81 protein-coding genes (2 of these 81 only partly in view) are annotated in these 115,343 nt (G+C 66.6%); 33 read left to right on the top strand and 48 right to left on the bottom strand.

Annotation, left to right across the window (positions count from 1 at the left end):
* A protein-coding gene (locus FG94_RS25535; protein ID WP_229446068.1) for an SMP-30/gluconolactonase/LRE family protein crosses the window boundary here: on the bottom strand, nt 1-184 show its beginning. 719 nt of this gene lie to the left of the window's left edge; 184 of the gene's 903 nt are visible here — the first part of the coding sequence; its start codon is at nt 182-184; the stop codon falls past the left edge of the window.
* Between the two features lie 61 nt (nt 185-245).
* Nucleotides 246-3,608 (bottom strand): DUF4450 domain-containing protein, encoded by a 3,363-nt coding sequence (locus tag FG94_RS25530; protein ID WP_152571134.1) that lies wholly within the window; start codon nt 3,606-3,608, stop codon nt 246-248.
* A 187-nt stretch (nt 3,609-3,795) separates the two neighbouring features.
* Here FG94_RS25530 and FG94_RS25525 point away from each other — a divergent pair, with 187 nt between their 5' ends.
* From FG94_RS25525 to FG94_RS25515, 3 genes are all read left to right on the top strand, one after another.
* Nucleotides 3,796-4,383: an RNA polymerase sigma factor gene (locus tag FG94_RS25525; protein ID WP_081926207.1), complete on the top strand. Its 588-nt coding sequence runs from the start codon at nt 3,796-3,798 to the stop codon at nt 4,381-4,383.
* Nucleotides 4,367-5,338, top strand: a complete 972-nt coding sequence (locus FG94_RS25520) for a FecR domain-containing protein (RefSeq protein ID WP_036217582.1) — start codon at nt 4,367-4,369, stop codon at nt 5,336-5,338. The genes FG94_RS25525 and FG94_RS25520 overlap by 17 nt, the downstream gene beginning before the upstream one ends.
* Nucleotides 5,339-5,613: 275 nt before the next feature.
* Nucleotides 5,614-9,612 (top strand): TonB-dependent receptor, encoded by a 3,999-nt coding sequence (locus FG94_RS25515; RefSeq protein WP_036217580.1) that lies wholly within the window; start codon nt 5,614-5,616, stop codon nt 9,610-9,612.
* Nucleotides 9,613-9,839: 227 nt separating this feature from the next.
* Here the strand turns inward: FG94_RS25515 and FG94_RS25510 are convergent, their stop codons facing one another.
* Complete coding sequence (locus FG94_RS25510; protein ID WP_051997121.1) at nt 9,840-12,116, bottom strand: hypothetical protein; 2,277 nt, start codon at nt 12,114-12,116, stop codon at nt 9,840-9,842.
* A 212-nt stretch (nt 12,117-12,328) separates the two neighbouring features.
* Between FG94_RS25510 and pelA the strand changes: the two genes are divergently transcribed.
* Genes pelA through FG94_RS25495 form a run of 3 tightly spaced genes read left to right on the top strand, consistent with a single transcriptional unit; the run spans nt 12,329 to nt 16,501 of the window.
* Nucleotides 12,329-13,696 carry a pectate lyase gene (gene pelA / locus FG94_RS25505; RefSeq protein WP_081926206.1) on the top strand — a complete coding sequence of 456 codons (1,368 nt, stop codon included), beginning with the start codon at nt 12,329-12,331 and terminating at the stop codon, nt 13,694-13,696.
* Nucleotides 13,697-13,727: 31 nt separating this feature from the next.
* Nucleotides 13,728-15,149, top strand: coding sequence for a glycoside hydrolase family 105 protein (locus FG94_RS25500; protein WP_081926205.1), 1,422 nt, complete (start codon nt 13,728-13,730; stop codon nt 15,147-15,149).
* Nucleotides 15,146-16,501 (top strand): oligogalacturonate lyase family protein, encoded by a 1,356-nt coding sequence (locus tag FG94_RS25495; protein ID WP_051997115.1) that lies wholly within the window; start codon nt 15,146-15,148, stop codon nt 16,499-16,501. Before FG94_RS25500 ends, FG94_RS25495 begins: the two co-directional genes overlap by 4 nt.
* Nucleotides 16,502-16,579: 78 nt before the next feature.
* On the opposite strand, the gene FG94_RS25490 is transcribed toward FG94_RS25495, so the two are convergent.
* The 4 genes from FG94_RS25490 to FG94_RS25480 all read right to left on the bottom strand — a co-directional run bounded on the left by FG94_RS25490 (nt 16,580) and on the right by FG94_RS25480 (nt 20,892).
* Nucleotides 16,580-17,539 (bottom strand): IS1595 family transposase, encoded by a 960-nt coding sequence (locus FG94_RS25490; protein WP_036217577.1) that lies wholly within the window; start codon nt 17,537-17,539, stop codon nt 16,580-16,582.
* Nucleotides 17,540-17,632: 93 nt separating this feature from the next.
* Nucleotides 17,633-17,776 (bottom strand): hypothetical protein, encoded by a 144-nt coding sequence (locus FG94_RS27760; protein WP_161784002.1) that lies wholly within the window; start codon nt 17,774-17,776, stop codon nt 17,633-17,635.
* A 174-nt stretch (nt 17,777-17,950) separates the two neighbouring features.
* On the bottom strand, nt 17,951-19,567 hold the full coding sequence (locus tag FG94_RS25485; RefSeq protein WP_036217574.1) for an NAD(P)/FAD-dependent oxidoreductase: 1,617 nt from the start codon (nt 19,565-19,567) through the stop codon (nt 17,951-17,953).
* A 98-nt stretch (nt 19,568-19,665) separates the two neighbouring features.
* A complete protein-coding gene (locus tag FG94_RS25480) occupies nt 19,666-20,892 on the bottom strand; it encodes a YeeE/YedE family protein (protein ID WP_051997114.1) in 1,227 nt (408 codons plus the stop codon).
* 200 nt (nt 20,893-21,092) lie between these two features.
* Here FG94_RS25480 and FG94_RS25475 point away from each other — a divergent pair, with 200 nt between their 5' ends.
* Nucleotides 21,093-21,803 (top strand): DUF1080 domain-containing protein, encoded by a 711-nt coding sequence (locus FG94_RS25475; RefSeq protein ID WP_229446067.1) that lies wholly within the window; start codon nt 21,093-21,095, stop codon nt 21,801-21,803.
* Between the two features lie 18 nt (nt 21,804-21,821).
* Here the strand turns inward: FG94_RS25475 and FG94_RS27555 are convergent, their stop codons facing one another.
* Both FG94_RS27555 and FG94_RS25470 read right to left on the bottom strand, forming a co-directional pair.
* Nucleotides 21,822-22,022 carry a hypothetical protein gene (locus FG94_RS27555; RefSeq protein ID WP_152571133.1) on the bottom strand — a complete coding sequence of 67 codons (201 nt, stop codon included), beginning with the start codon at nt 22,020-22,022 and terminating at the stop codon, nt 21,822-21,824.
* Between the two features lie 106 nt (nt 22,023-22,128).
* The gene (locus FG94_RS25470) at nt 22,129-24,321 is read right to left on the bottom strand and encodes an OsmC domain/YcaO domain-containing protein (RefSeq protein ID WP_036217568.1); all 2,193 of its coding nucleotides are present in this window, start codon (nt 24,319-24,321) and stop codon (nt 22,129-22,131) included.
* A gap of 186 nt (nt 24,322-24,507) precedes the next feature.
* Here FG94_RS25470 and FG94_RS25465 point away from each other — a divergent pair, with 186 nt between their 5' ends.
* Together FG94_RS25465 and FG94_RS25460 are read left to right on the top strand one after the other, a co-directional pair.
* On the top strand, nt 24,508-26,271 hold the full coding sequence (locus FG94_RS25465) for a glycoside hydrolase family 9 protein (protein WP_051997113.1): 1,764 nt from the start codon (nt 24,508-24,510) through the stop codon (nt 26,269-26,271).
* 126 nt (nt 26,272-26,397) lie between these two features.
* Nucleotides 26,398-27,945 carry a tryptophan halogenase family protein gene (locus FG94_RS25460; protein ID WP_036217563.1) on the top strand — a complete coding sequence of 516 codons (1,548 nt, stop codon included), beginning with the start codon at nt 26,398-26,400 and terminating at the stop codon, nt 27,943-27,945.
* A 13-nt stretch (nt 27,946-27,958) separates the two neighbouring features.
* On the opposite strand, the gene FG94_RS25455 is transcribed toward FG94_RS25460, so the two are convergent.
* From FG94_RS25455 to FG94_RS25440, 4 genes are read right to left on the bottom strand one after another with little or no spacing between them, the layout of a single operon-like run.
* Nucleotides 27,959-29,041: an SGNH/GDSL hydrolase family protein gene (locus FG94_RS25455; RefSeq protein WP_081926204.1), complete on the bottom strand. Its 1,083-nt coding sequence runs from the start codon at nt 29,039-29,041 to the stop codon at nt 27,959-27,961.
* On the bottom strand, nt 29,038-30,174 hold the full coding sequence (locus tag FG94_RS25450) for a glycosyl hydrolase (RefSeq protein ID WP_036217561.1): 1,137 nt from the start codon (nt 30,172-30,174) through the stop codon (nt 29,038-29,040). The genes FG94_RS25455 and FG94_RS25450 overlap by 4 nt, the downstream gene beginning before the upstream one ends.
* A complete protein-coding gene (locus tag FG94_RS25445) occupies nt 30,171-33,050 on the bottom strand; it encodes a TIM-barrel domain-containing protein (RefSeq protein WP_036217558.1) in 2,880 nt (959 codons plus the stop codon). The genes FG94_RS25450 and FG94_RS25445 overlap by 4 nt, the downstream gene beginning before the upstream one ends.
* A gap of 31 nt (nt 33,051-33,081) precedes the next feature.
* A complete protein-coding gene (locus FG94_RS25440; RefSeq protein ID WP_036217557.1) occupies nt 33,082-34,764 on the bottom strand; it encodes a DUF5597 domain-containing protein in 1,683 nt (560 codons plus the stop codon).
* 615 nt (nt 34,765-35,379) lie between these two features.
* Between FG94_RS25440 and FG94_RS25435 the strand changes: the two genes are divergently transcribed.
* On the top strand, nt 35,380-38,448 hold the full coding sequence (locus FG94_RS25435) for a TonB-dependent receptor (protein WP_036217556.1): 3,069 nt from the start codon (nt 35,380-35,382) through the stop codon (nt 38,446-38,448).
* 119 nt (nt 38,449-38,567) lie between these two features.
* Nucleotides 38,568-40,157 carry an aldehyde dehydrogenase (NADP(+)) gene (locus FG94_RS25430; RefSeq protein ID WP_036217554.1) on the top strand — a complete coding sequence of 530 codons (1,590 nt, stop codon included), beginning with the start codon at nt 38,568-38,570 and terminating at the stop codon, nt 40,155-40,157.
* A 205-nt stretch (nt 40,158-40,362) separates the two neighbouring features.
* Here the strand turns inward: FG94_RS25430 and FG94_RS25425 are convergent, their stop codons facing one another.
* From FG94_RS25425 to FG94_RS25385, 9 genes are all read right to left on the bottom strand, one after another.
* Entirely contained in the window at nt 40,363-41,568 is a 1,206-nt protein-coding gene (locus FG94_RS25425) for a sugar ABC transporter permease (protein WP_081926203.1), read from the bottom strand.
* Nucleotides 41,565-43,091, bottom strand: a complete 1,527-nt coding sequence (xylG, locus tag FG94_RS25420; RefSeq protein WP_036217552.1) for a D-xylose ABC transporter ATP-binding protein — start codon at nt 43,089-43,091, stop codon at nt 41,565-41,567. Before xylG ends, FG94_RS25425 begins: the two co-directional genes overlap by 4 nt.
* A gap of 79 nt (nt 43,092-43,170) precedes the next feature.
* Nucleotides 43,171-44,181 carry a D-xylose ABC transporter substrate-binding protein gene (gene xylF, locus FG94_RS25415; protein WP_036217551.1) on the bottom strand — a complete coding sequence of 337 codons (1,011 nt, stop codon included), beginning with the start codon at nt 44,179-44,181 and terminating at the stop codon, nt 43,171-43,173.
* A 113-nt stretch (nt 44,182-44,294) separates the two neighbouring features.
* The gene (locus FG94_RS25410) at nt 44,295-46,085 is read right to left on the bottom strand and encodes an IlvD/Edd family dehydratase (protein WP_036217548.1); all 1,791 of its coding nucleotides are present in this window, start codon (nt 46,083-46,085) and stop codon (nt 44,295-44,297) included.
* Nucleotides 46,086-46,089: 4 nt separating this feature from the next.
* On the bottom strand, nt 46,090-46,980 hold the full coding sequence (locus FG94_RS25405) for an SMP-30/gluconolactonase/LRE family protein (RefSeq protein WP_036217545.1): 891 nt from the start codon (nt 46,978-46,980) through the stop codon (nt 46,090-46,092).
* Nucleotides 46,977-47,768, bottom strand: a complete 792-nt coding sequence (locus FG94_RS25400) for an SDR family NAD(P)-dependent oxidoreductase (RefSeq protein ID WP_036217542.1) — start codon at nt 47,766-47,768, stop codon at nt 46,977-46,979. The genes FG94_RS25405 and FG94_RS25400 overlap by 4 nt, the downstream gene beginning before the upstream one ends.
* 24 nt (nt 47,769-47,792) lie before the next feature.
* Nucleotides 47,793-48,980: a fumarylacetoacetate hydrolase family protein gene (locus FG94_RS25395; protein WP_036217540.1), complete on the bottom strand. Its 1,188-nt coding sequence runs from the start codon at nt 48,978-48,980 to the stop codon at nt 47,793-47,795.
* A 16-nt stretch (nt 48,981-48,996) separates the two neighbouring features.
* Complete coding sequence (locus FG94_RS25390; RefSeq protein ID WP_036217539.1) at nt 48,997-51,402, bottom strand: glycoside hydrolase family 3 N-terminal domain-containing protein; 2,406 nt, start codon at nt 51,400-51,402, stop codon at nt 48,997-48,999.
* 291 nt (nt 51,403-51,693) lie between these two features.
* Nucleotides 51,694-52,842: a LacI family DNA-binding transcriptional regulator gene (locus FG94_RS25385; protein WP_051997112.1), complete on the bottom strand. Its 1,149-nt coding sequence runs from the start codon at nt 52,840-52,842 to the stop codon at nt 51,694-51,696.
* Nucleotides 52,843-53,029: 187 nt separating this feature from the next.
* Between FG94_RS25385 and FG94_RS25380 the strand changes: the two genes are divergently transcribed.
* The gene (locus FG94_RS25380) at nt 53,030-54,172 is read left to right on the top strand and encodes an endo-1,4-beta-xylanase (RefSeq protein ID WP_051997111.1); all 1,143 of its coding nucleotides are present in this window, start codon (nt 53,030-53,032) and stop codon (nt 54,170-54,172) included.
* Between the two features lie 6 nt (nt 54,173-54,178).
* On the opposite strand, the gene FG94_RS25375 is transcribed toward FG94_RS25380, so the two are convergent.
* Nucleotides 54,179-55,192, bottom strand: a complete 1,014-nt coding sequence (locus tag FG94_RS25375; RefSeq protein ID WP_036217534.1) for a LacI family DNA-binding transcriptional regulator — start codon at nt 55,190-55,192, stop codon at nt 54,179-54,181.
* Between the two features lie 210 nt (nt 55,193-55,402).
* Here FG94_RS25375 and FG94_RS25370 point away from each other — a divergent pair, with 210 nt between their 5' ends.
* The 4 genes from FG94_RS25370 to FG94_RS25355 all read left to right on the top strand — a co-directional run bounded on the left by FG94_RS25370 (nt 55,403) and on the right by FG94_RS25355 (nt 60,517).
* A complete protein-coding gene (locus FG94_RS25370; RefSeq protein ID WP_036217531.1) occupies nt 55,403-56,737 on the top strand; it encodes a GH1 family beta-glucosidase in 1,335 nt (444 codons plus the stop codon).
* Between the two features lie 40 nt (nt 56,738-56,777).
* Nucleotides 56,778-57,818 (top strand): glucokinase, encoded by a 1,041-nt coding sequence (locus FG94_RS25365; protein WP_036217529.1) that lies wholly within the window; start codon nt 56,778-56,780, stop codon nt 57,816-57,818.
* Nucleotides 57,805-59,166, top strand: a complete 1,362-nt coding sequence (locus FG94_RS25360; protein WP_051997110.1) for an MFS transporter — start codon at nt 57,805-57,807, stop codon at nt 59,164-59,166. The genes FG94_RS25365 and FG94_RS25360 overlap by 14 nt, the downstream gene beginning before the upstream one ends.
* Before the next feature lie 229 nt (nt 59,167-59,395).
* Nucleotides 59,396-60,517 (top strand): metallophosphoesterase, encoded by a 1,122-nt coding sequence (locus tag FG94_RS25355; protein ID WP_036217526.1) that lies wholly within the window; start codon nt 59,396-59,398, stop codon nt 60,515-60,517.
* 138 nt (nt 60,518-60,655) lie between these two features.
* On the opposite strand, the gene FG94_RS28510 is transcribed toward FG94_RS25355, so the two are convergent.
* Complete coding sequence (locus FG94_RS28510) at nt 60,656-60,790, bottom strand: hypothetical protein (RefSeq protein WP_267872351.1); 135 nt, start codon at nt 60,788-60,790, stop codon at nt 60,656-60,658.
* Between the two features lie 111 nt (nt 60,791-60,901).
* Between FG94_RS28510 and FG94_RS25350 the strand changes: the two genes are divergently transcribed.
* Nucleotides 60,902-61,381 (top strand): DUF3016 domain-containing protein, encoded by a 480-nt coding sequence (locus FG94_RS25350; protein ID WP_036217523.1) that lies wholly within the window; start codon nt 60,902-60,904, stop codon nt 61,379-61,381.
* A gap of 332 nt (nt 61,382-61,713) precedes the next feature.
* Here the strand turns inward: FG94_RS25350 and FG94_RS25345 are convergent, their stop codons facing one another.
* Nucleotides 61,714-61,959, bottom strand: a complete 246-nt coding sequence (locus FG94_RS25345) for a hypothetical protein (protein ID WP_036217521.1) — start codon at nt 61,957-61,959, stop codon at nt 61,714-61,716.
* A 383-nt stretch (nt 61,960-62,342) separates the two neighbouring features.
* Here FG94_RS25345 and FG94_RS25340 point away from each other — a divergent pair, with 383 nt between their 5' ends.
* Complete coding sequence (locus FG94_RS25340) at nt 62,343-63,119, top strand: class I SAM-dependent methyltransferase (RefSeq protein WP_051997109.1); 777 nt, start codon at nt 62,343-62,345, stop codon at nt 63,117-63,119.
* A gap of 66 nt (nt 63,120-63,185) precedes the next feature.
* Here the strand turns inward: FG94_RS25340 and FG94_RS25335 are convergent, their stop codons facing one another.
* The 4 genes from FG94_RS25335 to FG94_RS25320 all read right to left on the bottom strand — a co-directional run bounded on the left by FG94_RS25335 (nt 63,186) and on the right by FG94_RS25320 (nt 71,380).
* Nucleotides 63,186-65,108 carry a sialate O-acetylesterase gene (locus tag FG94_RS25335; protein ID WP_036217519.1) on the bottom strand — a complete coding sequence of 641 codons (1,923 nt, stop codon included), beginning with the start codon at nt 65,106-65,108 and terminating at the stop codon, nt 63,186-63,188.
* A gap of 15 nt (nt 65,109-65,123) precedes the next feature.
* The gene (locus tag FG94_RS25330; protein WP_051997107.1) at nt 65,124-67,385 is read right to left on the bottom strand and encodes a beta-glucosidase; all 2,262 of its coding nucleotides are present in this window, start codon (nt 67,383-67,385) and stop codon (nt 65,124-65,126) included.
* A gap of 66 nt (nt 67,386-67,451) precedes the next feature.
* Nucleotides 67,452-69,041 carry a glycoside hydrolase family 43 protein gene (locus tag FG94_RS25325; protein WP_081926202.1) on the bottom strand — a complete coding sequence of 530 codons (1,590 nt, stop codon included), beginning with the start codon at nt 69,039-69,041 and terminating at the stop codon, nt 67,452-67,454.
* A gap of 119 nt (nt 69,042-69,160) precedes the next feature.
* Nucleotides 69,161-71,380 (bottom strand): NADP-dependent malic enzyme, encoded by a 2,220-nt coding sequence (locus FG94_RS25320; RefSeq protein WP_036217516.1) that lies wholly within the window; start codon nt 71,378-71,380, stop codon nt 69,161-69,163.
* A gap of 222 nt (nt 71,381-71,602) precedes the next feature.
* Between FG94_RS25320 and FG94_RS25315 the strand changes: the two genes are divergently transcribed.
* The 14 genes from FG94_RS25315 (at nt 71,603) to FG94_RS25250 (ending at nt 89,173) form a co-directional block, all read left to right on the top strand.
* Nucleotides 71,603-72,412, top strand: a complete 810-nt coding sequence (locus FG94_RS25315) for an alpha/beta fold hydrolase (RefSeq protein WP_229446066.1) — start codon at nt 71,603-71,605, stop codon at nt 72,410-72,412.
* Between the two features lie 112 nt (nt 72,413-72,524).
* Entirely contained in the window at nt 72,525-74,267 is a 1,743-nt protein-coding gene (locus FG94_RS25310; RefSeq protein ID WP_036217709.1) for a GMC family oxidoreductase, read from the top strand.
* 84 nt (nt 74,268-74,351) lie between these two features.
* Entirely contained in the window at nt 74,352-75,698 is a 1,347-nt protein-coding gene (locus FG94_RS25305; RefSeq protein WP_036217513.1) for an MFS transporter, read from the top strand.
* 30 nt (nt 75,699-75,728) lie between these two features.
* The gene (locus FG94_RS25300; protein ID WP_051997105.1) at nt 75,729-76,523 is read left to right on the top strand and encodes a sterol desaturase family protein; all 795 of its coding nucleotides are present in this window, start codon (nt 75,729-75,731) and stop codon (nt 76,521-76,523) included.
* 93 nt (nt 76,524-76,616) lie between these two features.
* Nucleotides 76,617-79,643 (top strand): molybdopterin cofactor-binding domain-containing protein, encoded by a 3,027-nt coding sequence (locus tag FG94_RS25295; RefSeq protein ID WP_036217512.1) that lies wholly within the window; start codon nt 76,617-76,619, stop codon nt 79,641-79,643.
* Nucleotides 79,640-80,458 carry a xanthine dehydrogenase family protein subunit M gene (locus FG94_RS25290; protein WP_036217511.1) on the top strand — a complete coding sequence of 273 codons (819 nt, stop codon included), beginning with the start codon at nt 79,640-79,642 and terminating at the stop codon, nt 80,456-80,458. Before FG94_RS25295 ends, FG94_RS25290 begins: the two co-directional genes overlap by 4 nt.
* On the top strand, nt 80,455-81,033 hold the full coding sequence (locus FG94_RS25285) for a (2Fe-2S)-binding protein (protein ID WP_036217510.1): 579 nt from the start codon (nt 80,455-80,457) through the stop codon (nt 81,031-81,033). The genes FG94_RS25290 and FG94_RS25285 overlap by 4 nt, the downstream gene beginning before the upstream one ends.
* Before the next feature lie 43 nt (nt 81,034-81,076).
* Nucleotides 81,077-82,630, top strand: coding sequence for an AMP-binding protein (locus tag FG94_RS25280; RefSeq protein ID WP_036217509.1), 1,554 nt, complete (start codon nt 81,077-81,079; stop codon nt 82,628-82,630).
* Nucleotides 82,631-82,653: 23 nt separating this feature from the next.
* Nucleotides 82,654-84,105, top strand: a complete 1,452-nt coding sequence (locus FG94_RS25275; protein WP_036217703.1) for a UbiD family decarboxylase — start codon at nt 82,654-82,656, stop codon at nt 84,103-84,105.
* Nucleotides 84,102-84,704, top strand: coding sequence for a UbiX family flavin prenyltransferase (locus tag FG94_RS25270; RefSeq protein WP_036217508.1), 603 nt, complete (start codon nt 84,102-84,104; stop codon nt 84,702-84,704). Before FG94_RS25275 ends, FG94_RS25270 begins: the two co-directional genes overlap by 4 nt.
* Nucleotides 84,705-84,720: 16 nt before the next feature.
* Entirely contained in the window at nt 84,721-85,536 is an 816-nt protein-coding gene (locus FG94_RS25265) for an enoyl-CoA hydratase/isomerase family protein (protein ID WP_036217507.1), read from the top strand.
* 19 nt (nt 85,537-85,555) lie between these two features.
* On the top strand, nt 85,556-87,007 hold the full coding sequence (locus FG94_RS25260; protein WP_036217505.1) for an aldehyde dehydrogenase family protein: 1,452 nt from the start codon (nt 85,556-85,558) through the stop codon (nt 87,005-87,007).
* Between the two features lie 36 nt (nt 87,008-87,043).
* On the top strand, nt 87,044-88,153 hold the full coding sequence (locus FG94_RS25255; RefSeq protein ID WP_036217503.1) for a porin: 1,110 nt from the start codon (nt 87,044-87,046) through the stop codon (nt 88,151-88,153).
* A gap of 45 nt (nt 88,154-88,198) precedes the next feature.
* Nucleotides 88,199-89,173 carry a LysR family transcriptional regulator gene (locus FG94_RS25250; protein ID WP_036217501.1) on the top strand — a complete coding sequence of 325 codons (975 nt, stop codon included), beginning with the start codon at nt 88,199-88,201 and terminating at the stop codon, nt 89,171-89,173.
* 21 nt (nt 89,174-89,194) lie between these two features.
* Here the strand turns inward: FG94_RS25250 and FG94_RS25245 are convergent, their stop codons facing one another.
* From FG94_RS25245 to FG94_RS25215, 7 genes are read right to left on the bottom strand one after another with little or no spacing between them, the layout of a single operon-like run.
* Nucleotides 89,195-90,214, bottom strand: a complete 1,020-nt coding sequence (locus FG94_RS25245; protein WP_152571130.1) for a family 43 glycosylhydrolase — start codon at nt 90,212-90,214, stop codon at nt 89,195-89,197.
* Between the two features lie 16 nt (nt 90,215-90,230).
* Nucleotides 90,231-91,172, bottom strand: coding sequence for a LysR family transcriptional regulator (locus FG94_RS25240; RefSeq protein ID WP_036217497.1), 942 nt, complete (start codon nt 91,170-91,172; stop codon nt 90,231-90,233).
* 55 nt (nt 91,173-91,227) lie between these two features.
* The gene (locus tag FG94_RS25235) at nt 91,228-92,187 is read right to left on the bottom strand and encodes a glycoside hydrolase family 43 protein (RefSeq protein ID WP_051997101.1); all 960 of its coding nucleotides are present in this window, start codon (nt 92,185-92,187) and stop codon (nt 91,228-91,230) included.
* Nucleotides 92,188-92,216: 29 nt separating this feature from the next.
* Nucleotides 92,217-93,182, bottom strand: a complete 966-nt coding sequence (gene yjfF, locus FG94_RS25230) for a galactofuranose ABC transporter, permease protein YjfF (protein WP_036217495.1) — start codon at nt 93,180-93,182, stop codon at nt 92,217-92,219.
* Nucleotides 93,179-94,243, bottom strand: coding sequence for an ABC transporter permease (locus tag FG94_RS25225; RefSeq protein WP_051997099.1), 1,065 nt, complete (start codon nt 94,241-94,243; stop codon nt 93,179-93,181). The genes yjfF and FG94_RS25225 overlap by 4 nt, the downstream gene beginning before the upstream one ends.
* Nucleotides 94,240-95,763: a sugar ABC transporter ATP-binding protein gene (locus FG94_RS25220; protein ID WP_036217493.1), complete on the bottom strand. Its 1,524-nt coding sequence runs from the start codon at nt 95,761-95,763 to the stop codon at nt 94,240-94,242. Before FG94_RS25220 ends, FG94_RS25225 begins: the two co-directional genes overlap by 4 nt.
* A 7-nt stretch (nt 95,764-95,770) precedes the next feature.
* Nucleotides 95,771-96,733 carry an ABC transporter substrate-binding protein gene (locus tag FG94_RS25215; RefSeq protein WP_036217489.1) on the bottom strand — a complete coding sequence of 321 codons (963 nt, stop codon included), beginning with the start codon at nt 96,731-96,733 and terminating at the stop codon, nt 95,771-95,773.
* Between the two features lie 245 nt (nt 96,734-96,978).
* Between FG94_RS25215 and FG94_RS25210 the strand changes: the two genes are divergently transcribed.
* Nucleotides 96,979-97,845 carry a restriction endonuclease gene (locus tag FG94_RS25210; RefSeq protein WP_161784001.1) on the top strand — a complete coding sequence of 289 codons (867 nt, stop codon included), beginning with the start codon at nt 96,979-96,981 and terminating at the stop codon, nt 97,843-97,845.
* Nucleotides 97,846-97,852: 7 nt separating this feature from the next.
* Here the strand turns inward: FG94_RS25210 and FG94_RS25205 are convergent, their stop codons facing one another.
* The 12 genes from FG94_RS25205 to FG94_RS25150 all read right to left on the bottom strand — a co-directional run.
* The gene (locus FG94_RS25205; RefSeq protein ID WP_036217483.1) at nt 97,853-100,198 is read right to left on the bottom strand and encodes a glycoside hydrolase family 127 protein; all 2,346 of its coding nucleotides are present in this window, start codon (nt 100,196-100,198) and stop codon (nt 97,853-97,855) included.
* Complete coding sequence (locus tag FG94_RS25200) at nt 100,195-101,211, bottom strand: arabinan endo-1,5-alpha-L-arabinosidase (protein WP_036217480.1); 1,017 nt, start codon at nt 101,209-101,211, stop codon at nt 100,195-100,197. The genes FG94_RS25205 and FG94_RS25200 overlap by 4 nt, the downstream gene beginning before the upstream one ends.
* A 163-nt stretch (nt 101,212-101,374) precedes the next feature.
* Nucleotides 101,375-102,919: an alpha-N-arabinofuranosidase gene (locus tag FG94_RS25195; RefSeq protein ID WP_036217478.1), complete on the bottom strand. Its 1,545-nt coding sequence runs from the start codon at nt 102,917-102,919 to the stop codon at nt 101,375-101,377.
* A gap of 25 nt (nt 102,920-102,944) precedes the next feature.
* Nucleotides 102,945-104,873, bottom strand: coding sequence for a glycoside hydrolase family 97 protein (locus tag FG94_RS25190; RefSeq protein ID WP_036217475.1), 1,929 nt, complete (start codon nt 104,871-104,873; stop codon nt 102,945-102,947).
* Nucleotides 104,874-105,018: 145 nt separating this feature from the next.
* Entirely contained in the window at nt 105,019-105,786 is a 768-nt protein-coding gene (locus tag FG94_RS25185) for an SDR family NAD(P)-dependent oxidoreductase (protein WP_036217472.1), read from the bottom strand.
* A gap of 63 nt (nt 105,787-105,849) precedes the next feature.
* Nucleotides 105,850-106,842 carry an AraD1 family protein gene (gene araD1 / locus FG94_RS25180; protein WP_036217469.1) on the bottom strand — a complete coding sequence of 331 codons (993 nt, stop codon included), beginning with the start codon at nt 106,840-106,842 and terminating at the stop codon, nt 105,850-105,852.
* Between the two features lie 147 nt (nt 106,843-106,989).
* Entirely contained in the window at nt 106,990-108,732 is a 1,743-nt protein-coding gene (locus FG94_RS25175) for an IlvD/Edd family dehydratase (protein WP_036217466.1), read from the bottom strand.
* Nucleotides 108,733-108,881: 149 nt separating this feature from the next.
* Nucleotides 108,882-109,769 (bottom strand): SMP-30/gluconolactonase/LRE family protein, encoded by an 888-nt coding sequence (locus FG94_RS25170; RefSeq protein WP_081926201.1) that lies wholly within the window; start codon nt 109,767-109,769, stop codon nt 108,882-108,884.
* Nucleotides 109,766-110,836 carry an aldose epimerase family protein gene (locus FG94_RS25165; protein ID WP_373965827.1) on the bottom strand — a complete coding sequence of 357 codons (1,071 nt, stop codon included), beginning with the start codon at nt 110,834-110,836 and terminating at the stop codon, nt 109,766-109,768. The genes FG94_RS25170 and FG94_RS25165 overlap by 4 nt, the downstream gene beginning before the upstream one ends.
* Nucleotides 110,837-110,859: 23 nt before the next feature.
* Complete coding sequence (locus FG94_RS25160) at nt 110,860-111,810, bottom strand: family 43 glycosylhydrolase (RefSeq protein WP_036217463.1); 951 nt, start codon at nt 111,808-111,810, stop codon at nt 110,860-110,862.
* Nucleotides 111,811-111,971: 161 nt separating this feature from the next.
* Nucleotides 111,972-113,324, bottom strand: a complete 1,353-nt coding sequence (locus tag FG94_RS25155; RefSeq protein ID WP_036217688.1) for an MFS transporter — start codon at nt 113,322-113,324, stop codon at nt 111,972-111,974.
* Between the two features lie 81 nt (nt 113,325-113,405).
* Nucleotides 113,406-115,343, bottom strand: partial view of a TonB-dependent receptor gene (locus FG94_RS25150; protein ID WP_051997097.1) — the 3' portion only. Its footprint extends 954 nt past the window's final position; 1,938 of the gene's 2,892 nt are visible here — the last part of the coding sequence; its start codon lies beyond the right edge, outside the window — the gene reads right to left on this strand; it ends in the stop codon at nt 113,406-113,408.

Genomic DNA, 115,343 nt, shown 5'->3' with positions numbered 1-115,343 from the left:
CCCAGCTGCGCCGCCCGCTGCCGTCCGCGGCGCAGCGGTGGATGCGCCGGCCCTTGATGTCGACGAACCAGACCGAACGCGTGGCGGCGTGCCAGAGTGCGCCCTCGCCCAGGTGGGCGCCCAGGTCCCAGATGCATTCCGGTGTCATTGAAGCCATGGTCTTGAAAGTAGTGTCGCCGGTCATGCTCATCCAGGGTCGGGTTGATGGTGCGGAGGCGAGATTGTACCGTCCAGGCCACGGCCGGTCAGTCCAGCGTCACCCCCATCAGCCCGATCACGACATCGTTGGCCAGCGTCCGCAGCTCCAGGCTCTTCAAGTCCTTGCCGCGCTCGAGCGGCATCTTGAGCACGGTGGCCGAGCCGCCGTCGATCTTCGCGCGCAAGTCCTGCGGGAGGGTCGCCGGATCCAGCACCCGGACCCGGGCCGTCTTCAGGTCGACCCGCACCGGCAAGGATCCGCAGTACGGAAACTGGTAGTCGTCGATGAAGTAGTCCTGTTCGATGGGCCACCAGCTGTCGGGATTGTGCAGGGACAGGCGGCTGCGGCTGCCGTCCGCGTAGGTCACCACCACCTCGCCGTTGTCGATCCGGCTCTGCATCGCATTGCTGGAGCCGGCCATCAGCAGGAATGCGCGCCCTGCCCGGCCCTGCAGCGGCACGCTGGCCTGCTTCGGATAATTGTCCCACTGCGAGGTGAACAGAATGTTGGCCGCACCCGGGCCCGAAGGCGTGGCGAAGCTCAGGCCGTTGGGCAGGCGCAGGACGCCGTCCTGGGCACGCAGACCGCCGTCGTCGACCGTGGCCATGGCGTTCACGTGCCCGGCCCAGGCGCCGATGCCTTGCGAGGGCAAGGACAGCGAGACGAAGGGCGAGCGCGGCGACAGGTACTTGCCGGGCTTGAACAGCTCGGTCACGCGGTCGTTGAAGCGGGCCGTCAGGTCGACATGGCGCGAATTCACCCGCGCGCCCGTGGTCCACGCGGCGGCCCGGGGAGTGCACGCCGCTTGCGGGGCATCCGGCGGCGGCGCCGCAGCCTCCCACCAGGTGAACGCGCCCTGGCGCACGCGCCGCAGGCCGTCGCCCGCCGCCGTCTTTGCGACAACCTGCGCAGCGGCGCCGATCGGCTGTCCGCGCCACCGGATCGTGAGCTCGGTCTTGCGCCCGAAGGGTAACTCGATCTGCAGGCGCGGCGCGAAGACTTCGTCGCTGCCGGCGCGCCAGCGCACCGGCTTTCCATCGGCCAGGACCGAGTCCACGCCGTCGCTCGCTGCCGACAGCTCGAGCACCAGACGCCCGAAGACCGCGGCCGGCTGTTCGATCGTCCAGCGTTCTTCCGTCCCATCGCGGCGGAACGCCAGCGCCACGCCCGGATGGCGCAGGCTCGCATGCCGCCAGTCGCGCGGAAAGCCCGGACGGATCAGCAGCGTGCCCGCGAGCGCATCCGGGCGCACGCCGAACAGCCCCTCCACCAGCGTGCGCGCCATCACGCCCGAGCCGTCGGCAAAGTCGCGCTGGGCTTCGCGGCGGTAGACGTCGAGGTAGTTCATGCTGCCGATATTCCCCGGCGAGATCCCCATGTAGAGGCTGGCCAGCAGCGCCCCCTTGGCCAGGTCGAAGGCGCGCTCGCCGTCCCCGGCCTGCCAGGTGGCGAGCGCCGTATGCAGCACCTCGCCCATCACCACGTTGTTGGTGGACCAGGAATACGGCATCCAGTCGGTGGTCGGCAATACGCGATAAGGGCGGTCGGCAGGCACGCCCGGCCCCGCGACCGGGATCGTACGGCGCTGGCGCGCCAGGTCGAGCACCATGCGCGCGCCTTCCAGCCGGTCCGGCACCCCCGAATCGAGGGCGTGGTAGTAGCTCCACAGGCCATGGCTGGGGTGCAGCAGCCGCGTCCCGAGCAGGTCGCGGTATTCGCCGAAGGCGCCGCGCTCGGGCATCCACAGGTGGCGCCGCATGCCGGCGCGGATGCGTTCGGCCTCGACCCGGTATGGCCTTGGGTCCTTGCCGATCATGGCCGCGATGCGCGCCGCCATCGCGTTGTGCCAGGCGTTGTAGGCCGAGGTATGGGTGGCGCCGCCGCCGTTGTAGTACAGGTCGTCGCTGGCCCAGATCGCGGCATAGCCTTCGTACAGCGGCAGCTTGTCGGGCCCGTACTCGCGCCGGAACAGGCGCCGCTCCCAGGCCAGGTGGCGCTCCAGCACCGGCCATACGGCCCCGGCATACGCACGGTCGCCGGTCCACAGCAGGTGGCGCAGCAGCGCGTCGATGAAGCCGATGTTCATGTCGTAGTGCGACTTGCTCATGTCGCCGTTGCTGTGCAGGCCGGCTTCGCTGCGCGCCAGGTTGGTGTCGCGGTCGGCGGGCGGCAGGCGCGCCGGCACCGGGGACGTATCCTGGCGCGCCGTCCATTCGTCGAAGTTGCGGCGCGCGCGATCGTGCCAGCCCAGGGCGTCGAGCGCGTAGGGCCCGCGCCAGCCCAGCAGCTTGGTGCGCCAGGCGATCGCCCCGTGCATGATGGCGCCCTGCTCCTCGTCCCACACGGCATCCAGGGCGACGTTCAATGCCCCCATAGCGGCGTTGATGTAAGGGTCGGGCGTGTCGATCTTCACCTGGCCGCGCAGCCGGGCGAAGTGGACGCCGGCCTGCGCGAAACGTTCCGCCAGTTCCTCCGGCCGGAATGCGGGCGCGCGGCTGCGCTCGGCCGCGAGACGGGCGTCCAGGGTGCTGCCGGCCTCGCGGTAGACCGCCAGCTCGGGCGCCTTCTTGCTGCGCGTGACCTGGAAAGCCAGGTGGATGGCTTCCCCGTCCAACGGCAGCCGGCCGAGCGCGACCTGGCCATCCTTGCCGGCGTCCTGGCCCAGCAAGCCGGCCAGGTCCTCCCATGCGGCGACGTCGGCGCGGCGCATGGCAAGTGGCCGCGAGGCGGTCGCCGTGATCGCCGCCCTGTCGTTGCTGACCGTGAATCCTTGGGCATGCAGGTCGACGCTGCTGCCGCGCGCATATTCCGGCGCGAACTGGAAATACCGGCTGATCGGCGCTAATTCGGTCCCGATGTCGCCGCCGCGGCGCCCCTGGGCGCCATTGCCGGGGGCGAAGGCGAACACCAGTTCGGTCCCCTCGGGCAGGAACTGGCCCGCTACCCTCAGCCCGAGCCCTTCCACGCTCGCATAGGCGATCGCGGCCAGGTGGATCCGGCCGGCTTCGCCCAGCAGCGGATCGGCGATCTCGTAATGCAGCTCGCCTGGCCGGTAGCGCGTCACGATGCGGCGTGCCGCATGCAGCCAGAGCACGCCGGCGGGGGTCTTGACGCCGAGGCGGACATTGCCGCCGCGCCCGGGCAGGTAGAGCGAAAACTCGGGACGGTCGCCGCCGTCGACACGGAAGGCGCTATTCCCGCCATACAGGGGACGGTTGAAGAACTCGCCGCCGTTCTCGATGACGAAGTCCTCGCCCTCGGGACGGTAGCGCAGCGGCCGCGCCACCTGCCCGGCCAGGTTCGGACGCGCCACCTCGACGCCCGGTTTGTACGCTTGCCCCTGCGCGCCACGCGCTCCCGTGGCGAACGCCGCAAGCGCCAGCAGCACGCAAGCCGGCAGGATGGGCATGCAAGTCTTCCTCATGTAATCGTCTCCCCAGCATTGTTTCGGCAGATAATAAGAGACGTCCTCGCCCGCTATCGCCACACGGCGGCAAATTCTCATTGGCGTGACCGAGTGAAAAAAAATGAGCAAGACCTTGAGGAAAACATTCCCGTGTTCGTCTTACCAAGGGGAAGCACGAACGGGCGAGCGTATGGACACTGAAGTAGTTGACTGGCTGACAATAAATTTTCTGCCGCACGAGGCCGAATTGCGCAGGATGCTGCGTCGCGTCTGTAGCAGCCCGGCCGAAATCGACGACGTAGTGCAGGAGACCTGTTACCGGATCCTGTCGATGGCCAGCCTGGACGGCATCCGCGATCCCAAGCCCTTCGTCTTCCGCACGGCCAAGAACCTGGTCCTCGACCGCATCAAGCGCGACGCGGTGGTCAGGATCGAAGCCATGGCCAACCTGGAAGACCTCGACATCGCCGACGCGGCGCCCTCGCCCGAGCGGGTGGTGTTCGCCCGCGCGGAACTGAAATGGGTGATCGGGCTCGTCTCGCAGCTGCCCGACCGCTGCAAGGCGGTGTTCCGGGCGCGCCGGATACACGGCCTGTCGCAGCACGAAACAGCGCAGAGCCTGGGCCTGACCGACGGTGTCGTCGAACACGAAATGATGAAAGGGATGCGCTTGATGTCGGAGATGATTGCCAGTCACGGCATGAACCAGGAGACCGGCGCCATCCCGTCCCCCGCAAAGAAACGCGTCAGCAAGAAACAGAATGTCAACGATCGATAACGAAGCCTTCGAGTGGGTGGCGCGCAAGCTGGCGCGCGGCCTCAGCGCCCCCGAGAGCGCGCAATTCGACGCATGGTATGCCGCCGATGTGCGGCACCAGGGCGCCTACGTGCGCGCCATGGCCATCTACAATGCGATCAATCTCGCCAGCGCCCCGCAATCGCTGTCGCCCGAACTCGCCATGGCGCGGCGGCAGCGCCGCAGCCGGCGCGCCTGGTTCAGGGTGGGCGCCATGGCCGCGTGCCTGGTGGCGGCGGTGGGAACCGTCAGCCTGCAAGTCCTGCGCGAGGAGCGGGTCCTCACCACGGCCAAGGGCGAATTCCGCAAGGTGCCGTTGCAGGACAAGTCGGTCGCCACCATCAACAGCGGCAGCCAGATCGAGGTCGCCTTCACCGACAAGCAGCGCACCGTCAACCTGCGCAAGGGAGAAGCCTGGTTCGAGGTCGCCAAGGACAAGACGAAGCCCTTCGTGGTCGAAGCCGGCGCCGCGCGCATCAAGGCGGTCGGGACCGCCTTCTCGGTGCGGCGCTTCGCGAACGGCACCGAGGTGCTCGTCACCGAAGGCAAGGTCGAGGTCTGGGACAAGGGCAGCAGCGCACGGCGGCGCCAGCTGGTCGAGGGCGACCGCGCCTTCCTGGCGCAGGATGCGAGCGCGATCAGCGTGAGCCGCCAGCCGGTCGAAGTAAACCGCAAACTGGCATGGAGAGAAGGCAAGGTGATCCTCAAGAACCAGACCCTGGACGACGCGGTGGCGGACTTCAACCGCTACAGCCCGAAGACCATCGTCATCGTCGACGCCACGCTCAGGGACAAGCGCCTGTTCGGCCAGTACAAGCTCGACGCCCCCGAATTGTTCGCCCAGGACGTCAGCACCGTGCTGGACGTGCCGGTCGCGATCACCGCGGACACGATCTTCATCGGCCGCAGGCAAGGCGAGGCGCAGGACGGCATCTGATACAGGAAGCGAAGCGATGCCGCGCCACACTGGCACACGATCCGGACGCGCCGTCTATGGCGGGTCCGGATTTTTTTTGCCCTTTGCAGTCAGCTTCCTGAGTATTTATACGACAGCACGCCACTGCTTGATTTTTGAGGGAGGATGTCGATTCAGTCATCGTTTTGAGTGATTGGGCAAACGATCGCCGCAGCATGAGGAAGACGCCGCCGCCGGCAGTCTTTACACATACGGAGCAGCATAGTTCCGACAAAAACAGATTAGAGGAGACGTGCATGAACCCCATGCACCCATACGCCAGCGCGGCCGGCACCATCCTGGCCGTGAGCATGGCCGCGTACGCGGGCAGCGTCAGCGCCCAGGAATTGCCGCGGCCCTTCAATATTCCCGCAGGCCCTGCGACGGAGTCCATTCCGGAATTCGCGCGCCAGGCCGGCATCAACATATTGACCTCGGCGGACATCCTGGATGGCGTGAACACCGAAGCGCTCAGTGGCGCATTCGTCATCTCCGAGGCGGTCGATCGACTGCTCGGCTGCACTAATCTGGTCGGACGGGTCAGCTCCGGCGGCACCGTGGTGATCCTGGCGCGACCGCCAGGATCATCCGGACAACCCAATGACTCGAAAATATCGGATGAGACAATGACAAAACATACCCTCCCCGGCCGGCGCAAGGCGACCTGCGTCGCGGTCTCGGCGGCCGTGCTCATGATGGGCGCACCGCTGGCGAATGCGCAGGAGCAGGCGCCCGGCACGCAGGTGCAGATACCGGAGGCGAAGGCACAGTCCGGACAGAGCGCGCCGGCCGCGAACCAGCAAGGCGGCGACGGCGTGCAGCAGGTGAAGGTGGTGGCCACCCGCGCGTCCCAGCAGTCCAGCATCGACCGCAAGAAGAATGCCGCCACCGCGATCGATTCGATCGTCGCCGAGGACGTGGGCAGCCTGCCGGACCGGAACGTCGGCGAGGCGATCTCGCGCATCGCCGGCATCGCGCTGGACCGCGGCGACTTCGGCGAGGGCGTCACCGTGTCGGTGCGCGGCAACGGCCCGGACCTGACGCGCGTGGAACTGGACGGCCAGGCCGTGCAGTCCGCCGGCGGCAGCGACATGGCCGGCGGCGGCGACGGCCGCGCCGTCGAGTTCCGCCAGCTCTCCGCCGACCTGATCAAGAGCGTCGACGTGGTCAAGGGCTCGACTGCCGACATGACCGAGGGTTCGCTGGGCGGCGGCATCCAGATCAAGACACGTACCGGCCTCGATTTCAAGAAGCCCTTCGCCTCGCTGCGCCTGGGCGGCAGCCAGAACAGCCTGAACAAGAAATGGCAGCCGGACGCCAACCTGATCCTGGCGAACAAGTACATGAACGGCCGCCTGGGCCTGCTGCTGAACGCGTCGAGCACCACGCTGGACAACGAAGGCCACAAGACCGAGGTATCGGGCGGCGGCAACAATGGCTGGCAGGGCTACTACCGCCTGTTCGACTTCGACAATTCGCCCGAGAAGACCTTCAGCTACCAGCCCGGCACCGTCAACACGGCCGATGCGACCAGCACCACCCCGCTGCTGCGCTCGGCCTTGACCAACGGCGGCTTCTTCAACTCGGCCACGCCGCTCGAGATGGTCACGCGCTCGGCCGGCGCACAGAGCAAGGACGAGTGCCGCGCGATCTTCGCACCGATTCCAAGCGCACAGCTGAACCTGATCTCGTCCTCGGCGCGCACCGCCGCGCAGAACCAGCGCACCAACGAACTCAATACCTGCCTGAACCAGTGGAACGACTACACCCCGTCCGGCCCGCGCTACGTGGTGCGGCGCGAGATCGACCGCCGCAGGAACCTCGACCTGCGCGCCGACTTCAAGCTCACCGACGAGCTGACCCTGTACTCGAAAGGCAGCTACAACAAGCGTCATAACGACATCAACACCCTGGCTTTCTCGCTCGGTAACATGTCGGTGCAGAATGGCAGCAGCAACGTGCAGCCCGGTTCCGCCGTGGTCGACGCCAAGCACCACCTGACCTCGTACACCTTCAACAATACCAACAGCAATGGCGTGGCCAAGACCAACCAGAGCCACGGCATCGGCGAAACCACCGCGCGCTACCTGCAACTGGGCGGCAACTTCAAGCGCGGCGGCCTGAATGTCGACTTCTTCGCCGGGGACGCCCAGTCAGACTTCAGGAAGGGCATCAAGGAGCTCACGCTGAACGACTACTACGGCACCGGCTCGATGAGCGTGATGCCGAATGGCTTGTGGACCTACAGCTTCCCGAACGTCAATCCGATCACCTCGGCCGATCCCTCGCGCTTCGCCGTGCTGTTCCCGCGCGGCGCCAGCGCCGCCATCGTGCCGACGGTGTACACGACCAACTCGGCTCCCGCCTACACCGCCGCCCAGCAGAATGCCGGCACCTCGTCGCCGAACCTGACCTGGGTGCCGACCGAGTACCACACTTCGGAGCGCACCGCCAAGGTGGATGCAACCTGGAACACGCCGGACAGCATCCCCTTCTTCAAGCGTTTCAAGACCGGCTACAACATGCGCGACACGCGCAACGACAACTGGAACCTGAACAACGGCGGCTACAACCTGCGCGACCCGCAAGGCACCTTCGGCACGCCGGGCTTCGTGGCGCCGATCGTGATGCCTTCGCCGACCCTGCGCAGCACCATGTACGGCTGCGCCGACACCCCGGGCTCGCTGGCGCCGGGCGGCAACAAGTGCCAGTACGGCTGGATTCCGAAAGGCGACATCCGCCAGTCGCTGGATGGCGCGATGGTCTACACCATCCCCCAGTTCGTCGACATGCTAAGCCAGGTCATGACGCTGAAAGCGACGCCGACCCAATTCTTCAACGGCGCCAAGGACCGCCCCGCCGGCCTGATCGAGAACTGGACGCAGGTCGACGTGGAGAAGCTGTTCGCCATTTCCCAGGTCGGCAACACCAACTTCGACTGCGTGAAGTACTGCACCGCCAGCGACGGCAAGGTCTATGCGCAGCCGGCCAACCACCTGAAGGAACGCACCGACGCCTTCTACCTGATGGGCGACTTCGGCCTCGACCACCTGCCCTTCACGGACCGTTCGCTGCCCTTCGGCCTGGAGCTGGAAGGCAACGTCGGCGTACGCTATGTGCGCACCAAGGTGCACGGCACCGGCATGATGAGCTTCACGGCCATCATGAAGACGCCCAGCTTCGACCCGAGCTTCCCGGACGCGGTGGGCGGTACCACCAGGATGCGGGTGCAGCAAGCCACCGCCATCAGTGCCAAGACCAGCGATCTCCTGCCGAGCCTGAACCTGGCCACCTGGCTGGTCCCGGACAAGCTGGTGCTGCGCTACAGCGCCGCCAAGACGGTGGCCCGGCCGCCGGTGTCGCGCCTGCTGGCCTCGGGTTCGTGCACCTACGACCAGGTGGCGGCCGACCTGGGCGAAGACGGGCAGTCGTGCTCGGGCACGGTCGGCAATCCGGAGCTGGCCGCGCAGAAGAACTTCAACCAGAACCTGTCGATCGAGTGGTATCCGAACCGCGACACGATGCTGACCGCGACGGCTTTCCGCCAGGACGGCAAGATCGGCGGCGCGATCGCCCAGGGCGTGTCGCAGTCGCCGCTGTTCGCCAACTCGGACATGGTCAATCCGGTCACCGGCGAAAGCCTGGCCGGCCAGCTGTTCGACTACTCCACCTGGATGAACGGGGCCACGACGGGCCGCCGCGGCGTCGAGTTCAGCGGCAAGACGGCCTTCACTTTCCTGCCATGGCTGCTGCGCTACACCGGCTTCGACGCCAACTACTCGAAGATGCATTCGTCCACCTCGACGGCCAACATCGTCGACCTGCTGACCGGCACGCCGCTGCCGCCGCAGAACGAGCCGAAGTACACCTACAATGCCGCCCTGTGGTACGACGACGGCAGGCTGTCGGCCAGGGTCGCCCTGCAGGCCGTGGGCTCCTACTTCAACTGCATTGCGGCCTGCGGCAAGACGACCAGCATGTACAACTACCCGAACGTGGGGGGCGGACGCACCAGCACCACCTACAACCCGGGTTCGCCCAACTTCACGGATGCCACCCGCTTCATCGACGCCAAGATCTCGTACCGGTACTCGCCGATGATCGAGGTGTTCGTCGAAGGACGCAACATCGGCAACGCGACCGTTTCGCACAGCCAGGGCCCGTACGCGCCGTTCGCCGACGGTACGCCGAACATCCTGGACTACGCGTATTCGGGTCGCCGCATCATGTTCGGGGTGAATTTCCGCACGATGTAGTCAAGCCCCGAAGCAAGAAGACCGTCACCCCGCGCAAGCGGGCTGACGGTTTTTGTAGGGTGGGCGGCTATACCTTGAAATGGAAAGACACGCGAATTCAATGCCGCCCACGCGTTCAACTCCCTCTCGATCAGACGGATCGACGATTCACAGTCTCGTTGAACGCGTGGGCGGCGGCAGCGCTGCCGGCTGATCGCATAGCCGGGTGGAGCCGCCCACCCTAGGGGTTACAGCGAAGGCAGGATGCCTTCGACCTTGACCTTCCACCCGGTTTTCGGGAAGCCCGGCGCGTTCCCGGTCTGTCCGTCCCAGCCGCCCGCCATCAGGGCCACCGCCAGCAGCAGGCCGCCGTTCGACGGGAAGTAGGTCTCGGCGGCGCGCTGGTACCCGGGGCCGTCCGGACCGGCACCCGCCTGGGCGCCGGCTCCGGTGGCGGTCGGCACGAAGTGGGCGGCATGGGCGTCCAGGTGCACGCGCGGCGTCATGCCGCTTCGACCGAACTGGTTGTTCCTGGCATCGAAGAACAGCGAGTCCACCGCTTCCTGCGGCGCGCCCAGGCGGGCCGCCGTCATGGCCATCATCGGGTAGTCCCAGCCCCAGGTCTGGCGCAGGTCCCAGTCGCGCTTCATGCGGTCGAACGTGGCGCGCATGGTCGCCCGGTCGACGTCGCGGCCGGGCAGCCAGCCGAGCGGCATCAGGAAGGACATGTGGTCGCGGTTCTGGCAGCGCTCGTCGATCGCGTTGGCGCGGCAGCTGCCCGCCGCCTGGTCCCAGAAATCCGGCGCGGAACGCACCGGCAGGTACAGGCCATCCTTTTGCGGCAGCGCGGGCCATTTCGCCAGCAGCGCGTCCCAGTCGGCGCGGCGGGGCTTGCCGGCGCGCTCGCGCCAGGCCTGCGCCGTTTCGATGCCCCAGCGGTAATAGGCGACTTCGAAGGCCGGATCGAAGGTGCCGAGCGGCGCGAAGTTCTCCTGCACCGGGATGATCGGCGGGCCGAGGCGCAGCTTGCCGCTCGCCTCGTCGATCCGGGGGAAGGAGGCCAGCAGGTTCGCGGTCTCCTCGACCAGTTCGCCGTAGGCCTTCAGCACACGCGCCCCGCCGCCGGCACGCCACAACAGCTCGCTCATGTAGATCGGGTGCGGCTGCTGCCACATGATGAAGGGCGAAACCTTGGACGGGCTGTCGACCCCGTCCGGGCCGATCATCTTCGGCCACCAGGCGCCCTGAATGCCCTGCTCCTGCGCCCTCGCCCTGGCCTTCGGGAGGAAGCCCACGTACCAGCCCAGGCTGCGCTCGAGCAACTGGGGCCGGCCCCACAGGGCGAAGTGGGCCGCATGCCAGGGATGCATCTCGAGGTGCGACTTGCCGTTCCAGCTGTTCGAGAACAGGCCTTCTTCCTGGGGCGCGAAGCTGCCGGCGGCGTTCACCGCCATCAGGTACTGCGACAGGATCACGCGGCGTTCCAGTTCCGCGGCGCGCGGGTCGGTGGAGCCCGAGAAATCGACCATGCCGCCCTGGGACCAGTAGCCGGTCCAGTGGCGCGCGACGGCCACGGCGCCTGCCGCCGGGGTGGGCAGCGCCGGGCCGGCCTGCTCTGAAAACTGCAGCATCACGCTCAGGGTCGCGGCCTTGGTCGCCACCCGGTAGGCATGCGGGCCATTCTCTTCGATGCTCGCGCCCGGTGCGCCGATGGCCGCGTGGTAGGTGGTGGCGTCGACCTGGCGCCGCAGGCGCAGCTCGCCGGCCTTGCGCGACAGCGCGGTCGTGCTGTGGGCGCCGGGATTGCTCCAGTCCGAGGGATCGGGATTGAGCGTCTTCGACACGCCCGGGAAACGTACCGCCACGCCCAAGCGGCCCTGCGCCAGCAGCGCCGAGCTGAGCTCGGCCATGATGGTGTCCTGGCCCGGCAGCACGCGGGTGACGACCTTGACCGGCACGCCGTCGTAGACGAAGCGGCTGGTGAGCGTCCCGGTCCACAGGTCCAGCGTCTGCTGCGTATCGCGGATGTCTTCGAAGCGTGCGGGCGAGCCGTCGCGCGCGCGCAGGTCGAGCGCCAGGCGGCCCAGCGAGAAGCGGTGCGGGTTCTCGCGGATCCAGGCCACCGCCGGATTGTTCGCGGCGTCGGCCCAGTCCTTGATGTAGCCGTAGCGGCGGGTGTGGCCGCCGACCGCGATCTCGACCTGGGTGTCGCGCACGGTGTGGCCGTCCGGGTTCGGGAAGCTGTGCCAGGCCCATTGCGCTTCTGTCAGGAGCGGCGCGATCTTGCTGTAGGGTTCGGTGAAGGTCTGCAGGCCGGTGATGTCGGCGGTGAAGCCGATGTTCCCGTTGCCCAGCATGAGCGGCGCGTGCGGATCGGCCTGGCGCAGCACCGGGTTGTGGCGCGTGACCAGGGCCTGGCGGTCGATCCGGTCCTGGGCCGGCGCGATGCCCGGTACGGCCAGAGCCGCGCCGGCCGCGGCGGCGGTGAGCATCATGCGGCGGCGGGAAAACAGTATCGGACCCATGGCGGTGAACTCCCCTTCATTGATTGGAATGGCGGGAAATTCAACCATACGCGACAGCAAAAAGCGACGCTTTCCATGCGCGGCGCACCCATTCAATCATCCGCGTGCGCGTTTTCTGTTTTTGCCTTAGAAGGCCGAGGAAATCGGCGCGTCAACAGTCATAGTCCTAACAAGGCCGCACAGCCTTGAATAACACCAACGATGGAGACAGCATGAAAACTACCAAAGGGACGGCCCTGCTGGGCGCCGTGTGTCTCGCGCTCGCCGCATCCGCCACGCCCGCCCACGCCACGGTGATCGGCACCAACACGCCCGCGCCGCAGGTCAGCCTGGAACGCCTGGTGGAGCTGCCGGCCGCGCAGCGCGCCGCCTGGGCCGGGTACATCGCCCGCTCGGAGAAGCAGCGGCAGTATGACCGCGACATCCTGGCTGCCGAGCTCAAGGCCGGCGAAACCGCCCCGCCGGCGCCGACCGCCGGCAGCGGCAAGATGCCGCTGAACAAAGAGGCTGCCTGGTACGCCACGCTTGAAGCGCGCGCCATCGCCGACACCATCGTCAGCTTCCAGACCCCGTCCGGCGGCTGGAGCAAGAACCAGGACCGCAGCAAGCCGCCGCGCCTGCGCGGCCAGCGCTATGCCAACGATGCCGAGACCATGGTGGCCGACCCGACCAATTTCGACGTTCCGCAGGACCGCTTCTGGACCTTCGTGGGCACGCTCGACAATGGCGCCACGACCACCGAGATGCGCTTCCTCGGCCGGGTGCAGGCGCAAGCGCCCGGCAAGGAAGGCGATGCCTACCGCGCCAGCATCGTCAAGGGTGTCCAGTACCTCCTGATGGCACAGTACCCGAACGGCGGCTGGCCGCAGAACTATCCGCTCGAGGGAGGCTTCCATGACGGGATCACCTTCAACGACAATGCCGTCGCCGAAGCCGCGATGATCCTGGAAGACATCGCCGAGGGCCATCCGGACTTCGCCTTCGTGCCTCAAGCGCTGCGCCAGCAGGCCGGCGCCGCCAGCGCCCGCGCGGTCCGCCCGATCCTCGACGCCCAGGTAGTCGTGAACGGCAAGAAGACGGTGTGGCCGCAACAGGCCGACGCCATCACCCTCAAACCCATCTCCGCGCGCAACTACGAGATGTGCTCGCTGGCCAGCGCCGAAAGCGCCGAGGTGCTGATGTTCCTGATGCGCCAGCCCGAGCAGACGCCGGAGATCCGCGCCGCCATCGAGTCCGGCGTCGCCTGGCTCAAGGCCAGCGCCATCTACGGCAAGGCGTTTACCAAGGTTAGCGAGGAAGAAGGCCGCAAGCTGGTCGACCGGCCGGGCGCGGGCCCGATCTGGTCGCGCAACTATGACATCCAGACCGGCAAGCCGATCTTCGGCGACCGCGACAAGTCGATCCACGACGACGTCAATTTCATCTCGAAGGGCCGCCGCAACGGCTACTCCTGGTACACCAATGCGCCGCAGAAGGCGCTCGATGCGTATGCCGAGTGGTCGCGCACGGGCAAGCTCGCCGTGGGCGCACGCGGCGCCGCAGCGCTCGAAAGCGCCCAGAACGTCAGCGGCAAGCCTTGATCCGAGCAACCACCTACCAGGATACCCATCGATGACCTATCCCGTCCTACGCAAGGCCGCCCTGCTGGGCGCGCTGTCCTGTGTGCTGGCCCTGCCCGCGCTTGCCGCCGAGCCGTCCCAGGTGGCCGGCATCGAAGCCAGTTGGCTCACGCCGCCGCCCCGTCCCGCCATGGATTTCGATCCCGGCAGGCTGCCCAGCCGCGCCGCGGTGCTGCCGGTGCTCGACTACGTGGCCATGTCGCAGATCGCCGACATGAGCCGCCGTCCGATCCAGATGGCGACCGGCTCCAACTTGTCGGAGATCTCCTCGAACTGGGTCGCCGCCACCTTCTACGTCGGCGCGGCGCGCCTGGCCCGGGTGACGCAGAACCGCGAAGTGCTGCGCTTCCTCACCGCCACCGCCGAGCACTATAACTATTCGCTGCGCGGCGCCCGTTCCGAACGGACCCTGCTCAATGCCGACGAAGTCGCCATCGGCGACCTGTACCAGGAACTGTATGCGCGCCGCGGCCAGGTCGGCACCATCATGCCGCTGCAGCAGCGCCTCGACTTCATGCTGCCGCACCTGAACCGCCAGCAGGAAACGCCGACCCTGGTCTGGTGGTGGTGCGACGCCCTGTTCATGGCGCCGCCGGTGCTGGCGCGCCAGGCCAGCCTGAGCGGCGACCGGAAGTACCTGCAGGCGATGGACAAGGAATGGCGCCGCACCGCGGCTCGCCTGTGGGTGGAACAGGACCGCCTGTTCCTGCGCGACGAGCGCTTCAAGGACCGCGACCACCTGGGCGCCGGCGGCAAGCCGATCTACTGGGCGCGCGGCAACGGCTGGGTCATGGGCGGCCTGGCGCGCACGCTGGAATCGATGCCGGCCGGCTTCGAGGGACGCAGCTTCTATACCGACATCTTCCGCAAGATGGCCAGCCGCATCCATGAACTGCAGCAGCCGGACGGCCTGTGGCGCAGCGACATGAACGACCCGGACAGCTTCCCGGAAGCGGAAACCTCGGGCTCCGGCTTCTTCGTCTACGCACTGGCCTGGGGCATCAACCACGGCCTGCTGGACCGCCAGACTTACCTGCCCGCGGTCACGCGGGGCTGGGCCGCCTTGAATCGCCAGGTCCTGCCGAACGGCCTGGTCGGCGCCGCGCAGAAGACGGGCGACCGGCCGGTGCCGACCCGCGCGGACGACGTCGGCCCCTACGCCACCGGCGCCTTCCTGCTGGCCGGCCTGGAGGTGATGGACCTGCACGGCCCGGTGCAGGCGCTGCCCGAGCCGGCGCCGGCGCGCGACGACGAGGCGACCATCGCGGCCACCACACCGACCCCGCCGCCGCCGCCGCCGAAAACCATCGTCGGCGAGGCCGAGAAGGCCCGGCGCGAACAGGAGATGCGCGCCACCCGCGCGCTCGCCTACGACCCGGCCACGCTCAAGACACCCGCAAGGAGCAGCAAATGAGCCCTATCCGCCGCCGTACCGTACTGAAAAGCCTGTGGGGCGCCTCCGCCCTGCTGCCTCTGGGGATCGCCTCCGCCCAGGCCCCGGCGCCCGCCGCATCGAAGCCCTTCAGCGGACCGATTCCGAAGGAATTCACCGACCCGAAGACCGGCCGCCGGGTCGTGCGCATTTCGGAAGAAGCCGGCTCGGGCGTGCTGTATTTCTACCGCCATGCCTACACGCCCGAAGGCGACGTCATGGTGATCAAGTCGCCATCGGGGATCATGGGGGTGCGCCTGAAGGACTGGAAGACCACGCTGCTGGCGCCCGGCCGCGAGAACGACCTGCTGTTCATGCTGCGCACCACGCGCGAAGCGGTCTATTCGGTGACGGATCCCGGCCCGGGCGAAGCGGCCGATCGTCCGAAGACCATCTATGCCGTCCACGTCGACACCAGGAAGGTGCGCAAGCTGGCCCGCATCGCCGCCGGCGGCGTGACCGCCTCGAATGCCGACGACACGCTGTTGCTGGGCCAGGTCGCCTACGGCGCCAAGCCGCTGCAGCCCAAGGATGCGGCCAGCATCGCCAAGTTCGGGAATACCGAATACGCGGCCCTCGGTCCGGACGGCAAGCCGCTGAACTTTGCCAAGGCCAAGGGCGTGCGCATGCTCGAGCGCTGGTCGGCGCGGGTGCCGGCCGAGCTGTTCACCATCGACCTGAAGAGCGGCGAGCGCAAGGTGCTGTACCAGACCGAGGAATGGATCGGCCACGCCCAGTTTTCGCCGACCGACCCAACGCTGATCCGCTTCTGCATGGAGGGGCCGTGGCACCGCGTCGACCGCATCAAGCTGATCCATGCGCACGGCAGCGGGCTGCGCAGCGTCCATACGCGCACCATGAACTTCGAGATTTGGGGCCACGAATTCTTCAGCCATGACGGCAAGTGGCTCTGGTACGACCTGCAGACCCCGCGCGGCCAGGTGTTCTGGGTCGCCGGCCTGGAGCTGGCGACCGGCCGGCGCATCTGGAAGCGCCTGGAGGCGAACGAATGGGGCGTGCACTTCAACATCGCCCCGGACAACAAGACCTTCGCCAGCGACGGCGGCGACGCCGACATGGTGGCGCACGCCGCCGACGGCAAGTGGATCCAGCTGCTGCAGGCGGAAGACATCGTCGACGCCGACCTGCCGTCCTATGACGACAGCTTGATTACGGTCGAGAAGTTCAAGTCGACGCGGCTGGTCGACCTGTCCGCCCACGACTACCGGCTCGAGCCCAACCTGCGCTTCACACCGGACGGCAAGTGGCTGGTGTTCGCCTCGAACATGCATGGGGCCCAGCACGTGTACGCGGTGGACGCGTCGCCGCCCTGATCGGAGGTTTCATCACTGCGCGAGGAGCGCAGTCTCCTTTGGTGCGCCCCGTGGGGCGCACTTTTTTTTACGGCGCTGTCACCGTTCGATGTTGAACCTACCCAGCGCTATTCGCAGCATCGCCTCCGCCGATTCGATACGACGTCCGTCGACCGCCCACTGCCAGCCGAGATAATTGGGCAGATAGCGTGAAGCCACGCCATTGAAGCGGGCAAGCCATTGGCGGAAGCGCCGGTGGTAGGCGTTGACGTTTTGCACATGGACGGCTCCGCGCACCCGTTCGCCAGCCAGCAGGTTCACCGCTTCGTGTGAGATGGCAGTAGTCCGGGCAAACGCGTTGTAGGCAGGATGGGAATCGGTAACCAGCAGCACATCCCTGTCCAGCACCGGAAGCAGGTAGCGGTGCAGCTGGGCCGTGGTGACGGCGCCCCGGCCGGTAATGAAATCGAAGGTGGCGCCGGTGCGGTCACGGGCGACCAGCACGCAGACGTGTTCACTGTTGATGCCACGCCGGCTGGCTACACCTGCACGCTTGCGCGGCAGTCGGTCGAGCTTACGCGAGCCCTTCCGGGATTCGAGCAGGAACAGTTCATCGGCCTCGGCGATGCCGGCCAGGGCTGCAGGACGGTCTTCCTTGGCCAGGTGCAGGAAACGGTGGCGCCAGCGGAAGCTGGTGTTGCGGTGCACGCCGAGCCGGTCTGCCGTTTTCCGCACCGACTGGCCCTCAAGTATGCCGTCCAGGTAATCGAGCCATTTGCTGCGATGGCGCAGCCGGGCAAGCGGCGTACCCGTCAAGGCACTGAAGGTCTTGCCGCAGGCGCAGCAACGATAGCGCTGCACCCCGCGGACGTGCCCGTGGCGATGTAGCCGCCGACCGTCACAGACCGGACATGAAGATGGACTCCTGGCCTCCTCGATCGTCGCACAGGCACGATCCAGTCCAACTGCCGGACGCAAAAGCGCGAGCAATTGTTCGCGCTGGCGCCGCGTCAGCTGCGCGTTACGTGCCAGCCACGATTTGAAGCTTGCCGCCTGCATTGCCACCTCCACTGTCGATCGGATAGTGGTTTGACATCGGCCCGGCTCAACAGTTCAAGATCTCCAACACGTAGTGGTGGCAGCGCCTTTTTTTTACAGGTAGCGGTAGCCGATCTCGCTGTACGGCGCGCCCGACAGCTCGAAGGCACGGCGCAGCACGGCCTTGATGCGGCGGACCAGGTGGCGGAAGGTATCGGATGCGTCAGGACGGGCGGCGTTGATGGCGATGGCGTTCATGCTGTTTTCCTTCGTTTGGTGGTGCGTTAAGCGATGGTGACAGCATAGAGCAGCGCCAGATATAAATCCAATTTAGATTCCTGATCCAACCCATCATTATAACCAATATCTCACCCTCAAAGGCCTGATTCCTTGAATGCGGGATATACGTTCAACTTATATTAAGGGCAAGCGCTATGCCGCAGAGCGCACCCGTTGCCTTCGCGCGAAAGCGCGCAGCACCTCGCGCGCCGCATTGTGTCCCGGCGCACCAGTGACGCCCCCGCCTGGATGGGTCCCGGAGCCGCAGGTGTACAAGCCGGCCACGGGCCCCCGATAATCGGCATGCCCCAGCATCGGTCGCGCCGCGAACAGCTGGTCGAGTCCCAGCGCGCCGTGGAAGATGTCGCCGCCCACCAGGCCGAAGGTCCGTTCCAGGTCCAGCGGGGTCATTATCTGGCGGCCCAGCACCGAGCGCCTGAAGTTGGGCGCATAGCGGTCGACGGTAGCGATCATCAGGTCGGCCACCTCCTCGCGATGCGCGTCCCAGCTGGCGCCGTCCGGCAGCTGCGGCGCCACATGCTGGCAGAACAGGCTGGCCACGTGCTGGCCTGGCGGCGCCAGGCCCGGGTCCAGCGTGGACGGAATCAGGAGCTCGACGATGGGTTCGCGCGACCAGCCGTAGGCGCGGGCGTCATGGTAGGCGCGCTCCATGTACTGCAGGCTCGGCGCGATGATGATGCCGCTGCCGTGGTGCTCGGCGGCTTGCGTGCCCGGCAGGCAGCTGAAGCTCGGCAGCTCCGACAGCGCCACGTTCATGCGGAAGGTGCCGGAGCCGCAGCGCCAGGCCTGCATGCGCCGCAGGAAGTCGCCGGGCAGCGCGCCCGGGTCGACCAGCCGGGTGTACAACAGGCGCGGATTCAGGTTCGACACGACTACCCGGGCATCGACACGCTCGCCGCCCGCGGTGACGACGCCGCAGGCCCGCCCCTTGTCCAGCAACACCTCTTCTACCCCACACCCGGTGCGGATCTGCACGCCTTGTGCCAGCGCGGCCCTGGCCATCGCCTGCGTGATGGCGCCCATCCCGCCGATGGCATGGCCCCAGGCGCCCTTCTTGCCGTTGACCTCGCCGAACACATGGTGCAGCAGCACGTAGGCCGAACCGGGCGTGTAGGGACTGGCGTAGTTGCCCACCACGCTGTCGAAGCCATAGGCCGCCTTGATCGGCGCGCTCTCGAACCAGCCATCCAGGTAGTCGCCGGCCGATTTGGTGAACAGGTCGAGCAGCTCGCGCTGGGTAGCGAGCGACAGCCCGCGCATCCGGTTGCCCAGCTTGCCGGCCTTGATCAGCTCAGGCAAGGCCGTGAGCCAGCTGCCCTGCACCCGGTTCGGCGGGGTCTGCAGCACCAGTTCGCGCAGCAGGTCGGCCGCGCTGTCCAGGTGGCGGTTGTAATCCTCGAGGCGGTCCGCGTCGCGCTGCGAGAACTTGGCGACTTCAAACGCGGTCCGGCCGGCGCCGAGCTTCAGGTAGCGGGTATCGTCGAGCGGGAGGAAGTTCGACAGCGGCCGTTCGACGATGCGCAGGCCGTGTCCGGCCAGATCCATGTCCTCGATCACCTTGGGGTTGAGCAGCGACACCGTGTAGGCGGCGACCGAGTTACGGAAACCGGGGTGGAATTCTTCCGTGACCGCGGCGCCGCCGACCACCGCGCGGCGCTCCAGTACCGTGACCTTCAGGCCGGCACGGGCCAGGTAAAAGGCGCATACCAGGCCGTTATGGCCGCCCCCGATGATGATCGCGTCGCGCATCTGCCGTCTCCCCCGTTTTCAAGTGCATTATGTCCCAAGGGCCGGGTAGATGCACCTCGTAAAGATGCGGGGGTTGGCGCGTATCGAAGGATGCTCCCTCAGCAGGCGCTCGGTTTCACGCGCTCGACTTCGAGGCCGAACAGCGGACGCAGGCGGGTCCCGAACACGTTGCCGGTGAACGCGGCGACGAGCCAGAGCCAGCCATGGACGCTGCCGGACAGGATGCCGCTGAAATAGGCGCCGATATTGCAGCCGTAGGCCAGCCGAGCGCCATAGCCGAGCAGCAGGCCGCCGACCACCGCCGCGACCAGCGAGCGCAGGGGCAGGCGCCATACCGGGGCATAGCGGCCGGCGAGCGCCGCGGCCAGCATCGCGCCCAGCACGATCCCGATGTCCATCACGGACGTGACGTCGCGCCAGATCGGCGCTGCCAATGCGGCGGCGTTGGCCTTGGTCGACCAGTAGGGCCAGCTGGCGATGTCGACGCCGACGGCCGCCAGGGTTTTCGCGCCCCACAGGGCGAAGGCCGAGGTCACGCCCCAGGGGCGCCCGGCCAGGGCCAGGGTCGCGAAATTCAGGACTACCAGCGCGACGGCGCCGGCCACCAGGGGCCAGGGGCCATGCAGCCAGCGCGGCCCGTTTGCTTTCTGCGGCTGCGGCGTGACCAGCCGTCCGTGGCGGCGCTTCTCGACCGCCACCGTGATGGCGGCGATCAGCGCGAACACGGCCAGGTTCAGCAGCAGCGCGGGAACCAGGCCCAGCGCGCTCACCAGCGACAGCGGCGCAAGCTGCGGCTGTGCGGTCCAGAACGGCATGTGGGCGGTGGCGATCACCGAGCCGGCGATGAAGGCCGCGAGCGTCACCAGCATGCGCGTGCTGCCGCCGCCGACCGTGTACAGGGTGCCGGAGGCACAGCCGCCGCCGAGCTGCATGCCGATGCCGAAGATGAAAGCGCCGACGATGACCGAGGTGCCGGCGGGCGACACCAGTCCGGTGACCGGGGCACCGAACAGGGTGCCGCTGGAGAGCACCGGGAAGAACAGCAGCACGCCGAGCGCGAGCATGAGCATCTGCGCGCGCAGGCCGGCGCCGCGGCCATCGGCGATGAACACCCGCCATGCCGAGGTGAAGCCGAATGCCGCGTGGTACAGCGTGATGCCGAGCAGCGCGCCGACCGCATACAGCGCGGACTGGCGCCAGCCGGCAGCCTGCGCCAGGTACCAGCAACCCGCTGCGATGAGCAGGAGCGAGACGGCGAAGGGCTTCAGGTTGATGTCCGCGCGCGGACGAGGAGACAGGGAGGACAAGGATGCTGGACCGGACATGGCGAATCGATGACGGAGTCAGGAAACCTGCCATTGTCGCGCGTTTTCGCGGCTTCTGCAGGAACTGCGCCAGCTTCGACTGGCCTGACGGGAGAGCATTGCCGCACTGCATGCTATGCTGCTCCCCTCTTTATGCACGGGGACGAGCGATGATTGCACAATTGAGCGTAGCGGTAGCTGGACTATTTCTGCTTCTTCCATTGTTTGCCGCAGCGCAGCAGCAGCCGGATCCCAAGACGACCGAGGTGTGGGCGCCGGAGCCCGGGCGCGTCACCCCCGGCTCCCCGGCGTCGGCGCCGTCGGACGCGATCGTGCTGTTCGACGGGAAAGACCTGCGCGAATGGGTGTCGGCGGCGGCGCCCGACCAGCCTGCCGGCTGGACCGTCGCCGGCGGCAGCTTCACCGTCCGCGGCGGCAGCGGCGACATCCAGACCAGGCGCCTGTTCACCGACTACCAGATCCACCTCGAATGGCGCGTGCCCACGACGCTCGGCGGCGCCGGCCAGGCCCGCGGCAACAGCGGCCTGTTCCTCGCCTCAACGGGCAAGGGCAGCGGCTACGAGATCCAGATCCTCGACTGCGCCGACAACAAGACCTATGCCAACGGCCAGGCCGCGAGCATGTACAAGCAACACATCCCGCTCGTGAACGCCTGCGCCGCGCCGGGAGAATGGCAACGCTATGACGTGATCTGGACCGCGCCGCGCTTTGGCGCCGATGGCAAGTTGCTGGCGCCCGCCTACGTGACCGCCCTGCACAATGGCGTGCTGGTGCAGAACCGCGTCGCCCTGCAGGGCGAAACCGTGTACGTCGGCAAGCCGGCCTACCGCAAGCATGGACCCGCACCGATCCTGCTGCAGGACCACGGCGACGCGGTCAGCTTCCGGAATATCTGGGTGCGGCCGCTATGAGGGCGTAGCGCGTCCGGCTCAGCCAATCAGCCCGGCGATCGTGCGGGTCAGCAGCGCCACGCCGCCGGCGATCAGCCTCGCCCCTACCACCGCGACCGCGATCAGCACGGCCAGCTGAACCAGGCGCAAACCGAGTTCGTGACCGCGCCAGGCGCGGCCGAAACGCAAGGGACCATGGAAGCGGCTCGCAAAGGCAGGTGTTGCCAGTCGAAGTTTCATGATTGTCTCCGTTGTATGCATGTCTGTTGTAAGTCCAGCATACTCTTCGACCAGCCCGCCTGCAAATGCAGCGCACAATGCGTGTGCGCTGTGTCCCGGAGCGCTTCTACGCGGCGGCGGCGCGGGCCTTGTGCAGCTTGCGATAGCTGTCGATCAGACGCTGGTGCCGCTCCAGGCCTTCCAGCTTCATGCTGGTCGGGGTCAGGCCGGAGAAGCGCACGCTGCCGTCCACCGAGCCGAGCACCGCGTCCATCCGCGCATTGCCGTACATGCGGCGGAAATTGGCGACGTAGTCCTCCAGTTCCAGCCCCTCGTCGAGCACCACCTCCAGCACCACGTTCATCGCCTGGTAGAACAGGCGGCGCTCGACGGTGTTGTCGTTGTACTGCAGGAAGGCGCCCACCAGTTCCTGCGCATCCTCGAAGCGCTGCAGGGCCAGGTTGATCAAGAGGCGCAGCTCGAGCACCGTCAGCTGACCCCATTCCGTGTTCTCGTCGAACTCGATGCCGATCAAACCGGCGATGTCCGAGTACTCGTCCAGCTCGTTGTTCTCCAGGCGCTCGAGCAGGGCCGCCAGCGCGTCGTCGTCGAGGCGGTGCAGGTTCAGGATGTCTTCCCGGAACAGCAGGCTCTTGTTGGTGTTGTCCCAGACCAGGTCTTCCACCGGATAGATCTCCGAGTAGCCGGGCACCAGGATGCGGCAGGCATTGCTGCCCAGCTGGTCGTACACCGCCGTGTAGACCTCCTTGCCCATGTCCGTCAGGATGCCGAGCAGGGTCGCGGCTTCCTCGGCGTTGGAATCCTGGCCCTGGCCCGAAAAGTCCCACTCGACGAAGTCGTAGTCCGCCCTGGCGCTGAAGAAGCGCCACGACACCACGCCGCTCGAATCGATGAAGTGCTCGACGAAGTTATAGGGCTCGGTGACGGCCTCGCTGGCGAAGGTCGGCTGCGGCAGGTCGTTCAGGCCCTCGAAGCTGCGCCCCTGCAGCAACTCGGTCAGGCTGCGCTCCAGCGCCACCTCGAAGCTCGGGTGCGCGCCGAAGGAGGCGAACACGCCGCCGGTGCGCGGGTTCATCAGGGTGACGCACATCACCGGGTAGGTGCCGCCCAGCGAGGCATCCTTGACCAGCACCGGGAAGCCCTGCTCTTCCAGGCCCTGGATGCCGGCCAGGATGCCGGGGTATTTGGCCAGCACTTCCTGGGGCACGTCCGGCAGCGCGATCTCGCCTTCCAGGATTTCGCGCTTGACGGCGCGCTCGAAGATCTCGGACAGGCACTGTACCTGGGCTTCGACCAGGGTATTGCCGGCGCTCATGCCATTGCTGGCGTAGAGGTTCTCGACCAGGTTGGACGGGAAATACACGGTTTCGCCGTCCGAATGCCGGACAAAGGGCAGCGACACGATGCCGCGCTCCACGTTGCCGGAGTTGGTATCGATCAGGTGCGAACCGCGCAGTTCGCCGTCCGGATCGTAGATGCCCAGACAATACTCGTCGAGGATCTCGCCCGGCACCGCATCGTCCGGGCCTGGCTTGAACCAGCGCTCGTTCGGATAATGGACGAAAGGCGCGTTGGCGATATCCTCGCCCCAGAACACGCCGGCGTAGAAGTGGTTGTTGTTCAGGCGTTCGATGTATTCCCCCAGGGCCGAGGCCAGCGCGCTTTCCTTGGTCGCACCCTTGCCGTTGGTGAAACACATGGGCGAATGCGCGTCGCGGATATGCAGCGACCAGACATTCGGCACGATATTGCGCCACGAGGCGATCTCGATCTTGATGCCCCAGCTGGCCAGCATGCCCGACATGTTGGCGATGGTCTGCTCCAGCGGCAGGTCCTTGCCGGGGATATAGGTCTGCGCAGCGGCATCCGGCTGCAGGGTCAGCAGCGCCTGGGCGTCGGCGTCGAGGTTCTCCACCTCTTCGATCACGAATTCCGGTCCCTGCTGGACCACCTTCTTCACGGTACAGCGCTCGATCGAGCGCAGGATGCCCTGGCGGTCCTTGTCGGAGATATCGGCCGGCAGCTCGACCTGGATCTTGAAGATCTGCTTGTAGCGGTTTTCGGGATCGACAATATTATTCTGCGACAGGCGGATATTCTCGGTCGGGATATTCCGGGTATTGCAGTAGAGTTTGACGAAATAGGCCGCGCACAAGGCCGACGAGGCCAGGAAATAGTCGAAAGGCCCGGGCGCGGAGCCATCGCCCTTGTAGCGGATGGGTTGGTCGGCAATGACCGTAAAGTCGTCGAATTTCGCTTCCAGGCGAAGCTTGTCGAGAAAGTTGACCTTGATTTCCATAATAAATCCTTCACACCTGCTTGAAAAAACATGGCCAACGCCGACCATCCAAATAACAAGGCCCTGTAAGAACAGGGCCTTTACCGACATTATCCGCGACGTTCGAAGTGCGCGCAATCGACGTTGACGTTGCGTGATACACGACGGTATTATGAAATCGATTTCACAACAATATCAGGAGACAGCATGCACCACCCTGCGCCACAGACCGGCACTCCCCTATCCTTGCCTCCGCTCCGCCTGGCCGCTGCCTGCGCCGCGCTGCTGCTTGCCGGCGGCGCGCATGCCGCCGGCCCGGCGAGCGTCAAGCTGAACCAGGTAGGCTACCTGCCGGCCGCGCAAAAGCTGGCCGTGGTGCCGGCCGACGCGCAGGCGCGCTTCGCCGTGGTGGAAGCAGGCAGCGGCAAGCAGGTGTTCGAAGGCAGCCTGGCCAGCGCCGCCACCTGGGATGCGTCCGGCGAGCGGGTGCGCCTGGCCGACTTCACGGCCCTGCGCACGCCCGGCAGCTACCGCCTGCGCGTGGCCGGCCTGCCGGACTCGGCGCCCTTCGCCATCCAGCCCGGCGTCTACCGTGAGCTCGACATCGCGGCGATCCGCAACTTTACCCTGAACCGCACCGGCATCGCCCTGACCCCGGCCATCGCCGGCCCTTACGCGCGCCCGCTGGCGCACCCGGACACGCGGGTGCTGGTGCACGCCTCGGCCGCATCGAAAGCGCGTCCCGCCGGCACCGTGATCTCGAGTCCGAAGGGCTGGTACGACGCCGGCGACTACAACAAGTACATCGTCAATTCGGGCATCAGCACCTACACCCTGCTGGCGGCCTACGAGCACTTTCCCGAGTGGTTCGCCAAGCTGCCCCTGAACCTGCCGGAAGCCGGCAACGGCCTGCCTGACATCCTCAACGAGACCCTGTGGAACCTCGACTGGATGCTCACCATGCAGGACCCGAACGACGGCGGGGTCTACCACAAGCTGACCAACAAGGTCTTCGACGGCATAGTCATGCCCGAGAAAGCGACTGCGCCGCGCTACGTGGTGCAGAAGACCACCACGGCCACGCTCGACTTCGCGGCGGTGATGGCAGTCGCCAGCCGCGTGCTGAAACCCTTCGACAGCCAGCAGCCGGGACGCTCGGCGCGCTACCTGGCCGCGGCCGAACAGGCCTGGCGCTGGGCCGAGGCCAACCCGAAGGTTCTGTACGAGCAGCCGGCCGACATCCAGACCGGCGCCTACGGCGACAAGAGCGCCGAGGACGAACTCGCCTGGGCCGCCGCCGAGCTCCTGATCGCTACCGGCAACAGCGACTACCGCAGCCGCGCCTTTGCCCATGCGGGGGATGCCGCCAAGGGCACCGAGCCGGGCTGGGCCGACGTCGGCATGCTGGGCTGGATCTCGCTCGCCCAGCACGCCGGGCGCCTGCCGGCGGGCGCGGACGCCGCCCCCGTGCGCAAGCAGCTGCTGGAAGTTGGGGACCGGCTGGTCGAGCGCTGGCGCGCCTCGCCCTACCGCGTCACCATGGGCGCCAAGGATTTCGTCTGGGGCAGCAGCTCGACCATCCTGAACCAGGCCATGATGCTGGTGGCGGCCTACCGCGTCGAGCCGCGGCCGGATTACCTGAACGCGGCGCAGTCGGCGCTCGACTACGTACTCGGCCGTAACGGTCCGGGCATGTCCTTCGTCACCGGCTTCGGCGAGCGTTCGCCGATGCACCCGCACCACCGCCCCTCCGAGGCGGACGGCGTCAAGGCGCCGGTGCCGGGCATGCTGGTGGGCGGCCCCAACCCGGGCCAGCAGGACGCCAAGGATTGCCCGGTCCCCTATCCGTCGAAGCTGCCGGCCCTGTCCTACATCGACCATGTGTGCAGCTACGCCAGCAACGAGATCGCGATCAACTGGAACGCGCCGCTGGTCTACGTGGCGGCGGCGATGGAGTCGCTGCAGCGCTGAAACGGCGCAGCAACACCGATTGTTAGGCGCAAACATTTCTATTGCCTGGCAATCGGAACCTGCTCTACACTTCCTGTCGTATGCACGCCCTACGCATACCTACGACAGAAAAAGACAGGAGACAGAATGAATGACAAGCCGATCCGCCGGATCGTGATCGTGGGCGGGGGCACCGCCGGCTGGATGGCGGCGGCCCCGCTGGCGCAGCGCCTGCTGGGCCGCCCTGAGGAGCCCTGCGAGGTGATCCTCGTGGAGTCGCCCGACATCGGCACCATCGGGGTCGGTGAAGCGACCCTGCCGACCATCCGCTACTACAATGCCGCGCTGGGCCTCGACGCCGACGACTTCGTACGGCGCACCAAGGCCAGCTACAAGCTCGGCATCGAGTTCAAGGACTGGGGCCACCTCGGCAACCGCTTCTTCCACGGCTTCGGCGATTTCGGCCCCTCGCTCGACCGCCACCCGTCGCACTTGTTCTGGCTGCGCATGTCCACGCAATTCGACAACATGCCGGCGCTGGAGAACTGGTCGGTGTCCTCGATCATGGCGCGCAAGAACAAATTCGTGCCGCCGCACAAGGGCACGCCCTCGATCACCGACGCGTATTCCTACGGCTACCATTTCGACGCCGGCCTGTACGCGAACTACCTGCGCGACTACGCGGTGACGCACGGTGCGCAGCGCCTCGAGGGCACGGTGGTGGAGGTCGAACAGCATCCGGAGAGCGGCTTCATCACGGCGGTCAAGCTGCGCGACGGCCGCCGGATCGAGGGTGACCTGTTCGTCGACTGCTCCGGATTCCGGGGCTTGCTGATCGAGGGGGCATTGAAGGCCGGCTACGATGACTGGAGCGAGCAGCTGCCCTGCAACAGCGCGCTCGCCGTGCCCTGCGCCAGCGCGCCCGCGCTCACGCCCTATACCCGTTCCACGGCCAAGGAGGCGGGCTGGGTCTGGCGTATCCCGCTGCAGCACCGCACCGGCAACGGCCACGTCTACAGCAACGCCTTCACCAGCGACGCGCGGGCACGCGAGGTACTGCTCGACTCCCTCGACGGCGCCGCGCTCGACGAGCCGCGCCAGCTCCGCTTCGTCACCGGCCGCAGGCGCAAGTCATGGGTCAAGAACTGCGTCGCGGTGGGCTTGTCCGCCGGCTTCGTCGAGCCCCTGGAATCGACCAGCATCAGCCTCATCGAGACCGCGGTCGGCAAGCTGGTCGAGCTGTTCCCGGACCGTGACTGCCGTCCCGAGCTGGCCGATGAGTTCAACCGCTACATGGGCGTGCGCTACGAATCGGTGCGCGACTTCATCGTCCTGCACTACAAGCTGACGAAGCGCGACGACTCTGAGTTCTGGCGCTACTGCGCCAACATGCCGATTCCCGATACGATTCGCCACCAGATCGAGCTGTTCCGCGAAACCGGGCGCGTCACGATCCTGGACCCGCACGGCTTCGCCGAGCCGTCCTTCGTGGCCATGCTGATGGGACTGGGCGCGGTGCCGAAGCGTTACGATCCTTTCGTGGATGCGGTGGACATCCGCGAGGTGCACGGGCATTTCGCCGGCGTGCGCGACATGATCGTGCAGGCGGTGGACCGGATGCCGACGCATGACGCCTATATCGCTGAGCAACTTCGCACGAGCCAGCTGAGGGCAGCCAGCCCGCGCGCCGCCTGAGCGGCCCCTGCCCTTACCAGCCCATCCGCGCCCGGACCAATGCAGTCAGCTTGGCTGCATTGGCCTGGTGGTGGTGCACCCGCGGATGCTGGCCATAACCCGTATGCTCGAAGAACAGGGTGTCGATGCGCTTGTCGCCGTTCTCCTTGCGCATGCGCTCCACGGCCGCGGTGACGTAGCCCGGCCAGGGTGAACCGGGCCGGGTCGCGTCCATGCTGCCCAGCGCGCAGACGATGTAGGCCTGCGGATAGAGGCGGCGGATGCGCTGCACGAACTGCTTGTAGGCCTCGACGCGCTGGGCATCGTTCGGCTCCGGCTGCAGCTTGTGGTCGCGGCCGATCAGCCAGCTGTCGTTCTGCAGCAGGTTGACCACCACCACGTCCGGCGTCCAGCGCGAGAAATCCCAGCGGCTGTCGTTGTTGCCGACGGCGCTCAGCTGGTCGTAGAAGTCCGGCATGGTGAACGGGAACCAGCTGATCATCACGCCGATGCCGCTCTGCGAGGTCATGTGCATTTCGGCCTTGAGCTGCCTGGCGGCGATCGCCGCATAGGACAGGAAGCTGTTCTTGTCCTTGCCGGCATCGTCGCGGCCGTTGAGCGCGCCCTCGTTGCCCATGCCGCTGGTGATCGAGTCGCCGAAGAACTCGATGCGGCGCTTGGGCCGCGGCGGTGGCGGCAGCAGCCCGGCGCCGTCATCCAGTTCCAGGCCGCGGAACCTTGTTGCGCCCTCTTCGCCCTCGGTGCGCTTGGTGACCAGGAAGCTGTGGCTTCCCGGCGCCAGCTTCTGCGCCACGACATAGGTCGCTACGCCCTGCTTCGCTTCGATAACCAGGGGCGCGGACAGGTCGCCGTCCAGGAACACATTGAAGTAGTTCCGGCCGCGCTGGTCGTCGAGCTTGATGGCGAACGAGGTGCCGGTGAAGCGCCCGGCGATCGCGCTGTTCGGCCAGGAGATCACCGGCGCGGCCGGATCCGAGAAGTCGATGCGGCCGGTGTACTGCAGTTTCGCGTCGCTCGGCGAGACCGGCGTGGCCGCCGTCGCCAGGCCGGCGTGCAGCACGGCCGCGAGGGCGAGTAGAAGAGTAAGACGTTTCATTGTGGCGCTTTCAGGAATGCCGGCAGCTTGTCCAGCGTGATGACCTTCGGATGGTGATAGACCTTGTTCTTGTGCTCGGCCGTATTGTAATAGTCGCCCGACCAGAAGTTGCTCTTGTCGCGTACTCCGGCCCCGGCCCTGGCGTCGTTCCAGACCGTGAACCAGAGCCAGGGCGCCCCTTCCGCGAGCATCTTGTCCGGATCGGGGATATAGCTGGTTTCGGTGAGGGCTACCGGCTTGGCGCCGCGGCCGATGGCGAGCGCGCGGCGGTAGGTCGCGGCCTGGGCACCGTAGCGCTTGCCGTCGCTGTCGTCGTAGATGTCCCAGCCGACGATGTCGACCACGTCGTCGCCCGGGTACCAGGCTTCGTCCTGCCCGTTCCACACCCAGATCAGGTTGTGCAGCCCGTGGTTTTTTACCAAACGGTCAAACATGTGACGCCACAGCAGGATGCAGGCCCGGGCGGGCGACTCGCCGTCGCTGCGCGCGCGGCCCCACCAGAACCAGCCGTCGCCCTGGTGGCCGGAGGCTTCATGCAGCGGACGCCACAACACGGTGACGCCCGCGTCGGCCAGCTTTTTCAGCTCCGCCGCGACCAGGTCGATGCCCTCGTTGATCTGGCGCCAGGCCGGGCTGGCGGTGTCGAGCCGGCCACCTGCCATCGGGATGGTGAAACCGGTATTCCTGGCCGGGTCCGGCTCGCGGACGTAGAAATTGGCCCGGTTGCGGCCTTCGGTCCCGAGCAGCGCCGGGTCACGCCAGTGCCAGCAGAAACTCACCAGGCCGCCGCGCCGGGTGAAGGCGATCGCCTCCTCCACCTGGCGCAGGCCGGAGGTGTTCGCCCCCCGCATCCCGGTGTTCATGAAGTCGTAGCCCATCAAGGCTGGATACTTGCCGGTGTCGTCGAACACCCGCTGCGCCATGTCGACGCCGTCGTCCCATGTTAGGTCCTGCTGGCCGGCGATGACTTGCCGGCCCCAGATGCCGTGCAGCCAGGCATACACCGACTGCGCATGGGCGCCGGCCTGCGGGTCCGCCAGCGCCGGGGGCCTGCGCGCCGCGAGCGTCAAGGGGCTGGCCGCCGGCGCGCACAGCGCGGCCAGCCCCTTGAGCAGCTTCCTGCGCGCGGTCACAGCTTGATGGTCACCGGGCGGCCATCGTAGCTGACCGACTGGTCGTAGGCATCCAGCTTGCTCGCAGCCGCGGTGCCCGGACGCAGCACGCGCACGCGGATCTCGCGTTTCACCGGCATGCCCTTGTACTGGCCCACGCGCGCGCCGATGGTGAGCACGCCCTTGCGGTCGTCGTAGCTGAACGGGATGCGGCTGTACTCGCCGCGGACGTAGGCGTTGGTGACGCCGTCGTCCTCGTACAGGCTGGCCTGGCCGTCGGCGCCGGCAACCACCTGCAGCACCAGCGGCGCATCCGGCTTCTCGTCCACGTACTGGGTGACCGGCCCGGTCGGGATCACGGCGCCGGCGCGCAGGAACAGCGGGATACGCTCGCGCGGCGCCTGCACGGTGATGGTGTTGCCGCCCTTGTGACGTTCTCCGGTATCGAAGTCGACCCAGTCGCTGCCCTGCGGCAGGTAGACCTGGCGCGAGCGCGCGCCGTAGCTGGTGACCGGCGCCACCATCAGGCTGGGGCCGAACATGTACTGGTCCTTGATGTTCTTCACCCGGTCGTCATGCGGGAAGTCCATCACCAGGCCGCGCATCATCGTGCCCGAGTGATAATGGGTGTCGGCCGCCATCGTATAAATATAGGGCATCAGGCGGTAGCGCAGTTTCAGGTAGCCGACCATGGCGTCGCGCATGCTGTCGTCGCCGGCCGCGATGTTGTAGATCTCGCGCTTGACCACCTCGCCGTGCGAGCGGAACAGCGGCGAGAAGGCGCCGAACTGGAACCAGCGCAGGTTCAGCTCGCGCCATTCCTTCATGTCTTCCGGATCGGCCTGCTTGGTGCCGGTCGCGCGGTTTTCCTGGGCCGAGCCGACATCGCCGACCTGGAAGCGTGTCTCCTGCGCATAGCCGCCGATGTCGTGGGTCCAGTTGGGGATGCCCGACATCGAGAAGTTGACGCCGGAGGCGATCTGGTCGGCCAGGTTGTTCCAGCGGCCGACGATGTCGCCGCTCCACACCGCCACCGAATTGCGCTGGATGCCGGCAAAGCCCGAACGCGACAAGATGAACTGGCGCTTGTCCGGCTGGTCGCGGCGCAGGTTCTCGGCGAAGCCCTCCGAGTGCACCAGGCTGTAGGGGTTGAAGGTGATCTCGCCGGCGCCGTAGACGGTCGGGCCGATCAGCTGCTTGAAGTCTTCCAGGCGCGCGTTCGACAGGATGTCGGGCTCGGTATTGTCCATCCACCAGGCGTCGAAGCCCAGGTCGACCAGCTTGTGCTTCATCTGGCGATAGTAGATGTCGCGTGCTTCCTTCGTGTACGGGTCGTAGTGGCTGTTCTTGTAGCCCGGCCCGACCCAGTCGAGGTCGCCGTTCTCGACGTTCTTGGTCCACATATGGCCCTTGGCCGCCAGTTCCTTGTAGTTGTCGGTATTGGCGTAGAACTTGCCCCAGATGGAGAGCATGATGCGCGCGTTCTGCTTGTGCACCGCATCGACCATGCCCTTCGGGTCCGGGAAGCGTTTCTTGTCCCAGTCGTGCGAGCCCCAGCCGTCTTCCGGCCAGTAGAACCAGTCCTGCACGATGTTATCCAGCGGCCAGCCGCGCTTGCGGTATTCCGCCACGGTGTCCAGCAGCTGCTGCTGGGTCTCGTAGCGCTGGCGCGACTGCCAGTAGCCGTAGGCCCATTTCGGCATCATCGGCTGCTGCCCGGTCAGGTGGCGGTAACCGGCGATCACCCGGTCCATGCTGTCCGCGCTGATGACGTAGTAGTTGATCGCCTCGGCGATTTCCGAAGACATCGTGAGCGAATGGCGCTCCGGCTGCGGCAGCGGGTTGTTGTGGGTGATGGCGATCATCCCGCTCGACACCTTCCAGTCGAGGTGCAGCTTGACCGGCTTGTTCTTCTCGAACCTGACCTCGAAGTTGTGGTACCACGGATTCCAGCCCATGCGCCACACGTCCATCACTTCCTTGCCGTCGATGGACAGGCGCGCATAGTCGGAGGAGTACAGCTGCATCTTGTGCACGCCGGGCTTGTCGCTAACCAGGCTGCCTTCCCAGACCACGCGCGCGTCCTTGAGATCCTTGAGCGGCGGCAGCTCCTTGGGCCAGTTCTCCGCCACGTCCTTCAGGTACTGGTAGGCGATGTCCTTTTCCTTGCGGGTGAGCGCCAGCTTGCCGTCGACGTAGTAGCGGGCGGTCAGCCCGCCGGGCTTGCCGTCGGCGTCGCGCAGGACCAGGTCGCGCGACATCCAGGCATAAGGCGTGGCGTCGCCGAAGCGCGAGATGCTGTTGTTATCCCACAGCAGTCCGTAGTTCTTGTCCGAGACCACGAAAGGCACCGAGGCGATCATGTTGTGCTGGGCCAGCAGCACGTCTTCGCCGTTGTAGTTCATCTGCGAGTTCTGGTGCTGGCCCAGGCCGTAGTAGGCGTCGCGGGTGCCGTGGTTGAAGCCCTGCTTGATCGCGAAGAACGGCTTGCCGCCCACCGTAACCGGCTTCATGCTCTCGGCGTCCTGCTGCAGGATCGGCTTGCCGGCCGCGTCGAAGAAGGACACGCGCCCGTCCTTCAGCGTCACCGTGGCCGAGATTCTGCCCGCCTTGAGCAGCACCGCCTCGTCCTTGCCGACCCGGGTAGCATTCACGGTGAACGTACAGGTGCAGGGCGTGGCGACCGTCATCAGGGAAGGCGTGAGCGCCTTGCCGGGCGCATCGAACTTCAGGACCTGGATGATGTTGTCGCTCATCAGGTTCAGGCGCACCAGCTTGGCGGCGCCACGGTCGGGCTTGACCTCGATGCCGGTGGCGGTCTTCTGGTAACTGCCGGCGAAGGCCTGGGTGGCTGCGCACAGCAGCAGGACGGCGCTCGCCATTCGGGTGATTTGCATTGCGGGTCTCCTGGTGATCGTTTTTTATCGGTCAAGGCTGGTAGGTGCCCATCCTGACCTTCAGCACGGTAGGCATAGCTGGCAGGTTCAGGCCGTAATCGGTCTGGTCGCCGTTCCAGTTGCGTTCCATGATCCACTTGCCGGCGGCGTCGAAGCGGCCTTCCTCCACCCGCGCATACATCGCCGGCTTGCCGCCCGCGGAGGACAGTTTCACGCGTGCGCGCTGGCCGACCAGCACGAACTCGGCGGGTCCGATCTGCGCGATCGCCACGCCGCCGCCGGGCAGCTCCGTGCCCTCGGCGTATTCGTTCTTGTCGCGCAGGTACTGGCGCTCGCCGAACTGGAATTCGCGGAAGGACACCGTGGCCTTCCAGCCGTCCAGGGCGAGGGTTTGCGGCGCCCGGTCGTCGCCTTCCGCCACCCCATGAGTGCGGCCTTCGAAGGCCCAGCGCGCCCACAGGCGCGACATCGGCGCAAAGGCCGCATACACCTGAGCGAAGGGCTCGACCATGCGGCGGTCCGTGTGCTTCGAGCCGAGCGGATAGTTGCTGTAGCTGGCGTAGTCGATCCCGAACGGCACGACGCCGAGGGCGCCCTTGCCGACGATCTGCCAGACGTAGCGCGCATACGTGGCGGCATTGCCCATCTCCGCCACCAGCAAGGCATTGTCCGGACGCTGGAAGCTTTCCAGCACGGCCGCCACCTTGCCGGACTCCGGCATGTAGATGTCGGGCGCGGCGAAATCGATGTGGGGCGCGGCAGCCTTGTAGATGCCGAGCACGTCCCAGGTCGGGCCGCCGCTGGCGAAGTCGCCTTTCCAGGGTGGGGGCAGCTGGTCAAGCTGGCCCGGCTGGCCCGGCTGGCCCGGTTCGCGCAGCGCATTGTTGACGAACATCGGCAGGTCGTAGACGGCGCGCCCGGCTTTCGCGATCTCCTCGATGTAGCTGGCGATCGCCCAGGTATGGAAGTACTGCTCGGCGTAGTCGCCGTACACCTCGCTCCAGCTGCCCTGCGCCGGTCGTCCCGCAGGTGCCGGCTGGCGGGCCAGCACCGCGCCCGGTACCGCCTGGCGGAACGCGGCTTCGGCGCGGGCCCCATGGTCGCGCGCCAGGCCGTAGGTGCCGACCTCGTTCTCGACCTGCACCATGATCACGGTGCGCTTGCCGGCGTCGATGTTGCGCAGGTGGCGCATCAGGGCCACGAAGGCCTTCCTGTCGGCGGCGAGCGTGGCTTCGCCGAAGGGCGACAGGCAGTAGCTGGCCTTGCCTTCCTGGTCGCGCATGCGCGGGAAGCGCGCGTTGTCGAACTTCACCCACTCCGGCGTATAGGCCGGGCCGGTGTTCTTCCAGGTGCCGAACCACAGCAGGACCAGGCGCTTGCCATGCGCCCTGGCCTGGGCCACCAGGGTATCCACGTAACTGAAGTTGAAGCGCCCTTCCTCGGGCTCCACCTGTTCCCAGGCGACTGGAATCGCCAGCGTGTTCGCCTGCGCATCCTCCAGCGCGGCCCAGACCTTGGGCAGGGCTGCCGGGTAATTGCTGGAGTTGTGGGCCTGGCCGCCCAGGATCAGGAATGGTGCGCCGTCCACCAGCAGCGCGTGGCGCCCCCCGCGTTCCACCAAGCGCGGCAGCTCGGAATCGGCTGCTGCGGCCGGCGCCACCTGTACGAGCTGCGCCAGCGCCAGCGTTGCAGCCAGCGTCCTGAATCGGTTCATGCTGTCTCCTTTCGGACCCTTGCAGGGCCTCTCAAATCGGTAGTCGGTCGGCAATTCGTGCCAGCATCGTAAGTCAGCCGTACACAGCATTGCAAGCAAAATGTTCACGCTAACATATCAGTACCGATATGCTCGCCGCTGTTTGCCCTGGAAAAACTTATCCAGCGACCGGATTAGCAGTGAGGAGCAGCATGCTTATTCCGGCTAGAGAGTGCTTCAGTCAAGCTGGATTCGACCTCACCGCACTAGACCGATGCAGCTTGCGGGACGATTCGCGTAGCAAACGCAAGAAAAATCTTCAAGTCATGAAATCGATTTCTTGACCTTGCGCAATCTATTGCGTACTGTAGAGATGGTGTGACATCGATTGCAGTGAAACAAACGCCTGGCGGCGGATGGCGCCCCTCCGGTAATTCGCTAGCCAGCGCGTTTCGCATGTCGCCACGTGGCCACTTCGCCGCATTGAGTGTTGTGCATTAACAAAACTTACACGCTGTTCAGGTTGCGGCGCTAAAATTATGGTAGCGTACAACATCCAGTGTTAGCAGGGCGTCGATGCAGTCGCGGCGCATGGCGGCCTGGCAAATAAAAAAATTACCTACATCAGGAGACATCGTGAGGAAGTTCCAGAAAACAGCGATCGCTGCAGCGGTCGCGCAGATCGCCGTCGTCTATGGCGGCGCAGCATGGGCCCAGACCACCAATACCAGCGCGGAGGAGCCGGTCGTCCCTGCGACGCAGGTGGTCAAGGTGTCCGGCCAGCGCGCAGCGCTGCAATCGGCCCAGAAACTCAAGCAGAATTCCGACGAGGTGGTCGACTCGATCGTCGCCGAAGACATCGGCAAGCTCCCGGACCGTTCGGTCACCGAGGTGCTGCAGCGTATCGCCGGCGTCACCATGGACCGCAACATGCCGGGCGACCCGAACCGCCAGGCCGTCGAAGGTTCCGGCGTGTCGGTGCGTGGCCTGACCTACGTGCGCTCGGAAGTCAACGGCCGCGACGCGTTCTCGGCCGGCGGCGGCCGCTCGCTCGGCTTCGCCGACGTGGCGCCGGAACTGATGGCCGGCGTCGACGTCTACAAGAACCCGTCCGCGGAACAGATCGAAGGCGCCCTTGCCGGCCTGGTCAACCTGCGCACGGCCATGCCGTTCGACTTCAAGGGCCTGAAGGGCTCGCTGGGCGTATCGCAGACCTACTCGGAGCTGAACAAGGCCAAGGGTCCGACAGGCGCCCTGCTGCTGTCGAACCGCTGGAACACCCCGCTCGGCGAATTCGGCGCCCTGGTCGACTTCGCCTATGCGAAGAACCCGACCCGTACCGACGCCATCGGCATCGACCCCTACTTCCCGCACGTGAACTCCCGCAACCCGGCCCAGTACAACCGCGACGCGACCAAATGGCTGCCGCTCGGCGGCGGCCTGCGTTCGCAGGACTTCGAGCGCGTCCGCCGCGGCGACTATGCCGCGTTCCAGTGGCGTCCGACCCGCGACGTGACGGCTGGCCTGACCTACTTCAAGACCGATTACCAGGAAGACCTGAGCGAGCGCGTGGTCGCCTCGTCCGAAGACAAGTGGTACCAGCAGGTCGCCGGCGCCGACGCCGTCTATGACGACAAGGGCGCCTTCCAGAGCGGCACGATCGCGAACCCGAGCTACGGCGGATCGCCCTTCAACAGCTCGCGCCGCATTAACCAGCGCACCTCCGGCACGCGCGACCTCGCGCTGAACGTGCAATGGCGCGTGACGCCGGACCTGACCTGGACCAATGACATCCAGCACGTCCGCTCCACCACCGAGGGCTTCGACGCCGATGTCTCGACCGGCTTCATCCTGCCGAACCAGTCGATGGACCTCAGGGGCAGCATCCCGAAGATCGGTCTCGGCTCTGCTGAATTCATGGCGGACCCTAAGAACTACTACTGGGCCTACACCCAGGAAGCGCTCGACCGCGCCAAGGCCGAGCAGAAGACCTGGCGCAGCGACGTCAAGTTCTCCTTCGACGATCCGGTGCTGCGCGACATCCGCTTCGGCGTGCGCATGGCGGACCGCGAAGGCGAGAACAACAAGGCGCAGAAGTTCTACAACTGGTCGTCGATTACCTTCCCGTGGATGGAAGGCTGGCAGATTCCGGGCGTGGCGCGCCTGAGCGACCCGCGCTTCGCGGGCGGCACCGAGCTGGCGCAGATCGATAATTTCTTCGGTGGCAAGGTATCGATTCCGGCGATGCTGTATCCGACCGATGCACTGGCACGCGACTTCCCGAACGGCTGGACCAAGCTGCACGGCTACCACACCATCCTGTGCCAGGAGCAGGCGGCGGCCCAGGGCTGGGGCACCTGCGACACGTGGAAACCTTCCACCTTCGACACGCCGTCGGCACGCAACACGCAGACCGAGAAGACCCGCGCCGCCTACACCCAGCTGCGCTTCGGCTTCGACGACCTCAAATACCCGATCGACGGCAACATCGGCATCCGCTACGTGAAGACGTCGAACACCACGAACGGCTACATCGCGTACGATCCGACCAACGTCAGCATTCCTGGCGACGTGCCGGTGGAAGGCGTGAACACCCTGGTCAACATCGCCAAGTTCGAAACCCCGCGCAGCACCGATACCGGGTACCACAACTGGCTGCCGAGCCTGAACCTGCGCATGAAGGTCAGCGACCAGCTGCAGTTCCGCTTCGCCTGGGCCAAGGCGATGTCGCGTCCGGACTTCAACCAGCTGCAGTCCCTGACCACCCTGACCTCGCCGGCGAACCAGCTGACGATCAAGGATCCGGTCACGCTCGCGGACCAGCGCGTCGTCTTCAGCGGCAACAACCTGACCGGCACCAGCGACGGCAACCCGCTCCTGAGGCCGACCACCGCGACCAACATCGACCTGACCGCCGAATGGTATTTCGCGCCGGGCGGATCGCTGACCTTCTCGGCCTTCGACAAGGACATCAAGAACATCGTCGTGAACACCACCTACGGTTACACGGTGAAGGATGTCAACGGCCAGGATCGGACCTTCGCGGTCACCCATCCGATCAACGGCGCCCACGGCTTTGCCCGCGGCTTCGAGATCGCCCACCAGCAGTACTACGACTTCGTGCCCGACTGGCTGCGCGGTATCGGCACCCAGGCCAGCTGGACCTATGTGTCGAGCGAGCGCAAGCTGGACAAGCCGGTGCCGGCCGCATTCTGCGCGGGCAGCGACCAGTCGAACATGAACCTGTCGATCAACGGCTGCGACACCGACGGACGTCCGTTCGGCAACACGCCACTGCAAGGCCTGTCGCGTCACACGGTCAACTTCGCGGTCATGTACGAGAAGAACGGCCTGTCGGCACGCCTGGCGTACAACTGGCGCTCGCGTTACCTGGTTGCCGTCAACACCTGGGGCAGCCGCGGCAACAACGGCCTGAACACGAATCCGGACGCCGGCGCACGCTTCCTGATCCCGACGCCGAACAACGACCAGGCCTACGGCCTGCCGCTGTGGCAGGACGATTACGGCCAGCTGGACGGTTCGATCTTCTACGACTTCACGGACAAGTTCCGTATCGGCCTGGAAGCCCAGAACCTGAACAACGCCAAGACGCGCCAGGTCATGCAGCAGCATGCCGGCATGTTCACCCGCCAGCTGTTCATGAGCGGTCCGCGTTACACCATCCGGGCGCAGTACTCGTTCTAAGCCGCGCTTCTGCGTCTTAGTACGGCAAGCAAGTTCGTCTCTCCTGAAGTCGCGGTTCCGCCATGCGGACCGCGGCTTTTCTTTCTCTTTTCATCCATTTATCAGACAAGGAGCATTCCATGCAGATCCAAGGCGACATGATCATCGGCAGGCGCAGCGTGCGCGGCGCCGCAGGCGTCGTTCACGCCATCGACCCGGCGCGCCACGCTACCGTCGAACCGGGCTTCGGCCTGGCCTCCAGTGCAGAGCTGGAGACGGCCTGCACGCTGGCCGAGCAGGCCTTCGACAGCTACCGCGCCCTGCCCCTGGAGCGGCGCGCCGCATTCCTGGAGGCGATCGCCGCGCGCATCCTCGACCTCGGCCCGGCCCTGATCGAGCGCGCCGGCCTCGAATCCGGCCTGCCGCAGGCGCGCCTGGAGGGTGAACGCATGCGTACCGTCAACCAGCTGCGCCTGTTCGCCAAGGTGGTCCGCGACGGCCATTTCCTGGCGGCGACCCTCGATTCGGCCCTGCCCGAGCGCACGCCGCCGCGCCCGGACCTGCGCATGCGCAAGATCCCGCTGGGCCCGGTCGCGGTCTTCGGCGCCAGCAACTTCCCGCTCGCGTTCTCGGTGGCCGGCGGCGATACCGCATCAAGCCTTGCGGCCGGCTGCCCGGTGGTGGTCAAGGCCCACAACGCCCACCTCGGCACCTCGGAACTGGTGGCCCGCGCGGTGCAGCAGGCGGCGATCGACTGCGACATGCCGGAAGGCGTGTTCTCGATGCTGATCTGCGAAGGCAGGACCATCGGCACCGCGCTGGTGGCGCATCCAGCAATCAAGGCGGTGGGCTTCACCGGCTCGCGCCAAGGCGGCCTGGCCCTGATGCGCACCGCCGCCGCACGTCCGGAACCGATCCCCGTGTATGCGGAAATGAGCAGCGTCAACCCCTTCTTCCTGCTGCCGAACGCGCTCGAAGGCAAGGCTGCCGCGCTGGCGCAGGGCTTCGTCGATTCGCTCACGCTCGGCGTCGGTCAGTTCTGCACCAATCCGGGCCTGGTGGTCGGCCTGGAAGGAGAGGCATTCAACGCATTCAGCGTCGCGGCCGCGGAGGCCCTGCAGCTCAAGGCCGCCGGCACCATGCTCACGCCCGGTATCCACAAGGCCTATGTCGAGGCGATCGAAGCCCGCTCCGCGGTGCCGGGCGTGCAGTTGCTGGCGCGCGGCGCGGCAGCCGGCGCGGAAGGCCCGGCATGCGCAGCGCAGCCGGCCCTGTACGGCTGCGACGCCGCCACCTTCCTCGCTACCCCTGCGCTGGAGGAAGAGATCTTCGGCCCGGCCGCGGTGATGGTGCGCTGCCGCGACGAAGCCGAACTGCTGGCGGTGGCCGCACATGTGGAAGGCCAGCTGACCGCGACCGTCCACGCGACGGCGGCGGACGGCGCGCTGGCGGCAAGCCTGCTGCCCCTGCTCGAGCGCAAGGCGGGCCGCATCCTGTTCAACGGCTTCCCGACCGGCGTCGAGGTGTCGCATGCGATGGTGCACGGCGGCCCCTTCCCCGCCACCTCGGACAGCCGCACGACCTCGGTCGGCGCCACCGCGATCGACCGATTCCTGCGCCCGGTGTGCTACCAGGCCGTGCCAAGCGAACTGCTGCCGGAAGCGCTGCGCGACGACAATCCACTGGGCCTGGCCCGGGTGGTCGACGGCGAATTGAAGACCGCGGGCTGATCGGAGCAGTTGTAGGGTGGGCGGATTCCGCCCACGCGGTCACATCACGGTGCTGCAGCCCGTGCGCCGGTTAAGAAGCCAACTATCACCGCGTGGGCGGGAGGACCCGCCCACCCTACAAAGATCGGGACAAGGCCATAAACGAAAAAGCCAGACGCATGCGCCTGGCTTTTTCACGTCCACCGGCGCCCCGGCGCCGTCTGGATCAGCGCCGGCCGGTACGCGTCGCCACGTCCAGCCACACCGCCAGCGTCAGGATCAGGCCCTTGACGATCATCTGCCAGTAGGTGTCGACGTCCAGCATCGACATGCCGTTGTCCAGGCTGGCCATGACCAGGGCGCCCACCAGCGCGCCGTGCACGGTGCCGGCGCCGCCGCGCATCGAGGTGCCGCCGATGAAGCACGCGGCGATCACGTCCAGCTCGGCCGACATGCCGGCCGAGGGCGAACCCGCGGCCAGCCGCGCGGTGTTGATCAGGCCGGCCAGCGCGCACATCAGGCCCATCAGGCCGAAGATCCAGAGCTTGACGGCGCGCACATTGATGCCCGACAGGCGCGTCGCTTCCATGTTGCTGCCGACGGCGTAGATGCGGCGGCCGAACACGGTCTGGCGTGCGATGTAGCTGAACACGCCCAGCAGGACCAGCAGGATCAGCACCGGCAGCGGGATGCCTTCATAGCTGTTGAAGGTGGTGATGAGGCCAGCCAGCACCACGCCGATGATGGCCACCCGGGCCACGCTGCGCCACAGCGGCAGGACCGGTAGCTTGTGGCGCGCCTGGCTGGCGCGCTGGCGCCAGGCCAGCACGCAGGCCATCACGAACAGGCCGGCGCCGAGCAGCATGCCGAAGGCCGGGGGCAGGTAGGCCTGGCCGAGCTGCTCGAATTCCGGCGAGATCGGGGCGATGGTGGTGCCGTCGGTCAGTCCCAGCACGATGCCGCGGTAGGCCAGCATGCCTCCCAGCCCGACAATGAATGAGGGTATGCCCGCATAGGCTGTCAGGTAGCCGTTCAGGAAGCCGAGCAGCATGCCGCCTGCCAGCACGATCGCCATCGAGATCGGCAGCGGCAGGTGGTGGACCACGTCGAGCACCGCAGCCAGCCCGCCCAATAGTCCGAGGAGCGAACCGATCGACAGGTCGATCTCGCCGGCGATGATGACGAACACCATGCCGCAGGCCAGGATGCCGGTCACCGACATCTGGCGCATCAGGTTGGACAGGTTGCGCGCGGAAGTGAAGCCGCCGTCGGTCTTCCAGCTGAAGAAGGCCCAGATGATGGCGATCGCGACCAGCAGGGCCAGGATTTTATACTGCGTGAAAATCTGCTTGAAGCTGATTCCCGTGTTTGTCGCCGCCCGTGCCGCGCCCCCCTGGGCCGCCGCTGGCGCGTGTACTTTGTCTAGCATCATTTCACCTGTCCGATTGCAGCGCCCAACACCATTTCCTGGGTCAGGCCTTGATTAAGGAAGTTCCCACGCAGCTTGCCCTCGCCCATCACCAGCACCCGGTCGGAGACCCCGAGCACCTCGGCCAGTTCGGACGACACCATGATGATCGAGATGCCCTGGGCGGCCAGTTCGAGGATTAGCTTGTAGATCTCGAACTTGGCGCCGACGTCGACCCCGCGGGTCGGCTCGTCGAGGATCAGCACCTTCGGCTGGGTCAGCAGCATCTTGGCCAGCACCGCCTTCTGCTGGTTGCCGCCCGAGAGCGCCGTGATCGGCAGCGCCGGGCTGGCGGTCTTGAGCGCCAGGCGGCGGATCTGCTCGCCCACCTCGCGCGCTTCCAGGCCGTCGTCGATGCGCGAGAGCTTCGAGAAGCGGTCCAGCACCGACAGGGTGATGTTCTCGCCCACCGACAGGTCGCGCACGATGCCGTGCTGCTTGCGGTCTTCGGGCACCAGGGCGAAGCCCGTCCCGATCGCCTTGAGCGGTGTCGAGGTGTCGACCCGCTGGCCGTTCAGCCACACTTCGCCTTCGTAGGCGCCTTCGTAGGAGCCGTAGATCGCGGTGACCAGCTCGGTGCGTCCCGCGCCCACCAGGCCGGCGATCCCGAGGATCTCGCCGCGGCGCAGCTCGAAGGACACGTCGTCGACCTTCTTGCGCTGCGGCTGGTCCGGGTCCCAGCAGGTGACATGGCGCGCCTCCATCACCACCTCGCCCACCTCGTGCGGGAGCGATGGATACAGCTGGTTCATCTCGCGCCCGCACATCTGGGCGATGATGCGGTCCACGTTCATCTGCTGCATCGGCGTGGTGGCGATGTGCTTGCCGTCGCGGATGACCACGATGGTGTCGCAGATCGCCGCGACTTCCTCGAGCTTGTGCGAGATGTAGACGCAGGCCACGCCCTTGGCCTTGAGGTCGCGGATGATCTCGAGCAGGACCTCGATCTCGCTGGCCGTCAGCGAGGCCGAGGGCTCGTCCAGGATCAGCAGGCGCGCCTGCTTGTTCAGGGCCTTGCCGATCTCGATCAGCTGCTGGTGGCCGCCGCCGTAGTTCTTCACGGGCAGCACCACGTTGACGTCGGGGAGCTTCAGCTCGCGCAGGATCTCCTCGGCGCGGCGGTTCATTGCGGGATAGTCGAGGCGCCCGCCCGGCAGGGTCAGTTCATTACCGAGGAAGATGTTCTCGGCCACGGACAGTTCGGGCACCAGCATCAGTTCCTGGTGGATGATGATGATGCCGGCGTCCTCGGTCTCGCGCACCGAGCGCGCCCGCAGCGGCTGGCCGTCGAGCAGGATCTCGCCGTCCCAGCTGCCGTGCGGGTAGACCGCCGACAGGACTTTCATCAGGGTCGACTTGCCGGCGCCGTTCTCGCCGCACAGGCCGATGCACTCGCCGGGACGGATCGCCAGGTCGATCCCGTCGAGCGCGGGGACACCGTCGAATCGCTTCGCGATGCCCTTCATTTGGAGAAGATAGGGTGACATTCAAGACTCGTTCAGGTGCGCCGCCACGCCGGTCGTCTCCGACCGGCGCGACTGGCGCAAAGTGCCGACAGCTGGTGGATTACTTGCCGGCCAGCTGTGCCTGGGTGTAGAAGCCGTCCTTGACCAGCAGGTCGACGTTCGACTTGTTCAGCAGGACAGGCTTGAGCAGCAGGCTGTCGACGTTCTTGACGCCGTTGTGCATCTGGGCGTTGTAGGCCGGCTTCTGGTTGCGCACCAGCTGCACAGCGACGTTGGCCGCGTTCGAGGCCAGGGCGCGCAGCGGTTTATACACGGTCATGGTCTGGGTGCCGGCGATCACGCGGCGCACCGCAGCCAGGTCGGCATCCTGGCCCGACACCACCACCTTGCCTGCCAGCTTCTGGGCTGCCAGCGCCTGGATCGCGCCGCCGGCGGTGCCGTCGTTGGAGGCAACCACGGCGTCGATCTTGTTGCCGCTCGCGGTCAGCGCGTTCTCGACGATGGCCATCGCCTCGGAAGCGCTCCAGTCCTTGACCCACTGCTTGCCGACGATCTTGACGTCGCCCTTGTCCACCAGCGGCTGCAGCACCTTCATCTGGCCTTCGCGCAGGATCTTGGCGTTGTTGTCGGTCGGAGCGCCGCCCAGCAGGTAGTAGTTGCCCTTCGGCTTGAGGTTCACCAGCGACTGCGCCTGCAGTTCGCCGACCGCCTTGTTGTCGAACGAGACATAGGCGTCGACGTCGGCATTCAGGATCAGGCGGTCATACGAGACCACCTTGATCTTGGCCTTCTTCGCTTCGCGGATGGCGTTGTTCAGCACCGTGGCGTTGTAGGGAACGATCACCAGGACGTCCACGCCGCGCGAGATCAGGTTTTCGATCTGGGCGATCTGACGCTGCTCGCTGGCGTCGGCCGATTGTACGTACACCTTGGCACCCAGCTTCTGGGCGGCGGCCGTGAAGTAATCGCGGTCGCGCGCCCAGCGCTCCAGGCGCAGGTCGTCGATCGAGAAGCCGATCTTGGGATTGGTGGCATCGGCGTGGGCAACGCCGACGCCGCCCGTGAACAGCATGGCGCAGGCCAGGCTGACGGCCTTGATCATCTTTTTCATTATTACGTCTCCTATGAATTTCTTATGCTGCTTATGTTGCCTTGCGGTCCTGCGCTGCAGCGGCTTCTGCCATTCTGATCAAAATCCCGCCGCCGCGCCAGCCCGTCTTAGCCTTAGTGGTTATGGCGCGGCATGTCGTGGCCCACGCCGCGATAAGGCAGCGCCAGTTCCATGCAGGCGCCGGTATGCAGCTGGCCCACGGTGGCGCGGTAGATCTGCTGCCACGGCGTCTGGTTGGGCGGGATCGCCGGCGGGTCGTCCCTGCGGCGTGCTTCCATCTCCGCATCGGAGATGAGAACGTCGCAGCGTCCCGCGTTCAGGTCCACGCGCACGATGTCGCCGGTGCGCAACAGCGCCAGGTTACCGCCGGCCGCGCTCTCGGGCGAAGCGTTCAGGATCGACGGGCTGTCCGAGGTGCCGGACTGGCGGCCGTCGCCAAGGGTCGGCAGCGCCATGATGCCGCGCTTGATCAAGGCATCGGGCGGCTGCATGTTCACCACCTCGGCCGATCCGGGCCAGCCGAGCGGGCCGGATCCACGGATCACCAGCATGGTGCGCTCGTCGATTTCGAGCGCCGGATCGTTGATGCGGTGGTGGTAGTCGTCCGAGCCGTCGAACACGACCACGCGGCAGTCGAAGCGGTTTTCCGCCCCCGGCTCCGAGAGGTAGCGCTCGCGGAAAGCCGGGGAGATCACGCTGGTCTTCATGATGGCGAAGTCGAACAGGTTGCCCTTCAGGACCATGAAGCCGGCACTGTGCTTGAGCGGATCGGCGAAGGGACGGATCATCTCGCGGTCCCAGCTTTCCTTGTCCACCAGGTTCTCGGCCATGGTCTTGCCGGTCACGGTCGGGCGCTGCGAGCGCAGCAGGCCCTGCTGCTCGAGCTCCCACATGATGGCCGGCACACCGCCGGCGCGGTGGAAGCGCTCGCCGAGGTATTTGCCGGCCGGCTGCATGTTGAGCAGCAGCGGCACGTCGTAGCCGTATTCCATCCAGTCTTCAGGCGTGATCTCGACGCCGGCATGGCGCGCCATCGCCACGATATGGGGCTGGGCGTTGCTGGAGCCGCCGATCGCGGCATTGACCACGATCGCGTCCAGGAAGGCTTCGCGCGTCAGGATGGTCGAGGGACGGACGTCTGCATGGGCCAGTTCGACGATGCGGCGGCCGGTGTCGTAGGCCATCTGGCCGCGTTCACGGTACGGAGCGGGAATCGCCGAGCAACCGGTCAGGGACATGCCGAGCGCTTCGGCCACGGCGTTCATGGTCGAGGCGGTGCCCATGGTGTTGCAATGGCCGGCGGACGGGGCCGAGGCGGTGGCGATCTGGATGAATTTCTCTTCGTCGATCTCACCTGCTGCCAGGCGCTTGCGCCCTTTCCAGACGGCGGCGCCCGAACCGGCCAGTTCGCCTTCGAACCAGCCATCCAGCATCGGGCCGCCGGACAGCACGATGGCCGGGATGTCGACCGTGGCGGCCGCCATCAACTGGGCCGGGGTGGTCTTGTCGCAGCCGGTGGTCAAGACCACCGCGTCGATCGGGTAGCCGTGCAGGATCTCGACCAGGCCCAGGTAGGCCAGGTTACGGTCCAGCGCCGCGGTCGGGCGGCGGCAGTTTTCGAAAATCGGGTGCAGCGGGAATTCCATCGGGATGCCGCCGGCGTCGCGGATGCCGTCGCGCACGCGCTTGGCCAGGTCCAGGTGGATGCGGTTGCAGGGCGCGATGTCACTGCCGCTCTGGGCGATGCCGATGATCGGCTTGCCCGAGCGCAGTTCGTCCGGGGTGATCCCGTAGTTCATGAAGCGCTCCAGGTAGAGCGCGGTCATGTCGATCCGCTCGGGGTTGTCGAACCAGTCCTGGGAGCGGAACCGGCGTGGCTTCTGTTGTTGGTCGTCGTGATTCATGTTCTCATTTCTCCAGCCGCAAGAGGCGCTGCGGCAGTCCCGGGGTCTCCACACGGAAGCTGAACAGGCCGCCGGCCAGCGGTTGCGCCGCCAGTTCTTCGTTCGACAGGCCCTTGCGGGCGGTGGTGGCGTAGACCGTGCGCAGGTCCTCGCCGCCGAAGGCCAGCTTGGTGACGTTGGCGCAAGGGAAGCGTACTTCGCCGACTTTGCGCCCTTGCGCGTCGAAGCGGTCGATGCGCCAGCCGCCGAAGGTGGCGATCCACACGCAGCCTTCCGCGTCCACGGCCATGCCGTCCGGATAGCCGCCGTCCTGCAATTCCACGAACAGGCGCTTGTTCGACAGGCTGCCGTCCGCCGCCCGGTCGAAGGCGTAGGTGCGCTTTTCCAGGGTATCCGTGTGGTACAGGGTGCGCCCGTCGGGGCTCAGCGCCGGGCCGTTGGTGATGATGTAGCCGTCGTCGTGGCGTTCGGCCTTGCTGCCGTCGAAGCGGTACAGCGCGCCGGTGGGCAACTCTTCGGCGTCGTCCATCGAGCCGAACCACAGCGCGCCGTCGGCGTCGACGTGGCCGTCGTTGAAGCGGTTGCCCGGTACCTCGGCCTCCACCGCCAGCAGCGGCGCGAAGGCGCCGGTGTCTTCATCGAAGCGGTACAGGCCGTCGTCCAGCGAGCAGACCATGCCGCCGTCGTCGGCGCGCACGATGAAGCTGACCTGTCCCGGCGCATCCCAGCTCCGGCGGTTGCCGCCGCCGGCGTCGCAGCGGTGGACGCGCCGGCCCTTGATGTCGACGAACCAGACCTGCGCGCTGGCGGCGTCCCACAGGACGCCCTCGCCCAGCGTGGCGCCCACCTGCCACAGGCAGGCCGGGCTGCTCGCGATGTCGTTCGGGCTGCTCATGCGCCGTACCAGCCCGCGTCGACGAAGTACTCGCGGCCGCTGCAATGACGCGCGTTGTTCGAGGCCAGGAACAGGGTCAGTGCGGCCACGTCCTGCATCTCGACGCGCTCCGGGAGGCACTGGCCGGCCAGGATGCGCGCCTCTTCTTCCTCGGTATGCCACAGCGCCTGCTGGCGCGGGGTGCGCACCGCGCCCGGCACCACGGTGTTGGCGCGGATGCCGTACTTGCCGACATCGCGCGCCAGCGCGCGGGTCATGCCCTCGATGCCGGCCTTGGCCGTCATGTACAGGTGCAGCTGGGTGTGCGGCAGATGCCAGGAGATCGAGCCGAAGTTCAGGATCACCCCGTCGCGTCGCGCTTTCATGCCCGGCAGGACAGCCTGGGTGCAGAAGAACTTGTGGCGCAGGTTGACGTTCATGCGGCTTTCCCAGTACGCCGGGGTGACGTCCTCGATCTCGTGGCGGTCGTCATTGGCCGCGTTGTTGAGCAGGATGTCGACGCCGCCCAGTTCTTCCTCGATGGCAGCGAACACGGACTTGAGCTGGTCCAGGTCGGTCAGGTCGCAGCGCATGAATTTCGGCGGGTACTGGGACGCGGCCAGGCTGGCTTCCAACTGGCGCGACGCCTCCTCGGCGATGTCGAGGAAGACCACGCGCGCGCCCTGCCCGGCGAAGGCCGCGGTCAGCTCGCTGCCGATGCCGCTGCCGCCGCCGGTGACGACGACACGCTTGCCCGCCAGGCTCGGGTAGGACGCGTAAGTAAATTCTTGATTCTTGTTGTCAGACATGAAGTTCTCGTAAGGAGTGGCGTCCTATCGGCCGCCGGCTGCGGCCAGCAGGCCGCGCCGCGCCAGGTTGTTGTAGAGGGCCCGTACGCCGAAGGTCCAGGGTTCGATGCCGTCGCTGCGCTGGACCGTGTTGACCAGCGTGCCGAGCGAGGGCGTGGAGATGCTGACGCGATCCCCGAGGTGGTGGGTGAAGCCTTTGCCCGGCGCGTCGCGGTCCTTGATCGGCGAGAACATCGTGCCGAGGAAGAGCATGAAGCCGTCCGGATACTGGTGGTGGGCGCCGCAGGTCTGGCCGACCAGGTCGAGCGGGTCGCGGCTGATCTCGCGCATACGGCTGTGGCCCGCCAAGCTGAAGCCGTCATCCAGGCCTTCGATCAGCATGCCCACTTCGGCTTCGCGCAGGGTGTCGAGCGAGAAGCCGCCGTCGAACAGGCGGATGAAGGGGCCGATCGCGCAGGAACCGTTGTTGTCCTTGGCTTTGCCCAGGAGCAGAGCGCTGCGGCCCTCGATGTCGCGCAGGTTGACATCGTTGCCGAGCGTGCCGCCGACCACCAGCCCGCGGCTGTTCACGGCCAGCACGATTTCCGGTTCCGGGTTGTTCCAGTGGGATGCCGGGTGCAGGCCGACCTCCGCGCCGTGGCCGACCGCCGACATCGGCTGCGACTTGGTGAACACTTCGGCATACGGCCCGATGCCCACTTCCATGTACTGCGACCACAGGCCGCGGCTGGACAACTCGTCCTTCAGGCGCAGGGCGGCCTCGGAGCCGGGCTCGATCTGCGACAGGTTAGTGCCGATCGAGGCCTGCAGCTGGGCGCGCAGTTCGCCGGCGCGCCCGGGATCGCCCTTGGCCTGCTCTTCGATCACGCGTTCCAGCAGGCTGACCGCGAAGGTCACGCCGCATGCCTTGATCGCCTGCAGGTCGCAGGGGGCGAGCAGCCTGATGCCGCCGTCGGCTTCCCCGCTGCTTGCGGCCTGCACCAGCGCCAGCGCGTCGCCCAGGTCTTCGCCTTCGGCGCCGCGTACGACGGCCAGCATGTCGTCGCGCTCGAACAGCTCGGCCACCGTGGCGGCGTGCCGGGTGATGTCGACCAGGCGGCCGCGGCGTACCGCCACCACGGCGGGGCCGTCGACTGGCGCGCCGCGCCAGACGCGGCCGACCAGCAATGCGTCGTTCAGGTCGGCGGGCAGCAGATTGGTTTCTTGTGTCATGATCTTTCTCTTTTCCTTATGCCACGGTGAGGGTCGCCTTCTTGAGGTCGACGCTGTTCGGTCCCACGAAGATGCTGAACGTGCCCGGTTCGACGACGCGCTTCATGTCGGCGTTGAAGAACCACAGGTCGCTCGGCTTGATGTCGAATTCCAGGGTACGGCTTGCGCCCGGCTCGAGCGTGACGCGCTGGAAGCCCTTCAGCTCCAGCAGCGGCCGGGTCACCGAGCTGACGTCGTCGCGGATATACAGCTGCACGACCTCGTCGCCGCGCAGCGGGCCCACGTTGCGCACGTCCACCTGGACCCGGGTGCTGCCGTTCACCCGGATGCGCGCCTGGGTCAGGCGCGGGGCCGAGATCTCGAAACGGGTATACGACAGGCCGTAGCCGAACGGGAACAAGGGCGTGGTCACGCCGTCGATGTAGCCGCGCCGGGTGCTCGGCTTGCGGTTGTAGTACATCGGCAGCTGGCCCGGGTCGCGCGCGATCGTGACCGGCAGCTTGCCGCCCGGATTGGCGCGGCCGAACAGCAGGTCGGCCACGGCATGGCCGGTTTCCTGGCCCAGGTACCAGCATTCGAGCAAGGCGTCGGCGCGTTCGGCCAGCAGCTTGGCCGACAGCGGACGGCCGTTCAGCAGCACCACGGTCGGTTTGTTCAGCGCAAAGATGGCGCGCGCCAGGTCGTTCTGCTGGCCGAGCAGGTCCAGCGTGATGCGGTCGCCCAGGTGGTGGTCGGCCCAGGCTTCGCGCGCGGTCATCTCGTTGTCGCCCAGGACCATGACGATGGTGTCGGCCGACTTGGCGGCTTCCACGGCATCCTGGATCAGGCGCGCGTTGACTTCCGGCTTGGTGAATTCGATCTCGTCCTTGCCCCAGATGCGCTGTTCGGTCAGGCGCACGCCCTCGCGGTAGTCGAACGAGAAGCCCTGGGCGCGCGCTTCCTTCTCCAGCGCCTCGTGGATCGAGACCACGTGGCGCGGAATATCGGAATAGCCGCCGATCGGGGTATCCTTTGCGTGGGTGCCGAGCAGCAGCATCTTGCCGACCCGGTTCGGCTGCAGCGGCAGCAGGCCCTTGTCGTTCTTCAGCAGCACGGCGCTGCGGCGGGCCGCCTCGCGCGCCAGTTCGATCGCGTCCGGGGTGGCGGTCAGCGCGTCGGCGCGGGCCGCATCGGCATACGGGTTCTCGAACAGTCCCGCGTCGAACTTCAGCCTCAGCACGCGGCGCACCGCGGCATCGATCTCCTTGAGCGAAATTTTGTTCTCGCGCACCAGCTCCGCCAGGCTCAGGTAGCCCGCCGGATCCGGGGTCTCGACGTCGACACCGGCCTTGACCGCGCGCAGCGCCGCTTCCTTGCCGGTAGCGGCCAGCTTGTGGCGCGAAACCAGTTCGATCACGGCCATGTAGTCGGCCACGGTGGCGCCCTTGAAGCCCCATTCCTTGCGCAGCACGTCGGTTAGCAGCCAGCGGTTGGCGTGCGAAGGCAGGCCATCGATCTCGTTATACGAGGGCATCACGGCCGCGATATTGGTTTCCTTGACGATCTTCTCGAACGGCGGGAAAAAGTCTTCGCGCAGGGTGCGCTCGCCGACATTGGCCGGGCCGATATTGGTGCCGCTCTCGGGCTGGCCGTGGCCGGTCATGTGCTTGAGCGTCGCGTGCACCTTGTCGGCCGCCAGCGGCAGGGTCTCGCCCGAGAAGCCGATCACGGCCGCCTTGCCGATCACGCCGCACAGGTGCGGGTCTTCGCCATAGGTTTCCTCGATGCGGCCCCAGCGCGGATCGCGCGCCACGTCGACCACCGGCGCCAGCGCCAGGTTGGCGCCGCGCGCACGCATCTCGCGCGCCGCGACCGAAAACACTTGCGTCACGAGAAGCGGGTCGAAGCTGGAGGCCAGGCCGATCGCCTGCGGGAAGCAGGTCGCCTCGCGCGCCGTGTAGCCGTGCAGCGCTTCCTCGTGCATCAGGACCGGAATGCCCAGGCGGGTGCGTTCCACCGCCCATTTCTGCACCGCGTTCACATACTCGGCGGTCTCGCGCGGGCCGCGGTTTTCGGTCGCACCCGAATTGCCGGCCACGTTGGCGTCCCGGCCCAGCAGGCGGTCGGACGGGCGCGCCAGCATGCCCATGCCGTTCGGGTAGGCGGCTTGCGCCTTCTCGATCGAGAAGCTGCTATCTGGATTTTGCACGCCCGGCTTCTTTTGCCACAGGCATTGCATCTGGACGATCTTCTCTTCCAGCGTCATGCGCCGCAGCAGGTCTTCGACCCGCGCATCGACCGGTGCGCCGGCCTGCTTGTACAACGGTACGCCGCCCTGCCCGCCCTTGGGCGCTGCTGCGGCGAGGGCCGGGACGCTGCCCAGGCCTGCCATGCCAGCCATGCTCCCTACCGAGGCCAGGAACTCCCTGCGTTTGATACCCATCGATGTCGTCTCCGCTGCTTGTTGTTATGTCCCGCTCGTGGATGGCGGGTGAGTGCATTCAAACATTCGTATAACAGAAATGTTACCGCAACCATTCCAGTCTAAACGGCGGTATTATCAGCTGTCAATCAAATACTTGCCGAATGTTCAGCGAGCGCGACGAAAGGCGATGGGAACCTGGCCGGAGTGGCCTCGGGGCGGGGATGTCGGGGGAAGAGGAAGGGTGCCGCTGGCGCGCCGGCACGGCGCGCTGCGGGGACGAGAACGAGCGCGGAATCAGCCGCGCGTAGCTCAGCGTGTTGCCTGGACGCGGCGCGCACCCGAAGGTGCGGCCTTGGCGCCGGCCTTGACGGAAGGAAGCCGCGCCGGCGGCCTGGTGCGCGGGGCGGCGTCCGACTGGCGGCGTACCAGTTCGAATACCATCGGCACGCGTTCCGGCGGCGCCTCTTCGCCCTCGCGCAGTGCGCGCACGCGCCGCACCAGCGACTGCACGGCCTCGCGCGCCATCTCGGCGATCGGCTGGCGCACGGTGGTCAGTTCGGGCCAGATGGTGGTGGCCAGGGCCGAGTCGTCGAAGCCGGTGACGGTCAGGTCGCCCGGCACGTCCAGGCCCAGGCGGTGCGCGACCGCGACCGCGGCCGCGGCCATGTCGTCGTTGCTGGCGAAGATCGCGGTCGGACGCTCCTCGAGGGCCAGCAGGTGTTCCGCCGCATCCAGGCCCGAGCGGTAGGTGAACATGCCCTGCACCACCAGGTCTTCGGCCTTGTCGGCGCCCTTCTCTTCGATGGCGGCGCGGTAGCCCGCCAGGCGGCGTCCGCTGGCGGTCTGGTTCGGGTGGCCGACGATGAAGCCGATGCGCTGGTGGCCGAGGGCGATCAGGTGGCGCGTCATCCGGTAGGCGGCATCGTAGTCGTCGATGCTGACGGCGCCCACGCGCTCGTCCGGCGAACCGCAGGCCACTACCACGGCCGGGATGTCGGCCTCGGCCACGCACGCGATCACGGCTTCGCTGTCGCACAGCGGCGGCGGCAGGATGATGCCGTCCAGCCCGTTGCCGATCAGGCGCCGGGTCTGCTCTTCCTCGTGCTGCCCGGCTTCGCACTTCTCGACGAACAGCTGGACGTTGTTCAGGCCGGACTGGCTGAGCAGGCCGACCAGGAATTCGCTGAGGTAGGCGGCGCTCGGGTTACTGTACAGGAATCCGACCCGGATCGGCTTGGATCCGGCCAGGTTGCGCGCCTCCTGGTTGGGCGTGTAGTTCAGGGCGGCGACCGCCTCGGCGACCTTGCGCCGCGTGCTCTCGCGCACCAGACCCTTGCCGTTCATGACGCGCGACACCGTCATCGGCGAGACGCCGGCCAGCTTGGCGACGTCGGCCATGGTCGGCTGGCCGCGACGCTCCACGTCTTCCTGGATGGCTTTCACGTTGGCTTTACTCATGTTCTCGCAGACCCCTGTATGGACTTTCAACCCTGTTGTTTGCGCTATCTTAACACATTCGCAAACGCGTAAACGTGTCCCTGCCTGCGTCACCATAAAAACCGCAGGTGCTCCGAAATCGATTTCAATCGCGGAAAGTTTGCGCTAACATTCGCGGACACGATTACAACATGGAGACCCAAACCACATGACGACACGACGCACCATGCTGCAGGCCCTGGCCGGCGCCGCCCTTCTGCCGGCGGGCTTCCCCGCACTGGCAGCCGCCCCTGAAGGCGAGGCCCTCAAAGACATCGCGAAGCGCAAGGGCCTGCGCTTCGGCACCGCGGTAGGCGCCGGCGCGAACCAGTTCGGCAACGCGGCCTACCGCGCCCTGGTGGAACGCGAGTGCAACATCATCGTGGCCGAGAACGAGATGAAGTGGCAGGCGCTCGAGCCGGCGCGCGACGCCTACCGCTTCGGGCCGGCCGACGCGATGCTGGCCTGGGCCGAGAAGAGCGGCATGGCGATGCGCGGCCATAACCTGTTCTGGCAGGCCGAGAAATGGCTGCCAGGCTGGATCGCGAAAGAAGATTTCGGTAAGGGCAGCGCGCGCGCCGAAGCCCTGATGCGCAAGCACGTCAAGACCGTATGCGAACACTACGGCAAGCGAATCGGCAGCTGGGACGTGGTCAACGAAGCAGTCGACCATACCGACGGCAAGATGCGCCAGAACGCCCTGACCCGCGCATTCCCCGGCTCCAGCGGCGCCATCGAGCAGATCGACCTGGCGTTCCGCCTGGCCCAGGAATATGCACCGCACGCCCAGCTGGTCTACAACGACTACATGCGCGAAGACTCGGGCAGCGCCAAGCACCGCGCCGGCGTGCTGGCCATGCTGGCCGAACTGAAAAAGCGCGGCACCCCGGTCCATGCGCTCGGCCTGCAGGCCCACATCGGCTCCTGGGACGAGAGCAAGAAGCGCGGCCGCGAAGACATGCTGGAATGGCGCAAATTCCTGGACGAAGCCACCGCCATGGGCTACGACCTGTTGATCACCGAGTTCGACGTCAACGACCGCGCCCTGCCGGCCGACATCGCCAAGCGCGACGCCGGCGTGGCCGCCGCCGCGCGCGAATTCCTCGACGTGACGCTTTCCTATCCGCGCCTGAAAGACTTCCTGCTGTGGGGCATGGCCGACCACATCAGCTGGCTGCAGACCTGGGACGAGGCGCCGCGCAAGGACAAGCTGGCGCAGCGTCCCCTCCCCTACGACGCGCAGCTGCGCGCCAAGCCGCTGCGCCAGGCGATCGCGGACGCCATGCGGGCCATGCCGGATCGCCAGGCCTAAAGCGAGCTAGATTGCCCGAACCGACTCGCGCACCACCAGCGTCGGTTCCGGCACTTCGAGCTCGAGCGGCTGCTGGCGGATCATCCGCAGGATCGCCCGTCCCAGCCGCTGGCCGACCTCGAACAGCGGCTGGCGCACCGTCGTCAAGGGAGGCGTCGTGTACATCGAGCTGTGCAGGTCGTCGAAGCCGACCACGGACACCTCGTCCGGCACCGCGATGCCGCGCCGGAACAGGGCCAGCCGGGCGCCATAGGCGGTCAGGTCGTTGGCCGCGAAGATGGCCGTGAAGCGCTGGCCGGATGCGAGCAGACGCTCGACCGCCTGCAGCCCGCCGGACTCGGAAAAGTCGCCGGGCAGCACCAGCTTGCGCTGTGGCTTGATGCCGTGCTTCGCCAGCGTGTCGCGGTAACCCGCCAGGCGCGCCAGCGCATCGCGGTGCTCGGAGGGACCTGCGATGAAGGCGATATCGCGGTGGCCGTGTTCCACCAGGTGCTCGACCGCGTCGCAGGCGCCGCGGTAGTTATCCAGGCAGAAGCCATAGGTGCGCGGGCCCTGCAGGTCGCGTCCGAAGGCGACGATCGGCACTTGCTCGGACAAGGCCAGGATCTGCTCGTCCTTCAGGTTCCCGCTCAGGATCACCAGGCCGTCCACCCGGCGCGCGATCAGGAGCTCGATCCGCTCCGCCTCTTCGTCCGCATGCCAGTGGCCGGACACGATCAGCGGCGCATAACCGGTGCCCTGCAGCGCTTCGTCGACGCCGGCCATGGCGTCGGCAAAATAGCCCGAGGCCAGCGACTGAGTCAGGATGCCGATGGTGCGCGAGCTGCCGGTCTTGAGGTTCTGGGCGAGCACGTTCGGCTTGTAGTTCAGGCGTTCGATCGCCTGTTCGATCGCCTGGCGCTTGTCGTCGGAGACCTTGGCGGTGCCGTTCAGCAGGCGCGACACCGTCGCCGCCGACACCCCGGCCACGCGGGCGACTTCATGGACAGTGGCCGTCGGCTTGTCGGATGCTTTTTTCATGCATGCTTTCGGCCGCAACGGCAGCTCGGGGCCGCGGCCAGGGGTGGAAAATTGCCAGTATAGCATCAGCTACGACGCTACTACCCGCCAAAATGTCGTTGACACCCGCCGCGGCACACGCATATCATGAAATCGATTTCATAGTCAGGTTCGCAGTCGCCGCGCAGGCATGGCGCCGGACCTCGCCGCCAACCTCCACATCCATCCGCCATGACCGACTCCACGCAATTCCCTCCCGATTTCACCTGGGGCGTCGCCACCAGCGCCTTCCAGATCGAAGGCGCCGCCGACGCCGACGGAAAAGGTCCCTCGATCTGGGACACCTTCTCGCGCAATCCCGCCAACATCAAGGACGGCAGCAACGGCGACGTCGCCTGCGACCACTACCACCGCTACCGCGAGGACGTCGGCCTGATGGCCGGCCTGGGCGTGGATGCCTATCGCTTCTCGATGGCCTGGGCGCGTGTGCAGCCGGATGGCAAGGGCCCGTGGAACGAGAAGGGCTTCGATTTCTACGCGCGCCTGCTCGATGCGCTGCAGGAAAAAGGCATCGCGCCGCACCTGACCCTGTACCATTGGGACCTGCCGCAAGGCCTGCAGGACGAGGGCGGCTGGCTCGCGCGCGACACCGCCTACCGCTTCGCCGACTATGCGGAGGAAGTGGCGCGCCGCTTCGGCGACCGCCTGGCCAGCATCGCGACCCACAACGAACCCTGGTGCACCGCCAACCTGGGTTACGGCAATTCGCAGTTCGCCCCCGGCGTCACCGACGCCAGGCAGGCGATCCAGGTATCGCACCACCTGCTGCTCTCGCATGGCCTGGCGATGCGCGCGATGCGCTCCTCGGGTCCGCGCGCCGCGCTCGGCATCGTGCTGAACCAGTGGACCTCGGACCCGGCCACCGACAGCGAGGCGGACCGCGCGCTGGCGGAGCTGGAGTGGGCGCGCTCGGTGCAGTGGTTCATGGACCCGATCCTGAAGGGCCGCTACCCGGAACTGGCGCTGCGCGCGCACGGCGCCGACGCGCCCCAGGTCGCGGAGGGCGACCTCGACATCATCCAGGGTCCGCTCGACTTCCTGGGCGTGAACTACTACTTCCGCCACTACGCGAGCGCCGAGACGCCGCCGCGCACGGCGCCGGCCGTGCTGGGAACCACCGACATGGGCTGGGAAATCTACCCGCAGGGCCTGACCGAGCTTCTCCTCAAGCTCAAGGATGAATATACTCTGCCACCCATCTACATCACCGAGAACGGCATGGCCTCGCCCGACCGCGTCGAGGCGGGCCAGGTGAACGATAGCGTCCGGATCCGCTTCGTCGAGCAGCACCTGGCGGCCCTGAAGACGGCCATGGACGCCGGCGTGGACGTGCGCGGCTATTTCATGTGGAGCCTGATGGACAATTTCGAGTGGAACTCGGGCTACGCCAAGCGCTTCGGCATCTACCACGTCGATTATGCTACGCAGCAGCGCACGCCGAAGGCCAGCGCCCACTGGTACCGCGACTTCGTCGCGGCCCAGCGCGGGCAGCGCCGCGCGGCATGACGCGCATGGCAGGCAAATAAAAAGAAACACGGAGGAGACAATGAACGACGAACAATACCGGGACGGACCGCGCCTGGTGGCCGACATCGGCGACACCAACGCACGCTTCGCCCTGGAGCGCGGCCCGGGCTCGATCGAAGCGACCGGGACCCTGGCCTGCGCCGACTACCCGCGCTTCCAGGACGCCGCGCGCGCCTACCTGGAACGCCACCGCACGCCCGCGGCGCCGGTGCGCCATGCGGTGATCGCCATCGCCAACCCGGTCGAAGGCGACCATGTCAAGATGACCAACCACTGCTGGGAGTTCTCGCTGCAGGCGGCGCGCGCCGAACTGGGGCTGGAGACGCTGCTGGCGGTGAACGACTTCGCCGCGCTGGCGATGGCGCTGCCGCAGCTGGCCGCCTCGGAGCTGGTGCAGGTGGGCGGCGGCGCCCCGGCGCTGGACGGCGCGATCGGCCTGGTCGGCGCCGGCACCGGCCTCGGGGTGGCGGGCCTGCTGCCCGCGCACGGGCGCTGGACCGTCCTGCAAAGCGAAGGCGGCCACGTGGCCTTCTCGCCCGCCGACCGCCGCGAACAGGACATCCTGGCCTACTGCTGGCAGCGCTGGGACCACGTCTCGGCCGAACGCCTGGTCTCCGGGCCCGGCCTGGCGCTGATCCACGATGCGCTGCGGGCACGCGCCGGCCTCGAGCCCGCGCCGCTGGAGCCGGCCGTCATCGTCGAACGGGCACTCGATGGCAGCGATCCGCTGTGCGTCGATACCCTCGACAGCTTCTGCGGCATGCTCGGCACCGTGGCGGCCAACCTCGCCGTGACCCTGTGCGCGCGCGGCGGCATCTACATCGGCGGCGGCGTGGTGCCGCGCCTGGGCGAATGGTTCGCGCGCTCTCCTTTTCGCGCCCGCTTCGAGAACAAGGGGCGCTTCTCAAGCTTTGCCGCGCGCATTCCCTGCTTCGTGATCCATGCACCCTACCCGGCCCTGGGTGGCGCCGCCGCGATGCTGGCGGAACACCTGGATGCGCGTCCGTCCGGTCACGGCTTGCCGCAAGCGGCGATGGAGGTGCAGCATGGGCACGCTTGAGCGCAGCCGCCACCCGCTGCTGTGGGTGCCGAGCGGCTACTTCACGATGGCGCTAGGTTACGTGATGCTCACCAGCGTCACCGCCATCATGTTCAAGAACCTGGGCATGGACAACGGCCGGGCCGCGCAGTACTCCAGCCTCCTGATCCTGGCGTATACGATCAAGCCGCTGTTCGCGCCGTTCGTGGAGATGTACCGCACCAAGAAGTTCTTCGTGCTGTGCGCGCAGGTGGCGATCGGGCTCGGTTTCGCCGGGGTCGGCCTGGCATTGGGCCTGCCCGGCTACATGGGCATCCTGATGGCGGCATTCTTCGCGCTGTCCTTCATCGGCGCTACCCAGGACATCGCCAGCGACGGCGTCTACGTCACCTCGCTCGACGCGCGCGCCCAGTCGCTGTATTGCGGCATCCAGAGCCTATCCTGGAACATCGGCCCGATCGTCGCCGCGGGCGGCATGGTGTACCTCAGCGGCTACCTGCACAGCAACGTGTTCGGCCACGATCCCAAGGTCTTCGGCCTTGACTGGGTCGAGTCCTGGCGCATCATCTTCTTCCTGGTCGGCGGGCTGACCCTCCTGATGGCGCTGTGGCACGCGCGCGCGATGCCGGAAGGGGCGCGCGCCGCGGACACGCCGTCGAGCGTACGCGACGCCGGCCGCATCCTGGTGGATGCCTTCGTCACCCTGTTCCAGAAGCGCGACATCTGGAAGATGATCGCCTTCGCCTTCCTGTTCCGGCTCAGCATCGGCTTCCTGGAGAAGATCGGTCCCTTCTTCATGGTCGACCCGGCCTCCAAGGGTGGGCTGGGACTGTCGAATGAGATGCTTGGCCTGATCTACGGCACCTACGGCCTGGCCGCGGTGCTGCTCGGCTCCCTGCTGGGCGGCTGGTACGTGGCGCGGCGCGGCCTGAAGTCGACCCTGTTCGTGCTGTGCTGCGCGGTGAATATCCCGAACGTGACCTTCCTCCTGATGAGCATCTACCTGCCGGACAGCCTGCTGGCCATCACGGCCGGCGTCGTCATCGAGAAGTTCTTCTTCGGCTTCGGCGCCGTGGGCTTCATGATCTACCTGATGCAGCAGCTGGCCCCGGGCAAGTACACCACCACCCACTATGCCTTCGGCACCGGCCTGATGGGGCTGTGCGGCATGGTGACGGGCGTGGTTAGCGGCCACCTGCAGGAGATGATGGGCTACGTCGCTTACTTCACGTTCGTGATGGTGGCGACCATCCCGTCCTTCCTGGCGACCTGGTTCGCGCCCTTCCACCACGATGACGGCAGCCAGCCTGCCGCCGCCGTGCAGGAGGACGGTGTGCCGCCGGCCGGTTCGCCCCACCCCGCCGCCTGAGTGGCGCAACGGCCGGGCCCGTGCGCCCGGCCGTCTTTTTGCTTTCGAACGGTGCCGAATCACTCCGGTGCCCATGCCTTCACGCAATCTACGTTATGCTCGCGTGTTCGACAGCACGGACACAAGGCACGATGGGTATTTACCTCGCACTATCTTGGGGCGCCACCACGCCCCCGCACGGCAATCCGGCCGACTCCAGCCGCAACTCGATGCGAATGGAGCGCAGCTGATGTTTCATCTGATGTTCAGTTTGCCCTGCGTGGTCGTGCTGATACGCTGGCTATTGCCCTTGCCCTTGGCCGGACGCACCAAGCTGGCTGGCGCGGTGCTGTTGGCGCTGGCCTCGCAGTATCACCTGTGGTCGCGCTTCTCTTCCGGCAGCGTCTTTTCGCCGGAATTTCCGAAATCCCTCATCATCCTGTTCAACTGGGCGTTTGGCGCCATGTTGCTGCTGGCTGTGTTCCAGCTCGTGCTCGATGTTGGCGCATTGGTGCTCGCACTGGTCCGGCGCCGCCGCGTGCCCATCCCTGCGCGCCTGCGCGGCGCGATCGGCATCACGGCCATGCTGCTGGCCGCGCTCGGCGTCATGCAGGCGATCAAGCCGCCGCCGCTGAAGGACGTAGAGATTGCAGTGAAGGACTTGCCACGCGAATTCGACGGTTATCGGGTGCTGCACCTGACCGACCTGCACATCAGTCGCCTGTTCGATGCAGCATGGACACGCAAGCTCGTCGATGATGCCAATGCGCTCGGGGCGGACCTGATCGTCATCACCGGTGACCTCATCGATGGGAATGTCGCGGAGCGCGAAGCCGACGTGGCCGCGCTGCGTGACTTGCGCGCCCGGGACGGCGTCTGGGTCATTCCCGGTAATCACGAGTACTTTTTTGGCCACAGCGCATGGATGGCGTATTTTGCCGGGCTCAACATGAGGCCTCTGGACAATCGCCATACCATCGTCAAGCGAGGTAGCGGCCAACTGGTGCTCGCCGGCGTGAACGACGTGACTGCCGCGCGCACCGGCGCTCCCGCGCCCGACCTCGATGCGGCGCTGCGCGGCGCACCAAGCGGCGTGCCGGTCGTGCTGCTCGACCACCAGCCCAGGAATGCCCGCTTTTCGGCCAGCCGAGGCGTCGCGCTGCAATTGTCCGGCCACACGCACGGCGGCATGATCCTCGGGCTCGATCGGGTGGTGGCTCGGGCGAACAATGGCTTCGTCTCGGGCCGCTACGAGGTCGACGGCATGACGTTGTACCTGAACAATGGCACGGCGCTGTGGCCGGGCTTCGCGCTTCGGCTTGGCGTGCCTGCAGAGCTGACGCGGATCACGCTGCGGCGTCAGGCGTTTTGAGCGCGTTGCGGCAGCAAAGGCTCGTTTAAGCGCGCATGCGAACTTCATCGGATGAATCCTCCTCTCTCCTAGTGCAGAGACTGCGTTCGACCCGAAGCGGACATTTAGGCGATCTTGCGACGTTCCAGGCTGAGCTCACTATGCTTGGTCCTTGCCTTGACACAGACTTTCGCCGATCTCGCGCATAAAAGCGCCGGCTAGCTCCGGGATTTCCCCTTGAGTGACGGTGTGCAGTGATAATCTGCTCAACACGCCAAAGTACCAGGTCTTCATGAACCTCTCGCAGGACTTCTACAAAGCGCGGGCATTGTGAATGAAACCGACGCCTCCAAATAAGCGTATATTCATCGATTGGATGAATAGGAACACGCAAAGGGGTTGGTAATGAATAAGCTCATCTACAAGGGCGCGCTGGCAGTGGCGGTGACGATCGTTTCATTGAATGCATCGGCCGAAGCGATCGTGACGTTCGCCCATCCTGCAAACATGGCGGACGTGCCGCGCTCGGTTATCGACCGGGAAAACATGGAGTGGCACTTTAGCGAGCATTTCGCGAACCTGTCGAAACAGTTGCCGGCGGGGCAAAACTTGAAGGTCGAGATGCTCGATATCGACTTGGCCGGGGACGAGTTCCCGCGCGTGGCGATTCGTGATGTGCGCGTGCTGAAGGGCCGCGCCGACTGGCCGCGTCTGCACTTGCGCTACACCATCGAGCAGGACGGGAAGGCAGTGCGCACCGGGGAAGCCAAGCTGTCCAATCCGAATTACCTGATGGGAGTTAATCGTTATCCCCACGAGATGTACTCGCACGAGAAGCAGATGGTCGAGGACTGGTGGCGCAAGGAGGTGATGGCAGCGCACTGAGCGCCCATCTATTATCCCGCATCTGGCGCTCCTGGGCTCGCCGGGGGCGGATTACGACGGCGCCGTGGCGCACTCGAGCGCATCGAGCTAAAAATCGCATGTTCCCGGCTGTCACCGCACATTTATCCGACGCTTGCACACATAACAGGCGGGCCGGTCGTCTCTGCAAAAACTCGGTATCAGCCAATATTTCCCGTGATTTGCCAGCGGCATCGTCTTCCAATCTAGGTGCTGCCGGTCGCTACACAATGTCCAGACATTCTTCGGACCTGCGCGCCGATGGACGTAGACGTCACGAAGGGCAGGAGCCGACCCAAAGCGGACACGTCGGTTTACGCGAAATCGTCGCGCAACCTGTTCCGCGCCTGCTGTAACTGTTCCACATAATCTTGCTGGAACGGAGGCACAAGCTGCTTCTGGAGAGGTCCGAGCAAATTCGAGAGTGCCCGCTCCCCCGCTTGGTCAACAATCGTCAATTCGTTCGACTCGTCAAAGCGGCTGAGAAATTCAAACAAGACCAGTGCTTCGTCAGCGCTTAGAGAAATCTGGACCTCAGAAGTATTGCTTTGTTTGTTCATGTGTTTTCCAAGGTCTGGCTTGAGTAGCTAAGGTCCGCTTATGGCCGAAGGCGACCGTTGACCTCAGCATAGCAGGTAGCAAGGACAAAAAAATCGCAGACTGGCACGAACGACACATTCGACACGGAGCAACCCCTCAATATCCACGTTGTTTCAGCCACTAGATTCAGCATGAGCGGTTAAAAACGATAACAGCTCTCCAACTCATAACTAGCGTTAAACAGTCAATCCTATCCGCAGCCCCACTCAGTCAACGCAACATAAGCAGGAAAGTCCGCTGTAGCGAACGCGCGTCCGCAGCCAAGGCTACTACACTGATCCTGTCCATTCACGGCAAGCCTGGAGGCGTCCTCGCAGGCAGCGCCTCAATACGGGAACCGATCATGCTCCGCATTCGCTTGCGCAACTTCCGCAGCTTGCACACTCACCGTACGCTACCCATCCTGCTGGCTTGCCTGTCAGCTCTTGCGTCGCTGTCATCCGCCAGTAGCGATGCTGCGGTACAGGCAGCGGGCGCCGATACCCGTTATGAACGCGTCGCCCGGAGCCCGGATGGCATCGGCAAGCGCTACATGGGCCGCGAGATCGCCGGCGTGATGGGATGGGAGGGCGCCCAATGGCTCGAGCGCGAAAGTCGGGCACGCGAAGAGCGGCCGGAATTGCTTCTGCGCGAACTGGCGCTGGCGCCGGGCATGACGGTGGCCGACATCGGCGCTGGCACCGGCTACTACACCTGGCAGCTGGCGAAACAGGTCGGACCCGGCGGGCGGGTATATGCAGTCGACGTCCAGCCGGAAATGATTCGCATGCTCGACAGCCAGATGGCAAAACGCGGCGTGCGCAATGTGGTCTCGGTGCTAGGCAACGAAACCACTGTCAAACTGCCCCCGGCCAGCGTCGACCTGGCAATCATGGTCGATGTCTATCACGAGCTCGCTTATCCTGCGGAGGTCCTCGACAGCATAGTCGACGCCCTGAAGCCGGGCGGGCGCGTCGTCTTCGTCGAATATCGGGCCGAGGATCCATCGGTCGCGATCAAGCCGCTGCATAAGATGAGCGAGCGGCAGGTACGGCGTGAAGCCACGGCGCATGGCTTGAAGTGGGAACGCAGCATCACATCGCTGCCGCTCCAGCATGCGATTGTGTTTCAGAAGCCCTGAGCACCGCGTTTATTGCGAGATCGGGTGGTTATGGCGAACTTCTTCAGTTCGCCACAGTAAGCGTCCTCAGCGTTTGACATCCATCTCGAAAGGCAGCGCCGGCAGGCCGGACTTGCTGTCGTAGAGCGTACAGGTCGGCGCGTCGCCCCAGCAATAGCGGATCTTCTTCGCATCGGCGGCTGCGGGCAGCACGACCCGGGTTCCGGCGACACGGGCTTCGGTCCAGCGGCAACCGCCATCCGTGCAGACCTCGAAACCGATCGGCCCGGCGGCGCCATAAGCGACCAGCGCCCCTTCGACCCCATCGAAATCGACTGCCACCCCGTCTCCCTGCGCGCTGGCCGACTTTACCATCGGTCCGTTGACACTGCCCGGCTGCCCATACAGCTTGACCCCGAACGCGCGCGCCAGCCGCTCGCCGACGCCCTGCTTGTTGGTGGGATGGATGTCGGTTGGATCGCCCAGGTCGATCGCCGTCGCCAGCACGGCGTTCGCATCGGCCAGCACCGCGCGGCGCTGCTCCTCGCGCAGCTGCGCCCAGCCCGATTCGACCGGCTGCGTCGGACGCGCGCCGAAGTTCGCCAGCTGGACCACGCCGACAGCCATGCCATTCCCGAACTGGCCGCGCCAGTCCTTGAACAGGCGCGCCAGCAGGCCCTGGTAAGGCGAGCCGACGTTGCTCTCGCCCTGGTACCAGAGCGCCCCCTTGAAGGGAAAGCGCCCCAGCGGCGCGATCATGCCGTTCGAGAGCACGCTGACCCCGGCCATGGCATCCCAGGGCGCGCGCGGCGGATAGCGGTTCGCGCTCGGCGGCATCTGCCAGCGCCAGCCCGTCAAGGGCAGCACCGAGCCGTCGGCCAGGCGCAACTGGCGCGGCTGGTCGCCGTACATGCCGCCGTAGCTCCACAGGTCGAGCACGTTCAGCACGATCGTGTTGTCGCCCGCCTTGAGCGTGCCGGCTGCCAGCGGATAGGCGCGCGCGGTGCCGGCGCCCGCCGTGAAACCGACCGGCTTACCGTTCACCCAGGTGGTGTCGACCTCGTCGATCAGGCCGAGTTCGAGCGTCGCGGCCTGCGCCGCCTGCGCCGGCGTCAAACGGGCGGTCGCCCCGTACCAGATGCTGCCGTCGTAGCCCGACAGCTCGGGCACACCCCAGTTCTCCCAGTTCTTGGCAACATCGGGCGCCACCTTCCACGCCGCCAGGTCCGCCGCAGAGGTAGTCCAGGGCCGCCCCGGGCCGCCGGACGCCTGCCACCAGGCTTCGACCTCCTTGCCGAAGGCGATGCTGGCCTTGGCCGGGTCCTTCGCGTACAGCGCCAGCAGTTCCTGCTGGCGTGCATAGTCAGGAAGCGAGGCCGCCGGCGAGAGCCAGGCCGTCAGGTTCGAACCGCCCAGCGAGGCATGGACCAGGCCGACCGGCAGCTTGATCTTGCGCTGCAGTTCCTTGCCGAAGAAGTAGCAGGTGGCCGACCAGTCGGCGACGGTCTTGGGCGACGCCGACTGCCACGCCACTTCTCTTGCCAGCCGCGCCAGCGGCGCCGGCTGAGGATCGACGGCGACCGTCGCCATGCGCAGGTCCGGATTCGTCGACGTGCCAATCACGGTGTCCGCATTCAGGGCGCGGTTGACAGTGAGCTGCATGTTCGACTGGCCCGAGCACAGGAAGACGTCGCCGGTGAGCACGTCGCCCAGATTCACCCGCTGGCCGCTGCTGCTCGCGACCGCGAGGGTATCGGTGCGTCCCGCGGGCAGGCTCGGCAAGGTAACAGAGAAGCGTCCGGCGGCGTCGGCGGTGGTCTTCCAGCTACCGCCGAAGCCGCTCACGGTGATGTGCTCGCGGGCGCCTGCGCGGCCCGACACCACCGCCCCCTGGCGTGGGAAGACCATGTGGTCCTGGAACAGGCTGTCCAGTTGCAGGCGTGGCGCTTCCGCGGCCAGGCCTGGCGCCGCTTGCGCCAGCAAGGCGGCGGAGAGGATGAGTTGTCGCATGCGTCTCCCCTGGTGTCAGCGTGCGCGGCCGCGAGCGTCCAGCGTGCTGGCAGGCAGGTCGACGGTCACGCTGGTGGCGTTGGCGGCGGAGGCGTCTTCGGCCAGGATTAGCTTGATCTTGCCTTTCGGGCGGCGCCAGGTGCGCGACTTCTCGTCGAACATCGCCAGCAGGCGCGGCTCTACGGCGACCTCGACTTCCTTGGTCTCGCCCGGCTGCAGGGCGACCTTGCTCCAGGCAGCCAGGCGCTTCGGCGCCTCCCACTTGGTCGCGAGCGGCGACGCGTACACCTGCGGCACGTCCTTGCCGGCCACGATGCCGGTGTTGGTGACCTTGAAGCGCACGTGCAGGCGGCCATCCTTGACCTGGCCGGACAGGCCGGAGTAGGCGAAGGTGGTGTAGGACAGGCCGTGCCCGAACGGGAACAGCGGCTTGTAGCCCTTCAGGTCGAACCACTTGTAGCCGACCGCCGCACCCTCGTGGTAGTCGACGGCGAACTGCAGCTCGGGGTTCTTCGGGTCGCCATCCAGTTTCGGGCGCGGCAGCTGCTGCTCGGCTTGCGGGAAGGTGGCCGGCAGGTGGCCGGATGGGTTGACCGCGCCAAACAGCACGTTGGCGATCGCCTCGCCGCCGCTGGTGCCCGGATACCAGGCTTCCAGCACGGCAGGAACGCGCGCCAGCCAGGGCATGGTGACCGGTCCGCCGGTCTGCAGCACCACCACGGTGCGCCCGTTGGCGCCGGCCACCGAGGTGATCAGCTCTTCCTGGCCGTCCGGCAGCGCGAGCGTCTGGGCGTCGTTGGCCTCGCCGATCCACTGGTTGGCGAAGACCAGGGCGACGTCGGCCCGTGCGGCCACGCGCGCGGCGCGGGCCGGGTCGCGGCCGTCGTCGAACACCACCTTGGCATTCGGGGCCTGGGCCTGGATCGCGCGCAGCGGCGAGGACGGGTAGTACACCACCGGACCCGGCCAGGTGGCCGGCAACAAGCCCTTGACCGCGATGCCGCCCACTGGGTACACCTGGGACGAGCCGCCGCCCGAGAGCACGCCGGCATCCGCGTGGCCGCCGATGACGGCGATCGTGCGCACGGTTTTCGCGAGCGGCAGGATGCGGCCTTCGTTCTTGAGCAGGACCATGCCCTCTTCCGCCGTCTGGCGGCTGACCGCGCCGTTGGCGGCGAAGTCGATCGCGGCGCCCGGCTTGAGCGGGTTGTCGACCACGCCCTTGGCGAACATGGTGCGCACGATGCGGGTGACCATGTCGTCCAGGCGCTTTTGCGGCACGGCCCCGGTCTTGACGGCTTCTTGCAGCGCGCCGCCGAAGTACGGCGACTTGTCGAATTCCTGGCCGGACTGCTGGTCCAGGCCGCTGTTGGCGGCGGCCACGGTGCTGTGGGTGGCGCCCCAGTCGGACATGACATACCCCTTGAAACCCCAGTCGCGCTTGAGCACCTCGGTCAGCAGCCATGGATGTTCGCAGGTATACGGACCGTTGAGGCGGTTGTAGGCGCACATCACCGAGCCGGCGTCGGACTGCTCCAGCGCCAGCTCCATCGCCAGCAGGTCGGACATGCGCAGCGCCGCCTTGTCGATGCGCGCATCGAGCTCGTTGCGGCCGGTTTCCTGGTCGTTCAGCACGAAGTGCTTGAGCGTCGAGATGATCCGGTTCGATTCCACGCCCTTGATCGCCTGGCCGATCATGGTGCCGGCCAGCAGCGGATCCTCGCCCGCGTATTCGAAGTTGCGGCCGTTGCGCGGCTCGCGCTGCAGGTTCACGCCGCCTGCCAGCATGACGTTGAAGCCGGAGGCGCGCGCCTCCGAGCCAATCATGGCGCCGCCCGCGTAGGCCAGCTTCGGGTCCCAGGTCGAGGCGGTGCTCAGGCCGGACGGCAAGGCGGTGCGCTCGCGCACGTTCGGGCCGGACTGCGAGGCCACGCCCTGGCCGGCGTCGGTCTCGAACAATGCCGGCAGACCCAGGCGCGGCGTGCCCGGGATGTAGCCGGCCGACTGAGGCAATGCATCGGGATGCTTCTTGCTCTTGCCGAAATCGTGACCGAAATAGCCGAACACCCAGCGCAGCTTCTCCTGCTGGGTCATGGCCTGCACGGCCAGGCGGGCGCGCTGGTCGGCGTCCAGGGAAGCATCCAGCCAGGGCTTCTGGGCCGGCTCGGCCGGCTCGGGCGCGGCGAAGGCGCCGGGGGTGAACAGCGGGAAGGCGGCGGCAATGGCCGCGACCAGGGCGGTGCGCGCCGCGGCGGCGGCGTGGTTCTTGCGATGCATGATGTCTCCTGATTGATTTCTTGTTGTGTGCTGCTGCCGCCGGCGCGTCGGCCGGCGGCTTGATGATTATTTCTTGCCGTCGGACGGCCGGTAGTCGAACCAGTCGAAATCGGCCGGCGGCATGGGCGCGCCGTCGCCGCTGTTCGCCACCATGCCGAGCACCACCCCGGTGAAGCCGCCCGCGTCCTCGGAACTGAGCGGCGCGGTGGGCGCGCTGCCGAAGTCCGCGACTTCGCGGCCGCCGATGCGGTAGCCGAACACGTAGCGCTCCGGGCTGGCGCGCACGCTCAGCTCCACCTTGCCCGCGCCGAGGGGCGCTTCGCGCACCACGGTGCTCACGCCTTTGACCCGGGTGACCAGCCGGATCACGCGCCCCTTGCCGGTTCCGGCGACGAGCAGCTGGTAGTGGTTGTCCTCGTTCATGCGCAGCGCCAGCCCGGCCTGCTGGCCTTTGGCGCGCGGCGTGAAGTCGAGCAGCGTGGAAGCGCGCAGGTCCAGGTGCGCCTGGCGCTTGCCAACGAAAGCCGGGGTGCCGATGTCCGCCAGCGACAGCTTGCTGCCCTTCAGGCGCAGGAAGCCTGGCCGCTCGGACAGCGACCACAGGTCCTGGGCCGGCCCGCGCAGGAAGATCCACTCGCCGCCCAGCTTGCGCGCGCCGAATTCCTCGCGCGCCGCGCTCGCCGGCCAAGGATGCGGCGCCGGCAATCCCGCCGCCTCTACCTTCTCGAGCAGCGGTGCGCCGCCATTGATCTTGAGCCAGCCATCCTGGGTCCATTCGACCGGCGCCAGCAGGGTTTCGCGGCCCAGGTGGTGCTTGTGCTTCAGATGGCGCACCCCCAGCAGCACCATGAACCACTTGCCCTCCGGCGTCTGCACCAGGTCGGCGTGGCCGAGCGCCTGCAGCAGCAGGTCCGGGCGGTCGCGGTGGGTCAGGATCGGATTATCCGGCGCGCCCTCGAAAGGTCCCCAGGGCGAGCGCGAGCGCGCCAGGATGACCACGTGGCCATAGGAAGTGCCGCCTTCGGCATGCAGCAGGTAGTACCAGCCGTTGATCTTGTACAGGTGCGGCCCTTCGGGCCAGACGCCCCCGGTACCGTTCCAGATGCGGCGCGGCTCGCCCTTCAGCTGGCCGGTGGCGACGTCGATCTCGACCTGGCCGATGCCGCCACGTTCGCCGCCGTCCTGGTAAGTGAGGTAGACCTTGCCGTCGTCGTCGAAGAACAGCGAGGGATCGATCCCCTGCACGTCCTTGATCCAGACCGGCTCCGACCAGGGACCGGCCGGATTGGTGGCGTGGACGATGAAGTTGCCGCCGCCCGCCACGTTGGTGGTGATCATGTAGAAGTGGCCGTTCCCGCAGCGCAGGGTCGGGGCGAAGATGCCCATGGAGCTTTTCTGGCCCGCGAGCGGAAGCTGGCTCGGGCGCTCGAGCGCGTGCCCTAGCAGCCGCCAGTTGACTAGGTCCTTGCTATGGTAGATCGGCACCCCGGGGAAGTACTCGAAGGTGCTGGTGGCGACGTAGTAATCCTCGCCATCCCGGCAGATGCTGGGGTCGGGGTTGAATCCCGGGATGACCGGGTTCCTGTATTCGCCTGCCGCGGCGTTGATTGCGCAGGACAGGCCAAGGGCCGCCCACGCTGCGAGACCGAAACGCATCCGACTTCCTTTCGTGCACGTAATGTTAGCGCAACCAGTATAGGTTACAAAATGGTTGCGAGCAACGAAAAGAAGCTGGAGAACACGCACCGGAGAACCCGGCGCGTGGATTGCAGGGTTTAACGCACCGCTGCCACCGCGAGCGCGGTCATGTTGACGACCCGGCGCACGGTCGCGCTCGGGCTCAGGATGTGCACGGGCTTGGCTGCACCGAGCAGGATCGGGCCGACAGTGACGCCCTTGCCTGCGGCGACCTTCAGGACGTTGAACAGGATGTTGGCGGCGTCCAGCGAGGGCATCACCAGGAGGTTGGCGCTGCCCGCAAAGCCACCGGCGCCCTCGCCCGCCGGCTGGTACAGGCGCCGGATCTCTTCCGACAGCGCGGCGTCGCCGTGCACCTCGCCGATCAGGGCCAGGTCCGGCGCGCTGGTCGCCAGCAGTTCGCGCGCTTCGCGCATCTTGCGCGCCGAGGGACGCTCCGAGGAACCGAAGATCGAATGCGACAGCAGCGCCGCCTTGGGCTCCAGACCGAAGTGGCGCAGTTCGGTGGCGGCCAGGCGCGTGATGTCCGCCAGTTCCTGCGCCGACGGGCTGTCGTTGACGTAGGTGTCGGTGATGAACAGGGTCATCTTGTCCAGCACCAGGGCGTTCATCGCGGCCAGTACATCCGTGCCGGGCGCCGTGCCGATCACCTCGCGCACATGCGCCAGGTGGCTGTCGTAGCTGCCCGCCATGCCGCAGATGAGCGCATCGACCTGGCCCGACTGCAGCAGGCGCGTGCCCTGCAGGGTGGCGTCGCCGCTGCCATCCGGTTCGGCCAGCTCGTAATCGACGCCGCGCGCCAGGCGCAGGCCGGACTGCCTGACCGCCTGCTCGACCGCTTGCGCCTCGCCGATCAGCACCGGCTTGGCCAGGCCTTCGTCGACCACGGTCTGCACCGCGCGCAGCACGCGCTGGTCGGTGCCTTCGGCATAGGCGACGCGGCGCGGGCTGGCCTTGGCCTTGGCGAACACCGGCTTCATGAAGAAGCCGGTGTGGTAGATCATCTCGCCCAGGCGCGCGCGATAGGCGTCCATGTCGGCGATCGGGCGCGCGGCGACACCGGACGCCGCGGCCGCAGCGGCGACGGCCGGAGCGATGGCCGCCATCAGGCGCGGATCGAAGGGCTTCGGGATGATGTAGTCGGGACCGAAGCTCAGGTCCTGGCCGGCGTAGGCTTCTGCAACGGTGTCGTTCGCTTCGGCCTCGGCCAGCTGGGCGATCGCGCCCACGCAGGCCAGCTTCATCTCGTCGGTGATGCGGGTGGCGCCGCAGTCCAGCGCGCCGCGGAAGATGTAGGGGAAGCACAGGACGTTGTTGACCTGGTTCGGGTAGTCCGAACGGCCGGTGGCGATGATGCAGTCGGGACGCGCGGCCTTGGCCACTTCCGGGCGGATTTCCGGTTCCGGATTGGCCAGGGCCAGGATCACCGGCTTGTCCGCCATGGTCTTGACCACCTCGGCAGTCAACACGCCGGCGGTCGAGCAGCCCAGGAAGACGTCGGCGTCCTTGACGATGTCACCCAGCGTGCGCGCTTCTGTGTTTTGGGCATAGCGCGCCTTGTTGGCTTCCATGTTGGCTTCGCGCCCCTGCCAGATCACGCCCTTCGAGTCGGTAACGAAGATGTTTTCCTGCTTCACGCCCAGGCTCACCATCATGTCGAGGCAGGCGATCGCCGCCGCCCCGGCGCCGGAGGCCACCAGCTTGACCGCGCCGATGTCCTTGCCCACCACCTTCAAGGCATTGAGCAGGGCCGCGCTCGAGATGATCGCGGTGCCGTGCTGGTCGTCATGGAAGACCGGGATGTTCATGCGCTCGCGCAGCTTCTTCTCGATGTAGAAGCACTCGGGCGCCTTGATGTCCTCGAGGTTGATGCCGCCGACGGTGGGCTCGAGCATGGCGATGGCGTCGACCAGCTTGTCCGGATCGTTCTCCGCCAGCTCCAGGTCGAACACGTCGACGCCGGCGAATTTCTTGAACAGGCAGCCCTTGCCCTCCATGACCGGCTTGGATGCCAGCGGGCCGATGTTGCCCAGGCCGAGCACCGCGGTGCCGTTGCTGATCACGGCCACCAGGTTGGCGCGCGAGGTGTAGTCGGCGGCGGTGCTGGGGTCGGCGACGATCTCTTCGCAGGCATAGGCCACGCCGGGCGAATAGGCCAGCGACAGGTCGCGCTGGTTCGACAGCGGCTTGGTGGCCACTACCTCGATCTTGCCGCGTACGGGGTTGCGGTGGTATTCCAGCGCGTCGGTGCGCAGTTGGCTGTCGACGTTTGCGCCGAGGCTGCTCTCAGTGCTCATGGGTTCCTCTTTCTTGATGTGATGCAGAAAAGGGATAGCATACTGCACTGTGCGCCTGGTGTTGTTCCCGCCGCCCAATCGCGCAAGCTGTCGCTTCATCTTTCACTCCGCCTCGGGCGCGCGATCGCGCGAGAACGGTGTAGCATGGCGGCCTTGTTCCACGCCCAATGCCAGCCACAGATGACGCACACGCCGACTACACCAACGACAGCGCCCCCCGCCTTGGTCGACCTCCCCTGGCGCGACCGCAGGATACGGCTCGAAATCGACTGGGTCGGCGACGCCGATTCCAGCTACCCGCCGGTCGTCTTCCTGCACGAGGGCCTGGGCTCGGTTGCGCTCTGGAAGGATTTCCCGGACCGCTTCTGCCGGGCCAACGGCCTGCGCGGCCTCGTGTACTCGCGTTACGGCTACGGCCGCTCCACCCCGCGTCGACCCGACGAGCCGCAGACCCGGGACTTCCTGCATCACGAGGCCGAAGTGGTGCTGCCGGCGCTGTTGGCCAAACTGGACATTGACCGTCCCTGGCTGTTCGGCCACAGCGACGGCGCCTCGATCGCGCTGCTGCACGCCGCCCGCCATGGCGCGGACCTGAGCGGGATCGTGGTCGCCGCTCCCCACATCATGGTCGAGGAAATCGGCCTGGCGTCGATCCGCCAGGCGCGCGAAGCCTGGCTGCTTGGGCACTTGCGCGAACGCCTGGCGCCGTATCACCTCGACGTCGATTCGGCCTTCCGCAGCTGGAACGATATCTGGCTCGACCCGGCTTTTCGCGACTGGGATATCCGCGCCGAGGTGGCGAAGATCAGCGTGCCGGTACTGGCGATCCAGGGCGAAGGCGACGAATACGGCACGCTCGAGCAGGTACGCGGCATCCAGCGCCTGGCTCCGCACACGCACTTGGCGATCCTGCCCGACTGCGGACACTCCCCGCACCGCGACCAGCCCGCGCGCATCATCGCCGAGGCCGGGCAGTTCATCGTCGGGCACTCCAGCTCATCCATCAGATTAAGTGATACTACGCATAAATAGACATTATTAGAATAGATGCCAGATTCGCGTTAATCTCGTGTCACATAAGCAGTGACATGGCGGCCCGGCAGCCGCCGTACCTGCACGACATGAGGAGACGCACGTGGCGCATCTGGAATTGGCACAGGAAAGTTTCGACTACCTGATCGTGGGCGGAGGATCGGCAGGCTGTGTGCTCGCCAACCGCCTGTCCGCCGATCCCGGCATGCGGGTCGCCCTGATCGAGGCCGGCGCCGACACGCCGCCGGGCGCGGTGCCAGCGGAAATCCTCGACAGCTACCCGATGCCGCTGTTCTGGGGCGAGCGCTATATCTGGCCGGCGCTGAAAGCCCGCGCCACCGCCGGCGCCGCACCCAGGGTCTACGAACAGGGCCGCGTGATGGGCGGCGGCTCGAGCATCAACGTGCAGTCCGCCAACCGGGGCCTGCCACGCGACTACGACGGCTGGGCCCGCGACGGGGCGGACGGCTGGGGCTGGAATGAGGTGCTGCCCTACTTCCGCAAGCTCGAGCGCGATCTCGACTTTCCGAACTCGCCCCTGCACGGCAGCAGCGGCCCGATACCGATCCGCCGCATCATGCCCGACGCCTGGCCGCGCTTTTGCCACGCCTTCGCGGCAGGCCTGCGCTCCAGTGGCCTGCCCTACCTGGACGACCAGAACGCCGAATTCGGCGACGGCCTGTTCCCCGCGGCATTCTCGAACATCGACGACCGCCGCGTCTCCACCGCCGTCGGCTACCTCGACGCGGCCACGCGCGCCCGGCCCAACCTGCGCATCCACGCCGGCATGCGGGTCGAGCAGCTCGTCATGACGCAGGGCGCGGCGAGCGGCGTGATCGCCGTCGACGCGCGCGGCAACCGGGTGCGCTTCGCCGCCCGCCAAGTCATCGTCTCGGCGGGCGCGCTGCAATCACCCGCGCTGCTGCAGCGCGCCGGGATCGGCGATGCCGGGCTGTTGCGCGAGCTCGGCGTACCGGTGGTGGCCGACCGGCCCGGCGTCGGCCGCAACCTGCAGGACCACCCTGCACTCACCTTCTGCCACTTCCTGGCTCCGGAATTCCGCATGCCGCTGGCGCGCCGCCGCGCCAGCATGACGGCGGCCCGCTTTTCCTCGCAGCTGGACGGCTGCGAGCCGGGCGACATGTACATGTCGAGCGCCACCCGCGCCGCCTGGCATGCGCTCGGCAACCGCCTGGGGTTGTTCTTCCTCTGGTGTAACCGGCCGTACTCGCGCGGGCAGGTACGGATCCTGTCGTCCGACCCCTCGGCGGCGCCGGAAGTCGAACTGAACCTGCTGTCGGACGAGCGCGACCTGGAGCGCATGGCGCTCGGCGTGCGCCGGCTGGCGCAGGTACTGCAGCGCACCGACCTGCACCGCCACCCCGGCGACTTCTTCCCGGCCGCTTTCTCGCCGCGCATCAAGGCCCTCAGCCGCGTGAGCCCGGCCAACGACCTGCTGACGCGGCTGCTCGGCATCGGCCTCGACACCCCGGCGCCCCTGCGGCGCTGGATCATCGAGCGCTTCGTCACCGGCGGCCAGCGCATGGCGGCCCTGCTGGCCGACGAGGCCGCGCTGCATGCCTTCATCCGCAAGAGCGTGTTCGGGGTGTGGCATGCCAGCGGCACCTGCCGCATGGGCCCTGCGCATGACCGCCAGGCCGTCACCGATTCCGAGGGCCGCGTATACGGCGTGGCGAATCTGCGCGTGGTGGACGCCTCGCTCATGCCCAGCCTGCCCTCGGCGAACACCAACATCCCCACCATCATGATGGCCGAAAAAATCGCCGACGCGATCCTGTCGCGCCGGCCAGGGGCCGGCATGCGTCAGCAGCGCGTGCTGGCCGTAGATCCCTGACGCCGCGCCAGACGGCGCAGAAACAGTTCGCAGTCGCACGGTGCTGTCCAGCGCCGGGGCACTGCTCAACCCTAGGAGACGAAAATGGCTGTGGTCACAAATGAAGTCGCATTCACGGAGCGGGAGAGCAACCGCCATACGCTCAGGGCGGTGGTCGCCTCAACTGTCGGCTGGTCGCTCGACCTGTACGACCTGTTCATCCTGTTGTTCGTCGCGCCGATCATCGGCCGGCTGTTCTTCCCGTCCGACAACCCGATGTTGTCGCTGGCGGCGGTGTATGCCTCGTTCGGGGTTACCGTGCTGATGCGGCCGCTGGGCTCGGCCCTGTTCGGGTCCTACGCCGACCGCAAGGGCCGCAAGGCGGCCATGATCGCCTCGATGATCGGCGTCGGCGTCTCCACCGCGGCCTTCGGCCTGCTGCCGACCGTCGCCCAGATCGGCGTGGTGGCACCGATCCTGTTCATCGCCCTGCGCCTGATCCAGGGCGTGTTCGTCGGCGGCGTGGTCGCCTCGACCCACACCATCGGCACCGAGTCAGTGGCGCCGCGCTGGCGCGGCGCGGTCTCGGGCCTGATCGGCGGCGGCGGCGCCGGCCTCGGCGCCCTGCTGGCTTCGGTGGTCTACTGGATCCTGTCCGAGATCTTCCCGGGCGAGGCCTTCGACGAATGGGGCTGGCGCTGGATGTTCTTCACCGGCATCATCAGCGCCGTGCTGGGTATCACGATCTTCAGCAAGCTCGAAGAATCGCCCATGTTCAAGAAGATGCAGGAAGCCAAGGCACGCAGCAAGGCGACCGTGGTGGCCGATGCACATCCGGTCCGCACCCTGTTCAGCGGCAAGTGGCGCAACGTCCTGCTGGTGAACATTCTGCTGACCTTCGGCGGCGGCGCCGGCTACTACCTGACCTCGGGCTTCCTGCCCACCTACCTCAAGGTGGTGACCGGCACCCCGGCCACGACCGCCGGCTTCGTCCTGATGCTGGGCAGCGTCGGCGTGATCGTCGCCTCCATCGCTGCCGGGCACCTGAGCACCCTGATCGGACGCAAGAAGGCCTTCATCTGGATCGGCGTCGTGCGCCTGGTCCTGCTGCCGGCCATCGCCCTCCTCATGCCGGGCGTGACCGATACGCTCACGCTGGCAATCTACGTCATCGCCTTCAGCATGCTCGGCAGCATCGGCTATGCGCCGATCCTGATCTTCCTGAACGAGCGCTTCCCGACGGCGATCCGCGCCACCGGCACCGGCCTGTCGTGGAACATCGGCTTCGCGATCGGCGGCCTGATGCCGACCATGGTGTCGCTGTCGTCGCCGCTGCCGACCGATGTGCCGATGTCGCTCGCACTCTACCTGGGTGGCATCAGCGTCCTGTTCCTGATCGCCGCCCTGATCGTGCCCGAAACGATCGGCAAGCTCGACGAACCGCAGTCCTGAACGCTGCCAGACCTGAAAAAGGAGCGCGCCATGCATGCCAAAGACCAGAAGATCCGCGAACGTTCCGCCCGTTTTCGCGACGACTACGTCTCCGCCACCCCGGGCTGGTACCGGGGCGAGATGCACCTTGGCTTCACCCTGCTGTTCACCGGCGGCGTGATCGCTTACTGCCTGTTCCAGATCGAAGCGTCGCGCTGGCAGGAATGGCTGATCGCGCTGCCGATCTTCCTGTTCGGTAACTGGGCCGAGTGGGCGGCGCACCGCTACCTGCTGCACCGCCCGAGCAAGTACTTCAACGCGGTCTACAAGCGCCACTGCGCGGTGCACCATCAGTTCTTCACCCACGTCACGCTCGAGTACGAGGGACAGAAGATGTGGCGCGCATTGCTGTTCCCGCCGTTCGCGCCGGTGATGTTCGTGCTGGCGGCGCTGCCATTCGCGCTGCTGGTGGGCTGGCTGTGGTCGGCCAACGCCGGCTACATCGCGATGCTGACCATGGCCGGCTACTTCCTCATGTACGAGGCGCTGCACACCCTGTCACACGTGACCGACAGCCCTTTCCTGGACCGCCTGCCGCTGGTGAACACGGTGCGCCGGATGCACGTCATCCACCACCATCCGGAGCTGATGGCCACCCGCAACTTCAACCTCACCTTCCCGATCTGCGACGCCCTGTTCGGCACCAGCGACCTGAGGAAGGGGCTGTGGGGCACGCTGTTCCACGGCAGCGGACACGCCACCATGGGCGAGGAAGAGCGGCGGATCGTCGGCCTGGATGCGGACGCCCAAGTGGCCGAAGGCCGCCGAACGCATCACAAATTGTGATATTTCGGATCAATAAACACTATTAGGCGTGATGACCTTGCCTCCCTATACTGAAATTATCAACACAGGCGTCACGCCCGGGAGTTCGATAGCATGGAAATGAAGACCGCTCACGTCGCTGGGCAGCAGCAGGCCCAACCCTTCGTGGGCCGCCCGATGCGGCGCATCGAGGACGCCTCGCTCCTGACCGGGCGCGGCCAGTACGGCGACGACGTCGGCGTCAAGCCGGGCACCCTGCACGCGGCCATCGTGCGCTCGCCGCATGCCCATGCGGTCCTGAACGGCATCGACAGCAGCCGCGCCGAAGCCCTGCCCGGCGTGCGCGCCGTGCTGACCGGGCGCGACCTGGCTGCCTGGTCGAAACCCTTCGTGGTCGGCGTCAAGGCCCCGATGGAGATGTGGGCGCTGGCGGTGGACCGGGTGCGCTATGCGGGCGAACCGGTCGCGGTGATCGTCGCCGACACCCGCTACCTGGCCGAGGATGCGGCCGACCTGCTGGTGGTTGACTACACCCAGCTCGACCCGGTGGTGTCGATCGAGTCCGCGATCCGCCCCGACGCTCCCATCCTGCACGAAGGCCACGGCAGCAACATCGCCAGCGACCGGAGCTTTCGCTACGGCGACCCGGAAACCGCTTTCGCCAATGCGCCGCACACGGTGGAGCTCACGGTGCACTATCCGCGCAACTCGTGCACCCCGATCGAAGGCGCGGTGGTGGTCGCAGACTACCTGTCGGAAGAAGAAGGCTACGATGTCGCCTCCAACTTCATGGGGCCGTTCTCCCTGCACACCGTGATGGCGCTGGCGCTGCGCGTGCCCGGCCACAAGCTGCGCCACCGTACCTTCCGCGACTCCGGCGGCAGCTTCGGCGTCAAGCACGCGGTGTTCCAGTACGCGGTGCTGATGTGCCTGGCCTCGCGCAAGGCCGGCGCCCCCGTGAAATGGGTCGAGGACCGGCTCGAGCACCTGGGCGGCCTGACCTCGTCCACCAACCGCCTGTCGACCATCCGCGCCGCGGTGCAAGGCGACGGCCGTATCACGGCCCTGTCGTACGACCAGTTCGACGACGTCGGCGGCTACCTGCGCGCGCCGGAACCGGCCACCTTCTACCGCATGCACGGCGTTCTTACCGGCGCTTATGCGATCCCGAACCTGGCGGTGCGCAACCGCGTGGTGCTGACCAACAAGACCCCGGCCGGCCTGGTGCGCGGCTTCGGCGGGCCCCAGGTCTACTTCCAGCTCGAGCGCCTGATGCAGCGCATCGCCGTCGAACTGGGGCTGGAGCAGCTCGAGGTCTACCGCCGCAACTTCATTCCCGCCGACGCCTTCCCCTACCAGGCGGCGGCCGGCGCCCTGATCGACTCGGGCAACTACCAGCGCGCGCTGGAACTGATGCAGGACGAAGGCGGTCTGGCTGCCCTGTACGAAAAGCGCAAGCGCACCCGTGCCGAAGGCCGGCTGTACGGCATCGGCTTTGCCGCGATCGTCGAGCCCTCGATCTCGAACATGGGCTACATCACGACCGTCCTGCCGAAGGAAGCGCGCGCCAAGGCCGGCCCGAAGAACGGCGCCATCGCCTCGGCCAGCGTGGCCATCGACCCGCTCGGCGGCATCAACGTCACCATCGCTTCGGCCCCCGCCGGCCAGGGCCACCGCACCGTGTGCGCCCAGGTGGTGGCCGACGTGCTGGGCGTGGATCCGGACCAGGTCGCGGTCAACGTCGAATTCGACACCCAGAAGGATGCCTGGTCGGTCGCGGCCGGCAACTACTCGAGCCGCTTCGCCGGGGCGGTAGCAGGCACCGTCCACCTGGCCGCCTGCAAGATCCGGGACAAGCTCGCGCTGGTGGCGGCGCCGCAGCTGGGCGTGGCCCCGGTCGACGTCGTCTTCGCCGGCGGCAAGGTGCACGCGAAGGGCGAGCCGTCACGTTCCCTGCCTTTCCTGCGCATGGCCGCCAGCCCGCACTGGGCTCCTGGCCTGCTGCCGGAAGGCGTCGAGCCGGGCCTGCGCGAAACCGCCTTCTGGACCGCGCCGCAGCTCGGCGCGCCGGACGAGCAGGACCGCGTCAACACCTCGGCCGCCTACGGCTTCGCGTTCGACGTATGCGGCGTCGAGATCGACCGCCACACCGGCCGCGTGACCATCGACAAGTACGTCACCACCCACGACGCCGGCAAGATCCTGAACCCGGCCCTGGCCGACGGCCAGATCCGCGGCGCGTTTGCCCAGGGCCTGGGCGCGGCGCTGATGGAGGAGTTCCGCTACGGCGAGGACGGCAGCTTCCAGTCCGGCACCTTCGCCGACTACCTGGTGCCCACCACCTGCGAAGTGCCGGAACCGCAGATCATCCACATGGAGACCCCCTCGCCCTTCACGCCGCTGGGCGCCAAGGGCCTGGGCGAAGGCAACAACATGAGCACGCCGCCGTGCATCGGCAACGCGGTGGCCGACGCGCTCGGCCTGAAGGACGTCGAACTGCCGCTCACGCCCTCGAAGGTCGTCGACCTGATCGGCGCCGACGAGCCGCCGCCCTCGCCGGCGGTGCGCCAGGCGCCGGCCGCGCCCGCACCGGCAACGGCCGGCGGCGGCAAGGGCGGCAAAGCGCTGGCCGCGCGCGGCGAAGTGCTGCTCGACGCGCCGCCCGAAGCCGTGTTCCGGGTCCTGCTCGACCCGGTGGCGCTGGCCAAGGTCATCCCCGGCTGCAACGCGCTGGAGCCGGCGGGAGAACACCGCTACCGGGCCGACGTCAGTGTCGGCGTGGGCATGATCAAGGCGCGCTACGCCGCCGAGGTGGCGCTGTCCGAACTCGATCCGCCGCGCAGCCTGCGCTTGGCCGGTTCCGGCCTGTCCGCGGTCGGCAGCGCGCGCGGCAGCGGCATCGTCACGCTCGAGCCATCGAACGGCGGCACGCTGCTGCGCTACGACTACGCGGCCGAAGTGTCGGGCAAGGTGGCCGCCGTGGGCAGCCGCATGCTGGAGGGCGCCGCCAAGATCGTGCTGAACCAGCTGTTCGAGCAGCTCGGCCGCGAGGCCGGCGGCAAAGGGGCTGCCGTGGCCGCACCCTCGGCGAAACGCGGCCTGCTGGCACGCATCCTGGCCCTGTTTGGAGTACAACGATGAAACCGCAAGCATTCGACTACGCCCGTCCCGCCAGCCTTGACGAAGCCGTGGCCCTGCTGACCGAGGCCGGCGAGGACGCGCGCATTCTGGCCGGTGGCCAGTCGCTGATGGCCGTCCTGAATCTGCGCCTGGCCCAGCCGAGCGTCCTGATCGACATTTCGCGTGTGCCGGACCTGAACTACGTCCGCGCCAGCGGCAAGCACCTGGTGATCGGCGCCGCCGCGACCCAGGGCAGCGTCGAGTGGCGCGCCACGCTGGCCACGGAAGTGCCGCTGCTGGCCCAGGCCTTCCCGCACATCTCGCACTTCCAGATCCGCAACCGCGGCACCGTGTGCGGCTCGATCGCCCATGCCGACCCGAGCGCCGAGCTGCCGCTGGCCCTGCTGGCCTTAGGGGGCGAAGTGGTGCTGCGCAGCCGCCGCGGCCAGCGCACCGTCGCCGCAGCCGATTTCTTCCAGGGCATGCTGATGACGGCGCGGGCGCCGGACGAACTGCTGGTGGAAGCGCGCTATCCGCTCGCCCAGCCGGGCGTGCGCTATTCCTTCGACGAGTTCTCCGGCCGCCATGGCGACTTCGCCATGTGCGCGGTGGCGGCCGTGGTCGGCCCCGACAGTATCCGCCTGGCCGTCGGCGGCGTCTCGGACCGGCCGACGGTGCGGACCTGGGGCCGCATCGCCGGCGACGACCTGGCAGCGGCGATCAACGATTTCGCCTGGGAGCTGGGCGCCAAGGACGACCACCACGCCTCGGCCAAGTTCAGGCGGCAACTGGTGCGCCACCTGGGGCGCGCCGCGATTGAAAAGGCACTCTCATGAAAACCTACCGCAAAAACGAGGTGGTGCGCATCGAACTGGTCCTGAACGGCCAACGGCGCAGCGGCACCTGCGAACCGCGCACCCTGCTGTCGGACTTCCTGCGCCAGGACCTGGGCGCCACCGGCACCCACGTCGGCTGCGAACACGGCGTCTGCGGCGCCTGCACGGTGAACATCGACGGCGTGGCCGGGCGCTCCTGCATGACGCTGGCGGTGCAGGCCGAAGGCTGCCGGGTCGAGACCGTCGAAGGGCTGAACGCCGGCCAGGAAGGCCTGTCCGACCTGCAGGAAGCCTTCCGCCGCAACCACGCGCTGCAGTGCGGCTTCTGCACCGCCGGGATCATGATGTCCTGCACCGACTACCTGCGCCGCAACCCGGACCCGAGCGAGCTCGAAGTACGCGAGATGCTGTCCGGCCACCTGTGCCGCTGCACCGGCTACACCAACATCGTCAAGGCCGTGCTGGAGACGGCCGCCGAGCGCCTCGGCAGGCCCCACGGCGCCGGCCTGGCGCCGGACAGCCCGGGCCACGCCGGCGTGGGCGACGCCGGACAGTCCAGGCTGGTCAACGCGTAATTCAACACATAGATCGAATAGCAATCAACCGGAGGAGAACATCGTGCTGGATCTTGGACGCACATTCCTGCAAAGCGTCGAACGCAGCCCCCATGCGCTGGCGGTCGTGGACGGCGAGCAGCGTCTTACGTATGGCGAGTGGTACGAGCGCATACAGCGCGCTTGCGCCGGCCTGGCCGCCCTTGGCCTGGAACGCGGCGACCACCTGCTGGTGGTGCTGCAGAACCGCATCGAAATGGCCACGCTGCACTGGGCCTGCCAGTTCAGCGGCGTCATCGTCACGCCGCTCAACTGGCGCGCCAAGCCCGAGGAGGTCGAGTACTGCTTGATCGACTCGGGGGCCAAGGCGCTCGTGTATGAAGCGGTGAGCGAAGCGGCGGTCGCCGGCAGCCCGGCAGCCGGCGGCGTGGCCCGCATCGCCGTCGGCGGCGTCGCCGGCGGTACGCTGGGCTTCGACGAGCTGCTGGCGCAGCCGCCCGCGACGCCGATCCTGGCGGCGCAAGCGGAAGACGTCTCGCTGATGCTGTACACCTCGGGCACGACCGGCAAGCCGAAGGGCGTGCCGCGCCGCCACCGCGCCGAGCGCGCCGGCGCCCTCGGCCACGTCGCCCAGAACCTGTACCGGCGCGGCGAACGCACCCTCGGCGTCATGCCGCTGTACCACACGATGGGCGTGCGCTCGCTGCTGGCCATGGCGCTGATCGACGGCCTGTTCGTCTGCGTGCCGAAGTTCGACTGCGCCGCCGCCTTCCGTTCGATCGAGCAGGAACGCGTGACCAACCTGTACCTGGTGCCGACGCTCTATCACGACATGCTGGCCTGGCGCGAAAAACATGGCGCCGACATCTCGTCGGTGCGCAAGCTCGGTTTCGCCGGGGCGCCGATGCCGGACGGCCTGCTCAAGCGCCTGACCGAGGCCTTCCAGCCCGAACTGTTCGTCAACCACTACGGCTCGTCCGAGGTGTACACCTTCGCCATCGACCAGGACGCGACCCGCAAGGCCGGCAGCGCCGGGCGTGCCGGCGTGAATACCCGGCTGCGCGTGGTGCCGCTGAACGCCGAGTCGCCCGAAGGCAGCGTCGCGCCGGGCGAGGAAGGCCAGATCATCTGCGACCTGCAGGGCGACGAAGCCTTCGAAGGCTACTGGAACCGGCCCGACGCCGACGCCAAGTCGATCCGCGACGGCTGGTACTTCACCGGCGACACCGGCTATCTGGACGGGGACGGCGACCTGTTCGTGACCGGCCGCATGGACGACATGATCATCAGCGGCGGCGAAAACATCTCCCCGGTCGACATCGAATCGGTGCTGTCGCTGCATCCGTCCGTGGACGAGGTGGCGGTGGCCGGCCTGAAGGACGAGCGCTGGGGCCAGAAGGTGGTCGCCTTCGTCAAGACGCACGGCGTGGTGAGCCCGGAAGCGCTGAATGCTTACTGCCAGTCGTCCGACCTGCTGAACTTCAAGCGCCCGCGCGAATACGTCTTCGTGCGGGAGATCCCCAAGTCACCGGTCGGCAAGATCCTGCGACGCAAGCTGGTGGCCGGTGAGTACGAACCGGTGCCTGCGCCCGGCAACAAGGAAGGAAGTGTGCAATGAAGGCAGATGCGAACGCAGAAGTAATGTCGACCGGTAAGGCGCGTGACCTGCGCGAGTGGCTGGCCCACCTGGAAGCGACGCAGCGCCTGGCGGTGATCCGCGAAGGCGTGCCGCTCAAGCACCGGCTGGCGGCGATCGCCAAGCGCCTCGATGGCGCCCAGGCCGCCTATTTCCCGCGCCCGGGCGGCCATGAGATTCCCGTGGTGTCCGGCTTCGTCTCGCGCCGCGGCTGGATCGCCGAGGCGATGGGCGTGGAGCAAAGCGGGCTGCTGGCTGCCTTCCGCAAGGCGGTCGAGCACCCGCTGCCCTGGCGCGAGGTCGACGCCGGCGCGGCGTGCCAGCAGGTCGTGCACCGCTTCGGCCAGGACGGACAGGAGCTCGACCTGCACACCCTGCTGCCGATCCCGACCCACAGCGAACATGACAACGGTCCCTACATCACCGCCGGGCTGGTGATCGCGCGCAATCCGGTCACGGGCGTGCAGAACGTGTCGATCAACCGCATCCAGGTGCACGGCCGCGACCGTATGGCGATCCTGATGCTGCCGCGCCACCTGCTGGCCTTCTACCAGGCGGCCGAGGCGAACGACCAGCCGCTCGACGTGGCGGTGGTGATCGGCGCCGATCCGCTCACCCTGCTCGCGTCGCAGGCGATCACGCCGATCGACCACGATGAGCTGGAGATCGCCGGCGCCCTGCACGGCGCGCCGCTGCCGGTCGCCAAGTGCCTCACCAGCGAGGTGCGCGTGCCGGCCAATGCCGAAATCGTCATCGAAGGCAAGCTGCTCCCGAAGCTGCGCGAGCCGGAGGGCCCGTTCGGCGAGTTCCCGAAGTATTACAGCGCCCAGGAGAACCGCGAGGTGATCGTGGTGGAGGCCGTGACCCACCGCCACAATCCGATCTACCACACCATCGTGCCGGCCGAAATGGAGCACCTGCTGCTCGGTTCGATCCCGCGCGAGGCCACCATGCTGGCCCACCTGCAGCGCAGCTTCCCCGGCGTCCTCGACGTCCACCTGTCGGTCGGCGGCGTGGGCCGCTACCACCTGTACGTCAAGTTCCGCAAGCTGCGCGAAGGCGAGCCGCGCAACGTCATCCTCGGCGCCTTCGGCGCCCACTACGACATCAAGCAGGTCACCGTGGTCGACGATGACGTCGACGTGCACGACCCGCAGCAGGTCGAATGGGCGGTCGCCACCCGCTTCCAGGCCGACCGCGACCTGATCGTCATCCCGGGCGCGCAGGGCTCGGTGCTCGACCCCTCGACCACGGTGGGCTACACCGGCGACGGCGTCGCCCCGCCGCATCTGCAGGGCATCAGCGCCAAGATGGGCCTGGACGCCACCAAGCCGGTGGCTTACCACGGCCACGTCTTTACCAAGGTGCGCATCCCGGGCGAGACCGAGATCGACCTCGACCAGGAGATCGTGCGCGGCGCCGCCATCGACTGGTCGAACGTGACGGTGCGCACATGAGCAAGCCGCGCCTGGTCGTCGCCATCACCGGCGCCAGCGGCGCCATCTACGGCGTGCGCCTGCTGCAGGCCCTGCGTGAATCAGGCGCTTGCGAATCGCACCTGGTGATGTCGTCGTCCGGCGTCATGACGGCCCAGCAGGAACTCGACCTGCGGCGCAGCGACATCGAGGCGCTTGCCGACGTCGTCCACAACGTCAAGGACATCGGCGCGACCATCGCCAGCGGTTCCTTCCGGTCGGCCGGCATGGTGGTGGCGCCCTGCTCCATGAAAACCCTGGCCAGCATCGCCCACGGGCTGGCCGACAACCTGGTTGCGCGCGCGGCCGACGTGATGCTCAAGGAGCGGCGCCGGCTGGTGCTGGTCGCGCGCGAAACCCCGCTCAACCTCGCGCACCTGCGCAACATGACGAGCGTGACCGAGATGGGCGGCATCATCTTTCCGCCGGTGCCGGCCTTCTACACCCGTCCCGGCTCGCTCGACGAGCTCGTCGACCATACCGTCGGGCGCCTGCTCGACCTGTTCGACCTTCCCCACGACGGTCTCGTCAAACGCTGGGAAGGCATGAACAAGCAAACAAGCGAACAACGCAGTCAATAACCTCCAGGAGAACAACATGACCCAAGCAACCCAACTGAACCACCCGGCCCACCAGCTGCTCGACAACCTCAAGGGCTTCCGCGTGGAAGTCGACCCGGAGCGCCAGCGTGCCGACATCATCCTGTCGAACGGCCAGTTCAACATCATCTCGATGGCCCAGCGCGACCAGCTGCGCCTGGTGTTCGAGGCGCTCGACTTCGACGAGCGCGTGCGCGTGATCGTGTTGCGCGCCGAAGGCCAGCACTTCTCCAGCGGCGGCGACATCAGGGGCTTCCTCGAGGCCAGCCCGGAGCACGTGTCCAAGCTGGCCTGGAATATCGCCGCCCCGGCGCGCTGCAGCAAGCCGGTGATCGCCGCCAACCGCGGCTTCTGCTTCGGCGTGGGCTTCGAGATCTCGCTGGCCTGCGACTTCCGCATCGCCACCGACACCACCTTCTACGCGCTGCCGGAACAGAAGCTCGGCCAGATCCCGGGCTCGGGCGGCTCGGCGCGCCTGCAGAAGATGGTCGGCATCACGCGCACCAAGGACATCGTGATGCGCTCGCGCCGCATCCCGGGCCAGCAGGCCTACGATTGGGGCGTGGCCACCGAATGCGTGCCGGACGCCGAGCTGGAAGCCGCCACCGACCGCCTGGTCGACGAACTGCGCGCCTTCTCGCCGATCGCCCAGCGCACCGCCAAGAAGCTCCTGAACGACACCGAGGATTCGCCGCTGTCGATCGCCATCGAGCTGGAAGGCCACTGCTACAGTCGCCTGCGTTCCTCGGACGACTTCCGCGAAGGCGTCGAAGCCTTCCACGCGAAGCGTTCCCCTAGCTTCAACGGCAGCTGAACCCAGGGGGAAGCTCCGGATGAGCAATCTGAACGCACGCAACTACATCGACGGGCAGTGGCAGGGCGCCGCGTCCGGCGCCGTCGGCGAAAGCCGCAACCCGGCCGACGGCAGCGTCATCGGCAGCTACGCCGCCAGCGGAGCCGAGGATGCGCGCCTCGCCATCGCCGGCGCGCGCCGGGCTTTCGATGCCTCGCTGTGGCCGCACGATGCGCGCCTGCGCCAGCTGGTGCTGCTGGAGTGGGCGCAGCGCCTCGAGCAGCGCCCCGAACTGCCCGCCCTGCTCACCCAGGAAAACGGCAAGGTGCTGGCGCAGTCGCGCGGCGAGCTGGCGGCGGCCATCTCGGAAATCCGCTACTACGCGGGCCTGACCCGCCACATCCCGGGGCACTTCATGGAAGTCGAGCCGGGCGCCTACTCGGCCACGCTGCGCGAGGCGGCCGGGGTGGCGGGCCTGATCATCCCGTGGAACGCGCCGGTCGTGCTCTTGATCCGCTCGCTCGCGCCGGCGCTGGCGGCCGGCTGCACCGTGGTCATCAAGCCGGCGCACCAGACCGCACTGATCACCACCGAGGTGCTGCGCGAACTGGCGGCGGTGGAAAGCCTGCCGCAAGGGGTACTCAACCTGGTGCTGGAACGGGGCAGCGAGGTGGCGCAGGAACTGGTGGCATCGACCGAGGTCGACGTGCTGAGCTTTACCGGCTCGAACCTCACCGGCCAGCGCATCATGGCGGCCGCCGCCCCGACCATGAAGAAGCTGTCGCTGGAACTGGGAGGAAAGTCGAGCTGCCTGGTGTTTCCCGACGCCGACATCAGGTCCGTGGCCCAGCGCCTGGCCACGGCGGCGACCATCATTTCAGGCCAGCAGTGCACGGCCGCGCGCCGCGTGCTGGTGCATGCCTCGCGTTTCGATGAGATGAAGCGCGCCCTGAAGGCTGCGCTGGAAGCAATCGTCGTTGCGCCGGGCGACGCTCCGGGCGCCGGCATGGGGCCGCTGATCGACGGCGAGTCGCTCGATCGCGTGTCGTGCGACGTCGAACGCGCCCTCGACATGTGCGACGAAGTGGTGCTGCGCGGCGGACGTGGCGGCGGCAAGCTGGCGGACGGCCACTTCTTGAGCCCGACCCTGGTCGCGCACGCCGATACCGGCGCCTTCTTCACCCAGGACGAGATCTTCGGCCCCTTCGTCGTGCTCGAGAAATTCGAGGACGAGAAGGATGCGGTGGCGCGCGCCAACCATAGCGTGTTCGGGCTGTCCGCGAGTGTCTGGACGGCGGACGGCGACCGCGCCATGCGCCTGGCGCGCGCACTGCGCAACGGCACCGTCTGGATCAACGACCACAACCGGCTGTTCGCCGAAGCGGAAACCGGCGGCTACCGCCGCAGCGGCATCGGCCGCCTGCACGGCTACGAGGGACTGGCGGACTTCCTCGAGACCAAGCACATCTTCCGCAACGCCGGCCTGGTCTGAGCGGCGAACCACAAACCAACAACACAAGGAGACAACATGAATTACCTCAAAGGACAGCGCCGCAAGGCGGCGCTTGCCGGCGCATGCCTGGCCGGCTGCCTGGCGGGCCCGGCATGCGCGCAGGGCAGCGTCACGGTGTACGGCGTCGTCGACGCGGCCGTAGCCCGCATCGGCAATGCGGGCGCCGACGGCAGTGCCGTCACCCGGATCCCGTCGCTGACCGGCAGCCTGCCCTCGCGCATCGGCTTTCGCGGCGAAGAAAGCCTGGGCGGCGGACTCAGCGCGGCCTTCGCGCTGGAAGGCGGTTTCGGGCCCGACACCGGGATTTCCGGACAGGGTGGCCGGCTGTTCGGCCGCCAGGCCTGGGTCGGCCTGAAGGGCGCGTGGGGCACGCTCCAGCTCGGACGCGTGATGAACATGACCTACCACAGCACCGCCAAGAGCGACGTACTCGGGCCCAGCCTGTTCTCGATCAGCAGCATCGACCTCTACCTGCCGAATGCGCGCAGCGACAATGCGCTGGCCTATGTGGGCAACTTCAAGGGCTGGACCGTCGGCGCCAGCTACAGCCTCGGGCGCGACACGTCCTCGGCCGGCGGGGCCGCGGCAACCGGCTGCCCCGGCGAACTGGCGGCGGACGACGACGCCTGCCGCCAGGTCACCGCGCTGCTCGGCTATGAAACCGACGCATACGGCATCAATGCCGTCTACGACCGGATGCGCGGCGGCCCGGGCGCGGCGAACGGCCTCACGAGCAGCGCAAACACCGACCGCCGGGTAGGCGTCAACGCCTACGTCATGCTCGGACGCACCAAGCTGGGCGGCGGCATGTTTGCCAGGACGACGGATGCCGCGCCAGGCAGGACCGAATCGGACCTCTACTATCTGGGGGTCAGCCATCCCCTCAGCGCCAGCCTGACGCTCGACGCCCAGGTCGCGCGCAAGGCGGTCGACGCATCGGCGGACGATTCGAACCTGATGGCCGCGCGCCTCACCCACGCCTTCTCGAAGCGTACCGCCGTGTACGGCGCGGTCGGGCGCATGGACAACCGGGGCCAGGCGGCGATCGCCCTCGACGTGGGCGGCAGCGCGGCGCCGGGACGCACGCAGAACGGCATCATGGCCGGGCTGCGGCACTCATTCTGAAGTAAGATGCCGGCTTCGGACATCGATACCTGAAGCCACATTCCCATGGACTTGCGCCAGATTCACTACTTCATTGCGCTGTACGAGGAAGGCGCCGTCACCCGTGCCGCGCACAGGCTGAACATCGTCCAGCCAGCCCTGAGCATGCAGATCGGCAGGCTGGAGGATCACCTCGGCCAGAAACTGTTCGAGCGAGGCAAGCAGGGCATGGTGCCGACCGCCGCCGCGCGTCAGATGTACCGCCTGTTCGTCCCCATCGTGCGCGACTTCTCGAATGCCGAGGCCCAGATGCTCAGCAGCGAGGGAGAGATCCGCGGACACGTGAAGATCGGCCTGATCGCCTCGATCACCGAAGGGGTGCTGGTCGAGACGCTGAGCGACTTCTCGAACAAGTATCCGGAGGTGGACGTAACGGTGAGCGACGGCTATACCAGCACGCTGACGGACTGGGTCACGGCGGGACGGCTGGATGCGGCCATCGTCAACAAGCCGCGCCGCCCGCTGGCGCTCGACGTCGAGCACATCGTCGACGAGGAGATGGTCCTGATCACCGGGGCCGGCCTGGCGGCCAGCCTGCCGCAGAACCTGGCCTTGCGCCAGGTGCCCGCGCTGGGCCTGCCGCTCGTCCTGCCGAGCCGCGGCCACGGCCTGCGCAGCAACATCGACAGCTTCGCCGAGAACGAGAACATCGAGCTGACGGCCAAGTTCGAAATCGACTCCCTGATCGCGGCCATCAACCTGGTCGAGCGCTGCCCGGTGGCCAGCATCGTCCCGCGCGTCGCGGTGCACCGGCAGCTGGCCAGCGGGTCGCTGCGCGCCCATGCCATCGTGTCGCCGAGGCTGGTGCGGCGTGTGGTGAGCGTGTCGCACCCGCGCCGCCCGCTGAATCCGGCCACCAAGCTGTTCGTGTCGATGCTGGCGGCGAACCTGCGCCTGCGCACGCCGGGGGCGCAGGCGGAAAGCGAAACGCAGGACGCCGCGCAGGAAGTGTCCGGCCTGGACCGGCCGGAACCGAATTGATTCCTTCGATCGATACCTGCTTCAGCGCGACGGCCGGGCCACACTCGCATCCGGCACCGGAGCCCCGAAGTCCGGCGTGCCGTCCGGTCGCCACGTGATGGGCTGCGCGCGCGTGTGGCGGTTCGGGTCGAACAGGGAGTCGCCCGTGATCTTTTCGTAGTTGCGCGCGTGGTAGACCAGGATGTCCCGCTTGCCGTCCGGCGTGGTGGTGAAGGAATTGTGTCCCGGGCCGTACTGCCCCGCCGCCGCATTGGTGCGGAAAACCGGCAGCGGCGACTTGGTCCAGGCGGCCGGGTCGAGGAGGTTGGCGGATTCCGCGGCCGTCAAGAGGCCCAGGCTGTAGCTGGCGTCAGTGGCGCTGGCGGAATAGGTCATGAAGACGCGGCCATTCTTCAACAGCACGGCGGGGGCCTCGTTGACGTGATGGGTCATCTTCTCCCATGCATAGTCGGGCGTGGTCAAGAGCGTCGCCGGGCCCTGGATCGACAGCGGCGTGTCCATCTTCGCGAGGTACACGGCCGTCATGTGCCGGTCCGCCGTGGGCGGCTTCTGGGTCCAGGCCAGGTAGCGCTGGCCCTTGACCACGAAGGTAGTGGCATCGAGGGCGAAGGATTCCCAGCCGGTCTTGAGCTGCCCCCGTTCGATCCACTGGCCTTCCAGGGGATTGGCGGCGGCATTCTCGAGCACGTAGAGGCGGATGTCGAAAGGGGCATCCTCGCGTCCGGCCGTGAAGTACAGGTACCACTTGCCGTCGATATGGTGCAGCTCGGGCGCCCAGATGTGGCGGCTCATCGGGCCGCTGGCATGCTTGCGCCAGACGACCCTGGCCTCGGCCTTGCCCAGCTCGTCCAGCGAGCGGGTGCGGCGCAGTTCGATGCGGTCGTATTCCGGGACGGTGGCCGTATAGTAGTAATAGCCGTCGCCATGCAGGGTCACATGCGGATCGGCCCGTTGCAGCACCAGCGGGTTGGCGAATTCGGTGGCGGCGGCCGGCAAGGCCAGCGCGAGCGCCAGTGCGAAGCTGAGGCGGGCTTTCATCATGTTCAGGGTCCTCGGGTCAGTAGATCTCGGAGGCCGCCAGCCTCACCTGCTTGAGCAGCAGGTCCGCGCCCGGCGCCAGCAGGTGGTCCTGCTGGCGGATGATCCCGAAGGCGTCCATCTTGCAGGGCAGCTCGATCGGCAGGATGCGCATCACGTTCAGCGACGCGTAGTACTGCGCCACTTCCTGCGGCATCACGTGCAGCGAATCGGTCTGCTGCAGCAGCGTGGTGATGAGCAGCAGCGCGGTGGTGTCGACCACGTTCACGGGCGGCTGCAGGCCGGCGCGGCGGAACATCATGTCGAAGCGGTGGCGCAGGATGCTACCGGGCGGCGGCAGGATCCAGGGCTGGTCGGCGATGTCTTCCAGGCGCAGGTCCCTGGCTTCGAGCAGCGCATGGCCGGGACGCACGACGGCGCAGGCGGGTTCCTCGGTCAGCTCCTCGTACACCAGGCCGCTCGAGTCTTCCTTCTCCAGGATGCGGCCGATCATGAAGTCGAGCGTGCCGCGCTGGAGCTTGTCGAGCAGAACGTTGCTGGGCTCGAGGTGCACGCCGATGCGCAGCAAGGGCGCCTGTTCCTTGATGCGCGCGATCGCGCGCGGCAGCAGCGCCATCGCCGGCGACATGATGACGCCCACCTCCACCTGCCCGGACAGGCCGGCCTTGAGGGCTACTAGGTCGTCGTGCGCCAGCGCCAGGCTGGTGAGCGCCATGCGCGCGTGGCGGATCATGGTCTCGCCGTAGATGGTCGGCTCCATCCCGCGCGGGAGGCGCTCGAACAGGCGCACCTCCAGCATCTCTTCCAGGTCCTTGATCTGCTTGGACGCCGCCGGCTGCGTCATGTGGAGTTCCTCGGCCGCACGATGGATGTTGCGGTAGTCGTCCAGCGCGATCAGGAGCAGCAGCTGGCGCGTCTTGAGGCGCGCCTTCAGAAACCAGTTGGGGTTCGTCGTATCCATCAGGAAATCATATCATTTGTGATATCGATCCAATGGAAATACCGCTCGGTGGCTATCACTTGCAGCCAGGCGACGGGTTGGCGGCCGGCCCTTCCGCCGTTTGCGCCACCGGCAGCATCTTGCCGTCCGGGCCGTAGTGCAGTTCTTCCACCGCGACCGAACGGCGGAATTCGCCGCCGGTCGGCAGCTTGCCGTTGTGGTAGAAGATGTAGGACTTGCCGTTGAACTCGACGATGGCCTGGTGGATCGTGTTGACGTTGCTGTTCTTCTCCATGATCACGCCGCCGAAGGTCCAGGGGCCGGTGGCGGTCGGGCCGCTCATCACCACGGTCTCTTCGGGGAACTTGCGCGAGTACGAGAGGTAGTAGGTGCCCTTGCGCTTGTGCAGGTAGGCCGCTTCCACGAAGTTGTCGAGGCCCACGGTGTGGATCGGTCCGTCGAGCTCGATCATGTTGGGCTTGAGCCTAGCGTACTTCATCACCGTGTTGCCCCAGTACAGATAGGCCTGGCCATCGTCGTCGATGAACACGGCCGGGTCGATGTCGTCCCAGGGGATATCGGTTTCCCTGGTCATGTCGTTGGTGATCAGCGCGGTGCCGCGCGCGTCCACGAAAGGACCGGTCGGGCTGTTGGAGACGGCCACGCCGATCGCCTTGCTCTTGAGGGCGGCGTGGTCCACGGTCGAATAGAAATAGTACTTGCCGCCCCGCTTGACGATGTCCGAGGCCCAGGCGTCGCGCCCGGCCCACTTGAAGGTGCTGTAGCGCAGGGGCGAGCCGTGATCCGTCCACTTCTTCATGTCGCAGCTGGAGTAGACGCGCCACTCGCTCATGACGTATTCCTTGCCGCCGACCGGCGCCTCGTCCTTGCCGACGTAAAGATAGACGCGGCCGTTGTCGACCAGCGCGGCCGGGTCGGCGGTGAAGATGTCCTTCACGATGGGATTCGAAGCCCCGGCCAGGGGCGCGGCCAATGCAGCGGCCAGTCCGGCCACGAGTACGGACATCTTATTCATCACGTCTCCTTATATATTGCTTATATTCATTAGCTTTGCTTCTGACGGAAGCCCATCAGGCGTTGGACCACGCAGAACACGAACAGCAGCGCGCCGATGACGATCTTGGTCCACCAGGAGCTGAGGGTGCCGTCGAAGGCGATCAGGGTCTGGATGGTGCCGAGCACCAGCACGCCCGACAGCGCGCCGAGGATGTAGCCGTAGCCGCCGGTCAGCAGGGTGCCGCCGATGACGACCGCCGCGATGGCATCCAGCTCGGTGCCCTGCGCATGCAGGCCGTAGCCGGACAGCATGTAGAACGAGAACAGCAGGCCGCCCAGCGCCGCGCAGAAGCCGCTGAAGGCATACACCGCGACCTTGGTCCGGCCCACGGCCAGGCCCATCATCGCGGCCGACTGCTCGTTGCCGCCGATGGCGTACACCGCGCGCCCGAAGGACGAGTAATGGGCCATCCACACCGCCAGCAGCAGCATGGCGATCGCGATCAGGGCGCCCGGCGACAGGAAGCCGCCCAGGAAAGGCAGCTGGGTCTGCGACATGGCCACGAACAGCGGATCCTCGATGGTGATCGACTCGATGCTGATCAGGTAGCACAGGCCGCGCGCCAGGAACATGCCGGCCAGGGTGACGATGAAGGGCTGCAGGCGGAAGACGTGGATGATCGCACCCATGGCGCCCCCGAAACACGCACCGCCCAGCAGCACGAGCGCGATCACCGCCAGCGGCGGCCAATGCGCCACCTGCAGCAGCCAGGCCGCTACCATGGTGCTCAGGGCCAGCACGGCGCCCACCGACAGGTCGATGCCGCCCGAGAGGATCACGACGCCCATGCCGATCGCCAGCACCAGCAGGAAGGCGTTGTCGATCAGGAGATTGAGCATCACCTGCAGCGACAGGAAGCCGTCATAGGCCTGGCCGCCGGCCAGCAGCATGGCCGCCAGCAGGACCACGGTCGCCGCCGAGGTGAACCAGGGCGCATTCGTCACGTTCTTCATGCCGCCCTCCTCTTCCACAGGCTCTTGAACTGGTCGGACTGCGAGATGCAGACCAGGAACACCACGCTTGCTTTCACGACCATGTTGACCTCGGGCGGGACGCCCAGCGAATAGATGGTGTAGGTGAGCGTCTGGATGATCAGCGCCCCGATGATGCTGCCCATCAGCGAGAACTTGCCGCCCGCGAGCGAGGTGCCGCCCAGCGTGACCGCCAGGATCGCGTCCAGCTCCAGCATCAGGCCGGCGTTGTTGGCGTCGGCGCTCTTGACGTTAGAGCTGATCATCAGCCCGGCCATGCCGGCGCAGGCCGCGCTGAACACGTACACGAACACGACCAGGGCCGCGGTGCGGATGCCCGCGAGGCGCGCCGCCACCGGATTGATGCCGACCGCCTGGATGAACAGACCCAGGGCCGTGTGCCGCAGCAGCAGGGAGGTGGCCGCGAACACCGCGATCACCACGAACAGCGCGAACGGCAGCCCTGCTAAATACCCGCTACCCAGGAAGAAGAAGGGCTGGTAGTAGACGGTGACGATCTGGCCGTCGGTCAGCAGCTGGGCCAGGCCGCGCCCGGCCACCATCAGGATCAGGGTGGCGACGATCGGCTGCAACCCCAGGCCCGCCACCAGGGCGCCGTTCCACAAGCCGCACAGCACGGCCGCACCCATGGCTGCCAGCAGCGCCAGCCCCATCGGCGTCTGCGCCACGTACTCGGGCACGCCGTTGTTGATGACCATGGTGCCGCCGATGAGCATCGAGGCGACGGTGCCGGACAGGGCGACCACGGCGCCCACCGAGATGTCGATGCCGCGCGTGGCGATCACCAGGGTCATGCCGATCGCGGCCAGCATCAGGGGAGCGGCGCGGTTGACGATGTCGACCAGGCTGCCGTACAGGTGGCCATCCTTGATCTCGAGGTGGAAGAAGCCCGGGATTAGCAGGAAGTCGATCAGGAGCAGCAAGGCCAGCGCCGCCAGGGGGCGGAACAGCGCATGCTGGAAGACCGAGGCCCGGGCCGGCTTGGCGGGGGCCAGCACGGTTTCCTTGACGGCGACGTTCATGCGCTGCCCTCCCCGGCGATCACGTGCAGCACCGAGCTGTCGTCCAGCTCACCACGGCCGTACTCGCCGCAGGTCTTGCGGTCGCGCATGACCACGATGCGGTCGCTCACGCGCAGCACCTCGGGCAGCTCGGACGAGATGAACAGAATCGACATGCCCTTGCGGCACAGGGTGGTAACGTAATCCATGATTTCCTGCTTGGCGCGCACGTCGATGCCGCGCGTCGGTTCGTCGAGGATCATCAGCTTCGGCTCGGTGGCCAGCCAGCGGGCCAGCAGGACTTTCTGCTGGTTGCCGCCGGAAAGCGTGCCGATCGGCGTCTCGATGCTTGCCGTCTTGATCCCCAGTTGTTTCACATAGTGGGCGGCCAGTTCCTGCTGGCGGCGCATCGGAATGGCGCGCAGCAGCCCCTGGCGCGCCTGCAGCGCCAGGATCAGGTTCTCGCGCACCGACAGGGCCAGGATCGCACCCTCGTGCTTGCGGTCTTCCGAACAGAAGCCGATCCCCTGCTGGATGGCGTCGCGTGGCGTGGAGAACACGCGGCTGCGGCCATCGATCTCGATGGCGCCGCCGTCGGCCTTGTCGGCCCCGAACAGCAGGCGCGCGGTCTCGGTGCGGCCGGAACCGAGCAGGCCGGCCAGGCCGAGCAGCTCGCCCTTGCGGATCTCCAGGTCGATCGGGTTCAGCACGCCCTTGCGCGCCAGCGCCCTAGTGCGCAGGAAGGTCTCGGTGGCTTCGCCAGCCGCGGCGCAGGCGCTGCCGCTTTCTTCCTGCGCCTCCGCCGGCGCGCCGATCATCTTGTTGACCAGGGCCAGGCGCGACAGCTCGCTGCACAGGTATTCGCCTTCGCGCTCGCCGTTGCGCATCACGGTGATGCGGTCGGAGATCGCATAGGTCTGGTCGAGGAAGTGGGTGACGAACAGGATCGCCATGCCCTGCTCGCGCAAGCCGCGCAGCACCGAGAACAGCAGCTGGACTTCGTTCTCGTCCAGGCTCGAGGTGGGTTCATCGAGGATCAGGACCTTGCTCGAGATGTTCAGCGCCCGTGCGATCGCCACCATCTGCTGAATGGCCAGCGGATAGCTCGACAGGGGTTGACTGACGTCGATGTCGATCTGCAGGCGCGCCAGCAGTTCGCTGGCCTGGCGGCGCATGCCGCGCCAGTCGATCATGCCGAAGCGGCGCGGATAGCGTCCGATGAAGATGTTTTCCGCGACCGACAGGTTCGGGCACAGGTTCACTTCCTGGTAGACGGTGCTGATGCCGAGCTGCTGGGCGTCCTGGGTGGACGTCGGCGCAATCGGGCGGCCATCGAGCATGATGCTGCCGCGCTCGGGCTGGTAGACGCCGGTGAGGACCTTGATGAGGGTCGACTTGCCGGCGCCGTTCTGGCCCATCAGCGTGTGGACTTCGCCGGGGAACAGGCGCAGGCCCGCGTCCGACAGCGCCTTCACGCCCGGGAATTGCTTGTGGATGCCGGTCACTTCCAGGACCGGCGCCACGGTGGTCGAGGCGAGCATGGCCGCCTCAGTATTTACGGTTCGGGAATTCCTTGGCCGCGACTTCAGCTGGGAACACACCCTCGTTCACGGTAATACGCTTTGGCACCGGCTTGCCCGCCTTGACCATCTGCGCGGTCTGGATCAGCTGCGGCCCGAGCAGCGGGTTGCACTCGACGGTGACGTTGAGCTTACCCTGCAACATGGCCTCGAACGCGCCGCGCACGCCGTCGATCGACACCACCAGGATGTCCTTGCCCGGTTTCAGGCCCGCTTCCTCGATGGCCTGGATCGCGCCGATCGCCATGTCGTCGTTGTGCGCGTACAGCACGTTGATGTTCTTGCGGTCGGACTTCAGGAAAGCTTCCATCACCTCCTTGCCCTTGGCGCGGGTGAAGTCGCCGGTCTGCGAGCGGATGATCTTCAGCTTCGGATGGTCCTTGATCACTTCCGCGAAACCCGCCTTGCGGTCGATCGCCGGCGCCGAGCCGACGGTGCCCTGCAGCTCGACGATGTTGTAGCTGCGGTTCGGGTTCTTCTTCTGGTGCTCGACCAGCCAGCGCGCGGCGCGGCGGCCCTCTTCCACGAAGTCGGAACCGATGAAGCTCACGTACAGCGAGGGGTCGCTGACCTTGACGGCGCGGTCGGTGAGGATGACCGGGATCTTGGCGGCCTTGGCTTCGCGCAGCACGGTGTCCCAGCCGGATTCCACGACCGGCGAGAAGGCGATCACGTCGACGCGCTGGGCGATGAAGGAGCGGATCGCCTTGACCTGGTTTTCCTGGCGCTGCTGGGCGTCGGCGAACTTCAGGTTGACGCCGGCAACCTTGGCGGCGCTCTTGATCGAGGCGGTGTTGGCGGTGCGCCATTCGCTTTCGGCGCCGACCTGGGAGAAGCCGATGGTGAGGGGTTTGGCGGCGTGGGCCGGCATCGCGAGGGCGACAGCGCAGGCGGCGGCGCTACCCAGGAGGGTTCTGCGGGTGAGGGTCATTACCTAGTCTCCGGTATTGTTGTTTCGCAATCGTAAGACAAAGTGTGATGCTGATCCAATCATATTTGTGCTTGAGTAGATACCGGATTCGATATCACTACCTTAAAGCCTTCCGTTCCTTGCATGCACGGTGCATCAAAACGGGGTTTGGACCGATTCTGCCGGGACAAGCGCTACATACTCGACTACCATTATTTCCACACGACAACATGGAATGAAATATGGGCAGCCGCAGAAACAAGGGTTTGGTCAACGATCTGGTCGCTCTGCCCTGGCAGTTCAGCGCCGCGCTCGCAGTCGGCGCGTTTTTCGGCATCCGCTGGATACTGCCGGGTTTTCTGCCCGAGCGCGGGCCGCTGTCGGCACTAAGACCGGATCTCGACGCGCTGTCCTGGATCGTCTTTGTTGCACTGGCCTTCATGGCAGTGCTGGCGGCGCTGCGCACCCGGTTCCAAGGGGAACAGCATGGATCCGGGTCCCGGTCCAGCCGGCAGCGTGCGCGCATGCGTGTCGTACCGGATGCGGTGCCAGCCCCGAAGCCGGGTCCGGCGCGTCTCCCCGCTGCACCGACGGCGTGGTCGAGCGAGGCGCTGCGCATGCTGGAATGGAAGCGCTTCGAGCTGCTCTGCGCAAGGTACTACGAAGCCGTCGGCTTCACCACGGCGACCCTGGCCGCGGGGCCGGACGGCGGCATCGACGTCAAGCTGTTCAAGGTCGATCCGGCGAAACCGCTGGCGATCGTCCAGTGCAAGGCCTGGAACACCCATTCGGTCGGGGTCAAGGAAGTTCGCGAGCTGCTCGGCGTGATGGTGCACGAAGGCGTCGGGAGAGGCATCTTCGTCACCACCGGGACCTACACCCCGGATGCGCTGCAGTTCGGCGCGGCAAACCCGATCCAGCTGCTCGACGGCGATGCGTTCGTCAAGAAAATCCTCGACCTCCCGCTCGACAAGCAGAAGGCGCTGCTCGACGCCGCCTTCGAAGGCGACTACCGTACACCGACCTGCGCCTCCTGCGGCACCAAAATGGTCGCGCGCGACAGCAAGCGCGGCGCCTTCTGGGGCTGCATCTACTACCCGCGCTGCAAGACGACGCTGGCGATGCGCGCTTGAAGCCCCGCTAACGCAGCAGGCGCAGCCCGTACAGCCCGCCCGCGATCGATCCCGGCTTGGCCACGAAGCGCACCGACAACGCGTTCGGCCTGGCCTGCAGGATGGCCGCCGGCAGCGCGTAGTCGACGGTGTAGAACTCCTGGGCCGCATCCTTGGCAAGCGTCACTTCGGCCAACAGCACCTCATTGACCTCGATATCGAAGCGCCTTCCCGCATCGGCCCGCGCAAAGCTCAGGCGCAGCAGCTTGGCTTCCCCTTTCGGGTCCTTCAGCTCATAGCTGAACCACTTCTTCGCATGGCGCCAGTGGCGTCCGCCGTTCACGCCCGCATCGATGCCCTCGCCCTTGAAGAAGTGATCCGATTCCGGTTGCTGCTCGCCCGGCGCCACCTGGTCGATGGTACGGGCGTCCAGCGCCAGCCGGTCCGCTTCGCGCGCGGCATTCTCGGCCCGGATGCGCTCGAAATTGGCCGGCGTCGCATGCTGCCAGTACATCGTGTAGCGCGACTCGTGCAGGCGGAAGAAGGGAATGAACTCGGTCGCGCTGCCCGCGGCGCCCTGCACCAGCCCCGGCGCCGTGAAGGTCAGCGGCTTGCCCTTGACCGGCTTGAAGCGGCGCAGGAACTCCAGGGAGTCGCTCACCAGCATGGGCGCCGCCTCCAGCGGACACACCGGCCCGCCCGCGATGTGGCCCATGCGCGACTCGTCGGCCAGGTAGTTCAATTGCTCGTCACCGAACATGCGGGTCTTCGCGGCCAGCACGATGGGGCCGTGCAGCACCGCGTAGTAGTTGGACTTGTCGGGCATCTGCTCCAGGCGCGTGCTCATCGGCAGCTGCACGTCGACCCGGTCGCCCTTCTTCCACGCGCGCTCCACGCTCACAAAGCCGCCTGGCGCTGCATCGATCTTGACCGCCCTGCCGTTCACCTTCACCACCAGCTTGCCGGCCGCGACCCAGCCCGGATAGCGGATCTTCATGGTAAAGCTGCCAGGTTCGTCCACCGTCAGGCGCGTGCTGCCCTCGTCCGGGAAGCGCGTCGACTGGGTGATGCGCACGCCCTTCTCGCGCCAGTGCAGGGTCGAGGGGATGAACAGGTTCACGAACAGCGCGTCGCCCTCGTGCGCGTAGATGAATTCGCCGTACTTGGCGTGGCTCTCGATCCCCGAACCGACGCAGCACCACATGCCCTTGTCGACCTGCGAATATACGCGGTAGTGGTTCGGCCGCATCGGCGTGAAGTAGACGAAGCCGCCGCCCGGGCGCTGCGAGGACAGGATGTGGTTGTACAGCGCGCGTTCGTAATAGTCGCCGTAGCTGCCCTTCTGCTCCGACTGGAACAGCATGCCCGTCAGCTTGAGCATGTTGTAGGTATTGCAGGTCTCCGGCCCCTCGACCTCGCCGATCATGGAACCGAAGTCCTGGGTGTCGTGGAAGTGCTCCTTGACGCTGTTGCCGCCGATCGCCACCGAGCGGCGCTCGACCACCGTCTGCCAGAAGAATTCCGCGGCCCGGTCCAGGTCCTGGCGCCCCGTCATGTCGGCGATGCGCTTGAAGCCGATCACTTTCGGGATCTGAGTGTTGGCATGCAGGCCGGTCAACTTGTCCTGGCCTTGCGCCAGCGGCTGCAGGACCGCTTGATGCGAAAAGCGCAGCGCCAGCTGCAGGTATTTATCGTCGCCCGTCATCTGCGCCACGTCGGCGAGAATCTCGTTCATGCCGCCATGCTCGGCGCGCAGCATCTGCTGCATCTGCTCCTCGCTCAACTGCGCGCTCAGGCGCAGCACCCAGTCGGACAGCGCAATCAGCATCGCGCGGGCGTCCACGTTGCCGGCGTAGCGGTGGGCATCGCGCAGGCCCGCGTAGACCTTGTGCAGGTTGTACCAGGGGACCCACTTGCCGTTGACCGAGAAGTTGCTGGCGTCCAGCTTGCCGGCCGCGACGTCGCGCCAGGCCTGGCGTCCGCCGGGAATGCCACCCAGGTAGCCGTCGCGGTTCGCTTCCTGCGCGCGCTTGAGCTCCGCCACGAAGTAGTTCAGGCGGCGCAGCACCTCGGCGTCGCCGGTTGCGGCGTACATCAGCGCCAGGGCCGACAGGTAGTGGCCGCCCATGTGGCCGTCCAGCCCCGTCGATTCCCAGTTGCCGTAGCTCGGCTGGCGCGGGTTCAAGCCCGCCTCGCGCAGGAACGGGGCCAGCAGGCGGTCCGGCTCCATCGCCATCATGTAGTTCAGGTCGGTAGTCTGGGCGTCGAGGAAGGGACCGGGCTTCAGGCGCACGTCGGCCAGCGGGAACAGCTCGGCGGCCTGGGCCCAGGCGGATGACACGAGCAAGGCAAGTGCGGCGAGACGGAGCTTCATGGCAGGCGGACGCTCTGGTAACGGTTGAGTTCAGACTGGTCGACGAGCGGCCAGCCGTCGCCGTCCCACTTCATCTCCAGCACTTTCAGCTTCTGCTTGTAGCGGTCCGCGCTTTCATAGGCGTGCAGCACCATGACATCCTTGCCGTTGAAGGTGTAGGCGCTGTTGTGGCCCAGCCCCTTCCAATCGCGGTCGCCCTGGATGACGAGCGTGCCGCCGCCCTTGGCCATGTCCAGGCCCTGGCGGTCGAGGTAGGGGCCGGTGATCGTCTTGGCGCGGCCGACCACCACCTTGTAGGTGCTGTCCTTGCCCTTGCAGCACAGGTCCCAGGAAGCGAACAGGTAATACCAGCCGTTCTTCCGGAAGATGAAGGGCGCCTCGATCTGGGCCGGACCCGCTTCCTCATCCGGCACGTAGGCCGGACGGTCGCGCCGCGCGATGGTGTGCCATTCCTGCGGTTCGGCCAGCCTGGTGCGGCTGGCGTCGAGCTTGACGAGCTTGAGGCCGGTCCAGAAGGAGCCGAAGGACATCCAGGGCGTACCGGTTTCATCGTCGATCACGTGTGAGTCGATGGCGTTCCACAGGTCGCGGCCCGGGATGGACTGCAGGACCATGCCCTGGTCTTCCCACTTGTAGTGCGGGGAGCGTGGGTCGAGCGTGGTGTTGACCGTCACGCCGATGCCGGAGGTGTTCTTGCCGAAGCCCGACACCGAGTAGTACAGGTAGTACTTGCCCTTGTGGTGGTAGATGTCCGGCGCCCAGATGTGGTCGTTGAAGGTCGGCGCCGCCGTCCTGGCCCAGGTGGGCTGGCCGGCAAAGACGCGCCCTTCCGGCTTCCAGGACTTCATGTCGGTCGAGCTGTAGAGGGTGATGCCGGGGCCGGTGCTGAAGAGGTAGTACTTGCTGCCCTCTTTCGCCATCACGGGGTCGTGGACTTCGAGCTGGGCGGCGGAGGCAAGGAGCGTGGTGGCGAGCGCCAACACGCCCGCGCTGAGGCGTGAAAGTAAAGACATTGCAAACTCCAGAATTGTCGCGATCCGTAGGGTGGGCGGGTCCCCCGCCCACGCGGCGATAGTTTGCTACGAGATCGACGGGCACGAAATCCGAGCCGCTATCGATCACCGCGTGGGGTAATCCTGGCCAGTGGCCAGGATTACGAGCCGCCCACCCTACCAATTACGCGTCGACGGATACCACCACCACCGACTTGGCCGGCACCTTCAGCGTCAGCTTGCCATTAACCGCCTTGGCACTGTACGGCGCCGGCTTGATGGCCTGCGGCTTGTCGAAGGTGTTGTGCGCATCCATCGCCTCGGCGGTCAGCACCTGCCCGGTGGCGCCGCTGGCGGCCTGGCCCTTCAGGTCGATGTTCACGTCGCTGGCCCGGTGCGGGTTGGTGTTGACCAGGGCCACCCAGACCTTGCCGTCCTTGCCGCGCGCGCTCGATGCGCTGATGCCCGGGAGGCTCGCGTTGTCCACCGAGTAGGCCACGTCGTTGTTCACGGCGGTCGGCAGCGAGGTCGCGTCCTGGAACGGGACGTACATCTTGTAGGCGTGGTAGGTCGGGGTCAGGAGCATCTTGTCCTTGTCCGTGATGATCATCGCCTGCAGCACGTTGACCATCTGCGCGATCATCGTCATGCGCACGCGCTCGGCGTGGGCGTGGAAGATGTTGAAGTTCAGCGCCGCCACGACCGCGTCGCGCAGGGTGTTACGCTGGAACAGGAAGCCCGGGTTGGTGCCCGGCTCGACGTCGTACCAGGTGCCCCATTCGTCGACGTAGAAGCCGAGCTTCTTCTGCGGATCGTTCTTGTCGAGGACGGCGACGTTGCGGCGGATGAAGCCATCCATGCGCATGGTCTGCTGCAGGGTCTTGAACCATTCCGATTCGGTGAAGCCAATGGCCGCGCCCTTCTTGTCCCAGTCGCCGGTCGGCAGGGTGTAGAAGTGGAAGCTGATGCCGTCGGTGAACTTGGCGCTCTCGCGGCTGAGGACGTCGGTCCAGGTGGTGTCGTCGCTGTGGCCGCCGCTGGCGACCATCTTCGGACGCGCATTCGGCGGGGTCTTGAGGAAGGTGGCGTAGTGGTTGTACAGGTTCGCGTAGTATTCCGGCTTCATGTTGCCGCCGCAGCCCCAGGCTTCGTTGCCGACGCCGAAGAAGGCGACCTTGTACGGTTCCTTGCGGCCGTTCTTGCGGCGCTGCTCGGCCAGGGTCGACTTGCTGTCCGAGGTCATGTACTCAAGCCACTCGGCCATCTCCTGCGGGGTGCCGGAGCCGAGGTTGCCGTTGACGTAGGCTTCGGTGCCGAGGATGTCGACCAGGTCGAAGAACTCGTGGGTGCCGACCGCGTTGCTTTCTGCCACGCCGCCCCAGTGAGTGTTGACCTTTACCGGGCGCTTGTTGCGCAGGCCGATGCCGTCGCGCCAGTGGTATTCGTCGGCGAAGCAGCCGCCCGGCCAGCGCACCAGCGGCACCTTCAGTTCCTTCAGGGCGCCGACCACGTCGTTGCGCCAGCCGCGGGTGTTCGGGATCTTCGAGTCCGGACCCACCCACAGGCCTTCATAGATGCCGGTGCCGAGGTGTTCGGCGAACTGGCCGTAGACGTTCTTGTTGATCACCGGGCCCGGGCGGGTAGCGTCGATGCTCACGTTCACCTGGGCGAAGGCCGAGGCCGATGCAAGGACGCTGAGCGCGAGGATGGTCGGTTTGAATACGTTCACTACTGTCTCCTGTTCTGTCGAACTCTTATTGGAATACGGCGACGAAGCCGCCGTGCGCTTTGATACTGATCTTGTGCTTGCCGCCCTTGCTGCCCGTGAAGCGCGACTGGCTGAAGGCGCGCTCGCCCTCGCCGTCGGTGATGAGGGTGCCGCCCGCTTTCCCGACGAAGGACAGGTCCAGCTCGAGCGATTTGTCGGCTGCGTCGGCATTCAGGCCGGCCACGTACCAGGCCTTGCCTGCCCTGCGTGCGATCACGACATGGCGGCCGGGGTAACCGTCGACGAAGCGGGTCTCGTCCCAGCTGCGCGGCAGGTCCTGCAGGAAGCCCTTCACGTAGGACGGCGCGGTGGCCATGCCTTCCGGCGTGTCGGCGAAGTGCTGGATCCCGGACAGGAACAGCACCGACTCGGCCAGCTCGAATCCGTTGCGGGTCTTGCGCTGGATCTTGGGGATGTCGCCGAACACAGTGGGCGTGAAGTCCATCGGGTCGAACAGGTTGCGCGTGAACGGCAGCATCGCGGCATGGGGCGCGACCACGTCCTGGTCGCTCTGTTCGAAGGTGGTGAACTCGAAGCCGCGCACCGCCTCCACGGTCATCAGGTTCGGGTAGGTGCGCGACCAGCCGCGCGGCAGCGTGGCGCCGTGGAAGTTCACGAGGAGGCCCGCCTTGGCGGCATCGTTGAGGATGTCGACGTAGTAGGCGATCATCGACTGGCCGTCGCCGGCGAAGAAGTCGATCTTCACGCCCTTGACGCCCATCTCGACCAGTTTCGCGAATTCGCGGGTGCGCGCTTCGCGGGTGAGCAAGGCGCTCTTCGGCGTGAACGGGGTCTTGTTCCAGTCGCCGGACGAGTTGTACGAGACCAGGATGCCGATGTTCTTCCTGGCGCCGTAAGCGACCAGCTCGCGCATCTTCGCGTCGCCGATACTGCGGTCCCAGCCGGCGTCCACCAGGGTGTACTCCCAGCGCATATCGGCGGCGTAGTCGACGAACTTCTTCTGGACCTCGAAAACGGTGCCCTCATCCTTCAACAGCGCCCAGCTCCACGAGGCGTGGCCGGGCTGGACGCGCGCCTTGTCGAAGGCAATGGCCGGAGCGGCCAGGTCGGTGCCGAGCGTCGATTCGACCAGGGTCTTCAGGGAACCGAGCGCGATGACGCGCCAGGGCGTCAGCAGCTCGCCCTTGCTTTCCGCCAGCAGCGCGCCGTTGGTGAACACTTCGGCGGCCATCGGAGAAGCGAGCCGGTAGCGGCCTTCCGGCGACTCGGCGTCGAGGCGCGAGGCGTGGAAGCTGCCGTCCATGTTCGCCTCGGTCAGCGCCACCCAGGTGTCGCCCGTGCGGAACAGGGCCGGGAACACCCAGCCGGCGGGCATCGGGGACCGGGTGCCGACCGGGATCTCGCGCTGGTAGTGCTCTTCGTAGGACGGGTTGGTGTTTGCCCATCCGGTCTGCGCCACCGCCATCGGCTGCAGCCAGGCCTTGGCGGACTTGTCGAAACTGAAGCCGGTGGCCTCGGAGATGAATTTCTTCTGCGGCAGCGCCGGCTCGGCTACCCGATAGCGGAAGGCGACACCGTCGTTCGAGACGCGAAAAGCCAGGTCCATGGCCTGACCCTGGGCGTTGCGCACGGTGTAGACCTGCTCGTTCGCGGCGTAGGTGATGCGTCGCTTCTTGCCGGTGGCGAGTTCGTAGCTGTCGCGGACCGGCTTGATCGCGGAGGTGGAGGCGATCTTGAGCGCGCTCGCGAGGTCGGCACCCTCTAGCCGCAAGCCGAGTGGCGACGGAAGAATGACGGGTTTGCCGTGGCGGGCGACGGCATAGCTGAGGGTGCCGTTTGGTGCGGCGCTGACGGTCACGGAGATGTGGCCATCTGGGCTGGTCAGGGCGGCGGCGTGCGCCTGGGTGCTGAAGATGGCGGCAAGGGCCAGGGTGGTGCGAATCACAGAGGTCATAGGAATCTCCGTTAGCGCGTCGTTCCGGCGCAGGCCGGAACCTAAGTCCGTGGCGTGCCGACGAACTTGGATCCCGGCCTTCGCCGGGATGACGGATCATAGGGGTGTGGTGGAAGCGACGATCGCGGCGCTCAGCCGCCATCGATCACGTCCAGCCCGCGTCGACGACGAAATCCTGCGCCGTGCACATCTTGCTGTCGTCGGCGCCGAGGAACAGCACCATGGCGGCGATATCGTCCGGCATCAGCTTGCCCGGCAGGCACTGGGCCTTCTTGATCTCGAGCTCCGCCGCCTCGTCCACCCACAGGTCGATCTGGCGCTGGGTCATGACCCAGCCCGGCGTGACGGTGTTGACGCGCACGCCGAAGGGGCCGAGGTCGCGCGCCAGGCTGCGGGTCAGGCCGATCACGGCCGCCTTGGTGGTGGCGTAGACCGGATAGCCGGCGCCCTTGGCATGCCAGGACATGGAAGAGAAATTGATGATGGAACCGCCGCCCATCTTCTTCATGCCCGGCAGGACTGCCTGCGCGGTGAAGAACATGGGGCGCTGGTTGATGGCGATGCGCTCGTTCCAGTAGTCGAGCGAGACCTTTTCGATGTCGTGGCGCTGGTCGTTGGCCGCGTTATTGACCAGGACCTCGAAGTCGCCCAGCTGTTCGGCCAGCTCGGCCATCGTGCGCTGCAGCGCGGGGATGTCGGTGATGTCGCAATGGCGGAACACCGGCGCGCGATGACCGGCATTGGCGAGCTTCGCGCACAGCGTCTCGCTCGCCTCTTTCGCAATGTCGACGAAGGCGACTACCGCGCCCTGCTCCACGAACGCCTTCACGATCGCTTCGCCGATGCCGGTGCCGCCTCCTGTCACGAATACCCGCCTGCCCTGCAGGCTGGGGTAGCTAGCCAACTTTGTCATGCATGTCTCCGTCCGTTCTTATTGTGAGGCGGCCTTGCTCTTCGGTCAATGTGCCGCCAGTGCTTACAGTGGCTTCACCTTCGCGAAGCCGGTATCAAGCACTGCCAGGCGGTTGCGCAGGGCCGGCCCGAACTGCGGCGATTCCACTTCGAAGGTCTCGCCGGGTGTTACCTGGATGCTGTCGGCGAAGCTCAGGGTGGCGGTGCCGAAGAAGTGGATGTGCACGTCGCCCGGACGCTTGAACAGGCCGTACTTGAAGTGGTGGTACTCGAGGTTCTCGATGGTGTGCGACATGTTCTGCTCGCCGCTGACGAAGGCCTTTTCCCAGCGCACCTGGCCGTCCTTGCCGAGGATGCGCGAGGTGCCCGACACGTGGCCCGGCAATTCGCCCACCAGCAGTGCCGGGCCGACGCCGCAGTTGCGCAGTTTCGAATGGGCCAGGTAGAGGTAGTTCTGGCGCTCGGTAACGTGGTCCGAGAACTCGTTGCCGATGGCGAAACCGAGGCGGTAAGGCTGGCCGTCATTGCCGATCAGGTACAGGCCCGCGATCTCCGGCTCTTCGCCGCCGTCGAGCGCGAAGTCCGGCATCTCGATGTCCTGGCTTGTTGCGCGCACGATCGAGCCGTCGCCCTTGTAGAACCATTCCGGCTGCACGCCGGGCGTGCCCGATGCCGGCTTGCCGCCTTCCACGCCCATGCGGAACATCTTCATGGAGTCGCTCAGGGACTCGACGTCACCGCCGATCTTCTTGTGCATGGCGTCGCGGGTGTCGGCGCTGCCCAGGTGGGTCAGGCCGGTGCCGGTAACGTAGCAGTGGGCGGGGTCCGGGTGGTCGAGCGGCGGGAGGATACGCCCGGCCTGGGCGACATCGTCGTAGTGATAGTGCTCGCTGGTGGCGGCGCTGTCGGCCAGCTGCGCCAGGCCGGCGCCGGCGGCGATGGCGGCGCGCGCGAGCTCGAGGGTCGTGGCATAGCCGCCGACGACGCGGATGGTGTTGTCGTGCAGGATGCCGATGCGGCGTTCCTGGGATTCAGTGATGAATTGTACGAGCAGCATGGCCCGGTCTCCCATAATTGATGTTCGAATAGCGGTGCGAGTATTCAAGCAACTGTTGAACGCGTGGGCAGGAAACCTGCCCACCCTACGGACAACGCTTTTGTAGGGTGGGCGGGTCTCCCGCCCACGCGTTCAAGTCCCCTCAGATCAGTGAGAATGCTTCGGCACCGCCGACCCGCGACAACCGATCAGGAAGTCGAAGTCGCAACCCTCGTCCGCCTGCAGCACGTGATCCAGGTAGAGCCGCTGGTAGCCGCTGTGCTGGACCGGCTTGTTCTGCTCGGCGCGCTCGGCCAAGCGGGTGCGGATCTCCTCGTCCGACAGCTCGATGTTCAGGCCGCCGCCGGCGCAATCCAGCTGGATCCAGTCGCCGTCGCGCACGATGCCGAGCGGGCCGCCGGCCATGGCTTCCGGCGCTACGTGCAGCACCACGGTGCCGTAGGCGGTGCCGCTCATGCGCGCATCCGAGATGCGCACCATGTCGGTGATGCCCTGGGCCAGCAGCTTGGGCGGCAGGCCCATGTTGCCGACTTCCGCCATGCCCGGGTAGCCTTTCGGGCCGCAGTTCTTCATCACCAGGATGGAATTCGCATCGACATCCAGGTCGGGGTCGACGATGCGCTGCTTGTAGTGGTCGAAGTCCTCGAACACGACGGCGCGGCCGCGGTGCTGCATCAAATGTGGCGAAGCCGCCGAAGGTTTCAACACGGCGCCGCGCGGCGCCAGGTTGCCGCGCAGGATGCGGATGCCGCCGTCTTCGATCAGCGGGGTTTCCAGCTTGCGGATTACCTCATCGTTGTAGATCGGCGCGTCCTGGCAGTTCTGCCACAGGGTCTTGCCGTTGACGGTGAGCGCGTCCCTGTTCTTGAGCAGGCCGCCCTCGCCCAGGCGCCGGATCACGCCCGGCAGGCCGCCGGCGTAATAGAACTCCTCCATCAGGTATTTACCCGAGGGGAGCAGGTCGACGATGGTCGGGGTGCCCTTGCCGATCGCGGTCCAGTCTTCCAGTTCCAGCGGCACACCGACGCGGCCGGCGATGGCCTTCAGGTGGATCACGGCATTGGTCGAACCGCCGATCGCCGCGTTCACGCGGATCGCGTTCTCGAAGTTCTCGCGCTTGAGGATTTTCGACAGGCGCAGGTCTTCGTGCACCATCTCGACGATGCGGATGCCCGACATGTGGGCCAGCACGTAGCGGCGCGCGTCCACCGCGGGAATCGCGGCATTGTGCGGCAGCGAGGTGCCGAGCGACTCGGCCATGCAGGCCATGGTCGACGCGGTGCCCATGGTGTTGCAGGTGCCGGCCGAGCGCGAGTGGCCGGCTTCGGCGGAGAGGAAGTCGTGCATGGTGATCTGGCCGGCCTTGGCCTGCTCGTGCAGCTGCCAGACGGCGGTGCCGGAGCCGATGTCCTTGCCGTTCAGCTTACCGTTGAGCATGGGGCCGCCGGTGACCACGATGGTCGGCAGGTCGACGCTCGCAGCCCCCATCAAGAGCGCCGGAGTGGTCTTGTCGCAGCCCACCAGCAGCACCACCGCGTCCATCGGATTGCCGCGGATGGATTCCTCGACGTCCATGCTGGCCAGGTTCCGGGTCAGCATGGCGGTCGGGCGCAGGTTCGATTCGCCGTTCGAGAACACCGGGAACTCGACCGGGAAGCCGCCGGCTTCCAGGATGCCGCGCTTGACGTGTTCGGCCAGTTTGCGGAAATGGGCGTTGCAGGGGGTGAGTTCGGACCAGGTGTTGCAGATGCCGATGATCGGCTTGCCCTGGAATTCATGGTCGGGAATGCCCTGGTTCTTCATCCAGCTCCGGTACATGAAGCCGTTCTTGTCCTGGGTCCCGAACCACGCCGCCGAGCGCAGCGTGGTCTTTTTCTTCGTCTCGGACATGCCTTCTCCTCGTTATTTCCGCGCGGGGGGCTGGTCACCCCCTCTAAGGTCCGGTCGTACAGCGCGTGTTGTTCAGCAATGAGGGAAGTCTACAGTGTGGCCCAGATAACTTTCCAATCAAATATTTCGCAATATTGATACTGAATTCGTTATCTGAAAGCGCCGAGAAAGCGCGATTCCGGCAGTCCGCGCACGTCCAGCGCAGAGCGGAACATGGCGCCCGACAAGGGCGCGCCGGCGCGGTCGCCCCCTGTCATGCCAAGCCAGGCGCTGGTGACATACAGGGTGGAGAGCTCGGGCCCGCCGAAGGCCGGGCAGCTCGGCTGCGGCGCGGCGAGCGTCACTACCCGGTCCAGCCGGCCATCGGGGTCGAAGCGCATCACCTGCCCCGCGCCCCAGCGCGTGGTCCACAGGCAGCCTTCGGCATCGATGCAGGAGCCGTCCGGTTCCCCCGGCGCCGCATCCGCGGCCACGAACACCTGCGAGGCGCCGATCGCGCCGCTGCCCGGATCGTATTGACAACAGCGGATCTCGCGCGTGACCGAGTCGGCGTAGTACATGCGCCGCCCGTCCGGGCTGAAGCAGATGCTGTTGGCGATGGCGGCATTCCCGAGCGGCAGGCGCTCGAGGCTCAGGTCCGTGTTCAGGCGGTAGAAGCCGCCCAGCGCGCGCTTCGCACCGTCTTCCTGGTTGAACATGCCGAACACGAAGCGGCCCTGGCGGTCGCAACGCCCGTCGTTGATGCGGGTGGCCGGGATGTCGGCTTCGACCTCCACGATGCGCATCACTTCTCCAGTCGAGAAGCGGAAGAAGGCCAGGCCGGAGGCCAGCGCCAGCAACAGGCAATCGTCGCTGCCGGTCAGCGCGAAGGAACACAGGCGCTCGGGCATCGGCCAGCTGTAGCTCCTGCCGCTGGCAGGCGAATACGACCACAGGGTAGCCTGCGGAATGTCGGTCCACAGCAGGCGACCGGTGCGCTCGCACCACAGCACGCATTCGCCCAGTTCATGGCGATTGTCGAGAAAGTGCTCCATCACGCCTGCGCTCCCTGCACCGAGAAGCGGAAGCGCGACGCGGTCCGGTACACCTGGCCCGGGCGCAGGATCACGTTCGGGAAGCGCGGCCGGTTCGGCGAATCCGGGAAATGCTGGGGCTCCAGGCAGAAGCCGCTGCGGTGTCCGTAGCTGCGGCCCTTGCCGGATAGCGAGCCGTCCAGGAAGTTCCCGCTATAGAACTGCACGCCCGGCTCCTCGGTGAACAGCTCCAGCACCCTGCCCGACACCGGTTCGAGCACGTGGGCCGCGCGCGTCATCTCGGGGCCGTTCGGCTTGTTGAGCACAAAGTTGTGGTCGTAGCCCTGGCCATGGCGCAGCTGCTTGTCCGGCTGGCCGACGCGTTCGCCGATCGGACGCGGGGTGCGGAAGTCGAAGGGCGTGCCGGTGACCGGCGACAAGGTCCCCAATGGGATCGATGCCGCATCGATGCCCACGAAGGTGTCGGCGTCGATGGTGAGCAGATGCTCGAGGATGTCGCCTTCGCCGGCCAGGTTGAAGTAGCTGTGCTGGGTGAGGTTGACCGGGGTCGGCTGGTCGGTGACGGCCTCGAAGCGCACCACCAGCTCGTTGTCGTCGTTCAGCTGGTAGCGGACGACGGTATCCAGGTTCCCGGGATAGCCCTGCTCGCCGTCGACGCTGCGGTAGGCCAGGCGCAGGCTGTCGCCCTCCACGCTGGCCTGCCACTTGACCTTGTGGAAGCCCTTGGGGCCGCCGTGCAGGTGGTTCTCGCCGTCGTTCGCCGGCAGCACGACGTCGCGGCCGTCGAGCGTGAAGCGGCCGCCGGCGATGCGGTTGCCGTAGCGGCCGATCAGGGCGCCGAAGTACGGGTTCTCGCCTTCATAGGCGGCCAGCGTGTCCAGGCCCAGCACCACGTCGGCAAAACGCCCCTCGCGGTCGGGCGCATGCAGCTCGGTGATGATGCCGCCGAAATCGATGATCTTGGCCACCAGGCCGTTCGCGTTGGCCAGCGTGAATTCGGTGATGGCCTGGCCGTTCGCCAGCCGTCCATAGGGCGCCTGGGTGATGCCACGGGTGCTCAGGTCTCGCAAGGCGTTCTTCCTCGGTTGGTGGCTCAGTTGGTCGATGGGCGGCCGAACACCGGCATGCCGTCCGCGTCCCAGCGCAGGGGTTTCACGAAGGTGTGGCGGTCCGGGTTCCACAGCGGATCGCCGACGATCTCGGTATAGGTGCGGGCGTGGTAGACCAGCATCACGGTCTCGCCGTCTTCGGCATAGGTGAAGCTGTTGTGGCCCGGGCCGTAGATGCCGTGCTCGTAGCAGGTGCGCAGCACCGGCTCGGGCGACTTGGTCCAGGAGCGTGGGTCGAGCAGGTCGGCGTCCTGGTCCGCCCACAGCAGGCCCATCGCGTAATTCTCGTCGGTGGCGCTGGCCGAGTAGCTGATGAAGATCCTGCCGTAGCGGCGCACCACCGACGGGCCTTCGTTGACCCAGAAGCCGCGCGTCTCCCAGTCGAACTCGGGTTTGCTGAGCATGACCGGCTTGCCCTCGATCTGCCACGGGGTCTTCATCGGCGCGATGTAGAGGTTCGAGTTGCCTTCGATGTCGTGGTCCTTCTGCGCCCACAGGTAGTACAACTGGCCCTTGTGGGTGAAGGTGGTGGCGTCCAGGCAGAAGCTGTCGATGCCGGTGTCGACCTGGCCCATGAATTCCCATTCGCCCTCGAGCGGATTGGCATTCCGGTTGCGGATCGCGTACATGCGGTGCTGGAACAGCTTGTGCTTGATCTCGCGGCTCGGGGCCGCGGCGAAATAGATGTACCAGGCACCCTGGTTGAAATGGATCTCCGGCGCCCACACCAGTTCGCAGTACGGGCCGGTGTCGGGCTTGGTCCAGACGTCCACGGTCCGGGCCTGCGCCAGGCCGGCGATGGTGCTGGCGCGGCGCAGCTCGATGCGGTCGTATTGCGGCACCGAGGCAGTGAAGTAGTAAAAGCCGTCGTCGTGCTTGTAGATATAGGGATCGGCGCGCTGCTCGATCAGGGGTTTCAGAATGGTTTCTTGCATCGTTAATCTCGTTTCAAAGTTTGCTTATCACCGCGTGGGCGGGAAAATAGTCCACTGGACTATTTCCCCCCGCCCACCCTACGGGAATGCGCCGTTGTAGGGTGGGCGGGGTAGTTCTGGCCAATGGCCATAACTACGAACGCCCACGCGGTCAACGCATGTCAGCCGGCGACGTAGCCCGCGGTGCGCATATCGGCCTTCACCGTGTCGTAATAGCTGTCGCTGATGCGGTACTTGAACATCAGCACGCCCATCAGGAAGTGGAAGAAGCCCGGGATCACCGACAGCATCAGGGCGATGCCCTGCAGCGCCAGCGCCGACTGCTCCTGGTTGGGCTGGTACTGGAAGTAATCCAGCAGGATCCCCACCATGCCGCCCGCGATCGCCATGCCGGCCTTCTGGCACACCGAGATGCCGCCGAAAGCGAAGCCGGACACGCGCTTGCCGGTCTTGACCTGGCCGTAGTCGATGGTCTCGGCGATCGCCGACCAGAACACCGGCGCGTGCAGGTCAACCACCAGCGACAGGATAAAGTACAGGACGAAGGCCAGGACGATGTCGCCCGGCTTGACCAGGAAGTAGATCAGGAGGCTGATGACGGCGACCAGGATCTGCGTGTTGCGGAACAGCTTGACCTTGCAATAGAACTTGGTGGTCCAGGTGGACACCACCATGGCCAGGATCGCCGCCGCGACGCCCGTGGACAGGAAGGCCGAGACGGTGGCCGTGTCGCCGCCCAGGTAATACTTGGCGTAGTAGATCGCCACCGAGCCGCGGATCACGTAGCCGATGGTGCCGGTCACGCACACGGCGCACAGGATCAGCCACTGGTCGTTCTGCATCAGCACGCGCACCTGGTCCATCAAGGGCTGCTTCTCGACCTTGTGGACGACGCGCTCGGTGGTGGTGAAGAAGCACAGCAGGAACAGCAGCACGCCCATCGCGGCCATCACCGCCATCGCGGCCTGGTAGCCGGCGGCCTGGTTCCCGGGGTCCCACCAGCTGGCTAGCATCGGCACGATGATGGTCACCATGAAGGCGCCGATCTTGGCAAAGAACAGGCGGTAGCCGTTGGCCGACAGGCGTTCCTGCGGGTCGGAGGTGAGGCCGCTGATCAGCGAGATATAGGGAATGCCGACACCCGCCGTCATCAGGGTCATCAGGATGTAGGTCGAATAGGCCCAGACCAGCTTGGCGTCATAGCCCCAGTCGGGCGTGGAGAACACCAGGAACACGCTCAGGCCGTAGGGTACGGCGAGCAGCAGCAGCCAGGGCCGGTAGCGCCCCCAGCGCGTCAGCACCGAGTCGGTCACCTGCCCCATCGCCAGGTCGGCCACGGCGCCGACCACCTTGACGGCCACGAACAGGGCCGCCAGGTCGGCGGTGTGGATGCCGTAGATGTCGGTGTAGAAGAAGGTAATGATCAGCATCATCGACGAGATCACCACGTTGAGCGCCATGTCACCGGCGCCGAAACCCGCTTTTTCGAGGGTGGAGAGTTTTTGTGTGTGCATGTGCATTCCCTTCCGAACGACCCGGGGGCACTGCCGGAATCCATCCTGCAGTGCCCCTGCTTCTACTACATCGCTTGCGGCTTACATCTTCCAGCGCAAGGCGACCGAGACCGAACGTCCGACCTGCACGGTACCAAAATTGGTCAGCTGCTCGTTACCCGCATTGCCGAAGTGGTAGTACTGGCGCTGCATTTCGTTGGTCAGGTTGATGGCGCCGACATCGACCGACATCCTGTCGTTGACCTTGTAGGACACCTGCATGTCCACGCTCTTCTCGGGCTGGCGCCAGATACCGATCGGATTGGCAAACAGGGCAGCTTCGTTGGCGGCCAGGAAGGCGGAGCGCCAGACATAGGACAGGCGCGCGCTGACCGGGCCCTTTTCGTAAGCCAGGGTGGCGTTGTACGAGCGGTCGGACACGCCGAAGAACGGCGTCTCGAGCTGGGCGATGATCTCACCGGCGCTATTCGCCTCGGGAACGTTCTGCGACGAGCTGAGCTTGGTGAAACTGCCCTGGAAGCCCAGGCCGTCCAGCGGGCCTGGCAGCCACTTCGGGAAGTAGATCAAGCCCAGCTCGACGCCCTTGATGGTGCCGTCGGAGGCGTTGACCGGCGAGTTGATGACGTAGTCGTAGCCGTTGGTATGGTCGCCGCCCGAGGTCGAGTTGCGGAACGGGTCGTCCGCCGGGTCGACGTGGATCTTGCGGCGCAGGGGCACGACCAGGCCGTCGATCTTGCGCTTGAACACTGTGCCGTAGAGCGCGCTGTCTTTCTGGAAGTACCACTCGCCGGTCAGGTCGAAGTTGGTCGAGAGCGTCGGTTTCAGGTCCGGATTGCCGCCGGTGCCCGAGCCATAACCCACCCGCGACACGTCGTCGGCCAGTTGCAGGACGGGATTCAGGTCGCCGAAGTTCGGGCGGCGCAGGGTTTTGCCGAAGTTGAAGCGCGTGACGACGTCCTTGGCCGCATCGTAGGTCAGGGTCAGGCTGGGCAGGAACTTGCTGGTCGACTTGTCGGCGCCGGACGGCGTGACCGCCCGGGTAGTGGCATCGACCTTGTAGAAGGTCATGTCGGTATCGACCTTGGTGTAGCGCACGCCGGCATTGGCGCGCAGGCGATTGCCGAACAGCTCACTCTGGAAATTCCCCATCAGGTAGAGGTTGCTCGTCTTTTCCTCGATCTCGAAGGTCTTCTGCAGGCGCAGCTGGTCCGTGGTCAGGAAGTTGCTGTTGACCGAGTGATACAGCTTGCGCCACTCGTCGATATTGTCCCGGATGTAATAAGCATTGGGTTCGAGCCATGAGCGCGGAACGTCCGAGATGTCGGTGCCGAAGTTCGAGTTGGTAATGGCATACTGCGGTCCCAGCGAGGCAAGGTTGCGGCCCAGGAAGGCCGATTGGGTCCGGTTGGCTTCCGACGCCTTGCGCACGTCGTGGCGCACGCCGAACTGCAGCGTCTGCAGCGCGCCCCAGTCGGCATCGAACACGCCCGCCAGCGTGGCCGTGGCGGCGCTGCCCTTGTTGCGGTTGGCGTTGTCGTAGAATTCCGCCACATTCCACTTGCTCGGGTCGACCAGGTCGGCATTGTTATTGAAGCGGAAGGCCGTATCGCCGCCGGCATTGAAGTCGACGTCGATGGACGGCGCCACGCGATCGATCCGGGTGGCGGTGAATTGCGTGTCGAACTCGCTCGTCTGGTAGGACAGATCACCGTCCAGCTTCAGACGCTCGCCGACATTCCACTTGCCGTTCAGGGCATATACGAAGGAATCGGTTTTCGAGGTGGTGTAGTCGCCGCTGTTGAAGCCATAGACGTTGTTGACCTTGCGGGTCTTGATGACGTTCGTACCCGGGAAAGTCGTGATCGTTCCCGCCGGGTTGCTGCCCAAATCGCCCCACCAGTCGACAAAGCTGAACAGCAGCTGGTTGAACGCCTTGTCGCGATAACCGTTGTACATCGATTCGAAGGTGTAGACCGCATCGCTGTTCGGTTTCCACTGCAAGGCGATATTCGCGGCGGG

Origin of the sequence: Massilia sp. LC238, assembly GCF_000735635.1 — a bacterium.
GTDB classification, from domain to species: Bacteria; Pseudomonadota; Gammaproteobacteria; order Burkholderiales; family Burkholderiaceae_D; genus Telluria; species Telluria varians.
This window is presented reverse-complemented; position numbering and strand designations above follow the sequence as displayed.

Excerpts from the sequence above, each read along its gene's own strand:
- FG94_RS25530 (WP_152571134.1), bottom strand. The coding sequence starts at position 3,608 with ATGCCCATCCTGCCGGCTTGCGTGCTGCTGGCGCTTGCGGCGTTCGCC.
- FG94_RS25525 (WP_081926207.1), top strand. The coding sequence starts at position 3,796 with ATGGACACTGAAGTAGTTGACTGGCTGACAATAAATTTTCTGCCGCAC.
- FG94_RS25520 (WP_036217582.1), top strand. The coding sequence starts at position 4,367 with ATGTCAACGATCGATAACGAAGCCTTCGAGTGGGTGGCGCGCAAGCTG.
- FG94_RS25515 (WP_036217580.1), top strand. The coding sequence starts at position 5,614 with ATGAACCCCATGCACCCATACGCCAGCGCGGCCGGCACCATCCTGGCC.
- FG94_RS25510 (WP_051997121.1), bottom strand. The coding sequence starts at position 12,116 with ATGGGTCCGATACTGTTTTCCCGCCGCCGCATGATGCTCACCGCCGCC.
- pelA (WP_081926206.1), top strand. The coding sequence starts at position 12,329 with ATGAAAACTACCAAAGGGACGGCCCTGCTGGGCGCCGTGTGTCTCGCG.
- FG94_RS25500 (WP_081926205.1), top strand. The coding sequence starts at position 13,728 with ATGACCTATCCCGTCCTACGCAAGGCCGCCCTGCTGGGCGCGCTGTCC.
- FG94_RS25495 (WP_051997115.1), top strand. The coding sequence starts at position 15,146 with ATGAGCCCTATCCGCCGCCGTACCGTACTGAAAAGCCTGTGGGGCGCC.
- FG94_RS25490 (WP_036217577.1), bottom strand. The coding sequence starts at position 17,539 with ATGCAGGCGGCAAGCTTCAAATCGTGGCTGGCACGTAACGCGCAGCTG.
- FG94_RS27760 (WP_161784002.1), bottom strand. The coding sequence starts at position 17,776 with ATGAACGCCATCGCCATCAACGCCGCCCGTCCTGACGCATCCGATACC.
- FG94_RS25485 (WP_036217574.1), bottom strand. The coding sequence starts at position 19,567 with ATGCGCGACGCGATCATCATCGGGGGCGGCCATAACGGCCTGGTATGC.
- FG94_RS25480 (WP_051997114.1), bottom strand. The coding sequence starts at position 20,892 with ATGTCCGGTCCAGCATCCTTGTCCTCCCTGTCTCCTCGTCCGCGCGCG.
- FG94_RS27555 (WP_152571133.1), bottom strand. The coding sequence starts at position 22,022 with ATGAAACTTCGACTGGCAACACCTGCCTTTGCGAGCCGCTTCCATGGT.
- FG94_RS25470 (WP_036217568.1), bottom strand. The coding sequence starts at position 24,321 with ATGGAAATCAAGGTCAACTTTCTCGACAAGCTTCGCCTGGAAGCGAAA.
- FG94_RS25465 (WP_051997113.1), top strand. The coding sequence starts at position 24,508 with ATGCACCACCCTGCGCCACAGACCGGCACTCCCCTATCCTTGCCTCCG.
- FG94_RS25460 (WP_036217563.1), top strand. The coding sequence starts at position 26,398 with ATGAATGACAAGCCGATCCGCCGGATCGTGATCGTGGGCGGGGGCACC.
- FG94_RS25455 (WP_081926204.1), bottom strand. The coding sequence starts at position 29,041 with ATGAAACGTCTTACTCTTCTACTCGCCCTCGCGGCCGTGCTGCACGCC.
- FG94_RS25445 (WP_036217558.1), bottom strand. The coding sequence starts at position 33,050 with ATGCAAATCACCCGAATGGCGAGCGCCGTCCTGCTGCTGTGCGCAGCC.
- FG94_RS25440 (WP_036217557.1), bottom strand. The coding sequence starts at position 34,764 with ATGAACCGATTCAGGACGCTGGCTGCAACGCTGGCGCTGGCGCAGCTC.
- FG94_RS25430 (WP_036217554.1), top strand. The coding sequence starts at position 38,568 with ATGCAGATCCAAGGCGACATGATCATCGGCAGGCGCAGCGTGCGCGGC.
- FG94_RS25425 (WP_081926203.1), bottom strand. The coding sequence starts at position 41,568 with ATGATGCTAGACAAAGTACACGCGCCAGCGGCGGCCCAGGGGGGCGCG.
- xylG (WP_036217552.1), bottom strand. The coding sequence starts at position 43,091 with ATGTCACCCTATCTTCTCCAAATGAAGGGCATCGCGAAGCGATTCGAC.
- xylF (WP_036217551.1), bottom strand. The coding sequence starts at position 44,181 with ATGAAAAAGATGATCAAGGCCGTCAGCCTGGCCTGCGCCATGCTGTTC.
- FG94_RS25410 (WP_036217548.1), bottom strand. The coding sequence starts at position 46,085 with ATGAATCACGACGACCAACAACAGAAGCCACGCCGGTTCCGCTCCCAG.
- FG94_RS25405 (WP_036217545.1), bottom strand. The coding sequence starts at position 46,980 with ATGAGCAGCCCGAACGACATCGCGAGCAGCCCGGCCTGCCTGTGGCAG.
- FG94_RS25400 (WP_036217542.1), bottom strand. The coding sequence starts at position 47,768 with ATGTCTGACAACAAGAATCAAGAATTTACTTACGCGTCCTACCCGAGC.
- FG94_RS25395 (WP_036217540.1), bottom strand. The coding sequence starts at position 48,980 with ATGACACAAGAAACCAATCTGCTGCCCGCCGACCTGAACGACGCATTG.
- FG94_RS25390 (WP_036217539.1), bottom strand. The coding sequence starts at position 51,402 with ATGGGTATCAAACGCAGGGAGTTCCTGGCCTCGGTAGGGAGCATGGCT.
- FG94_RS25385 (WP_051997112.1), bottom strand. The coding sequence starts at position 52,842 with ATGAGTAAAGCCAACGTGAAAGCCATCCAGGAAGACGTGGAGCGTCGC.
- FG94_RS25380 (WP_051997111.1), top strand. The coding sequence starts at position 53,030 with ATGACGACACGACGCACCATGCTGCAGGCCCTGGCCGGCGCCGCCCTT.
- FG94_RS25375 (WP_036217534.1), bottom strand. The coding sequence starts at position 55,192 with ATGAAAAAAGCATCCGACAAGCCGACGGCCACTGTCCATGAAGTCGCC.
- FG94_RS25370 (WP_036217531.1), top strand. The coding sequence starts at position 55,403 with ATGACCGACTCCACGCAATTCCCTCCCGATTTCACCTGGGGCGTCGCC.
- FG94_RS25365 (WP_036217529.1), top strand. The coding sequence starts at position 56,778 with ATGAACGACGAACAATACCGGGACGGACCGCGCCTGGTGGCCGACATC.
- FG94_RS25360 (WP_051997110.1), top strand. The coding sequence starts at position 57,805 with ATGGGCACGCTTGAGCGCAGCCGCCACCCGCTGCTGTGGGTGCCGAGC.
- FG94_RS25355 (WP_036217526.1), top strand. The coding sequence starts at position 59,396 with ATGTTTCATCTGATGTTCAGTTTGCCCTGCGTGGTCGTGCTGATACGC.
- FG94_RS28510 (WP_267872351.1), bottom strand. The coding sequence starts at position 60,790 with ATGAAGACCTGGTACTTTGGCGTGTTGAGCAGATTATCACTGCACACC.
- FG94_RS25350 (WP_036217523.1), top strand. The coding sequence starts at position 60,902 with ATGAATAAGCTCATCTACAAGGGCGCGCTGGCAGTGGCGGTGACGATC.
- FG94_RS25345 (WP_036217521.1), bottom strand. The coding sequence starts at position 61,959 with ATGAACAAACAAAGCAATACTTCTGAGGTCCAGATTTCTCTAAGCGCT.
- FG94_RS25340 (WP_051997109.1), top strand. The coding sequence starts at position 62,343 with ATGCTCCGCATTCGCTTGCGCAACTTCCGCAGCTTGCACACTCACCGT.
- FG94_RS25335 (WP_036217519.1), bottom strand. The coding sequence starts at position 65,108 with ATGCGACAACTCATCCTCTCCGCCGCCTTGCTGGCGCAAGCGGCGCCA.
- FG94_RS25330 (WP_051997107.1), bottom strand. The coding sequence starts at position 67,385 with ATGCATCGCAAGAACCACGCCGCCGCCGCGGCGCGCACCGCCCTGGTC.
- FG94_RS25325 (WP_081926202.1), bottom strand. The coding sequence starts at position 69,041 with ATGCGTTTCGGTCTCGCAGCGTGGGCGGCCCTTGGCCTGTCCTGCGCA.
- FG94_RS25320 (WP_036217516.1), bottom strand. The coding sequence starts at position 71,380 with ATGAGCACTGAGAGCAGCCTCGGCGCAAACGTCGACAGCCAACTGCGC.
- FG94_RS25305 (WP_036217513.1), top strand. The coding sequence starts at position 74,352 with ATGGCTGTGGTCACAAATGAAGTCGCATTCACGGAGCGGGAGAGCAAC.
- FG94_RS25300 (WP_051997105.1), top strand. The coding sequence starts at position 75,729 with ATGCATGCCAAAGACCAGAAGATCCGCGAACGTTCCGCCCGTTTTCGC.
- FG94_RS25295 (WP_036217512.1), top strand. The coding sequence starts at position 76,617 with ATGGAAATGAAGACCGCTCACGTCGCTGGGCAGCAGCAGGCCCAACCC.
- FG94_RS25290 (WP_036217511.1), top strand. The coding sequence starts at position 79,640 with ATGAAACCGCAAGCATTCGACTACGCCCGTCCCGCCAGCCTTGACGAA.
- FG94_RS25285 (WP_036217510.1), top strand. The coding sequence starts at position 80,455 with ATGAAAACCTACCGCAAAAACGAGGTGGTGCGCATCGAACTGGTCCTG.
- FG94_RS25275 (WP_036217703.1), top strand. The coding sequence starts at position 82,654 with ATGTCGACCGGTAAGGCGCGTGACCTGCGCGAGTGGCTGGCCCACCTG.
- FG94_RS25270 (WP_036217508.1), top strand. The coding sequence starts at position 84,102 with ATGAGCAAGCCGCGCCTGGTCGTCGCCATCACCGGCGCCAGCGGCGCC.
- FG94_RS25265 (WP_036217507.1), top strand. The coding sequence starts at position 84,721 with ATGACCCAAGCAACCCAACTGAACCACCCGGCCCACCAGCTGCTCGAC.
- FG94_RS25260 (WP_036217505.1), top strand. The coding sequence starts at position 85,556 with ATGAGCAATCTGAACGCACGCAACTACATCGACGGGCAGTGGCAGGGC.
- FG94_RS25255 (WP_036217503.1), top strand. The coding sequence starts at position 87,044 with ATGAATTACCTCAAAGGACAGCGCCGCAAGGCGGCGCTTGCCGGCGCA.
- FG94_RS25250 (WP_036217501.1), top strand. The coding sequence starts at position 88,199 with ATGGACTTGCGCCAGATTCACTACTTCATTGCGCTGTACGAGGAAGGC.
- FG94_RS25245 (WP_152571130.1), bottom strand. The coding sequence starts at position 90,214 with ATGATGAAAGCCCGCCTCAGCTTCGCACTGGCGCTCGCGCTGGCCTTG.
- FG94_RS25240 (WP_036217497.1), bottom strand. The coding sequence starts at position 91,172 with ATGGATACGACGAACCCCAACTGGTTTCTGAAGGCGCGCCTCAAGACG.
- FG94_RS25235 (WP_051997101.1), bottom strand. The coding sequence starts at position 92,187 with ATGAATAAGATGTCCGTACTCGTGGCCGGACTGGCCGCTGCATTGGCC.
- yjfF (WP_036217495.1), bottom strand. The coding sequence starts at position 93,182 with ATGAAGAACGTGACGAATGCGCCCTGGTTCACCTCGGCGGCGACCGTG.
- FG94_RS25225 (WP_051997099.1), bottom strand. The coding sequence starts at position 94,243 with ATGAACGTCGCCGTCAAGGAAACCGTGCTGGCCCCCGCCAAGCCGGCC.
- FG94_RS25220 (WP_036217493.1), bottom strand. The coding sequence starts at position 95,763 with ATGCTCGCCTCGACCACCGTGGCGCCGGTCCTGGAAGTGACCGGCATC.
- FG94_RS25215 (WP_036217489.1), bottom strand. The coding sequence starts at position 96,733 with ATGACCCTCACCCGCAGAACCCTCCTGGGTAGCGCCGCCGCCTGCGCT.
- FG94_RS25205 (WP_036217483.1), bottom strand. The coding sequence starts at position 100,198 with ATGAAGCTCCGTCTCGCCGCACTTGCCTTGCTCGTGTCATCCGCCTGG.
- FG94_RS25200 (WP_036217480.1), bottom strand. The coding sequence starts at position 101,211 with ATGTCTTTACTTTCACGCCTCAGCGCGGGCGTGTTGGCGCTCGCCACC.
- FG94_RS25190 (WP_036217475.1), bottom strand. The coding sequence starts at position 104,873 with ATGACCTCTGTGATTCGCACCACCCTGGCCCTTGCCGCCATCTTCAGC.
- FG94_RS25185 (WP_036217472.1), bottom strand. The coding sequence starts at position 105,786 with ATGACAAAGTTGGCTAGCTACCCCAGCCTGCAGGGCAGGCGGGTATTC.
- araD1 (WP_036217469.1), bottom strand. The coding sequence starts at position 106,842 with ATGCTGCTCGTACAATTCATCACTGAATCCCAGGAACGCCGCATCGGC.
- FG94_RS25175 (WP_036217466.1), bottom strand. The coding sequence starts at position 108,732 with ATGTCCGAGACGAAGAAAAAGACCACGCTGCGCTCGGCGGCGTGGTTC.
- FG94_RS25160 (WP_036217463.1), bottom strand. The coding sequence starts at position 111,810 with ATGCAAGAAACCATTCTGAAACCCCTGATCGAGCAGCGCGCCGATCCC.
- FG94_RS25155 (WP_036217688.1), bottom strand. The coding sequence starts at position 113,324 with ATGCACACACAAAAACTCTCCACCCTCGAAAAAGCGGGTTTCGGCGCC.